General features: G+C 41.9%; 87 protein-coding genes and 1 pseudogene (2 of these 88 cut by a window edge). 17 read left to right on the top strand and 71 right to left on the bottom strand.

Translation table 11 applies throughout. The annotated features are described in order from the left end of the window. The 10 genes from BUB77_RS13060 to BUB77_RS13010 form a co-directional block, all read right to left on the bottom strand. Positions 1-436, bottom strand: the 5' portion of a protein-coding gene (locus BUB77_RS13060) for an L-cysteine desulfidase family protein (RefSeq protein ID WP_073276575.1). Its footprint begins 839 nt before the window's first position; the window shows 436 of its 1,275 coding nt (coding positions 1-436); it begins with the start codon at positions 434-436; its stop codon lies off the left edge, out of view. A 15-nt stretch (positions 437-451) separates the two neighbouring features. Further along, entirely contained in the window at positions 452-1,291 is an 840-nt protein-coding gene (locus tag BUB77_RS13055) for a carbohydrate ABC transporter permease (RefSeq protein WP_073276573.1), read from the bottom strand. Between the two features lie 11 nt (positions 1,292-1,302). Then, the gene (locus tag BUB77_RS13050) at positions 1,303-2,172 is read right to left on the bottom strand and encodes a carbohydrate ABC transporter permease (RefSeq protein WP_073276571.1); all 870 of its coding nucleotides are present in this window, start codon (positions 2,170-2,172) and stop codon (positions 1,303-1,305) included. Positions 2,173-2,221: 49 nt separating this feature from the next. Continuing rightward, positions 2,222-3,640, bottom strand: coding sequence for an ABC transporter substrate-binding protein (locus tag BUB77_RS13045; RefSeq protein ID WP_073276569.1), 1,419 nt, complete (start codon positions 3,638-3,640; stop codon positions 2,222-2,224). 33 nt (positions 3,641-3,673) lie between these two features. Continuing rightward, on the bottom strand, positions 3,674-4,633 hold the full coding sequence (locus BUB77_RS13040; protein WP_073276567.1) for a uroporphyrinogen decarboxylase family protein: 960 nt from the start codon (positions 4,631-4,633) through the stop codon (positions 3,674-3,676). 464 nt (positions 4,634-5,097) lie between these two features. Beyond that, complete coding sequence (locus BUB77_RS13030; protein ID WP_073276563.1) at positions 5,098-8,496, bottom strand: X2-like carbohydrate binding domain-containing protein; 3,399 nt, start codon at positions 8,494-8,496, stop codon at positions 5,098-5,100. Positions 8,497-9,145: 649 nt separating this feature from the next. After that, entirely contained in the window at positions 9,146-10,801 is a 1,656-nt protein-coding gene (gene hcp, locus BUB77_RS13025) for a hydroxylamine reductase (RefSeq protein WP_073276561.1), read from the bottom strand. 116 nt (positions 10,802-10,917) lie between these two features. Continuing rightward, a complete protein-coding gene (locus tag BUB77_RS13020; protein ID WP_073276559.1) occupies positions 10,918-11,358 on the bottom strand; it encodes a VOC family protein in 441 nt (146 codons plus the stop codon). A gap of 86 nt (positions 11,359-11,444) precedes the next feature. Next, the gene (locus BUB77_RS13015) at positions 11,445-14,651 is read right to left on the bottom strand and encodes an ABC transporter permease (RefSeq protein WP_073276557.1); all 3,207 of its coding nucleotides are present in this window, start codon (positions 14,649-14,651) and stop codon (positions 11,445-11,447) included. Then, positions 14,648-15,316 (bottom strand): ABC transporter ATP-binding protein, encoded by a 669-nt coding sequence (locus BUB77_RS13010; RefSeq protein ID WP_073276697.1) that lies wholly within the window; start codon positions 15,314-15,316, stop codon positions 14,648-14,650. Before BUB77_RS13010 ends, BUB77_RS13015 begins: the two co-directional genes overlap by 4 nt. 347 nt (positions 15,317-15,663) lie before the next feature. Here BUB77_RS13010 and BUB77_RS13005 point away from each other — a divergent pair, with 347 nt between their 5' ends. Continuing rightward, positions 15,664-16,866 (top strand): MFS transporter, encoded by a 1,203-nt coding sequence (locus BUB77_RS13005; RefSeq protein WP_073276555.1) that lies wholly within the window; start codon positions 15,664-15,666, stop codon positions 16,864-16,866. Between the two features lie 19 nt (positions 16,867-16,885). Continuing rightward, on the top strand, positions 16,886-17,602 hold the full coding sequence (locus BUB77_RS13000; RefSeq protein WP_073276553.1) for an NAD-dependent protein deacylase: 717 nt from the start codon (positions 16,886-16,888) through the stop codon (positions 17,600-17,602). Here the strand turns inward: BUB77_RS13000 and BUB77_RS30445 are convergent. Next, positions 17,591-18,385, bottom strand: a complete 795-nt coding sequence (locus BUB77_RS30445) for a cyclic nucleotide-binding domain-containing protein (protein WP_073276551.1) — start codon at positions 18,383-18,385, stop codon at positions 17,591-17,593. The genes BUB77_RS13000 and BUB77_RS30445 overlap by 12 nt on opposite strands. Positions 18,386-18,528: 143 nt before the next feature. Between BUB77_RS30445 and BUB77_RS12990 the strand changes: the two genes are divergently transcribed. Together BUB77_RS12990 and BUB77_RS12985 are read left to right on the top strand one after the other, a co-directional pair. Further along, a complete protein-coding gene (locus tag BUB77_RS12990; protein ID WP_073276549.1) occupies positions 18,529-18,951 on the top strand; it encodes a DMT family transporter in 423 nt (140 codons plus the stop codon). A gap of 17 nt (positions 18,952-18,968) precedes the next feature. Beyond that, positions 18,969-19,412 carry a DMT family transporter gene (locus BUB77_RS12985; RefSeq protein ID WP_073276547.1) on the top strand — a complete coding sequence of 148 codons (444 nt, stop codon included), beginning with the start codon at positions 18,969-18,971 and terminating at the stop codon, positions 19,410-19,412. Between the two features lie 93 nt (positions 19,413-19,505). On the opposite strand, the gene BUB77_RS12980 is transcribed toward BUB77_RS12985, so the two are convergent. Together BUB77_RS12980 and BUB77_RS12975 are read right to left on the bottom strand one after the other, a co-directional pair. Next, positions 19,506-20,921 carry a phosphoglucomutase/phosphomannomutase family protein gene (locus BUB77_RS12980; protein WP_073276546.1) on the bottom strand — a complete coding sequence of 472 codons (1,416 nt, stop codon included), beginning with the start codon at positions 20,919-20,921 and terminating at the stop codon, positions 19,506-19,508. 103 nt (positions 20,922-21,024) lie between these two features. Beyond that, the gene (locus BUB77_RS12975) at positions 21,025-23,415 is read right to left on the bottom strand and encodes a glycoside hydrolase family 94 protein (protein WP_073276544.1); all 2,391 of its coding nucleotides are present in this window, start codon (positions 23,413-23,415) and stop codon (positions 21,025-21,027) included. A gap of 260 nt (positions 23,416-23,675) precedes the next feature. Between BUB77_RS12975 and BUB77_RS12970 the strand changes: the two genes are divergently transcribed. Continuing rightward, positions 23,676-24,071, top strand: a complete 396-nt coding sequence (locus BUB77_RS12970) for a YmaF family protein (protein WP_073276542.1) — start codon at positions 23,676-23,678, stop codon at positions 24,069-24,071. 82 nt (positions 24,072-24,153) lie between these two features. Here the strand turns inward: BUB77_RS12970 and BUB77_RS12965 are convergent, their stop codons facing one another. The 12 genes from BUB77_RS12965 to BUB77_RS12910 all read right to left on the bottom strand — a co-directional run bounded on the left by BUB77_RS12965 (position 24,154) and on the right by BUB77_RS12910 (position 36,932). Then, positions 24,154-24,840, bottom strand: a complete 687-nt coding sequence (locus BUB77_RS12965) for an ABC transporter ATP-binding protein (protein ID WP_073276540.1) — start codon at positions 24,838-24,840, stop codon at positions 24,154-24,156. After that, positions 24,840-25,949, bottom strand: coding sequence for an ABC transporter permease (locus tag BUB77_RS12960; RefSeq protein WP_073276538.1), 1,110 nt, complete (start codon positions 25,947-25,949; stop codon positions 24,840-24,842). Before BUB77_RS12960 ends, BUB77_RS12965 begins: the two co-directional genes overlap by 1 nt. Positions 25,950-26,061: 112 nt before the next feature. Continuing rightward, complete coding sequence (locus BUB77_RS12955; protein WP_073276536.1) at positions 26,062-26,949, bottom strand: VIT1/CCC1 transporter family protein; 888 nt, start codon at positions 26,947-26,949, stop codon at positions 26,062-26,064. Positions 26,950-27,274: 325 nt separating this feature from the next. Further along, positions 27,275-28,072, bottom strand: a complete 798-nt coding sequence (locus BUB77_RS12950) for an SDR family NAD(P)-dependent oxidoreductase (protein ID WP_073276534.1) — start codon at positions 28,070-28,072, stop codon at positions 27,275-27,277. Between the two features lie 34 nt (positions 28,073-28,106). Next, positions 28,107-29,207, bottom strand: coding sequence for a GerMN domain-containing protein (locus tag BUB77_RS12945; protein ID WP_073276695.1), 1,101 nt, complete (start codon positions 29,205-29,207; stop codon positions 28,107-28,109). A gap of 150 nt (positions 29,208-29,357) precedes the next feature. Further along, on the bottom strand, positions 29,358-31,436 hold the full coding sequence (locus BUB77_RS12940) for a DUF6449 domain-containing protein (protein ID WP_073276532.1): 2,079 nt from the start codon (positions 31,434-31,436) through the stop codon (positions 29,358-29,360). After that, a complete protein-coding gene (locus BUB77_RS12935) occupies positions 31,411-32,313 on the bottom strand; it encodes an ABC transporter ATP-binding protein (RefSeq protein ID WP_073276530.1) in 903 nt (300 codons plus the stop codon). The genes BUB77_RS12940 and BUB77_RS12935 overlap by 26 nt, the downstream gene beginning before the upstream one ends. Before the next feature lie 155 nt (positions 32,314-32,468). Beyond that, positions 32,469-32,834 (bottom strand): GntR family transcriptional regulator, encoded by a 366-nt coding sequence (locus BUB77_RS12930; protein ID WP_073276528.1) that lies wholly within the window; start codon positions 32,832-32,834, stop codon positions 32,469-32,471. A 139-nt stretch (positions 32,835-32,973) separates the two neighbouring features. Continuing rightward, positions 32,974-33,954 carry a D-isomer specific 2-hydroxyacid dehydrogenase family protein gene (locus BUB77_RS12925; protein ID WP_073276526.1) on the bottom strand — a complete coding sequence of 327 codons (981 nt, stop codon included), beginning with the start codon at positions 33,952-33,954 and terminating at the stop codon, positions 32,974-32,976. A gap of 266 nt (positions 33,955-34,220) precedes the next feature. Further along, entirely contained in the window at positions 34,221-34,646 is a 426-nt protein-coding gene (locus tag BUB77_RS12920) for a DMT family transporter (protein WP_170866647.1), read from the bottom strand. 80 nt (positions 34,647-34,726) lie between these two features. Further along, the gene (locus BUB77_RS12915; protein ID WP_073276522.1) at positions 34,727-35,323 is read right to left on the bottom strand and encodes a hypothetical protein; all 597 of its coding nucleotides are present in this window, start codon (positions 35,321-35,323) and stop codon (positions 34,727-34,729) included. Between the two features lie 427 nt (positions 35,324-35,750). Then, positions 35,751-36,932 carry a serine hydrolase domain-containing protein gene (locus BUB77_RS12910; protein ID WP_073276520.1) on the bottom strand — a complete coding sequence of 394 codons (1,182 nt, stop codon included), beginning with the start codon at positions 36,930-36,932 and terminating at the stop codon, positions 35,751-35,753. A gap of 337 nt (positions 36,933-37,269) precedes the next feature. On the opposite strand from BUB77_RS12910, the gene BUB77_RS12905 reads away from it, so the two are divergent. Continuing rightward, entirely contained in the window at positions 37,270-38,736 is a 1,467-nt protein-coding gene (locus BUB77_RS12905; RefSeq protein WP_073276518.1) for a methyl-accepting chemotaxis protein, read from the top strand. Positions 38,737-38,869: 133 nt separating this feature from the next. Here BUB77_RS12905 and BUB77_RS12900 read toward each other — a convergent pair whose 3' ends face one another. Further along, the gene (locus tag BUB77_RS12900; RefSeq protein ID WP_073276516.1) at positions 38,870-40,129 is read right to left on the bottom strand and encodes an Nramp family divalent metal transporter; all 1,260 of its coding nucleotides are present in this window, start codon (positions 40,127-40,129) and stop codon (positions 38,870-38,872) included. A 223-nt stretch (positions 40,130-40,352) separates the two neighbouring features. Here BUB77_RS12900 and BUB77_RS12895 point away from each other — a divergent pair, with 223 nt between their 5' ends. Beyond that, positions 40,353-41,501 carry an aldo/keto reductase gene (locus tag BUB77_RS12895; RefSeq protein ID WP_073276514.1) on the top strand — a complete coding sequence of 383 codons (1,149 nt, stop codon included), beginning with the start codon at positions 40,353-40,355 and terminating at the stop codon, positions 41,499-41,501. 14 nt (positions 41,502-41,515) lie between these two features. Here the strand turns inward: BUB77_RS12895 and BUB77_RS12890 are convergent, their stop codons facing one another. The 4 genes from BUB77_RS12890 to BUB77_RS12875 all read right to left on the bottom strand — a co-directional run bounded on the left by BUB77_RS12890 (position 41,516) and on the right by BUB77_RS12875 (position 46,688). Then, on the bottom strand, positions 41,516-43,633 hold the full coding sequence (locus BUB77_RS12890; RefSeq protein WP_073276512.1) for a Na+/H+ antiporter: 2,118 nt from the start codon (positions 43,631-43,633) through the stop codon (positions 41,516-41,518). A 348-nt stretch (positions 43,634-43,981) separates the two neighbouring features. Then, positions 43,982-44,527, bottom strand: a complete 546-nt coding sequence (locus tag BUB77_RS12885; RefSeq protein ID WP_084124196.1) for a hypothetical protein — start codon at positions 44,525-44,527, stop codon at positions 43,982-43,984. After that, entirely contained in the window at positions 44,512-45,138 is a 627-nt protein-coding gene (locus BUB77_RS12880) for a J domain-containing protein (protein WP_073276511.1), read from the bottom strand. The genes BUB77_RS12885 and BUB77_RS12880 overlap by 16 nt, the downstream gene beginning before the upstream one ends. A gap of 182 nt (positions 45,139-45,320) precedes the next feature. Then, positions 45,321-46,688, bottom strand: a complete 1,368-nt coding sequence (locus BUB77_RS12875) for an aldehyde dehydrogenase (RefSeq protein ID WP_073276509.1) — start codon at positions 46,686-46,688, stop codon at positions 45,321-45,323. Between the two features lie 672 nt (positions 46,689-47,360). Between BUB77_RS12875 and BUB77_RS12870 the strand changes: the two genes are divergently transcribed. Beyond that, positions 47,361-47,873, top strand: a complete 513-nt coding sequence (locus BUB77_RS12870; protein WP_073276507.1) for a DUF1836 domain-containing protein — start codon at positions 47,361-47,363, stop codon at positions 47,871-47,873. 3 nt (positions 47,874-47,876) lie between these two features. Here BUB77_RS12870 and vanT read toward each other — a convergent pair. The 14 genes and pseudogenes from vanT to BUB77_RS12800 all read right to left on the bottom strand — a co-directional run bounded on the left by vanT (position 47,877) and on the right by BUB77_RS12800 (position 65,951). Continuing rightward, a pseudogene (gene vanT, locus BUB77_RS12865) lies at positions 47,877-50,051 on the bottom strand (serine racemase VanT catalytic subunit). A 4-nt stretch (positions 50,052-50,055) separates the two neighbouring features. Next, complete coding sequence (locus BUB77_RS12860; protein ID WP_073276505.1) at positions 50,056-50,889, bottom strand: M15 family metallopeptidase; 834 nt, start codon at positions 50,887-50,889, stop codon at positions 50,056-50,058. Next, positions 50,889-51,938: a D-alanine--D-serine ligase VanG gene (gene vanG / locus BUB77_RS12855; protein WP_170866646.1), complete on the bottom strand. Its 1,050-nt coding sequence runs from the start codon at positions 51,936-51,938 to the stop codon at positions 50,889-50,891. Before vanG ends, BUB77_RS12860 begins: the two co-directional genes overlap by 1 nt. A gap of 688 nt (positions 51,939-52,626) precedes the next feature. After that, positions 52,627-53,721 (bottom strand): sensor histidine kinase, encoded by a 1,095-nt coding sequence (locus BUB77_RS30835; protein ID WP_330392563.1) that lies wholly within the window; start codon positions 53,719-53,721, stop codon positions 52,627-52,629. Then, on the bottom strand, positions 53,714-54,403 hold the full coding sequence (vanR, locus tag BUB77_RS12845; RefSeq protein ID WP_073276499.1) for a VanR-ABDEGLN family response regulator transcription factor: 690 nt from the start codon (positions 54,401-54,403) through the stop codon (positions 53,714-53,716). Before vanR ends, BUB77_RS30835 begins: the two co-directional genes overlap by 8 nt. A 350-nt stretch (positions 54,404-54,753) precedes the next feature. Next, positions 54,754-55,269 carry an immunoglobulin-like domain-containing protein gene (locus BUB77_RS12840; RefSeq protein WP_073276497.1) on the bottom strand — a complete coding sequence of 172 codons (516 nt, stop codon included), beginning with the start codon at positions 55,267-55,269 and terminating at the stop codon, positions 54,754-54,756. 58 nt (positions 55,270-55,327) lie between these two features. Next, on the bottom strand, positions 55,328-56,431 hold the full coding sequence (locus BUB77_RS12835) for a chymotrypsin family serine protease (RefSeq protein WP_139241175.1): 1,104 nt from the start codon (positions 56,429-56,431) through the stop codon (positions 55,328-55,330). A gap of 288 nt (positions 56,432-56,719) precedes the next feature. Next, the gene (locus tag BUB77_RS12830) at positions 56,720-59,581 is read right to left on the bottom strand and encodes a glycoside hydrolase family 3 protein (protein ID WP_073276493.1); all 2,862 of its coding nucleotides are present in this window, start codon (positions 59,579-59,581) and stop codon (positions 56,720-56,722) included. 21 nt (positions 59,582-59,602) lie between these two features. Further along, positions 59,603-60,292, bottom strand: a complete 690-nt coding sequence (locus tag BUB77_RS12825; protein ID WP_073276491.1) for a YoaK family protein — start codon at positions 60,290-60,292, stop codon at positions 59,603-59,605. 37 nt (positions 60,293-60,329) lie between these two features. Continuing rightward, positions 60,330-61,154: an endonuclease/exonuclease/phosphatase family protein gene (locus BUB77_RS12820; RefSeq protein ID WP_073276489.1), complete on the bottom strand. Its 825-nt coding sequence runs from the start codon at positions 61,152-61,154 to the stop codon at positions 60,330-60,332. Positions 61,155-61,207: 53 nt separating this feature from the next. Next, positions 61,208-62,233, bottom strand: coding sequence for a LacI family DNA-binding transcriptional regulator (locus BUB77_RS12815; protein ID WP_073276487.1), 1,026 nt, complete (start codon positions 62,231-62,233; stop codon positions 61,208-61,210). A 235-nt stretch (positions 62,234-62,468) separates the two neighbouring features. Further along, positions 62,469-64,022, bottom strand: coding sequence for a DUF3502 domain-containing protein (locus BUB77_RS12810; protein ID WP_073276485.1), 1,554 nt, complete (start codon positions 64,020-64,022; stop codon positions 62,469-62,471). Positions 64,023-64,093: 71 nt separating this feature from the next. After that, the gene (locus tag BUB77_RS12805) at positions 64,094-65,005 is read right to left on the bottom strand and encodes a carbohydrate ABC transporter permease (RefSeq protein WP_084124192.1); all 912 of its coding nucleotides are present in this window, start codon (positions 65,003-65,005) and stop codon (positions 64,094-64,096) included. Positions 65,006-65,015: 10 nt separating this feature from the next. Further along, positions 65,016-65,951: an ABC transporter permease gene (locus BUB77_RS12800; RefSeq protein ID WP_073276483.1), complete on the bottom strand. Its 936-nt coding sequence runs from the start codon at positions 65,949-65,951 to the stop codon at positions 65,016-65,018. Positions 65,952-66,382: 431 nt separating this feature from the next. On the opposite strand from BUB77_RS12800, the gene BUB77_RS12795 reads away from it, so the two are divergent. From BUB77_RS12795 to BUB77_RS12780, 4 genes are all read left to right on the top strand, one after another. Further along, a complete protein-coding gene (locus tag BUB77_RS12795; protein WP_073276481.1) occupies positions 66,383-69,736 on the top strand; it encodes a GH36-type glycosyl hydrolase domain-containing protein in 3,354 nt (1,117 codons plus the stop codon). A 28-nt stretch (positions 69,737-69,764) separates the two neighbouring features. Then, positions 69,765-72,407, top strand: coding sequence for a glycoside hydrolase family 3 protein (locus BUB77_RS12790; protein ID WP_073276479.1), 2,643 nt, complete (start codon positions 69,765-69,767; stop codon positions 72,405-72,407). Between the two features lie 445 nt (positions 72,408-72,852). Next, positions 72,853-73,221 carry a BlaI/MecI/CopY family transcriptional regulator gene (locus BUB77_RS12785; RefSeq protein WP_073276477.1) on the top strand — a complete coding sequence of 123 codons (369 nt, stop codon included), beginning with the start codon at positions 72,853-72,855 and terminating at the stop codon, positions 73,219-73,221. A gap of 12 nt (positions 73,222-73,233) precedes the next feature. After that, complete coding sequence (locus BUB77_RS12780) at positions 73,234-75,498, top strand: M56 family metallopeptidase (RefSeq protein WP_073276475.1); 2,265 nt, start codon at positions 73,234-73,236, stop codon at positions 75,496-75,498. Between the two features lie 57 nt (positions 75,499-75,555). Here BUB77_RS12780 and BUB77_RS12775 read toward each other — a convergent pair whose 3' ends face one another. The 12 genes from BUB77_RS12775 to BUB77_RS12725 form a co-directional block, all read right to left on the bottom strand. After that, positions 75,556-76,284: a histidine phosphatase family protein gene (locus BUB77_RS12775; protein ID WP_073276473.1), complete on the bottom strand. Its 729-nt coding sequence runs from the start codon at positions 76,282-76,284 to the stop codon at positions 75,556-75,558. A gap of 21 nt (positions 76,285-76,305) precedes the next feature. Next, positions 76,306-76,929: a uridine kinase gene (udk, locus tag BUB77_RS12770; RefSeq protein WP_073276471.1), complete on the bottom strand. Its 624-nt coding sequence runs from the start codon at positions 76,927-76,929 to the stop codon at positions 76,306-76,308. A gap of 182 nt (positions 76,930-77,111) precedes the next feature. Then, positions 77,112-79,352: a right-handed parallel beta-helix repeat-containing protein gene (locus BUB77_RS12765; RefSeq protein WP_073276469.1), complete on the bottom strand. Its 2,241-nt coding sequence runs from the start codon at positions 79,350-79,352 to the stop codon at positions 77,112-77,114. A gap of 301 nt (positions 79,353-79,653) precedes the next feature. Next, positions 79,654-79,818, bottom strand: a complete 165-nt coding sequence (locus BUB77_RS29915; RefSeq protein WP_170866645.1) for a hypothetical protein — start codon at positions 79,816-79,818, stop codon at positions 79,654-79,656. A gap of 59 nt (positions 79,819-79,877) precedes the next feature. After that, positions 79,878-81,737: a heavy metal translocating P-type ATPase gene (locus tag BUB77_RS12760; RefSeq protein WP_073276467.1), complete on the bottom strand. Its 1,860-nt coding sequence runs from the start codon at positions 81,735-81,737 to the stop codon at positions 79,878-79,880. 283 nt (positions 81,738-82,020) lie between these two features. Further along, the gene (locus BUB77_RS12755; RefSeq protein ID WP_073276465.1) at positions 82,021-83,076 is read right to left on the bottom strand and encodes an AraC family transcriptional regulator; all 1,056 of its coding nucleotides are present in this window, start codon (positions 83,074-83,076) and stop codon (positions 82,021-82,023) included. Positions 83,077-83,251: 175 nt separating this feature from the next. Further along, a complete protein-coding gene (locus tag BUB77_RS12750) occupies positions 83,252-84,451 on the bottom strand; it encodes a hypothetical protein (RefSeq protein WP_073276463.1) in 1,200 nt (399 codons plus the stop codon). A gap of 67 nt (positions 84,452-84,518) precedes the next feature. Beyond that, the gene (locus tag BUB77_RS12745) at positions 84,519-85,661 is read right to left on the bottom strand and encodes a hypothetical protein (protein WP_073276461.1); all 1,143 of its coding nucleotides are present in this window, start codon (positions 85,659-85,661) and stop codon (positions 84,519-84,521) included. Positions 85,662-86,069: 408 nt separating this feature from the next. Further along, a complete protein-coding gene (locus tag BUB77_RS12740; protein ID WP_073276459.1) occupies positions 86,070-86,345 on the bottom strand; it encodes a metal-sensing transcriptional repressor in 276 nt (91 codons plus the stop codon). Positions 86,346-86,465: 120 nt separating this feature from the next. Next, positions 86,466-88,112: a diguanylate cyclase gene (locus tag BUB77_RS12735; RefSeq protein ID WP_073276457.1), complete on the bottom strand. Its 1,647-nt coding sequence runs from the start codon at positions 88,110-88,112 to the stop codon at positions 86,466-86,468. A gap of 146 nt (positions 88,113-88,258) precedes the next feature. Further along, the gene (locus BUB77_RS12730) at positions 88,259-88,831 is read right to left on the bottom strand and encodes a GNAT family N-acetyltransferase (RefSeq protein WP_073276455.1); all 573 of its coding nucleotides are present in this window, start codon (positions 88,829-88,831) and stop codon (positions 88,259-88,261) included. Positions 88,832-89,065: 234 nt separating this feature from the next. Further along, positions 89,066-89,407 (bottom strand): cupin domain-containing protein, encoded by a 342-nt coding sequence (locus BUB77_RS12725; protein ID WP_073276453.1) that lies wholly within the window; start codon positions 89,405-89,407, stop codon positions 89,066-89,068. A gap of 107 nt (positions 89,408-89,514) precedes the next feature. Here BUB77_RS12725 and BUB77_RS12720 point away from each other — a divergent pair, with 107 nt between their 5' ends. After that, positions 89,515-90,174: a Crp/Fnr family transcriptional regulator gene (locus BUB77_RS12720; protein WP_073276451.1), complete on the top strand. Its 660-nt coding sequence runs from the start codon at positions 89,515-89,517 to the stop codon at positions 90,172-90,174. A 41-nt stretch (positions 90,175-90,215) separates the two neighbouring features. Here BUB77_RS12720 and BUB77_RS30830 read toward each other — a convergent pair whose 3' ends face one another. From BUB77_RS30830 to BUB77_RS12695, 3 genes are all read right to left on the bottom strand, one after another. Then, a complete protein-coding gene (locus BUB77_RS30830; protein WP_084124188.1) occupies positions 90,216-93,173 on the bottom strand; it encodes a glycoside hydrolase family 9 protein in 2,958 nt (985 codons plus the stop codon). A gap of 23 nt (positions 93,174-93,196) precedes the next feature. After that, a complete protein-coding gene (locus tag BUB77_RS30825) occupies positions 93,197-96,262 on the bottom strand; it encodes a glycoside hydrolase family 48 protein (RefSeq protein WP_084124186.1) in 3,066 nt (1,021 codons plus the stop codon). A 539-nt stretch (positions 96,263-96,801) separates the two neighbouring features. Then, positions 96,802-98,211 (bottom strand): redoxin domain-containing protein, encoded by a 1,410-nt coding sequence (locus BUB77_RS12695; protein WP_073276449.1) that lies wholly within the window; start codon positions 98,209-98,211, stop codon positions 96,802-96,804. Positions 98,212-98,488: 277 nt separating this feature from the next. Here BUB77_RS12695 and BUB77_RS12690 point away from each other — a divergent pair, with 277 nt between their 5' ends. Further along, on the top strand, positions 98,489-99,601 hold the full coding sequence (locus BUB77_RS12690) for an SLC13 family permease (RefSeq protein WP_073276447.1): 1,113 nt from the start codon (positions 98,489-98,491) through the stop codon (positions 99,599-99,601). 39 nt (positions 99,602-99,640) lie between these two features. Here BUB77_RS12690 and BUB77_RS12685 read toward each other — a convergent pair whose 3' ends face one another. Further along, complete coding sequence (locus BUB77_RS12685) at positions 99,641-99,979, bottom strand: winged helix-turn-helix transcriptional regulator (RefSeq protein ID WP_073276445.1); 339 nt, start codon at positions 99,977-99,979, stop codon at positions 99,641-99,643. 215 nt (positions 99,980-100,194) lie between these two features. On the opposite strand from BUB77_RS12685, the gene BUB77_RS12680 reads away from it, so the two are divergent. Next, entirely contained in the window at positions 100,195-100,527 is a 333-nt protein-coding gene (locus tag BUB77_RS12680) for a pyridoxamine 5'-phosphate oxidase family protein (protein WP_330392562.1), read from the top strand. 225 nt (positions 100,528-100,752) lie between these two features. Here the strand turns inward: BUB77_RS12680 and BUB77_RS12675 are convergent, their stop codons facing one another. From BUB77_RS12675 to BUB77_RS12655, 5 genes are all read right to left on the bottom strand, one after another. Further along, positions 100,753-101,397 (bottom strand): MarR family winged helix-turn-helix transcriptional regulator, encoded by a 645-nt coding sequence (locus BUB77_RS12675; protein ID WP_073276443.1) that lies wholly within the window; start codon positions 101,395-101,397, stop codon positions 100,753-100,755. A 154-nt stretch (positions 101,398-101,551) separates the two neighbouring features. Beyond that, a complete protein-coding gene (locus BUB77_RS12670) occupies positions 101,552-102,166 on the bottom strand; it encodes a MarR family winged helix-turn-helix transcriptional regulator (RefSeq protein WP_073276441.1) in 615 nt (204 codons plus the stop codon). Between the two features lies 1 nt (position 102,167). After that, positions 102,168-103,463: a mechanosensitive ion channel family protein gene (locus tag BUB77_RS12665; RefSeq protein ID WP_242962494.1), complete on the bottom strand. Its 1,296-nt coding sequence runs from the start codon at positions 103,461-103,463 to the stop codon at positions 102,168-102,170. Between the two features lie 238 nt (positions 103,464-103,701). Further along, entirely contained in the window at positions 103,702-104,544 is an 843-nt protein-coding gene (locus tag BUB77_RS12660; RefSeq protein ID WP_073276437.1) for an alpha/beta fold hydrolase, read from the bottom strand. A 140-nt stretch (positions 104,545-104,684) separates the two neighbouring features. Then, positions 104,685-105,059, bottom strand: coding sequence for a MarR family winged helix-turn-helix transcriptional regulator (locus BUB77_RS12655; RefSeq protein WP_242962492.1), 375 nt, complete (start codon positions 105,057-105,059; stop codon positions 104,685-104,687). A gap of 313 nt (positions 105,060-105,372) precedes the next feature. Between BUB77_RS12655 and BUB77_RS12650 the strand changes: the two genes are divergently transcribed. Then, positions 105,373-107,709 (top strand): carbohydrate-binding module family 20 domain-containing protein, encoded by a 2,337-nt coding sequence (locus tag BUB77_RS12650; protein WP_073276433.1) that lies wholly within the window; start codon positions 105,373-105,375, stop codon positions 107,707-107,709. Between the two features lie 215 nt (positions 107,710-107,924). Here the strand turns inward: BUB77_RS12650 and BUB77_RS12645 are convergent, their stop codons facing one another. From BUB77_RS12645 to BUB77_RS12625, 5 genes are all read right to left on the bottom strand, one after another. Then, positions 107,925-108,647 (bottom strand): GntR family transcriptional regulator, encoded by a 723-nt coding sequence (locus tag BUB77_RS12645; protein ID WP_073276431.1) that lies wholly within the window; start codon positions 108,645-108,647, stop codon positions 107,925-107,927. A 29-nt stretch (positions 108,648-108,676) separates the two neighbouring features. Then, a complete protein-coding gene (frlD, locus tag BUB77_RS12640; protein WP_073276429.1) occupies positions 108,677-109,480 on the bottom strand; it encodes a fructoselysine 6-kinase in 804 nt (267 codons plus the stop codon). 23 nt (positions 109,481-109,503) lie between these two features. Continuing rightward, positions 109,504-110,226 (bottom strand): GntR family transcriptional regulator, encoded by a 723-nt coding sequence (locus BUB77_RS12635; protein WP_073276427.1) that lies wholly within the window; start codon positions 110,224-110,226, stop codon positions 109,504-109,506. 142 nt (positions 110,227-110,368) lie between these two features. Next, the gene (locus tag BUB77_RS12630; RefSeq protein WP_073276425.1) at positions 110,369-111,718 is read right to left on the bottom strand and encodes an amino acid permease; all 1,350 of its coding nucleotides are present in this window, start codon (positions 111,716-111,718) and stop codon (positions 110,369-110,371) included. Positions 111,719-112,271: 553 nt separating this feature from the next. Beyond that, positions 112,272-113,267 (bottom strand): SIS domain-containing protein, encoded by a 996-nt coding sequence (locus BUB77_RS12625; RefSeq protein ID WP_073276423.1) that lies wholly within the window; start codon positions 113,265-113,267, stop codon positions 112,272-112,274. A gap of 330 nt (positions 113,268-113,597) precedes the next feature. Here BUB77_RS12625 and BUB77_RS12620 point away from each other — a divergent pair, with 330 nt between their 5' ends. After that, positions 113,598-115,157, top strand: a complete 1,560-nt coding sequence (locus tag BUB77_RS12620; protein WP_073276421.1) for an amidohydrolase — start codon at positions 113,598-113,600, stop codon at positions 115,155-115,157. Between the two features lie 174 nt (positions 115,158-115,331). Here the strand turns inward: BUB77_RS12620 and udp are convergent, their stop codons facing one another. After that, on the bottom strand, positions 115,332-115,343 hold the 3' portion of the coding sequence (udp, locus tag BUB77_RS12615) for a uridine phosphorylase (protein ID WP_073276420.1). It continues 765 nt past the right edge of the window; 12 of the gene's 777 nt are visible here — the last part of the coding sequence; its start codon lies off the right edge, out of view; its stop codon occupies positions 115,332-115,334.

Raw genomic sequence — 115,343 nt, 5'->3', positions numbered from 1 at the left:
AATTGGCAATACGCACTCTTGCAGTGTCAGCACCGGCCTGTTCAGTAATAACCATATCCAGATTTAGCCCGTCGTCTAAATATTCCACTGTAATATCCGCAGTTTCCAAAAATTTTTTAATTTCTTCTTTCTGCTCCTGGGTAATTTGACTGATGGCTTCCAGTTTTTTATCCGGAACACCCGCTATTGCACCAGCCGCAACGGCAGCCGCTATTCCTTTTAACTGACCTGTATTAGGTACAATCACGGATTTTACATTTTTGATAATGCTGCCGCTGGCTTTTACCTGAATCCGTTCCGGTTCTCTGCCCAGAATTTCCCTGCACCTGGCCGCCCCATAAGCTAATGCCGTGGGCTCCGTACATCCCATAGCTGGAATTAATTCCTCTTTTAAAATCTGAATATATGCCTGGTATTTTTCATCTGATTTTAACATATCTGTTCTCCTCTATCAACCCTTCACGGCACCAGCCATCATTCCTGCTTTTTGCAGTGTCTGCAATATTAAATATAACACAACAATGGGAACAATGACAAGAGTTGTTCCCGCCAGGATAACAGGCCATGGCGTGGAAAGACCTTCACTGACCGGTAAAAGGGAAATCGTAACCATTAAAGTATATTTTGCCTGTTTTCTCAAATAAAGAAGCGGCCAAAAAAAGTCATTCCATCTGGCTATCAAAGTAACGGCAGCCCAGGAAGCCAATGCCGGTTTTATAACCGGAAGAATGATTTTCATAAAAATACCAAAATCCCTGCAGCCATCTATTTTTGAGGCCTCAACCAGTTCATCGGGAACATCGCTTATATACTGGTGCATGTAAAAAATCCCCACCGCAGTAGCAATCCTTGGAATAACCAACGACCAAAGACTATTGATCAAATTAATCTTTTTCATAATGATAAAAAGCGGAACTGCTCCTACTTCCGGAGGAACAAGCATGGTAGCAATTACAAAATAGAATAAAAAATTTCTTCCCGGAAATTTGTATTTTGCAAATGCAAAACCCGCCAGAGCACAAAAAAACAATGCGGTCACAGTTCCAAGAATTGTTGTAAATACACTGTTATAAGTGTTTTGCCAAACAGGTATCATCTTAAACAGCTTTGTAAAGTTCTCAAAGGTAGGATTCAGTATTACGATGGAGTGGAATCCACTCATTGTCTCCGATGCCGGTTTAACAGCAATCAGGCACATCCACAATATTGGCAGAACGCAGATTAAGGAGATACTAATCAATAACAGGTGAACCCCAAAGGATTGTATAAACTGCTTATTTTTATATTGCATCTGTTTTCCTCCTATATTTCGCCCTGTTTTTTTCTGATAATCAATTGTGAAACGGATATGACTGCCAGGATGGCAATTAAAACAACACCAATTGCCGATGCAAAGCCCATGTTAAATATATTGAAGCCCGATTCATACATATATTGGAACAGGGATATATTGGATGTACCCGGGCCAGGCAGTATATAAGCTTCATTAAACAGCTTCCAGCTATCCACCGTCAGTGTAATAGAACAGAAAAATAATATATTTCCCAAAGAAGGCAAAGTAATATAGCAGAATTGCTTCCACACACCCGCACCGTCTACCGTAGCCGCTTCATAATAGTCTTTTGAGATATTTAAAAGTCCTGAAAAAACAATCATTGTAAACCAGGGTGTGTTCCGCCATACATTCAGAACAATAACCGGAATCTTTGAATAGCTTGTACTGGTCAGCCATGGAACCTTGTCAATGCCAAAAAACTGCAGCGTTTCATTGATAAGTCCGGTATTTTCATCAAATAGCATTCTGAATATCAGCCCCATTGCAATGGCCGCACAAATATTAGGCAGAAAAGTCACTGTCTTAAAAAACGAACGGCCTTTTAACAGCCCGGAATTTAAAAGGGTTGCTATAAGAATTGCCAAAACCAGAATAAGTATCAGGCTAACCACCCAATAAAGGGCGGTATTCCTCAGTGCAGCCCAAAACATATTGTCAACTAACATTTTTTTGTAATTATCAACACCGCAAAACTCCGGGGAACCTATTCCTTTCCAATTGGTAAGACTGATATAAAAGGTCCAGATTGTCGGTATGAGCTGGAATAAAAGAAATAAAAGAAAAAAAGGCAGGATAAACAAATAAGGGGCTTTATATTTTTTGATAGTCTGCAGCATCCATGTTCTCCTTTAAAATAAGGGGAGAGAATTTCTCTCCCCTCAATTATTATTTAATAACCTCAGCATGTCCGATTTTAGCCTTTAAATTTTTGTCTATGTTGGCTATTGCTTGTTCCATGGTCTGGTTACCGGCTACATAAAGTTCAAGTTCCACTGAGATAATTTCATCCGCTTCTGCGTCCTGGGGCGTTACAGCCAAATTAGCTGCTCCGTTTTCCAGGCCCTTTCCTTCCATTTCACGGAAGGACTGTCCACCGTAAAACTCAGACGGTTCTTTCCAAAAATCATTCTGCAGCATCTCAAGAGATATCGGATTTGAATAAGGGGCATTCTGTTCCTCCATAGAATTTACCCAGGTATTTCTGGACTCCGTATCAAATTGGAAATCATGCCACATCTGTTCCAGCAGTCCGGCATAAACATTTTTGCCTTTATTTACAATACAAAAATAGGAAGAAACCGGTGCGCCTGCTTTTCCAACCGATTCAAATACCGGAGAAGACATAACTTTCCATTGTCCTGCTACTGCACTGCAGTTCTTTCGCATAAATTCATCCCAAAATGCTCCGATATAAAATGTTGCTACCTGCTGTTTGTTAATAGCATCATATAAGGCAGGTTCCATTATTTCGGTCTTGAGCAGCAGCCCTTCCTGGTACATGGTGTCCAGAGTTCCCAATGCCAATTTAGTACCTTCATTCTGTCCGAAAACAATATTGCCGGATTCATCCCAGATTTTTGCGTTTGCCTGGGGCATTAAACCACGCCTTCCCCAATATCTCCACGTTTTGCTGCTGGGACTGATATAGGATAAATAAACCTTTCCGCCGCTCTTCTCCTTTAAAAGCCTTCCTGCTTTCACATAACCGTCAAAGGTACTCATCATAGCCGGATCAATACCGTATTGCTCAAACAGTTTCTCATTGTAAAAAAGGAGATTAGGTCTTACAGAATCAGGAAGTCCATAGATATGGCCGTTAATAGTTGCATCGTCAGCCGCACCCTCAACCATTTTGCTAAGATATGGCTGTAAAAATTCACTTTCATCCTTTAACAATCCCGCCTGGGATAAATCCATAATATTAACGGGATCAAGGTAGGTTGCATCCGGCAGATCATCATCCATCCCTGCCAACGACGTCATTGTAATCTTTTCACGGCTCTGTGCATGACCCTCTGTCTGTACAATTTCAATTTTTACATCCGGTGCAATCTCTTTGTTCCAATCCAGCCAGGCATCAAAATATTCCTTCAGATACTGAGGCTGCCCCGTTCCGTAAATTGTAATCGTACCGGCAGGATAAACCTTCTTTTCATCCTGGGTTTTATCCGCCTGCCCCGTTGCTGCACCCTGGTCCCCTGATGCCACCCCGTCGTTATTCTTTGCCCCCTTATTGGAGCATCCTGCAAATACAGCAGTTACCAGTGCCAGTGTTAATAATACCGCTATAATTCTTTTCTTCATTTTTAAACCCTCCCATACATTTTACTTTTTTATTTACAGTTCTCTTGCTGCCTCTACTATTGCTCTGATTCTTTCATATGGAATTTCCGTAGGCAGTGTACAATCTGCCCCTAATATAAATGATTTTTTCCCGTATCCCTTAATTACCTGCTTTGCCTCTGCTTTTAATTCTTCTATTGTACCCTCCACCATAACGCCGCTTCGGTTTTTCAAGCCTCCCATTACCGTTGTACCCTGAAACAGCTTTCTGCCTTCTTCCAAGCTAAAATCTGTTTCATAAACACCCCAATTCACTACATCTGCCAGCTCGTTATAAGATGCATAGCGTTCCATATTCAAATTATTTTTACACATATGTAAGAAATTTATTAAGCCAGCTTCTTTCGCTGTGTTTAAAATTTGCTTGTCAAATGGTTCCATCACTTCTGCAAATTCTTCCTCTGTAAAATAATGTTTTTCCCCTCCTAATGCCGCATAATAAATACCGTCAACTCCTAACTCCTTATACTTTACAGCCAACTGGCACATTATATCTGTTATTCTTTTAAAGGCTTCCACTACCGGTGTTTTGTTTTCCCTGATATGGGTACAGAATAAGTCCCTTACCTTTTCATATCCGTATCTGGATTCAATGGGATGAATGGCAGATGCGCATATCCCATGAATCGTACCTATACAAAAAGCTGTTTTATCCGCCTGCTCCAAAATTGCTTTAACCATATCCAGCTGTTTTTGAATAAAACTATCCTTTAGGGAATAAGAGGGAATCTTACTCCAGTCAGAGGGCACTTGTATTTCTCCCACATCAGGAACTAGATTTTCATTCATAATTTTGATTATGTCGGTATCTGTCTCCTGAAAAAATTTCAGATGTGACAGTACCCCTCTTTCACCCTTCTCTTCCCCACAGGGAAAATGCAGAGAAAAACCTACAGGTACATGATCAACCTCCTTTCCTTGAATTGCAGCCATTACACGTTCTTTTTTAGTCATTCATTCGGTCTCCTTATCATTTTAGTGTTCATACTACTGATATTATCAGTAGTAATATTATTTGTCAATATTTTTGTTGCAATATTTGTTGTTCTTTTTGCTGCAGCCACAGATGGGAATCTGCTCCCCCATGTTTTAACTTAATGACTTGGAGTGCAAAATGTATAATCATGAATTTTTAAGCAAATATAAGAACCCTGTATAATAGAGAAATCAACTCTTTTATACAGGGTTCTTATATGAAGGGACTATTTTATGTATTTTACTTTTCTCTTAACAGGGTTCCGCAAAATGCAATAATTCAACAAGACGTGGCACCTGGTTATTTATCAGTAACAACCTCTTGTATGAAAAATTTATTTTGCGGCATCCTTTCCGTTAATCCGGAGTTGAAAAAGCAGCCCCAGTTATTTGTTTCCGCCTTTTTATTGCACTGCCGGATAGTATTTTATTAAACTGCTTATTTAAGGTTCAATTCCCCACACCAGGCTTCCTGAAACATAGGCCGGTACCTTTGTCCAGGAGGTATAAGCTGTTGAAGTGGAATTATAGGAATAGTCATTGGCCTGGGTATAGCTGCTCCAATCGGATTTTGTAATTCTCGATTGGATGTAAACGCAATCCCCGGCTGCAAGGTTTCCGGCTGCACTTTGGAAGCTGATTTCAAGATAGCAGTCAGCCGTTGCTTTTGGTGCTGCCATATCCGCAAAAGTACCAACTACATTTGCGGTGCCGGCATTGGACCAATCACACCAAAAGGTTTGGGAAGCAGATCCTTCCTTTGTAAAATAATATCTTATTTTTACGTTGGAAAGAGCAATAGAGGCCGTACCGGTGTTGACAATTTTAAATTGAGGAGAGAGGCTGTTCAAAGCCTCCGTCCTTCCCGAATTATACATCTGAACTTCCAGATTCCCCTGACTGACTGAGGAATTTGTTATGGTAACGGCCAATACCGGGTCAATCCCTGCACTAAAGTCAAAGGTCAGGTTCGTGGTCCCTACCGGCTGGTTTGCAAGGTACACCTTTTTAATGGTCACCGCATTGCCGGATACTGCATAGTCCGTCCCGGCTGCTAGAACAACTGAACCATTTGTTATTTTGGTAAGGGTATTTCCATTTAGGGTCATGGTAACGGGGATATCAGCCTGATTAGCTGTATTTTTGTCAAAAGCAGCAGCAGTTGGTGATATGGAGGAGTTATTAACTCCTGTTGTATCTGACACCGTTATACTAAGTACACGGTCTGTCCCTGCGCTGAAATCAAAAGTCAAAGCAGCGGTTCCGACAGCTAATGCCGCAAGATAAGTCTTCTTGATGGTAACCGTATTGCCGGATACCGTGTAATCCTTTCCGTTGGTCAGTACCACAGAGCCATTTTTAATATTGGAAAGGGTATTCCCGTTAAGAGTCATGGTAACAGTAATATCCACCTGATTTGCCGTGTTTTTATCAAAGACTGCTGTGGTAGGGGAAATAACGGAAGAATTCTCGGTATTCAAGGAGTCACCGTATAAAATTCCCCGTCCGTTGGTGCCAAGATAAACTCGTCCGTAAATTCTTGGATCACCGGTAATGCACATATTTGTCCTGCCGTACTGATGCGCATCGTCATTAATTCTGACCCATGAAGCACCGGCATCATCGGAGCGGAATATTCCTCTTACTCCATTCACCTGTGCGGAAATATAAAGTGCCATATAGGATTGTCCGGGCGCTGCCATACCAAAGCCTACCGCGTCGGCTTCTTCCACACTGGATACTCTTGTAAAGGCAGCTCCTGAGTTTGTGGAATGCCACAATCCGTAATCATAACCTTCACTTCCGCCAGTCAGCCAGATATCGCCTTCAATTCCCGGCATAGCCTTAAAACTGACAGGCGTGGTTTCAGGAGAGGGACTGCTTGAAGGGTCAGGTAATCCGGTCGCTGCAGCAGTAAAGGTGGCACCGCTGTTCGTACTTACATAAAAGGTGCTGCCGGAAAAGCCATAAAATTTCTTTGGATTTACACGGTCCGAAGCAATGGCTGCATCAGCAGGAAGCCCGGTGCATGCCGTCCAGCTGCTTCCTGAAGTGGTGGAATAACTGGGTGTTTTTCCGGGAGGAGCCCATAGGATGGTGTTTCCGTCAGCTGACATGGCAACCTTGCCGCCGCCCGTAGAATCATTACTTGCAGCAGACCAGCAGTTTGTCCCGGCCGACCAGTTATTACCGGTGTCATAGGAAATTCCGATTCTGGAAGCCGTACCGGCATCCGTATTACCGACCCTTACATATTTGGTGGGGTTAAGCTCCGCATAATCCATACTGGTGGTACTTGAAAAATTGGGTGTAATCATCATCATTTTCGGTACTGCCTTCAGGTCATTATGTACAAACCCGGTTACGTCTCCAAGTCCGCTGACTAAATGTGCGGTTCCTGAAGGCGGACTTATGAGGGAAAGAACGGCTGTCTGTTCTATTCCTAAGGATTTTACCGTAAGATTTACTTTTCCGCCGCGGTCTAAGGCAGTCAGATTATCTGCCATATAAACAGTAGCACCGGTACTGTAGAACATGCGGTCGGAATTAAAAGGATCAATCGAAATATTTCCCATCATCCACCCCAGCTTCGGTGACGGCTCAGGGGGCTGGGGCTGTTTTCCAAAGGTCAGCCAGGGAGAAGCGGAGATATCCTGGGTATAGTTCAGAATACGGTCAGGATATCCGTTCCATTTCCAGAATCTTGACCAGGTCGTACCTCCGTCTGTGGAGCGGAAGATATTAGCATCCGGCCACCAGCTGTTTAGAGTGGTAACAATCAGTGTGCCCGGATTCTTTGCATCTACCGATATGCCTCCGTACCCATAGTAATTGTCTTCACTGCTGGAGGGAACCGGACTGATCTGTGTCCAGGCTGCGGTTTTGGTATTGTATTTCCATACATCTCCCTTGGAGCCGTCATAGGGGCCAACACCGTTACTATAGGTTATGTATAATATGCCATCAGAGGATAATACACCGTGGTGCGGAAAATATCCGGCTGTGGGCTGGCCTTTCAAAGGACTCCAGGTTGCACCGCCGTTCGTTGTATAAAAGATAGTGTTTTCAGCAGTTCCGCCGGATTTCGCCTTATTTGCCACACCCGCATAGATAGTCTGGCAGGGAGTCCCTGCCTGGCTGGAGGATGGATCAAAGGTAACCCACACCACACCGGTCAGGGTATTGTCATAGAGTGTGGAATCATCATTTGTCGGAGCGTAATCTCCCACTTCTGTAAAGGAAGTTACACGGCTCCAGGTCACACCATAGTCCGTACTTTTCCAAAGGCCGTTTCCACTGCGTGTCCCCATATACAGCACATTGTTGCTGTGGGGATCTACTGCCAGCCGTTCACCCATGGAACGTCCCATCATATTTGCGCCGACTTTAAAGGGCAGCTTGGTCACTTTCCAGGTATCACCTTTATCCTCTGAGCGTAAAATACAGCCATTGGACGCCGTCCAGTTATTGGTATAGGTTCCTGCAGCTATATATACCCGGTTGGTATCCACAGGGTCAGCGGCTATACTGTCACACCCAAGGTTGTTCCAGTCATCAAAGCCTATGGTATCCGTTAAAGGTATCCATCTGTCGGTGGTAGAATTGAAGCGGTAAGCGCCGCCCATGTCAGTACGTGCATAGATTAAATCCTTCTCTCCCTGGTTGAAAACAATGTCTACAACATAGCCTCCCCCTCCAATCTGGGCATTCTGCCATGTGTAAGGCTCCGTTGTAACCCCGGCGGAAGCGGATGCCTGAGGCATCGGGCCGGCTGCTGATGTAAATAACAGGACTGCCGCCATAAATACACTAAAAATAGTTTTGTTTCTTCCCTTAATCATTACTTTACCTCCTGATAAATTGTTTTATCTATATAATGGCATACCACCTTATCCATTCCTTTCTTAATGAACCTCCTTTCCTGTTATCCATTTATATAAAGTGGCAGAGCCATTATGCGGATACTTTGTTCATTGAATGAATTAATTGCAGCTGATTAATCCATCTCTTTTTGTATTTTCAATATGATGTCGAGGTTAAGGGTGTTTGAATATTTCAGATGAAAGATATTCTATAAAGTAGATAAGCAATTAAAGGATTAGCTATAGAATGATAATAGTGCAAAACAGTTGACATGTTAAACTTTTTAACTATATGCTGTTTTATGATTTTTGCTGAATATATGCTGCTAAAAACTGTTAATATAGTCTATATTAATACTTTTCTTTCCAAATGTAAATATGTTTTTGTAAATAATTACATATATTTGCATTAGATTCTTGCGATATTCTTGCATTATGTATTTAACCTTATGCATTTAACTTTCAACTACTCAACCGGACTTTGTGAGTATCACCAGCTTTCATAAATCCAACGGCTTTCATGAGAATTAAGAACCTACGCCCTCCGGTCGTACCATTGAAAAATAGTAGTTTCTTACCTGTCGATAAGAAACTACTATTTTTTATTTCTATATTCATACGGACTTTCTTACAAAACAGCCTGCTTTAACGCTGCTTTCAAGTCATCTTCCGGTGTGCTGATCGGCTTGATATTAAACGTATCAACCAGATATTGAAAGACATCCGGCGATAAAAAGGCCGGCAGGCTGGGTCCTAAATACATCCCCTTAATCCCCAGAGATAAGAGGGCCAGCAAATCTGCTACTGCCTTTTGCTCATACCATGACAGAACAATGGTAAGGGGCAGGGAATTCACATCCGTTTCAAAAACATCTGCCAAAGCCGTAGCAATTCGGATTGCAGAATAGGCGTCGTTACATTGTCCCACGTCTAGCAGCCTGGGCAGACCTGCAACGGTTCCAAAATCCAGCTTGTTAAAACGGTACTTGCCGCAGGCAAGGGTAAGAATAACGCAATCCTTTGGCACCAGCTGTGCAAAATCCGTGTAATAGCTTCTTCCGGGCCTTGCCCCGTCACAGCCTCCGATCAGGAAGAAATGCCTGATAGCACCATCCTTCACAGCCTTCACAATATCCTCTGCATGGGACAGTGTTTCATGATGACCAAAGCCCACCAGAATTTCCTGCTTATCCTCCTCATCCTGAAAGCCTCCAAGTTCCAGGGCTTTCTCAATAACCTCATGAAAGTCCTTGCTTCCATCCTCTTTTGCACCAATATGGGTCACACCGTCCCAGCCAACTACACTGGTGGTAAATATTCTGTCCTTATAGGTGTCCCTTGGCTTCATCAGACAATTGGTAGTCATCAGGATGCAGCCCGGTATTCCGTCAAATTCCTTCTGCTGGTTCTGCCAGGCGGACCCGAAATTGCCAACCAGGTGCTTATACTTTTTCAGCTCCGGATACCCGTGGGAGGGCAGCATTTCTCCATGAGTATAAATATTGATGCCTTTCCCCTTTGTCTGCTCCAGCAGCATTTCCAAGTCATGGAGGTCATGACCGGATACAATGATAAAGGGGCCTTTTTTTCTATTTACATTGACCTTATGGGGTGAAGGATTCTGAAATCTTGTAGTATTGGCTTCATCCAACAGCTTCATGACCTGTACGCTCGTTTCTCCTATCCGCATTGTCATACGTATCATATCTTCCAGGGTCAGTTTGTCATTTGTGGTCGCCTCCAGACCCAGGAAATACATATGGTCCACCTCATCATTCTGGTATCCGATAAATCTTGCCTGATGTCCGTAGGCACTGATTCCTTTTAGTCCATACAGAACCGTAGAGCGCAGGGACCGTATATCCTCATCCAGGTTCTGGTCATACATTATTCCGGCCATTATGGAATCCTTCAGCATGTCTTCCTTAGTTTCACTTAAGGTATAGGCAGCTGCTTGTGCATATTCCCCTTCCGGTGCCTGTTCTCTTACGGCTTCCTTTATCCTCTGGGATTCCTTTAACAGCCTTACATGGGCTTCCGCATCAAAATTCACATTGGTCAAAGTAGTAAACAGGCAGTTCTCTACAAATTTCACAATATCCTTATCAATATTTTTTCCCGCTTCAATTAAAGGTTTTGCATAACAGGAAATACCTTTTAGCTGATAGATTAACAGATCCTGAAGATTTGCTATTTCCGGTATCTTTCCGCAAACACCGCTCTTGGTGCATCCCTTTCCTCCGAAGGTCTGTTCACACTGATAACAAAACATTAAATTCTCCATATCTTGCTCCTTGTTAAAAATACTATTTTCCCTTTAGTATTTCCTGACTTTGGATAAAATATGTCTTGTCCCCGGATTCTTCATAACAGGAAGGATAATGAAGCCGCTAAATTTTTTTATTTCCTCTCAATGTCAGATACAACTCTATGATACATAGGATGCCCTTCCTTAAATTGAACCAAATCCCACAGATTCCCGTATAAATCCTTAAATACTGCCACTGTGCCATAGGACTGTTCCCTGGGTTCCCTTACAAATTCAATTTCCTTGGACAGCATCTCCTGATAATCTCTCCAAAAGTCGTCCGTCCCAAGAAATAAATAGATTCTTCCCCCTGCCTGATTACCGATAAAGGGAACCTGCTCCGGTTTTGATGCTTTGGCGAGCAACAGGGTACATCCTGTTGAACCCGGAGGAGAAACAACGACCCATCTCTTGTCCTGCTCCGGCTGATAGGTATCTTCAATCAGGGTAAATTTTAGTTTTTTTGTATAAAATTCAATGGCTTCATCATAATCTCCTACTACCAGCGCAATATGTACTATTGCTTGTATCATTGTAATCTCCTCCATCGTTCCCAATATTATCACCTGTTCCAAATCATTTTATATTCCTTCATCAAATCGAATGCTATTTAAAAATACTACCTTCCCAGGCTTCTGATATTTACCACCGGGTACTGCTTTGCAATCCGTATTGCCGGTATTGTCTGTAATACAGTTATAATTGCTATAAAGATGACACTTACCGCTATGTGGACCAACCATGGATACTGCCAAAGCTTTTCGGCCATCATCACATTGAACAGCCCGGCAAAGCTTCCTATCCGAATATCCGTTGTCAAGGAAGCGGTTATTAAGAGTATAAGAAAGAGCACTGCATTTGCCAGAATAACTGCCAAGGTCCCCTGTATAACTCCCTGTATCAGAAATTGACAGGTGAACTGCCCCTTTGTCACTCCCATGGACTGAAGAATTCCGATACGGTTCCTTTCCTGCTCCATCCCGGAAACAGAAGTGTTGTAAAATGCTATCAGCGCAATGACGGAGGATATTATCCCCAGCAGGCCGATAACCAGAACATTATTTAAGGCTTCCTCCAGGACTCTCTCGCTGCTTTCCTTATAGTTATAAAGAGTAAAGCCGTATTTATTGGCAAAGGTCAGGAGCGCCGCATCCAGTACTTCCTGATTCTCTTTGTCCTCTGCTTTAATATTCCACAGGGTCCTGCCATAGCTGGAGGGATAGAGAACCTTCACCATTTCCGTCATTTGTTCAATATTGACACGGAATAAGCCCATCTTTGAATTTGTATACAGGCTTTCCATTCCGTCCATGGAGCCAATTACGGTGTAGCAGGGTACCAGATTGGAGAAGGGCCATACTCCATCTTCTGAAAAATAGTGAATAATACCGCCCACCTTAACCTGGGTCTTGTTATAGCCTATGATTTTGCCGCTGTCTGAAAGCTGCTCCTTATCCGCTGACAGGTACAGAGTATCGCCCGGTTTCAGAGTGCTGCCGCTGTCATAAAGCTTTTTATACCTGGGGTCCACTGAGGTGTAGTAAGCTTTGTTTTCATCCAGTAACCAGTGAAAGCGTTTGTCGACGCCAGCGGCAGCCTTTACTTTCTTATATTCTGTCTGAATGTTGTCCGCTGCAGCTTTTTTAGCCGCCTTTTCGTACAAGGGAACCAAAAGAATGACCTCTTCTCCCTTTTTGAATTTCTCCATGTCCACACTGCCCTCTTCCACTGACGAAAATATGGCTTTGGATGCCTTAGCATCGGGGTCAATGCCATAGTAATATGAATAACAGGCATTTTTTATGTATTCCGGCTGGTCTTTTACGTCGGGCACATATTGGGAAAAATGCTCTGCTTTTAATCTATCCGGCAGCAGGGCTTTGAAGGTATTCAGAAGGACGTCCCTGTCTATTCCGTCATACCAGAACAACAGATTCTTTCCGTATTTATAGCTCGTTACTGCTTTTACACCTTTGATTTCTTTTAACTCTGCCTCAATCTTCGGCAGCTTATTCTGATTTTCCCCATACACAGCCTTTAATGTATAATCCGGCTTCCCGGTATCCAAAACGGAATCCCTGTACCTTTGAAAAGCATTGTAGGAGAGGTAAAGGGAGGCTGTTAAAATACTGATAACAAAGAGGGAAATAGCAAATGACAGCAAATTCTTTTCCCTGTTATTCTTTAAGTAACGCAGGGTGATATGAAGGAAATCCTGCTTCACATACTTGCCCTTTTGTTTTTTGTTTTTCAAATAAGCAGATTTATTATGCTTTTGCTTTTCTTCCATGTTTCCTGTCAGAGGGATATTTACTGCCCTCACTGCCGGCAGCAATACACCGGCAAAAAGCGATATGCTTCCAATCAATATCCCTATTAGGAGGAGCTTTAAGGGAATTGCAATTACAATGCTCTCTTTTCCCATATGCTTCATAATAAACAGGATAAGCGCCGATACACCCGTTCCTCCAAGAATGCCAAATACCATACCTGTCCGCCACAGGTAAAGAGCTTCCCAGAACAGGATACCCGACAGCTGTCCTTTGGTAGCTCCAATGGACTTTAATAATACAAGCTTTCTGCTTCTTCTTTTTATCTGGGTCAAAAATATCTGAAATACCGCACAGATTGTAGTAATAAAGATAATCCCAAGTATGGAGACCGTTATAATATGTTCCATGGAATTTCCGGTATCCGGATAGGTAAAGCTGTTTCTCCTGAAATTGGAGGTGGAATCTCCCCCTTTTGAGACATTTTCCTTTATCAAGCCGGTATCTTCTGCTGAGGGTTCTTCCGGTTTACTTGCATAATATTTTGAAATCTTCTCATCTTCAGCCTTTGATATGCTCTTATTAATACCGCCCCATATCCTTCCGATGAAATCATTAAGATTTTCGGCTTTCGCTGCTTTATCCGGATATTTTACTGCCAGTTTATGAAAGGTACTTCTATCCAGGGACCTTAGCTGAAAGAAAATGTCCATGGGCTGCTTCTTGTTATCCACGTTAATAAAACTATTATTGTAAAAAGCTTCTGACAGTGCCTTTCCCGATTCTTCCGTGACAAAGGCATTGGGCACCGTATGCCCGCCTAAATCCCATTTATCCGAATAGGTATTTAAAATTCCGCAGATGGTAAATTCCTTCTGAAGTGTTATTTCCTGATGGGTAAGAATGCCCTTCTTTTTTATTGTCTTGGAATCTGAGGGCTCTCCTTTTTTAAATAGATAGACATAATCCGTAGAAACCACCACATTGATATCACCGATATCCGTACTCGGGTTATCATGATAGCCATATCTTTCAAGATAATCTCCCTTGTTATAAGCATCCTGCTCCATTTTTGATATTTTTTGGCTTTGATTATCATCAACAGTTATTGTTTTCATATCCAGTCTGATTTTCTGACCGACTGAAAGCTCCATGCCCGCATTGCTTAATTGGTTCAATTCTACTACTATTTCATTATCCTTTTCCGGAAACCTTCCCTGATACAAGGTGAAGTTTCCCATCTTTTTGAATTCTTTGGGAAAGGTACCAACAATACCAAGCTTCTCCGAGGTTCCCAGGTTCCTGGAACAGGTAAGTTCCTTTACCTCTTTTTCCTTGGTCAGCTTATTATAGGTATCCTCATTTCCGCCCAGATAAGCGCCCAGCCAGCTGCCATACAGCTCCTCCCTCTGTGTGGTTTTTGTCTTTTCCATGCTTGCCTGAAATATCAATGCGGCTGAAATAAAAGCAAAGGAAAGGGATATGACCAGCTTAAGCAGGAGGGAATCCTTTTTTCTTCCTTTCATTCCATTCCTTGCAATCTTTCTTAAATTCATTTCAATACCTCTCCATTGCTTATGGTAATTACCCGTTCCGCATTCGCCGCAATTTCCATGTCATGCGTTACCAGTACAACGGTCTGTCCGAATTCCTTTGCAGACTGCTTTAATAGACTGATAACTTCCTTCCCCGTATTCTCGTCCAGATTTCCGGTAGGCTCATCCGCTAAAAGAATAGCCGGCTTCGTTGCCAGTGCTCTGGCGATTGCAACTCTCTGCCGTTCTCCCCCTGAGAGCTCGTCCGGGTAATAGGGCAGCTTGTTTGTAATATCCAGAGTTCGAAGCACCTTCTCCAGATAGGCTCTGTCCTCCTTCTTCTTGTCCAGATGCACCGGCATCAGAATATTTTCAAGCACGGTATGCTCGGAAAGCAGGTTAAAGGACTGAAATACAAAGCCGATTCTCCTGCGGCGAAGGAGGGCTAACTCCTTCTCTTTTAAGTCAAACATACTCTGCCCCTCCAGATAAACCTTCCCACCGCTGGGCTTATCCAGTCCTCCAAGGATATGTAAAAGTGTTGATTTTCCAGATCCGCTTTTTCCTATAATTGCATGGAATACTCCCTTTTCAATCTCGATATCCGCAGGCTTTAAAGCTCTGGTCTCAAGCTCCCCTTTCCCGTAGACCTTTTCTGCCTGCACTGTCTGTAATACAATTTCCATTGTAAAACACTCCTTCCTGGCAACATAGATAATAATGAAACTTCCTTCCTTTATCACTATAAAATGATAAATTCTTCCTTAAACAATCTTATCCGAATACGATTCTATAAACAAGTTACATTTGTCATAATTTTCTATTAAGATTTTTGTAATAAAATTTAAAATTCTATATAAGAAATTTTCTTTTATTCTTTCGGTTTTGCATTGTATATTTGCTGGAAGAATTTATACCGGCATGATATAATGAGCCTGAGGATTTTACATCATGTAAAGACATCAGCGATATCCAAAAACGGCTATAACCAATGTTTTTTTATGAATACTATACTATCCAAAGGAAAAATTTTATGACGCAAACAAACATGAAAAAAACTTCCCCTTCTGCCGCTGTTATCCTGTTTGTCCTTGTAATAACAGCAGTATCAGCTCCTCTGTGCCTTAATAAGGTTTCACCTATAGCACCTTACCTTATGAGCGGCTTTCACCTTGGGGCGGCTAAGCTTGGTCTGCTGATTTCCGTTTTCTCCATTACCGGTATTTTTCTGGCACTGCCAAGCGGTTTATTAATACAGCGCTTTGGTCCGTACCGCTGTATTTTAGCAGCACTTCTTGCCCTGCTTTCAGGCTCCCTGCTTGGTGTCTTTTCCCCTTCCTTCCTATGGCTGTTAATAAGCCGTATTCTGGAGGGAACCGGATTGGCTCTGATTGCTGTAGCCGGACCTGCCATTGTCAACCAGGTGGCACCCGCCGGGAAAAAGGGGATGTTTATGGGCCTCTTTTCATCCTATGTAGGTATCGGGCAAGTCCTAACCTACAACCTTGCTCCCCTGATAGCCAAAAGCGGCGGCTGGAAATATGTTTGGTGGGCATGTATTGGCTATATTTTACTTACTATTTTCCTTTGGATATTACTTATGGCGAAAGGAACGAGCTTTGCTTCCGAAAAACCAGTCAGCCGGCAGGACAAGGCTATGACAAAGGACCTGGCAAAGAATATCCGTAATAAAAGTCTTTGGGGATTAACCGCATCTTTATTTTTATATACCATTACTTATGCGGTTATCCAGATGTTTCTTCCTACATACCTGAATGAAATCCGCGGCATGGAGCTGTCAAAGGCCTCCAGCCTTGTTAGTATCTGCTGCCTGTCCGGTACTGCTTCCTCTCTGTTTGCCGGCTTGCTGTCGGATAAGCTGAATTCCAGGAGAGTATTCGGCGGTCTGGCTCTGATTGCTTCAGCTGCCCTTTTTTACAGCATTACCGTCCTGCCGCTGGGTGCATATCCGGTATTTATCGTAATACTGGGAATGATTCCTCCGATTCTGCCCGTCTGCACTTATGCGGCTTACGGAGAAATCATCGAAAATCCCTCCCAGTCCGGTACTGCCTTAGGGATACTGACCACCGGTCAGAATCTTGGCTTTACCCTGGGGCCTGCACTCTTTGGTTTCATTGTGCAGCAGTCTGGTTACCACAGTGCTTTTTATTATACGATGCCTCTTACAGTACTTGGCGGCATCCTGCTTATTCTGAATAAAAAGGTCAAATAACAATATAGAGGTGAGATGAATGAATGAAATAAACCAGCTAAAAGAATTTGTAAAAGAATGTGAACATATTGTTTTCTTTGGTGGTGCCGGCGTATCCACCGAAAGCGGTATTCCTGACTTTCGCAGTGTGGATGGCCTGTATCATCTGAAATATGCTTATCCTCCGGAGCATATATTAAGCCACAGCTTCTTCCAAAAGAGCACGGAAGCTTTCTTTCAGTTCTATTATGACAAGATGCTGTATCCAAAGGCATTGCCCAATATTACCCATCAAAAGCTGGCCCTTTTGGAGGAGCAGGGTAAACTAAACGCAGTTATAACCCAGAATATTGACGGCCTCCACCAGCTTGCCGGAAGCAGAAATGTCATTGAGCTTCACGGCAGTGTCCACCGGAATTACTGTACAAAATGCGGCCATTTCTACAGCTTACAGGAGGTAATTGACAAAGCTCCCATCCCCCGCTGTTCCTGCGGAGGTATTATAAAGCCTGACGTCGTCCTTTACGAAGAAGCCTTAAAGGAAGATATTATTGAACAGGCAGTTAATGCAATTGCTGCTGCCGATATGCTGATAATAGGCGGTACTTCCCTAAGTGTATATCCGGCTGCCGGCTTTATCAATTATTACTCCGGCAATAAGCTGGTATTGATTAATAAATCCGTAACTCCCCTGGACTCAGAAGCTGATCTTTTAATTACAGCTTCTCTTGGCGAAGTAATGGAATCACTTATATAAATCCACGGACAGCTCCATTAAGGTCTCTTCCTCAGTGACGATATAGGAGCTGCCTTCTTTTTCTAATATCCCTCTTTCACAGAACTCCGAGAGAGTCCTTAGCAGATGCCTGTAGCTTGTTCCAAGGAGCTCTGCAATTTCCGTCAGATTCTCATCAAAGTGGATAACTGTTTTCTTAACACATTCTCCCACTGCAGGCTGCAGACTGGTCTGCGGTACTGCCATAGATAATGGAGTGTGAATGTGCTTTTCTTTCACACTTTCTTCTTCCGGTAATTTCGCAGTAATTCTCTCACCGGTGGTATAAATATAGCTTGCCAGCCGGTTTTCCAGGGGATATAACAGATTAATGGAGCTGTTCTTTGAGCAGCGGTTCAGCTTTCCTCCCAGGGAAGAGCAGACATACCGCAGAAATTTTGCATCCTCCAGCAAAAATCTCCGCACATTCCGGTAAGCTATTCCAACACAGTAGGTATCTGCTATTGCCTGTACATTGGTCACTGCCTTGACATTGTCCACCGCCTCCATATCCCCCAGCACCTTAAAACCCTGATAAAAGCATAGCAAAAGAGATTTTCCATTGCTTAATGAGGTAAATACCTTGGCCTTTCCTTCTGTCAAAAACAGCAGATAGGGAATTTCCTCTCCCTCTTTTACCATAAATTCATTTTTTCTATAAGAGAGAAGCTCCATATAGGGTGTCATATCTTCTGTAAATATGTTATTCATTTTATATCTTCTGACATATTCCATTAGCTTTTCCTGGTCGTTTAATTTTATCATTTTTTCTTGCTCCCATTGCATACCATAATCTCATTATTTTTTCTTCATCCCATTTTCTTAATTGTGACATATGTCATAGTATAACACAAGTTTTTTATGTTATATTTGATACAGAAGTTCTTAGCAATTTAAAAGGAGGATGTATGAATTATATTATTTCATTGATAGTGGGGGCATTGACCTCCATAATGATATACTTTAACGGCAGCCTGTCAGACGGATATGGAAACCTTGTATCTACCGTGCTTATTCATCTGGTGGGATTAATTGCAATCCTGCTGATCATGGTTTTAACCCATTCCAAAATGAAGCTTCCCAAAGGGCTCCCGCTATATCTTTACAGTGCAGGCTTTGTGGGGATTGGAACCGTAATGCTGACTAATATAAGTTATATCAAGCTTGGTGTATCCCTGCCTCTGGCACTTGGGCTCCTTGGGCAGACCATATTTTCTCTTCTTACGGACCATTTTGGCTTTTTGGGTATGAAGGTGGTAAAAATTAATCCCAAGAAGCTTATCGGTCTTGGGATAATAGGCATTGGTATCTGTATTATGGCATTTCAATAATATCGAAAGGAGAATTTATGCTGGTAATTTATTTGATTTTATCTATTTTAGCAGGTGTCACCGTCGTACTCGGGAGAATCCTTAATGCAAAGCTTGCCGAGAAAATAGGCACCGTTCAGGCAACTGTAATCAACTACGTAGTTGGAATTTTCTTCTCCTTCCTCTTTTTATTGATTATGAACAGGGGGCTTTCTTTTACCAGTCATCCATCCCAGCTTCCCTTTTGGGCATATTTAGGGGGTATTCTGGGTGTTGCTATCATAATGATTTCCAACTATACTACCCCCCGTGTTCCTGCCTTTTACCTTACCCTGCTGGTATTCTTAGGCCAGCTGGCTGTTGGTATTCTTATAGACTGGCTTGTGTCAAAGGACTTCTCCCCTCTAAAGCTTATCGGAAGCCTCTTTGTGGTTGCCGGTTTTACTTATAATCTCCTGCTGGATAAAAAATCTTCAAAATGAAACAACCAATTGCTTTATTAAAAAATAACCTGCTGCAGGACGGCTAATAAGCCTCCCTCAGCAGGTATGATTTTATGTATTCTTAAAATTTGGCTAGGATAACGCCAGGAAATCCTCCACTACTTCGCAAACGATTCCTGCCTGGCCAGCCTTTGGCATCTCACAGAATATTCGCAGCAGCGGTTCCGTACCGGAAAATCTTATAATAATCCATCCTCCATTGGCAAAATATACCTTGCAGCCATCCAGATAGGATACCTTTTCCACATCAAAAGGAAGATGGGGCAGCTGATGTTCTACCATAAGAGTATGGTAAATATCCTCTTTCCTTTCCTGGCTGAATTTATAATCCTTCTCTTCCAGGTAAATGGTTCCGTATTCTTCTTCAATTTCCTGTGCGATTTCCGACAGCTTCTTACCTGTAAGGCATATCATTTCTACCAGCAGGGCTGCCGCATAAATGCCGTCCTTGCCGTTAATATGACCTTTGACCGTCAGACCCCCGGAGGACTCTCCTCCAATAATCGCACCGGTTTCATTCATTTTAGCTGAAATGTATTTAAATCCAACGGGAACCTCATAGCATTTCTCACCAAAGCTTTCTGCTACCCGGTCAAGCAAATGGGTGGTGGCAAGGTTTCTGACAGCAGGACCCTTCCAGCCCTTATACTTTAACAGATAGTAATAAAGTAATACCAGAATATCATTGGGATGCAGGAATTTTCCCGTATCATCGATAATACCGATACGGTCCGCATCACCGTCCGTGGCAATTCCGATATCCGCATTTTTGTCTAATACGCTGTTCTGCAGGCTCCTTAAGGTCTGGGCAGAGGGAGACGGAAGCTTTCCTCCAAAGAGGGTATCATGCCTTTCATGTATTGTGCTCACATCACATCTGGCTGTTAACAGAATGGTCTTTAAGGAGGTCTCACTGACCCCGTACATGGGATCCAGTACCACCCTCAGGCCCTTGTTGCGGATTGCCTGCATATCTACCGTATTGATGATATTATCCAGATATTCATTTAAAGGATTCATTTCTTCAATAAGCCCCTGTTTAAGGGCTGTGTCATACTCCATAAAGCCTATGCTGCCCCCATCTGCCTTCCCTATATACCTCTCTATGTCCGCAGTCTGGGATTCATCCGCATCCCTTCCGCCATAGGTAAAGACCTTGATACCGTTATAAACAGCAGGATTATGGCTTGCAGTAACCATCATGCCGTAATGGAACCCATGAACCATGCAGTAATACATTATCAGAGGAGTGGGCGAGGACCTGTTGATCAGGATTGCCTTAATGCCTTCTTTTGCAAAAACTTCAGCGGCCCATCTCATGGCTTCCTTGGAAAGAAATCTTCTGTCATAGCCAATTACGATACCATCCCCGTCTACACCCTCGGCCTTCATTTTGTCCGTCATCGCTTTCGCCAGGAGCTGAATGTTTGCTTTTGTGAAGTCTTCTCCTATTACGGCTCTCCATCCACCTGTACCAAACTTTATCATAATAACCTCTTTCCTGAATAACCAAATTGATTGGTCATTCTCTGATTCGTAGCTGAAAAGTGCAATAATGCTTTCTTTTCAACCCATTTCTCCTTCTGTAAATCTATCCCATAATTACAGTAACATGGGCTTCGCTTCCTCTTTTCTGCACCGGTATTTTATCAGTCTTTTCACCATTCAGCAGGATTTCTTTTACACCCTTCATCACGCCCTCAGGATTCTGAACCGTAATATGATAAACTGCTCCTCTCCATTCTCTTTGAACCTGAAATTCCTTCCAATCTGCCGGAATACAAGGGTCAACCGTTAACGACTCAAAATCCGGCCTGATTCCAAGCATATATCTGGTTGCGGAGAAATAAGCCCATCCCCCGGTTCCTGTCATAAAAGGGTGCCTTGCCCTTCCGAAAGCAGTGTGGTCCCTGCCCACAATAAACTGGCAATAGGAGTAGGGCTCTGCTTCTCTGATTTCTATGATATCATTCTGATTATAGGGTGAAAGTGCATCATAGAACTTCATTGCCCTGTCTCCCCGTCCAAGCTTGCACTCGGCAGCCCATGCCCAGGGATTGGGATGGCTGAAAATGGCACCATTTTCTTTTAGTCCCGGATATACTCTTGTTACAAAGCCGATATCTTCATCAGGTACTGTGTAGGAAGGCCCATTCAGCATAATTCCATAAGGCGTATACAGGTACTTTTCAATGGAATCCATGGCCCTTCTGCCCTTTTCTTCCTCCGCAGCACCGGAGAGTACTGCCCATGCATTGGATTCCAGATGAATCTTTCCCTCTTTATCGGCCATAGTTCCAATCTTTATTCCATTTTTTGTAATTCCCCTGATATACCATTCTTCATCCCAAAGTACTTCATCACATGCCGTCTTAACCTGCTCCCTCATGCTGGTATACTTTTCTATATCCTCTGCATTCCCAAGATAAGATGCCGCTTCCAGAAAATTTCCCAATGCCCAGTAATGCAGGAAGGAAACCATGGCGCTTTCACCGCCGCCCAGGTTCAGGCAATCATTCCAGTCAGCTCTAAGTCCCTTGCAAATTCCGGAGGCCCCAATCTGCTTATGGGAAAAATCAAGGATTTTCTTCATATGTTCATAAACACTTCCGCTGCCGCCATCTGCATAGGTAATCTCCTGTTTCAGAAATTCATATTCTCCTGTTTCCTTTACAAACTCAACGACTGAGCTGACCAGCCATAGGGCATCGTCAGAGCAGGCATCTTCTATACCGTGAATCATATCCTTCTTATTGGGTGCCGGAATAACAGTAGGAGATTTAAAGGGCTTGGCAGTATTATCCGGGTCAAACCATTCCGGCTGGAACAGGTGCAGGCCATAGCCCTCCGATACCAGCCCTCTTAGCAGCTCCACCAGTCTTTGGCGGCATTTTGCCGGGTTGGAATGGGGTACTGTCATAGCATCCTGAGCAGTATCGCGGTAGCCAAGGCCTGTTCTTCCTCCTACCTCAATAAAGGAAGCAAAACGGGAGAACATTACATTAATCTCTGCCTGGTACAGGGTCCAGATATTAATAAGGGTATTCATCCCTTCATTTGGTGTCTTTATCTGAAGCTTTTCTCTCTTTTCTTCCCAATACCCGGCCAGTTCCTGAAAGGCCTTATCAACGGTATCGGTATCGGAATATTTCTTTCTCATGGCGCGTCCGGCTTCTCTGTCACCTTCACCTAACAGAAAGATGATCCTTGCCTTCTCACCGGGTTTTAACTTTAATTTCTTATGAAGAGAACCGCAATGATTACCGCCCTTCTCAAAGCTGCCTTCGCAATAGCCCCTTTCGACTGCCAAGGGATTGGACTCCGTACGGTATAAACCAATGAATTTATCTCTTAAGCAGTCAAAACCATCCGGTATAAAATTAGAGGTAAAATACTGATAGCCGTATTCTTCATAGAATAGATCATGTTCAATAATCCCATCCTCATAGGAGGAACCTGCAGCATAGTTGCTCATCTGGAAATTACGGTTGTCCATGTCAATGTGGTGATAAGAGAATTCCAGATAGGAAAAAACACTGATATCCTTTTCTTCCTTACCGGTATTCTCAATGGTGACATCCCATATCTCAACACTGTCTTCCAAAGGAATGAACAGCTTTTGCTCAGCCTTAATTCCCTGATATTCACATTGATACTTTGTATAGGATAAACCATGGCGGCAAGTATAAGAAGCCTCTGTAAGAGGTTTGCCCACAGGCTGCCAGGAAATACTGAAATAATCTCCTGTTTTATCATCTCTTAAATACACATAATGTCCCGGTCTGTCCATCGGAATACTGTTGGCACGAAAACGTGTTATTCTATGGTATTCCGGTGTTTTATAGAACATATACCCCCCAGCTGTATGATTTACCACTGCGCACAAATCCTTTACCCCTAAGTAATTTGTCCACGATGTGGGCAGGTCAAGCTTTTCTATGACATACTCCCTGTTCCCATTGTCAAAATAGCCATACCTCATATGTAATTACACCTCCTGATTTCAATACTTACTATTATATTCCATAAGCCTTGGGATAGGTATTGTCAGGAGTGCGAATATTTGTTTTTATTTGTCTTTCGGATAGCTGCGTGGATATCACTTCTGAGAATATCCGTTCATGGTGGCTAAAATGATGCTTTATAATATATTATACAGAAAACAGTCACATTTATGGCTCACAAACATATTATTATATTGGAATCCGATAATTCCCATTCGATATACAGGAGGTATTAGTTATGAGTTATGAAGATTCACGCTATAATCAAGAAGATAAACATGACCCATGTCATAAACATGAACAAAGACACAACCACGAAGTCCAGGGTTCTGTAGAAATTGCAGAACGTGAGGAAGATCCTCATAATCACAGATTTGCTACCGTTTCCGGTGAAGCAATACCTTATGGACAAGGAAATCACTTTCATGATGTAGCATTCCATACAGATTTCTATGAAAATCATTTTCACGAATTCTGCGGAAGAACTTCAGGTGCAATCCCGGTTGGCGGAAACAGGCATGTGCATTTTTTAGAGTCCGTAACTAGCGTAAATGATGGTCACAGACATGAATTTAGAGTTGCTACTCTGATTGAAGATCCCATTGGGGAAGAATGCAAAAAATCCAAATGGTAATAACTGGTATCCAATAAGATAAGCGAAAAAATCCCCGGTTAATCCCGGGGAAAAAAATTTCTTCTGGTTAGTTACATGTAACTTATCTCTGCCTGGTTATTTCTCCATTCTCAATCCTGTACACAGAATCCACAAGATCAAGAATCCTTTCATCATGGGTAACCATCAAAGCGGCTTTTTTATATTTCTTCGTTTCATCCCGAATCATTTCCACAACCTGCCTGCCTCTTTCCTTATCAAGGCTGGCAGTAGGCTCATCGGCAAGCAGTATGTCCGGGTGATTCATAAGTGCTCTTGCGATAGCCACCCTTTGCTTTTCCCCTCCGGAAAGTTTGTCGGGATAATAATTCAGCCTGCTTTCAAGTCCAAAGTCCTCCAATAGCTTAGCCGCATGCTCCGCCTGCTCTTTCCTTGCCTTACCGGAAGACAGCCAGTCGATTAATTTCAGCTGGTCGATTACCTTCAGGTAAGGCAGTAATTGATGGGACTGGAATACGAAGCCAATCTGTTCCCTTCTTACCTTGTCCCAGTGCTTTTTATTCTTATCGGATAACAGAGTTCTTCCAATTTTCACCTCACCGGCAGTAGGACTGAGCAGGGCTCCTGCTATGGATAAAAGGGTACTCTTACCGGAGCCCGATGGGCCTACAATAGCGGCAAACTCTCCATAGCCAATGGAAATAGAAACGTCCTTTAGAACGGTATTTTCCTCCTCACCATCGTGATAGCTCTTTGTTATATGCTTTAATTCCAACGCATTATTTTCCATTATTCATTTCCTCCTATTGCGGTCAGGGCATCCACCCTTGCCACCTTTCCCATAGAAAACAGGCTGGCAAGCAGTGAAATTATGATAAATAGAACAGAAACCACAGCTGCATTCATTGGCGTCAGGACAAAAGGCATGGTCGCAGGCAAAGCACTGGCCATTCCAAAGGTAAGAACATTTCCCGCTGCCATACTGATAACTGACAACAGCAGTACTTGTGCGGCCAATGACCAGGCCAGCGTGGTCATCCTAGCCCCCACTGCCTTCAAAACACCAAATTGGGGTATCTTCTGCATGGTAGTTACATAGAAGAATACACCTATGATAAAGGAGGATATCAGCAGCAGAAAAACCAGCATCATCATGATAGTCGACTGCTCCTGGGAATGCCCTGGAATGTCACTGATGATTTCACTCTTAGAAAGCAGAACCTTACCCTTTAATTCACTGCCAGCAAAGTCTTTCAGCTCCTCATAGGATTTTCCCGAGCCCTTTAATTTAACAGCTGCTGCCTGGCTGGCGCTGGAATCCCTGCCGGTGTACAGTTTCTGTATTTCTTCATAATCCTTTAAGGCTATTACCCCAATGGAGGAATGGCCATACATCTGGTTCCTGGTAAAGCCTGTAACTTCCATTTCATAGCCTGTCTGGGCATCCTTGACCTTGTCTCCTACCTGAAAGCCTTCCTCTTTAAAGGAATTATTCAGTACTATCTGCCCTGCTTCTGAAATCCCCTTTCCTTCTGTAACCTTTGGCATTAAATAGCCGTCCGTATCAATGCCCATATAGGTAATATCGAGCTTTGTAGCATCCCCGTTCCTGGTAGCTGCCGAACGGTACAGGTTTATAGCTGCCGCATTTTCCGTAAATCCCTTGATTTTATCCAGGCTATCACTGTCCAGGGACGACCTGGTAATCAAATTATCTGCCGAATCATCCAGGATATAATAATCCGCAGCCGCATTGTCTATGGCAGAGCTGGTAGCTGCCGATAACCCCTTGGCCAAGCCGGATAAGAACAGCACCAGAAACAGCATGAGTGTCAGTAATACGATGATAAGTGCATAGCGCACTTTATTGTGTTTTAATTCTTTCCACGCCAGAAACATAGTTTCTCCTTTTCTTTTGGTTAACTCTTAGTTTGCATTTTTGTCTGACTTTTTCTTGACTTATTCAATGTCTTGCTCCGTTATTATCTTTCATCTCTTCACGAATCTCTTTTTAAATATCAAGCCCTAAAAACCTCTTGACCAGAAGTCCGATTACGAATGAGGCACCTGCTACAGATAAGCTGATAAGACTCATTTCAAGGAACTTCTTTTTAAAGGAAATGGATCTGGCAACAGAAATATAGTAATTAAATGCCGCTATAATCAGGATAACTGCCGCCAGCATAATTAGAAGCGCTGCTAAATACCCCTTGTCCGGCAAGAGCAAATAAGGAAGGATTAATATCACGACTGTGACCAGATAAGCCGCTCCTGTATATAAGGAGGATTTCAACGCATTCTTCCCATCATCATTTTTAACGGATAAATACTCCGAAGAAGCCATGGACATAGTGGCCGCTATACCGGTTATCAACCCTGCAAGGGATATCAGACGGTTGCTTTGCATGGCAAAGGTCCATCCGGCTAAGCTTCCGGTGAATTCCACCAAGGCATCATTTAAGCCCAGTACCATAGAACCGGCATATCTGAGCTTCTCCTCATCAATCATGTCAATAAGTTCATTTTCATGCTCTGTTTCATCCTGCAAAATAATCTTCAGGTCGGGAATCTTTTCAGTAAGCTCTTTCTCCAGCTTTCCGCTGAATACTTCCTTGAATTCTATAACGGAATTCTCCATTTTCTTTATAATAAAAGTGTAACCTAATATTCTTGCCAGTATTACATACCAGTAGACCAAAAGCATATTTGGCTTCACATCACATTTGGTATATTGCTTCCATATTCCATAATGCTTCTGTTCTTCCCCTGCAATTTTCAGTAGTATGTCCCGGTCATTTTTATCCTTAACGAACCTGGCGATTTTTATATATACATAGTATTCAAGTAACTCATCCGCCTGGAATCTTTTTATCGTTTTCATCAAATCCAAACTCTTCATATCTTCTCCTTTCCTCTTTCTATTCTTTTTAAGACTGTTATGATTATTCCATAATCAAATGATAAAATTAAATTTTTTTCATAATGATTACTCTACATTTAATTGTACTCAATTTTATTTGATTGTCAATATTAAATAATCTATTTCATGCAAAAGAGGTATCCAAAGCTTACTGTATTCTCTGGATACCTCTAATAAGTTAATACATCATGTAACTTATAAATCATAGAACTTATAAATTATTTCATTTATGGATTATTTCATATGTTATTTTGTACTCAAATTATAACTCCTTATAGAATTTGATACCATTTACATTTCCCGTTTACTGATCCGCAGGCTTTCCTTCCCTCAACTTTGACTGTATCTGATTAATCATGGTCAGCGATACCCCTCTGGGAGCTAATTTTATGCCGAAGACTAAAAACTTGTTGGACATCCCCTCTACTGCTACCGGCTTTCCTTTCATAAGTGCCCTATACCCGCAGACAGCAACCTTTCTGGCATCTGTTACCTTCAGAGAGTGAAAAAGCCTGGAATTTACAAGCCCGGCGGTATCTTCAAAATTGGTGCTGGTAGGCCCGGGGCAAAGTGCCGTCACTGTAACATTGCTTCCTTTTACTTCTTTTGACACTGCCTGTGAAAAGGAAAGGACAGCGGCTTTTGTAGCATAGTATACGGACATGTTAGGTCCCGGCACGAAAGAGGCCGTAGAAGCAAGATTTAATATCTTCCCATGGCCTCTTTCTACCATTGATGGCAGAAAAAGCCTTGTCATATGCATAAGTGCTGTTACATTAAGCTGTATCATAACATACTGCTTCTCCCATTCCGAGTGGGCAAATTCCTTATAGTCCCCAAAGCCGGCATTATTGACTAATACTTCAATTTCCCTGCCCTTTAGTTCCTGAAATATTTCTTCCGGGGCTTCTTTCTCTGCCAAATCTTTTTCTATCACCGTAACATCCGTACCGTACTTCTTCCTCAGCCTTTTTCCTAAATCCTCCAATAGTTCTCTGCTCCTTGCCACCAGGATAAGTTCATATCCCTGTTTGGCAAATACAATGGCAAGCTCCCGTCCAATTCCCTTTGAGGCTCCTGTTATCAATACTGTTTTTCCCATATGCAATCCCTTTCTTCAATTAAATGATTTTTTCTTATTTGCTTACCTTTAGGGTCTCTCCCTTTTTTAAGAGTATATGTCCGGACTCATAGGACTTTTGCTCTACCGTAAGATATACCTCCTTTGCATCGTAATAACGGCCAAGGCTGTCGGCAACTCCCTGCAAAATGAGTTGTTCAAAGCCCGCTCCTGCATTCATTTCATTAATAAGCTCCTTTGAAAAGTCCGCATACACAATCCCGTCCGAACCCTTATATAACGAGTTAAGATTCGTTCCGACACTGATTAATCCCTGGTTTCCTTCATGCTTTTCCCGAAGCAGTTCCTGTACCTTAAAACGGGTAATATCATTGGTGTTAAACTTTAAGTCTTTTACTTCCTCCAGCAGCTTCTCATCCTCGTTTGGATAGTAAAGGGTAAAGCTTTGTACCAAAGGAGTTTCTTTGATTTCTTTAAGCAGGGAAGTAACTGTCAGACCATCCGTACTATATTCCCGCTTTACAAGTCCCACTTCCTTTGCATAATAGTCCCTGGTTTGTCCTTCCTTTTCTTCCGTTGTCACTTCAATTGTTTTATAGTCCCCGGAGGGCGTTTTAATTTCCTTCTCCACATCCGATATATAACGCTTCCTTCCGTCTGAGAGAGTCCATTCCGTGCCTTTTTCCAGGGGAGCTTTTAATAGGATTTCCGGTTCTTCTACGCTGTTGTAATTTAACAGGTTATCCCTGTAATAGCATTCTTCTTTGCTGACTATGACAGAAAGGCTTGTACTGTTCCCCTCCATTACCTGAACCGTCTGGGTACCTCCGTTGTCGGTCCGAAGCTGGATTCTGCCGCTGTCCCTGTCCTGATAGTCCGCATAGCTCCAGAAGGCTGCATATTCGCTTCCTTTTCCTTCATAAAAATACTGTTTGTTTTCCCTGTCCGGGAAATATTCCAGAACATTTTCTTTCTTCACATCTTCATTTGAAATATCGGAAGTAACTGCCGTCTCCTTTGCGGCAACGGAAGGTGTTGCTGTTTCCGATAACTCTCCCTGGGGCAGAGTATTTTCCTTCTCACCTGCTTTTTCTCTGCAAGACATCAGAATCGTCATTTGAAAAAGCAGCAGCACGACCACTATCATTTTTTTCATATCAATCCCTGGACCCAATATTTCCTTTCTGCAATATTTGTCATTATAATAAAAGAGCGGAGTATTATGTCTTCTCCACTCTATTATTATACCATATTCTTTATTTTTAAACACATTAAGGAAAAATAATGTAAATAAATCCTCTTTTGACTATTGCGGGTTATATTTCAGATCTTTTTTCACAAAATCCGGTACATTATTCCTTGAAAAATAGTAGGTCTGGCTCGTTTCATTGCCATAGGTATCCGTACCCAATACGATACTTACGGATAAATCATAATTTATATCCAGGATACTATAGAATTCACTGCCATAGTTTGAGGGTATAGCCGCCTGCAGGATTGTTTCTATCTGTTCTTTCCCTGTGTAGTCAACCTGCTCCAGTGTATCCTTGTTAATGGAGGGTGCTTCTGTATTAACAGTATCCTCTTGAAACTGTTTCACTACAGTCACCTTTTTAATATTCTCTGCCTTTATCTGGTCATCGGACTGAAAACCATGAGCAGAAAGAAATTCCAAGGTTCTTGTGAACTCAGGTAAGAGATCATATTCAAATGGTCTATTACCGACCAGTGTAAACCGAAGGCTTCCCAAGGACTTGCTGCGCATAATGTCATCAATTGTAAGGGCTTTCAATTCTTCCTTATAGGTTTCCAGCAATTCTTCCTTTTCCTTTTCTGTAAGCGTAAATTCTTTCTCGCCAAGGTAATTAAAAGCAGAAACAGAGGTTATATTATCGCTCTTCCACTGGTAGATGGGATAATAGCCTTCTTTAAAATCATCATCACTATAAAGCTGCTTTAATAAGGAGAAATCCTTATCGGCAACGCTTGGATAATTACGTATTACCGTCCTGCCGTTCTTAAGGTGGAAAGCCACCATACTGGAATATTTTTTATCCGAAGCATTATCCTTATCCGTTTTTTTGATTTCCTTGATGCCAAGCTTTGCAATGTCATAAGCCGTATCAAAGTTCTTCAGCCGCATGTACTTCTCTTCGTACTCAAAGTTTAAATAATGGTCATAACCTGTTCCCTCTTTGTTCAAAGTTACATAGTTTTTATTTTCGTCAACTCCTGGTATTCTAATACTCATGGATACCACCTTATCCTTATCCGGAATATAGGTATCATAGGAAATTAGGTCAAAGCGGAAAACACAGACGATAGCTGTTGTAACAAGGGCAGCTACAGCCAGGCCCAGCCTGTGGGAGAAGGCCTTTTTCAAGTCAAACTGATAGATGACTTCCACAATTGCGCTAGTAATCAGAAAGCCAAGTATCAATCCAAAAATCATCCAGCCATCTGAATGGCTGCCGGCAGCTCCTCGAAAGACCAATCCTCCGCCAAGGGCTATAGGGATGATCAGTAAGAATTTAATCACCGGTTTTACTATATCAAAAGCCATCGCTTTACCTGCAGCTTCCGACGGGCGTTTCCTGTAAAACAAAAGGTTCAATACCAGCAGCAGGATGATAACTGCCGCAGTCATAAGTATACTTAAGCCAAGTCCTTTAAAATCACTATTCTTAATATACTGGGATCTATAAATATATTTGCCCAATGGGGACAGGAATGTCAAAAAATTTTCATCATTTGCAATACTATGATAGGTTTTAAAAAATTCATGACCGTATGAATCCTTTATGAACATGACCATAGGGCCATAAACAAAAAATACGCCTGTTCCCAGAATACTTACAATACCATTTCCCGTAAGCATAACTGCCAGAACCGTCAGGGTATAGATTACAAGAAAGTACAGCAGATTCACTCCTAAAGCCTGAAATCCTGCAATTGCAGCATCGGCTCCCATAAAACCGTTTACAGCCAGCACCAGAAAATTTAACAGCATGCTGATAAAATAAGGAATAATATAAAGCAGGATGCCATCTGCATAATTAACGAAAAAGAGCCTCTCTCTTCTAACCGGTACGCTGTGGAAAAAATCTACCTTCTTTCTGGAATGCAGAAAGAAAAATCCGCTGCAGGCACATATAAGAGCACCTGCTATTGTAATTAAATACTGAAGAATAAAACCAGGACCTATTACGGTCGTTATTTCCGCAATTATATACTTCATCGTAGCGTTGTCTGCCGCGCCTTCCAGTTCCAATGCCAGCCATACGGGGCCAAAAAGGAAAAATATCAGCATTGACAAAGCAATGACCCACATTCTTCTTTTTATATCTTCTTTTTGAAGTTTAAAAAATAAGTTTCTTGATGTCATAACCGGCTACCTCCGTTTCACTGATGAAGATTTCCTCCAAGGACAAAGGAAGAACTTCTGAAAATACAGGATTTGACTTCTCGATTTTAGCTATAATCTCTTCCCTGTTCCCCCTGGCAGTAATGGTATAGAGAGAACCTCTTCTTTCTGTTTTAAGAATCTCAATATCCCCCAAAAGCTCTTTAAGCTCTACTTCTTCTTTCAATACACACTGTATCTTATGAATACTGAGCTTCATGTCAAAGAGATCCTTTGATAATAAGATTCCGCCTCGATGCAGCAGCCCTACATGGTCACAGATGTCCTCAAGCTCTCTTAGATTATGGGAAGCTATAATAGGAGTCATACCCCTCTCGGCAATTTCTTTTGCAAACAGGCTTTTCACTGCCTGGCGCATGACCGGGTCAAGTCCGTCAAAGGTTTCATCACAAAGAAGGTATTTTGTACCGGCACAAATTCCCAAAAGAACTGTAAGCTGTTTCTTCATTCCCTTTGAGAAGGTATTTATTTTGCGTTTGCCATCCAGGCCGAACTGCTTCATCAGTTCTTCAAAACGCAGCTCATCAAAATCAGTATAGATTACCTTATAGTAATTCTTTAAATCCTTTGGTGTACTGTTACTGAAAAAATAGCTGTCATCTGAAATATAAAACAGCAGCTTCTTGGCATTGAGATTCTCAAACACCGGATATCCGTCTACCTTAACCATTCCTGCATCGGGCTTTATAACACCTGCTATCATGCGCAGAAAAGTACTTTTACCTGCCCCATTGGTTCCGACAAGCCCAAAGACTTCTCCTTCCTTGATGACAGCAGTAATGTTATCCACTGCTTTAATCGTATCAAACTGCTTGGTTAAGCATTGTGCTTCTATCATATTAACCTCTTTTCTGAATATCCAATTCAATTGGATATTCGTTAATCAGTAGTTGAAAAACAGCTTTTCGTTTTTTCAAACTACTTCTTTCCCAAATATCAAATCCTCTAATTGATATTCCTTTATACGCATTAACTCCCAGTTACCGTTTCAAATTATCTTTCACCATATACATCTTCTACTTTCTCCATAACCTGCTCTTTACTTATGCCGATTTCTTTCACTTCCTTAAGAATCCCGGCAACAGAATTCAGCAGTTCATTCTTCCTGATATCCACAAGGTGCTCTGTATCAGCAATAAAGCTTCCTCTGCCCTTTACCGTATAGATAAAGCCTTTTCGCTCCAGCTCCATATAGGCTCTCTGAATAGTATTCGGATTTATTGACAATTCCATAGCCAGATTGCGTACAGAAGGAAGCTGCTCCTTAGGCACCAGCCCGCCCTTTAGAATTAACTCCTCAAACCGTTCTTCCACCTGTTCATAGATTGGCCTGCGGTCTTTATAGTCAATAATTATCATATGGCACTCCTTTCTTTGCATAAGTCACGTCTGTATACGAAGTGTACTATTACTATTAATACACTTAGTATAGTAATATAAAAGCCGGTTGTCAATAACAACCAGCTTATTGTAAAAAATTTAATATTTTCTTAAAGATTTATATCTCCTGCCTGCACACTCCCTTATGGTACATATCCAACAATCCTTCAATGCCCCAGGTAACCATGCTGTCAATATTGGCTCTGGTGTAAAATGCCATATGCTGGGTCATTACCACATTGGGAAACTGTCTTAAATAAACCATATCCCTGTTCTTAAGAATATCTGTCTTTCTGTCAGCATGATAGATTCCCTCTTCCTTTTCAAATACATCCAGTCCAAGAGCACCGATTTTCTGCGACTCAATTCCTTCTGTCAGCGCTTCTATGTCCATTAATTCCCCTCTGGCAGTATTAATTAATATAACTCCTGTTTTCATCTTATCAATGGCTTCTCTGTTGATAAAATGCCTGTTCTCCTCCGTTAAGGGCACATGAAGGGTTATAATATCGGAGTCACGGTACAATTCATCCAGAGATACATACCGGGCATACCTTTTCCCCTCCTCTGTTTCACCCTTGTTATAAGCTGCCAGCTTACAGCCAAAGCCTGAGAGTATCCTTAGTACTTCCGTACCGATATTCCCCGTACCGATTACTCCCACTGTCTGGTTGCCCAGCTCCTGTCCCGTTAATCCAAAAAGGGAATAGTCATTGACATTTTGCCGCCACATGGCAGGCTTATAGTGGCGCAGTGTCAGTAACATCAGCATAACAGCAAACTCTGCCACTCCTTTTGGCGGATAGCCGGCATTGCACATCCTGAGCCCGATTTCCTTTCCGTAGGCGGTATCTATATGGTTATACCCTACGGTTCTCGTGGAGATATAACCAACACCCTGCTTTTTAAGTCCTTCCAAAAGCTCCTTATCAAGAGAGCTTCTTCCAAGAACGCTGACTCCCTCACAGCCTGCACAGAGCTTTAAGGTCTGCTTGTTCAATGTCTTTCCGGTCGAAACCAGATCAATACCATGCTTTATTTTTAATTCCTCCAGTTTATTCTTTTCATCCTGCCTTAATTCATATACCGCAATTTTCATAGTAGCTCCTTTCAATAAACTTTTGAAAATGAATTTTTATACTTTATTAAGTTAAAGCCAAAAAGAAAGACAGGCTGCAAAGCCCGTCTTTCCCAAAATGTCTATCATGAAATTGTATCTGTAATACTCCAAAGAAATCACCCTTTATCATTCATTTAATGTAATTATACATAGAATTATAAGAATTGCAAGCACTGATTTATTTTTATACATTTTAACAGGAAATTTATTTCATATATGCCTTTTCACTGCCACGGCTTTCTATGCTAATCGCGAAGAAACATTATGGTACCGATCAGAAATAATATCATACCGCCCATTTTTTTTAGACTTACTTCTGAATTATTAAGAAATACATCCATAATAAGGCTGCTGGTAAGCTGGCCTGCCACAATCAGGATCAAGGCATTGGATATCCCAAGGGAGGGAATCGACCTTGAAGTCAGGTAGATAATGGACGCTCCGAAGAAACCTCCAATCAGCCAGATAGGACGAACGGAAGTGACCCTTGTATACCTTGGCAGGTTGCCGACAACAAGATTAATCAATAATACAAAAGTCAATCCTGTCATTAAACTGTGAAGTGTGGCAATACTAGGTGTCACATATTTTCCAAGCTGGGTATTTATTGTAGCTTCAATGGTAGTTAATACTCCTGCTAAAATAGCCAAAAGCATGGAGATAATATTCATCCTGCTGCCCTCAATTACAATTACTTTATGTATAAAAGATATGTACGAGACCTCAATAATATACGAGCAGTTAGACAACATTAATCCACTGGAAGCCACCTTAATTCATCCATGTTAATTTTTGAATTGTTGACTTCATATCCCAATTTGTACAGTACTTTATTATCACCTGAACAGGCAATTGCGTTCAGGTCATTCCATTTCACTGATTTTTCCCAGGAAAACAGAAGTACCTCACCTGTTTTAACCGGCTTTCTCTGCAAATCAGGGCCACTGCCCATTTCAATAAATGCTACTTTATCATCAAAGCTTTGAACCGGCACCACAGTAATGCCCTTTCCATCTCCTCTGTCAGAGTAGCTGCACCACCCCACCAGCTTTACTTTATCCTCTGTTTTATTAGCCCAGGAACTGCCGCGGTACCTCCAAAAAGGAAATTTATAACCAGTGAGGATGGTGCGGTATTTATCCTGATTTTCGTAAATATATACCTTATATGGAGGAGTTTCGACTGTTCCAAGTAAGACTGAGGTATTCTCTGCCCACCGGCTGGTTTTAGCTGCCCGATCCGGTGAGAACCTTGCGCCTGAAATATAGGAAATAATGATGTAAGCACAGAGGATTAAAAATAATCCCAGGATTGAATATTTCAAATTTAATTTGTATTTTACTTTCATAGCATCCCCCCTCTTTCATTATCCAGCTATTTTTCCTGCTTATTGGCATCAGATTACTATTCAGAAACAATCTTTTAACTATAAATCTGATTTGAGTGACAAAAACCTTGCTTCAAAAAAACACAGGCAATTTGCACAAACCAGAAAGAACGAATGCGCCTATGGAAAGGTATTAGAAGTCCTTTTCTCTGAAAATTTTGTGCTATATTATAAAACAGATTGTTTGAGCAAAAGCGAGTTATCTGTTTTATAATATGTCCAGCACAAAATATTCAGAGAATTAGGACTTCTTATACCTTGGAATCGAAGTATGAGTCTTTCTGGTTTGTGCAAATTGCCGTCCCCTTTTGAAAGACTACCCTTTCGATACCCAAATCAAATCTTTTAAATCAGATTTTTTTAAAGTATAAAGCATTAAAACATATCTTTAATCACAGCAGCTGCTGAAAATTATATTTCTCAGCTTTCTGGTAACCGCCATGGTACCTGCATCTGTCTTTTGGGTCATGAACAGGATATTAAGGTTATCCTTGGGGCAATTGGTAAAGTAGCAGCCAAGCCAGCCATCCCAGCCATATTCGAAAGGACTTCCAAGGCTTCCGGCCTTTGTGGTATCCGTCAGGATTCTCATGAAATTACCATAGCTGTGGCCTTCCAATGTAAGCCAGGATTCCATCCCCTTATACTGCTCCTCATTTAATGTCTTTGTCGTCATATACTGAACAGTCCTGGGGCGCAGTATGGCAGTTCCCTCATAGGTCCCGCCGTTCAAAAGCATTAAGGAAAACTTTGCATAATCATCAACGGTTGATACTAATCCAGCTCCGCCGGCCTCATAGGCAGGCTCTCTGTCCATTTTCTGAATAATTCCAAGATTATTGCCGGTATACAGGGTTAACCCATTTACGCTGTCCGTTTGGTAGGTATTAGCAAGCCTGTTCCTCTTTTCAGCCGGTACATAAAAGCCCGTATCCTTCATTCCTAATGGCTCGAATATTTCTTTCTTTAAGAATTCGCCAAACTTCATGCCGCTTACGACTTCCACAAGAGCGCCAATAACATCCGCACTGGAGCCATAGCTCCAGGAAGAACCGGGATGGTACGCCAGCGGACATTTTCCGAGCTTATTTGCCACTTCAACGGTACTTAATGCATCCTTGGTCAGAAACTTTTCCTCCACTTCCTTAAATACTGCCTCGGCTGCCTTACCGGCTTTACTTTCTCCCCCATAAAGAAGGCCGGAGGTCATATTCAGCAAGTCCTTTATTAATACCTCTCTGTTTGCAGGAACCAGGGACCCGTTATCTTCAACCAATTGGTTGTGAAAGCCTTCCAGATATTTGCCGACGGGTTCATACAGGTCTATCTCCCCTCTTTCCACTAATATCATTGCAGCCGCTGCCGTAACGGGCTTGGTCATGGAATATAGGCGGAATATGGTATCCCTCTTTATGGGGAGCTGTTCCTCTCTTGATGCAAGACCATCCTCATGGTAGAATATTTCTTTTCCGTCCTTAAAAACCAGCAAATTAGCACCGGAAATCTCATTCATTTCGATTGCTTTGCCAATTGCTTTTTTAATTCTGAAGGCTTCTGTGTTCGTTAGCATGTTACCTGACCTCTTTTCTTTTGATGTTTTATCCTTTTTAATACTTAATTGATTCGGATGTCATAAGTTAATCTCAGCTTTCAATTATGTATATTTGGGGTATAAAAATGCAACGAAGTGACTTTCACGGAGGTGAGTGTATTTTTATATCACAAGTATACATTCTATAAATATGGCATTGACTTATGACACTTGAAACATAATTCTAATTATATCTTTTTAACAGACTATTACAATGTATTATTTCAACCTCCTATAGTAAAAAAATATCCGTTGCACAAGTTAAGCGGGCAGATTATAATAAAAGTAACTCTACACGAAAGAAAGGAAAAATACTATGCCAAAGATAAGAAAAGCGTGTTCAGAAATGGGAGAAATTCTCCACTATGTAGAAAGTATGATGTCCGGAAAAGAACTTGAATCTCCGCAAAGTGATCATCCAATTCACCAGCAGGCAATCAATCATTTTAATAAACTGTTTGACAACGAACATAAAATGTCAGGTGCCGTAAAAGATATCATGGATCTGGCCTCTTCTATAAGCACCTTCGATGTCGGAATGACATACATATCCAACCAATTAAGCAGCTTTTCCCTGGAACTGTCGAATCTGAGCGAGTCAAATCTTGCTATAGTGGAAGAGACTACCGCTACCATGACTTCTGTTTCCGATACCATTGACAATTCAGCTACTACCTTACAGCAATTATCAGAAGATTCCATGACCCTTGCTGCCCGTAATAAGGAAAGTAAGGATTTACTCATGGATGTAAGTGGCCTAAAAGAAAATGTTGTGACAGATACCAAAAATATGGCCGGTAAAATCGATCAGCTGCTGCAGCTTGCCAATGAAGTCGGTAAAATCGTAGACAGTGTCCAAACCATAGCCAACCAGACAAATTTACTTGCTTTAAACGCTGCAATTGAAGCTGCCAGAGCCGGTGAACACGGCAAGGGCTTCTCCGTTGTAGCGGAAGAAGTAAGAAAACTGGCAGACGATACCAAGCATAACCTTGATGATATGCGGATATTCGTAGGTAACATTCAAACTGCTGCCGGTGAGGGTAAGAATAGTCTTGACCGTGCCTTAACTTCCACCAGCCAGATGAGTGAAAAAATAGACCAGGTATCAAACACCGTGGGCGAAAATATTCATATGCTGGAAGGCGTTATCGATACGGTTGAAACCATTAACGATTCCATGCAGGGAGTAAAGGTTGCTTCTGTTGAAATTAACCGGGCTATGGAAGCCTCCAGTGAGGATGCTCAAAAGCTCAACGCCATGACCCAGAATATTCAGAAGGATGCTTCCGAAAGTGTTGGCTATGCTAAGAGCATCTCAAATATAGATGATAAATTGTCTGCCCTGGCCGGCAACTTATATAAGGGGTTAAAGGGTACTACTCATTCCATATCCAACAATGAAGTATGCAGCATTTTAGAAAAAGCCATCAATGCCCATAAGGAATGGATGGATAAGCTCGAATCCATGGCAAATACCATGACATTGCTGCCCCTTCAGACAAATCCCAGCAAATGCAGCTTCGGCCACTATTATAATACCCTGAACCTGAACCATCCTTCCATCCTGAAGGATTGGGAAACAATCGGCAAACTGCATAAAGAATTCCATTTAAAAGGCGATGATATGATTAAAGCCATCGAGAAAAATGATAAGGAGAAATCCTCGCTTATTTTAAAGGAGGCACACAGCCTCTCTTCCGAGCTCATTGGCCTGATTCAAAAATTAATCGGAAATGCCAGCGAATTAGACAAAAAAGGTATCAGATTGACTGTTGAATAATTAAATATCAGAAAGCCCCCTGTCTTTGATATGCTCCCCTCTATAGGACATTGAAATATAATTCCTATATTGAGGACAGCATATCACAAACAGGGGGCTTCTTATTATACCTTTGAAAGAAACCGGATTTTTTCTAAACCAGGTAACTTGCAAAAAGCATCAGATTTAAAACTGTCAGAATGATTGCAATGGACCACAGGACGATATTGCTGAATAAGCTATTCTTGTATTTTCCCATGACCTTTTTGGAGGATGTTAAGTAAATCTGCAAAAATACCGTTATCGGAAGCTGAATACTGAGTAACATCTGGCTGTATACCAGTCCCTGAAAAGGATTATGTATAAAGAATATTATCAGGGTAGCTATGGTCAGGATTCCAACAACACCTATCTTTGTATGTCTGTCCTTGATATCATAGGGCTCTCCAAACATTCCGGCAAAGATTGTTCCGGCTGCCATACCGGCCGTCATTGTGGAAGAAATACCGGCAAAGAGCAATGCTACTCCAAAGATAATTGCTGCAAGCCCTCCAACCAGCGGAACAAGCATCTGCTGTGCCTGACCCAGTTCCGATACCTTGATATGCTGTGAAAAAAATGTTGTTGCCGCAAGTATTATCATGGCACTGTTTATTGCCCAGCCTATAATCATGGAAAACAGGGTATCTAAGAATTCATATTTCAATTGCTTCTTAATAACGGACTCTTCTTCCAAATTCCACTGCCTGCTCTGTATGACCTCAGAGTGAAGAAATAAGTTATGGGGCATAACAACCGCTCCCAGTACAGACATAATAATTGGCAGCGAGCCGGATGGAAATTGAATGGTTGTCCAGCCCCTCACAGCTTCGGGCCAGCTTATATGAACTACACTGAGCTCATACAGAAAGGATATTCCTATAATGGATACAAAGCCCATTATTACCTTTTCCAGCTTCTTATAGGTATTCGTAAAAAGTAATAGAATAATAACGACCAGGATAATGACAGAGCCCACTTTAATCGGTACCTTAAAGAGCAGGTTCAATGCAATGGCTCCGCCCAGTATTTCCGCCATTGCCGTAGAAACCGCTGCCAAAAGGGCCGTAGAAAGAACCGTTTTTGACAGCCAGGGCTTCAGATGCTTGTTTGCTGCTTCCGAAAGACAATCCCCCGTTACAATCCCAAGATGGGCAACATTATGCTGGAGCAGGATTAACATGATGGTGGAAAGGGTGACCATCCATAAAAGTTTGTATCCGTATTCAGACCCTGCCGCGATATTCGACGCCCAGTTACCTGGGTCGATAAATCCCACCGTTACTAAAAGCCCCGGTCCGATATAACCTAGTAATTCTCTTAATCCAAAGGACGGATTATGTCCTTTTGTGTTTAATATATTCTTAAGCTTCATGCCTTCTACCTCCCAAACTAGCCTAAATTTCTTATAATAAGTTGAATTTCAGTTTTTTCGACTTACACAGTATACTTTAATACCTGCCCATTTCTCTTGTCAATCCTTAGAATGGAACTACTTTAAATAATTTTCTTGACTTCATTCTTCGTTATCCTATAATACATCTTAAGAATATTAATTTAATATCTGAGAATTTCAGATATCAGGAAAAGAGGTTGCGATGCAATACAGAAGGAATCCGAAAAACGGAGATATGATATCGGTCCTGGCTTTTGGATGTATGCGTTTTAAGAGGGACGAGAAAGAAACAGAACGGCAGATAATAAAAGCGATTGAAATGGGAATTAATTATTTTGATACCGCCTACATATATCCTGGCAGCGAGGCCACTCTTGGACGAATTCTTTCAAAGGGCTACCGGGAAAAAGTAAAGCTTGCTACAAAGCTGCCACACTATCTTGTAAAAAAGAAGGAAGACTTTGATAAGCTCTTTCTTACACAGCTGGAGCGGCTTAAGACAGACTATATCGATTATTACCTGATTCATATGCTTACTAATCTGGAGGTTTGGCAGCGGCTGGTAAGCCTTGGCATACTGGACTGGATTAAAGAGAAAAAAGAGAAAGGGCAGATAAAGAACATTGGGTTTTCCTACCATGGCGGCCAGCAGGAATTTATAAAAATTATTGATGCCTATGATTGGGAATTCTGCATGCTCCAGTATAATTACTATGACGAATACAACCAGGCAGGCAAAAACGGCTTACTTTATGCAGCGGAGAAAGGCCTACCCATTATGATCATGGAACCCTTACGAGGCGGAAAGCTTGTAAATCTGCCCAAGGAAGCCCTCTCTGTCTTTGAGGAGTCAAAGGAAAAGCATACCCCCGCAGAATGGTCCTTCCGATGGTTGTGGAACCAGCCTCAGGTGCTTACCGTGCTTTCCGGCATGAATTCCCAGGAAATGCTTGCTGCCAACGCCGCCTCCGCCTCCAAGGCAGAGGCTGGGATTCTTACTCCGGCAGAGCTTGACCTTTACGGCAGGGTAAAAGAGGCCTTGAATAAATCCTTTCTGGTGCCTTGTACAGGCTGCAGCTACTGCATGCCATGTCCCCAGGGAGTGGATATTCCTCTTTGCTTTAGCAGCTACAATGAAACAGCCACTTCCGGAAAATTACACTCCCGATTAAACTATATCCTGCGAACCTCCGGGCATAATGCAAGCAAATGTGTTGGCTGCGGTTTATGTGAAAAGCACTGTCCTCAAAGCATAGCAATCCCCAAAGAACTCAAAAAGACAACTGCTTCCTTGGAAAGCTTTCCTTACAAGCCAATGTCCGCCTTGGTAAAACGCTTTATGAGGCAATAGCTGCCTGCTATCATTCAACCTTTTTTTAACTGTAATTCCATCATGGCTATGTCACTGCGCATTTTCTGGGCAGTTTCCCAGGATATCCTGCCCCGCTCATACATAGCCTGAATTTCATCTCTTTCTATCTGAAAGCTCAGCGGCACCAGATCCTTTATTTCATTGGAATTTTCATTGAACGGTTCTACCTCGTTTCCTCCCCTTTGCATATTTTCCGAGAGGAGGCTTCTGCTTATCAGTAAAGCTTTCAGGCTTTCATATTCCGCAATCAACTTATTGACGGCAAAGGTATCCTCCTTTTCCTTCCGCTCATATAACAGCTTTAGTACATACTCGCTGCTCAAATGCCTCACCCGTTCCATCTGCATTCTATCCATCTGCATTTTTTCCATCTGTATTTTTTCCAGCTGTGTTTTTTCTATCTGCATCTTTCTGTCGTGGAAGCCGTAGGGCCTGAACTGCCGATTTTTCATAATCCTAAAGCTTCTTAGTATCTTATTGATATTGGGATGAAATAGAAATCTCTTTCTGTCATTCTTTCTGATAATTCCATCAAGGATATCCAGATACTTGGAGGCAATACCTTCATCAACCTCATGGTTTTCAAGCAGAGACCTGGTATACTCTATTTCCCAGCTCAGCACCTCCCGCCTTAGTTTTCGTTCTTCCTTCAGACTGGTTTTCTTATAATTTTTGTTCCTTATCTCTTCTGCTCTTAGTGCCAGATTCCTTGTAAGCCGCCCAATATTGAATCTGTTTTCCTCTGTTTCCAGTTCATTCAATTGCCTGATCACATTTTGTATGATTTCAAGGCAGGCTTCTCTTTCTTCTGAACTGACCTCCTCTGTGCTTTCTTTCTTAAGTAAAAGAGGCAGAATAAAATTTGCAATAAGAAGGGAACATAAAATCACTCCGGCAGCGATAAAGATTATAAGATTTCTTTCAGGAAACGACTTACCACTGCCCAGCACAAATGGAAGTGCCAGAGTGGATGCCAGGGTTACACTTCCTCTTACTCCTGCCATGCTTATAATAAGGCTTGCCCTTGCTCTTCCCAGGCCCTCCTCTGCTATTAAGCCGGACACCTGCACTGCTTCTCCTTGTATCTTATATACTTTTGTATTACCGCCCACAGTAAAGAAGGACCATAAAAACCGGATTAACATCATTGCCGCTGTAATCACTAAAATATATCCTATGGTTATCAGATTGCTGAATTTTGAATCATACCATATGGTTTTTATGATTACCGGAAGCTGCATGCCCAGAATTAGAAATACAAGTCCGTTTAGGACAAAGGTCAAGGTAGACCATATGCTTTTTGAGGCTACGTTAAGTATTGCGGTTTCCGGATTCAGCTTTTTCCCCTCAAAGGAATGGATAACTCCGGAAATGACAACCGCCAGAATACCGCTGACCCTGCATTCCTCTGCTGCCATGTATATGATAAAAGGAGTAAGTATGCCTAAAAGCAAATGAAAGGTGACATTTTCCATTCCCAGTGAACGAATCCACTTTACAAGAAGGTATTTGAGCGCTGTCATAATAACACCGATAATTACCCCTCCCACAGCAACATAAAGGAAACGGACTCCTGCATGCAATAAGGAAAAGGTTCCGGTTACCATGGCCGCAACCGCAAATTGAAAGCTTACGATACCGGAAGCATCATTTATTAAGGCTTCACCCTCTAAAAGATTCTTAATCCCTTCCGGTATTTTAATCCTCTTTCCTATGGAACTGACAGCAACCGCATCCGTAGGTGCCAGAGCTGCCGCAAGGGCGAAAGCTGCCGCAAGAGGAATAGCGGGAACCATAAAATTAATTAAAACTCCCACTACGACTACCGTAAAAAATACAAGTCCCAAAGCCAGCATAATAATAGGCTTCTTTAAGGTCCATAAGGATATCTTATCTGCCTGCATCCCGTCATGAAATAACAAGGGTGCAAGAAAAAGTATCAGAAACAGCTCCGGATCAAGCGTAAAATGATACACAGTGGGGAAAAGTGACAAGACGATTCCTAATATAATCTGTATGATAGGAATAGAAAAGGCAGGAACAAACCGGTTAATAAGATTCGACAGAAGTATTGCTCCCAGCATAAGAAGAACACCGTAAAACAGTTCCATAGCATCATCCTTTCTTTTTGTTATTATTATCTTACCCGCGCTTTCTTATCAGATGTGCATCGGGCTTATCCGATAATATGTAAAGGTACCTTCATATTTATTTTAATTATACTATTCCTCTTTGTCAAGAACTTTTATAAATAAAAGCTGAGGATTTTAATAAATGCACCGTATTATTTAGATTAATTCTTAACCATAAAATAAAAAAGATGCTGCACACTAAGTACTAATTCCTTCCAGTTATGCAGCATCCTATATTCATTTTTCAAACTATTCCCCACGCATATCCCAAGCTTGCTTGGGATATAGCCTAAATAAAAATTTGAAAAATGCAACACATTTTTCAATCTACTCTTTAAATTTAAGCTTTATCCGTGCTTTCTCCCAGATATTCCCTTGGAAATACCGGTAGCCTTTATCATAAAGGAACAATAGAACCTGTCCGCCAGCAAACATCAATAGGAACAGCCTTGTGTCCACCTTTCCTGCATAGATCAGCTTGGGAGCCAAAATAAGCATCGGCACGTACAGCACATTAAAAATAAGATATTTAAGGCTCCAGAGAAGCTTGCCTCTGACAGCCATACTCTTTACCTGAAAAAGCTTGTCATATACAGCTTCTGAAGCAAGCAGATAAAGGGCCATTGCTCCATAAGTAATACAATAGAGCTTATTCGGTGCAAGGAGGACTCCAAGAATCAAACTCCCTGCCAAAAAACCAAATCCAATGGAAAAGCCGCCTTCCCTGTAGGCTATGCCCACGCCAAAAGATGCCAGTGCCAATAAGAACAGCGTATTAAATTCCAATACCCCGCTTAATATCATAAGCACTACCGATATTGCCATTAACAGACTTAAAAATGCCAGCTTTCTAGTTCCTAGATGCACGGACACAAATCCCCTCCCATACACTCGCAAAGGCTGTCAGCTATACACAGATCACAGCAGAAATTACCGCTGCCGCAACCGTCCCCATAGCCTCCGGTCTGGCGTCTGGTATTATCATAACGTCTGCCCTGCCAGTCCATCTGGTTTAAAAGGTTCCTGTATTCAATATTATTCGGTTCCATATTAACGGCTTCCCTTGCATGATTGAGAGCCAAATAGTTATTTCCGGTTCTATTATTTCCAATAGCACTGTAATAATACCACCGGGCCGTTCTAGGATAGATTCTGTCCAGCTCATTTAAAGCTTCCCTGTAACGTCCTGCATTTAAGTAATCGTAGACGCTGTTCAGCTGAGCGGAATCCCCGTAGGCTTCATCAGGTTTTCCATAGGAAGTATTCCCTCCTGTGTAGCCGCTGCTGCCGCCTTCTCTTTCCTTCATAATCTGGTCATAAGCCTGCTGTACTTCCTTGAACTTCTCGGCAGCAAGGTCAGCAAGGGGATTATCCACATTGGAATCCGGATGATATTTTCTGCTAAGTTCACGGTATGCTCTTTTTATTTCATCATTGGATGCATTGGGAGATACCCCCAATGCTTTGTAAGGATCTGCAATCATTTTTTTACCAGTTGCATAAAGCAGGTATTTCCTGCCAGACTGCCGCTTAAAATCGGAAGAACGGGCAGCTGCAAATCATTCCTTTATCTGTATTTCTTCCGCATTTTCTGTTTTTGCTTTGGTTTTTATTCTTCATTTTATCATTTGGCAGGCCATTTTACAACTTTTTTAAGCATATGACTTTATAAAATCTTTCTTAACAACTTTATTTTCTTTTTATAAGGCGGATATCTTAAGGGAATATCCAAAAAATTACTCTTTTTTAATACACTTTTGCTATGGCTGAAGGTTGAAAAGCTTTCCTTCCCATGATAGGTTCCCATACCGCTTTCTCCCACGCCTCCAAATCCCATATGGGACGTTGCAAGATGCACAATAGTGTCATTGATACAGCCGCCGCCAAAGGAGGTGTTCTTCATAATAAATCTCTCGTTTCTCTTTGAGGTGGTGAAAAGATACAGGGCAAGGGGCTTCGGCCTGTTATTGACAAAGGCAGCCGCCTCTTGGATATTTTCATAGGCAAGCACCGGAAGAAGAGGCCCAAAAATTTCCTCCTGCATAATAGGAGAATCTATGCTTTCAGGCTCAAGAACAGTCGGTTCAATCTTTAGCAGCTTACTGCTGTAGTTTCCTCCTCCTTTGACTTTTTCATTCTTCATAAGGGATAGGAGGCGGTTAAAATGCCTTTCATTTATGATTTTGGGATATTCCTCGTTATGAACAGAGTCCTTTCCGTAGAACTTTCTGATATATCTGTTCAGCTCTTTTATCAGAACTTCCTTCACCTTTTCCTGCACCAGAATATAGTCCGGGGCCACACAGGTCTGTCCGGCATTGAGAAACTTTCCCCAGACAATTCTTTTGGCAGCAAGGGATATATTTGCCGTTTCATCTACAATACAGGGGCTTTTTCCTCCCAATTCAAGAGTTACCGGCGTCAGATGCTTTGCCGCTTCCGCCATAATAATCCTTCCAACCGAAACGCTTCCAGTAAAAAATATATAGTCGAATTTATTCTGAAGCAGCCTTTGGTTTACCTCCATACCGCCTTCCACTACTGCAATATATTTTTCCGGGAAAACTTCCCGTATCACCTTCCCGATTACCCTGGAGGAGCAGGGCGCATATTCGGAGGGCTTTAGAATCATACAATTGCCGGCTGCAATGGCACCTGCAAGAGGAGAAAGGGATAACTGGAGGGGGTAATTCCAGGGCGCCATAATCAGTACAATACCATATGGCTCCTTATAAATCCTGCTGGCAGAGGGAAAATGGGTAACAGGTGTTCTTACCTTTTTTGTTCCTGCCAGCATTTTTATATTTTTTATAAGATAATTTATTTCTTCCAGGACCATGCCGATTTCTGTTGCATAGGCTTCAAAGGGTGCTTTGTTCAAATCCTTCTTCAAAGCCTCCATTATGTCTGCTTCATTTTTTATAATGCTCTCTCTAAGCCTTACTAACTGCCTGATGCGAAAGTCAATATTCCTTGTCTTGCCAGTCCCATAAAACCTTCTCTGGCTGTTCAGCAGCACGGTTACATCTTCCATAATATTCTCCTTTTCGTTAAACAAGTATTGATCATTAACCATCATGCATTTCGCGAGCTTGCATACGATACTGCTTTAAATAGAAATTTGAAAAATGTATCATATTTTTCAAACTACTCAAAGTATATATTCAATAAGCGTGACATTATGTCATACGAATTAATCCTTATTATCCTAAGATAAATTATAATCCATTAAAATATTAAATCAATCCTTTTGCCTGCCTCAGGGATATTATTTCTAGGGTATTCTGCTTTGATTTCCCACGTCAAACGCATGGGGCCCGATAATAGATATGAACAGATGACCAAGGGGGTTGTTTTGGAGTTTTGTCTCAAGAGGTTCCTTATGACACTTAAGCGGCAGGAAACGTGACTAGGTAAACCAGTGCCACTGTTTGAGCTTGATACCTTACACAGCCAAATTTGTCACAGCGAGTTTGGCGCTGATTTACCTGCCAGTCACGTTTTCTGCCGCTTTAGTGGAATAAGGGTTCTCGCGTAACAAAACTCCAAAACAACCCCCTTGGTCATCGTCCGTTGCCATCAACTATCATATGCGTTTCCTGTGATTGATTTCCCTTACCGCATTGACTTATGGTTTTTAATACTATATAATCTCTTATATATTACCATATTATTCGATTTTTTACCTGTTATAGGAGATCATATTATGTTTACACTGGAAGATATACGAAATTATCATTGTCCGAGATGGAAGGACTGGCCGAGCATAGATCTATATATGGACCAGGTCATCAGCCTGATAGAGGAGAATGTTTCCCCGTTTTATGAGGATTTACCGGCAAAGGCCGTGACCTCTACCATGATTAATAATTATGTGAAGCAGAAAATCATTGTACCTTCGAAGAATAAAAAATACCGCAGGGAGCACCTGGCTTATCTTTATGTCCTGTTTTTATTGAAGCCGGTGCTAAGCCTTACGGATATCAGCAATGGCATTTCCTTTATGCAGAATAACCAGACAAATGAAGTGTCCTATAATTTATTCTGTGATGAACTGGAAGCTGCCCTGGCAATGGCATTTGATGAAAAGGAGCATTCCATCGAGCGAAGGCCCGGAGATATCATACAGACCATTGCCCTGGCCTTTGCCTATACTCTTCTTGCAAGATATTATATTGCCTCCCAAAAGGAGACCGTCACGAATGATGCAGAAAAATAAGCGTTACACAAAAATTCTAGGAAGCCGGCTCCCAAGCCTGCTCAGAAGTTCATTGGCTATGGTTCCGGCTTTATCTGACACCTCTTCTGCAAGGATTAAGGCTTCCTCCTCTTTTCCAATGAGGGTGGCAATATCCCCTCTGTTAATGCCCTCTGTCCCTGTTATATCGACAATAAGCTGATCCATACAGATGCGTCCGATAACCGGTACTTTAACTCCCTTAATTATAATCTCTCCTTTTCCTTCTGACAGGCTCCTGGGATATCCGTCCCCATATCCGATGGTAATAACTGCAATGGTTCTCTCACCGTCCGCACAATAGGCTCTTCCATAGCCTACGCTTTCCCCGCCGGCTATCTGTCTTATAAGAGCAACACGGGAATGAAGGGATAGCACCGGCCGCAGGTCCGGGTGAATTATTGTCTTATCCTTTGCAGAGCTTAAGGCACCGTACATCCCGATTCCTATCCTTGCGTAATCACAGGCAAGCTCATTATAATTAAGAAGTCCGTAGGTACTCTGTATATGGATTGGTACCTGTATTTTTCTTTCCTTAAGCTGCTTTACCAGGGTATAGAACCGGTCAATCTGTCCCTTTGCAAAGGCAATATCCTCCGCTTCTCTACTGTCTGCCGTGCTTAAGTGGGTGAATATTCCTGTAATCTTCAGGTTTGAGGCTTCAAATATACCAAGGACCTCCTTCATGTTCTCTGCCTGAAAGCCCAGCCTGTGCATACCCGTATCTATCTTTATCTGAACCTTAAGAGGAATTCCCATACTGTCAAGCTCTCTTCCGTAATTATAATCAATTACTGTCTGAGTCAGCTGGTACTCAGAAAGCTCTCTGGCAAGGAACGGCTCCGTATAGCCCAATATCAGGATATCTCCCCTGATACCATAATGACGCAGCTCAATTCCTTCCTGAATCGTCGCTATCGCAAAATTTCCAATACCCGCCTTGTTTAACAGGGAAGCTACCATAATACTTCCATGTCCGTAAGCATTTGCCTTAACTACGGCCATGAGCCTGCAGTTATCTGACATGATCTTCCGGAGCTCCTTCACATTATGGAGCAGATTTTCTTTGTCTATATTTAACCAGGCCCTGTCCCTGTTTTTAACCCATTCCTTCTTTAACACCTTTTCTTTTTCAATTGTCTGCAACTATGCCCGCTTCCTCTCTCTTCTAAATTTGCTGTCCGCAAGATAATAGATTCCTCCAAGTAAAAAGGAACCTGCCACTATCAAAAGAAAATGTACTATGCTGTTATTAACAGTATAGCTCTGTATTCCCAGGACTTTAGAAACACCTCTAACTCCAATAATTACCCATGGATGGATAATGTAGACTGCCATGGAAATCACACGAAAACTCTTGTATTCTCTTCCTCTTCTATGAAGCAGTATCATAAATAAAAAGAACATAACCGCCGGCAGCAGCAGGTACATACTGTCATGACGCATAACGCCTGCCCTTTTCAGCAATAATGCTTCTGCTGCCATTATCAAAAACAAGCACCAGAATATTCCTTTGCTATACTTAAGCTGCAAAGACCTATGCTCTTTAAAAAATCCTCCTAACAGGAAAAACAGCGGGGCAAAAAAGATTCCGTTTCTTGTATAATCCATCACCTTAAATAGCTCCCGGTAAAAAGCGCCTATGACAGGGACTTCCGAGACTATGCCATAGTAACTGTCCCCCATCACTCCAATCAGATAAAGAATTGCGGTAACTATAAGTGCCTTTCTCATTCCAAGGAGCTTATAGCAGGCAAAGCTGATGATGCTTCCTATAATAGCCGCCGGCAGATACCACAAATGGTACATGGTCCCGTCCATCATAATATCCCGAATGACCTTAAGGGCAAGATTCTTATCCCTCCAATATCCGGTATACCAGTTAACCGGAAGGTAAATAAGAATAGAAATGCCATACAAAATGGCCGTCTTTCTGACAAAGGTAATCAGCTTTTCCCTGTTCCACCCCTGGCTGCCATATAAGAAAAAACCTGAAACCATGAGGAAAAAAGGTACGGCAACTCTTCCCGCTACCCGGGTCACTAAGAAGTCTGCATAAGGGCTATAGGTGGCTAAAGGTGACGTGTGTATGGCAATTACGAAAAGGGCCGCCGCCAGCCGGAACCTATCAATATCCGGATATTTATTTGTCTTTCCCATGCTCCTACCGCCTCTGCCACTGGGTTATAATTATCCCCTTTTTGTTATTCCCCGATATCTGATAAAGCGTCTCCGCCGGAAAGCTTAAGCTTGCCTCTTCTCCTTCTTTCATCTCCAGATAACTGATTTCAACCCTTTGCTTTCCCTCAGTAAAAACCAGGGGCTCCCTACCATAGGGATGCATTTCTATCACCTCTTCATATTCCTCCAGAGACAGATGCTTCTCTGTCATAATTTTTGAGTGGGGATATCCGACATAGCGGAAATGCCAGGGCTCATGCCCTATACTGGTAATATCTTCTTTTTCTTTTTCATATCTTTGGACAAATCCAAATAAAGCCGCCTTTTCCCGGAAATCCTGGCAGATTCCCTCATATGGAAATTCCGGACATAAAAAATCAATTACTTCTTTTGCCTCTCCAAGGTCTATGGCAAGGCCGGTCTGATGCTCGCTTGAACCGGGCAGGGCCACAAATTTCTCAGTAAATTCTTTTCCATTTTCAGATAGAGAATCCTTATAAATTCTCTCCTGCTCCTGAAAGCTGCGGTAACCACTGACGGCTGCAATTTTTTTCCTGGCCTGTATATCATCCAGAAGCTGCATCAGCATGGAGGCTGTCCGGTTCTCCAGATAAACCTCCTCTCCGACTTTCGCAAGCCCCTCCTTCTTCACATTTGCTCCCATTGCATACTGCAGACCTGTCTGCGGTACTGCCATTAATAATGGAGTGTGAAAGTTCTTTTCTTTCACACCAGCTCCTTTTAAGGGATATTCCTTATTGACAAGTATCAGGTAGCCCTTAGAAATATCCCCGCTGCTTATCAAAACCTCTTCCACTACTCCACCTCCTCTGCTATAAGCCTGCTTATGATATCCTTGTAGGAAAGGCCGATTCCCTTCATCATACCGGGATACCTGCTGTGGGAGGTAAAGCCCGGTATGGTATTCACCTCATTAAAAACAATCTCTCCTTTATCCGTTAAGAACATGTCCACCCGGGCAAAGCCCTTACAGCCAAGGGTTTTATAGATAATTGCCGCACTTTTCCTGATTCTGTTCTTTGTCTCCTTGTCAATTCTGGCGGGCATATGAATAACTGCGCTCTTTAGGGTATACTTTTCCGTATAATCAAAGAAGCCCTCTGTCAGCTCGATTTCATCCACCTCACCGATTACCAGGTTATCTTTGCCCATTACGGCACACCCCACCTCAAAGCCTGTGATATTTTCCTCTATCAGCACCTCCGAATCATGCTTAAAAGCCTCCTTGACCGCAGGCATCAGCTCCTCTTTTAAGAAAACCTTGGTGATTCCAAAGGAAGAGCCTGCTTTTACAGGCTTTACGAACAGGGGATAGGACATTCCGCTTATCTTTTCCAATACGGGCTGCTCCTCTGCCTTCCCCTTCAATAAAATGGCTTTTGGTACTCTTATTCCCGCTTCCTTTACCAGCCTGTGGGCCTTGTCCTTATCCATGCAGAGGGCTGAGCTTTCCGTATCGCAGCCAATCAGCGGAATACCTGCCAGCTCAATTAAGCCCTGTACGGTGCCGTCTTCACCATTCTTACCGTGAAGCACGGGAAAGGCCCCATGAAGACGAATTGTTTTCATTCCTTTCTCCGTAAACTCAATTATTCCCTTAAGACTCCTGTCCGGTGAAATAAGTGCAGGCTGAAGCAATTCCCTGTTATCCTTCCATGTATCATTTTCAATGCCTGTCAAAGGCCCTGAATACCGGTACCATACCCCTTCCCTTGTAATACCAAGGCAGATGACAGTATAATCCTCCATCCCCTCCAAAACTTTTAAAATAGAATAGGCAGATTGAAGTGACACCTCATATTCCGAAGAGCATCCTCCAAAAATAACCGCAATGTTTTTTTTCATCCTTTTCATTCCTCCTGATGTTTGACTTATAAGGACAGCCTGTAAGAAGCTTTATAATCTAATACTCAAGCTTTGCAGCTTAAAAAGTACTTTTACCTGATAAAATAAAAAGCTGTCCGCTGCTTTGATATCATCATATCAAAACATCGGACAGCCTTTTTTCGTTTTCCATTATAAAATTCCTTCTTTTTTATACGGAATTTCTTAAAATTTTCTGACATTTCATAATTGAATCGGGTACTATAAGTCAATGTCATGTATTTTGAATATATACTTGAAGTATAAAAATACACTCCGTTCCATAAATGTCACTTCGCTGCATTTTACATCCCAAATATACATGACGAAATAAGAAATTACTAATACACCTGAATATTATAATTAACCCGACAAATACCCTGTTTCACAATAACTAAGGCAGTTTGCACAAAATAGAACGCTTCCTGCGCCTATGGAAATGTATTAGAAGTCCTTTTCTCTGAAGCTTTTGTGCTATATCATCAATCAGATTGTCTGAGCATCGCGAGTTATCTGTTTGATGATATGTCCAGCACAAAATCTTCAGAGAATTAGGACTTCTTATACATTGGAAGGAAGCAGGAAGCGTTCTATTTTGTGCAAACTGCCGTCCCCTTTCGAAAAACTGCCCTTTTGTCAGTCTAATCACACTATTATATAGCTGAATTTCTTATAAAACCGCCGGCATTACAATCTCAAAAGTGATAACCTCATCCTTGCTGGCCGCAGTTATCTTTCCTCCGTGAAGCTCTACAATCTCTTTTGCTATGGCAAGCCCGAGGCCTGCACCTCCTGTTCTTGACTGCCTTGCCGTATCCAGGCGGTAAAATTGCTCAAATATCCTGTTCAGCTTCTCCTCGGGTATGGTATTTCCATGGTTGATAAAGATAAAACGAATATTTTCGCCCTCCTGCTTTATGGCAACTACGATTGTATCCTCTTCAAAGCTGTAGTTAACGGCATTTCGCAGAAGATTATCAAAAACCCTCTGCATCTTACCGGCATCACAGCGAATATTGATATCCCCCTCCGCCGACAGGCGGCAGGATAGATTCTTATCCTTAAAAGCAGGGCCTGCCTCAAAGATAATCTGCTCCAGCATTCTGGTTATATTGATACGGCTTAATTCAAGGGTCAGATTAGTAAGATTGAATCTGGTTATATCAAAGAACTCATTGATCAGCTCCTCTAAACGCTCTGCCTTACTTAATGAAATTAAAAGATATTTTTCCTGAAGCTCCTTTGAAATCTCCTTTTCATCCCGAAGCAGTGTCAGATAGCCGATAACGGAAGTCAAAGGTGTTTTTAAATCATGGGCAAGGTATACCACCAGGTCATTTTTTCTCTGCTCTGCCTCCCTGGCAGCTCTTTCATTGTGCTTTACCTGTAATTTTGTCTGATTCATCTGATTTTCCACTTCTTTTAATTCAGCAGACAGGGTAATGAGCTCTTCCGTAGGGCTGTAAATTTCTCCTGCTGCCCTTACCACCTCTTCCATATAGCCCAAGGTCTTGAACCAGTAGTGCAAAAAGATTATTCCGACCCCAAGCAGCCACAGGGAACCAATAAACAGCACGCTGTAATCGCGAATTTTAGTGAACAGCTGGTAAAGGGTATCGTCCGCATACCAGGTAAAATTTCCGAGAAATTGCCTGGCAAAAAGAAAGCCGCCCAATAAAAATACCGTATAGATTACTGCCCATAAAAGAAATCTGGTAAAGATGTATTCCGTAAGCCTTCTCTTGATACTTGCTTTCTTATTCAATTTTATACCCCACTCCCCAAACTGTTTTAATAAATTTGGGATTCTTGGAGTTATCCTGCATCTTTTCCCTTAGCCTACCGATATGGGCCATCACAGTGTTATTGCTGTCCAGAAACTTATCCTGCCATACGGCTTCAAAAAGCTCTTCCGAAGAAACTACCTTCCCCTTGCGCTCGCATAAGTACCACAGAATAGAAAATTCAATGGGAGTTAAGAATAATTCTTTCTCATAAAGCATGCACTGGTGGGTTTCCTTATTGATGGTAAGTCCTCTGATATCATATTCAAAGGCTTCCGCCTCCTCCGCCGTATTATAGCGCATATAACGGCGAAGCTGGGTCTTGACTCTGGCAACTACCTCCAAGGGGTTAAATGGCTTGGTAATATAGTCATCTGCCCCAAGGGTAAGCCCCATAATCTTGTCCATATCCTCCACCTTTGCTGTCAGCATAATAACCGGGAAGAAAAACTTTTCCCGAATCTTCTGGCAGATTCGAAAGCCATCGATATCCGGAAGCATCACATCCAGTACCGCCAGGTTAATTTTATTGGCTTCAATACACGCAAGTGCTTCTTTCCCGGTGTAATATTTATATACGGTAAAATCTTCATTTTTCAGATAAAGCTCCAGTAAATCTGCAATTTCTTTTTCATCGTCTACTATTAAAACTGTTTCTCCCATGTCTATCCTCGCATTTCTTATCGTACTTTCCTGTCTAAATAAGTTTTATTCCGTTTTTTCATCTCTTCAAGATATAAAAACAACATATAATTCAGCCTTTTTATATCCGGAAGAGGAAAAAATTAAAATACAACTTATATAGCATAATATACCAAAAAGTAAAAGTATACAAGGCTTAATCCTTTAGGAAGTAAAAGCTTAATCTTATAGGAAATACAGCATTTCTCAGGCTACCTTCACCCGGAACAGGGAATAAAAATAACCCTTTTGCTCCATCAGTATTAAAACAAAAAAACTTCCTCCTGTTTACTATCCAACAGAGGAAGTTTTTTCTTTATCCGGCTTTTATTTTACTGAATGTTAAATTCAACAGACAACTCATACTTATCCGTAATTCTACCCTTATTTTCTTCTCTTGCCTGGACGACCAATCTGTAGCGGCCTTTCTTTAGCGGCGCAGAATAGGGAGCTTTATCAATGTCAATTTTATCTATACTATGCTCAGCAGAGGGTTTTAGTATTAGTGCCGGCAATGCTCTTCCCTGCATAAAAATAAGCCTTCGCCACACACCTTTATAATAAATTTCAAGCTCATCGCCTCCAATGTAATAGGTAGTATTTTTACTATTATTTTTAACATTTACTGTAATTTTTTGATTTTTTCCATATTTGAACCCAGTCCGGTGATCGTTTAGATAAACAGATACATCTTCGTTTCTGTTCAATTCGTTATCCGTATATTGTGATTCCTTTAATTCAGCTATCTGTCTGTGAAAATTTAAGGTCTCTCTAAATTGAAAAAAATTAGATACGGCAAAGAATCCTATTAATATTATCAACGTAATAAAAATAATTTTTTTCTTCAATTTAATCCTCCTGATTTTTTGGTTATATCAATAATGGCTCCACAGCAGACATTTGAATTTAATTTGGATACACTCCATATTTCACCATATTTTCAGCTTTCATAACCAAGGTTCCTGAACTGCCCATATAGCCTGCGGCAGTTATGCCTACGGGAGTATTGGTTCCATTATACTTGAAATATACAATGCCGCCGCTGTCACCATTGGTCGCATAAGCCTGAAACATTAATAAATCCTTTAAATTAACAGTGTTTCCGTCAAAGAATGCTGAATAATCCATGGAGGTGGTTATTACCTTCCCATAGGTTGTGTTTGATGCATTACCGGTTTTATAAACTGTTTTTCCTTCTACCGGAGTAACATAATAATTGTTAATCGTTCCGGAGCCGCCGCATGCACTTGAAACAGTACTGCCCATTACAGCGTTTGAGTTTAAATGCACAAATGCAAAATCACAGCCTGAGGAGGAGCTGTAAACATATTTTGTTACAGTACCTACCGTTGTACCGTAGGTAGTCTTCATGGCAGCACCGCTGCTTGTAGAATGTCCGGCAGTTACAAATCCATATTGATAGCTCCCACCTGGCGTCTGATATTTAGCAGGAAAGCCGATACTCATTTCATATAAACCGCATTCTATACTGCTGCCGCTGTATAAGGTGGTACTTGAAATTTGTGCCTGGGTACTGTCTCCGGCTGCCAATTCATTTTCTGATGAATGATTATCCTTTACATTTTCCCTGCTGCCACTATCCTTCGGTAAATTAATAAAATCTATAATATCAGAATCCAATACCTCATTTTTAAATTCCGATATTTTTTCATCCGTTAATTCCTCGATATAAACATTTACTTTATTCGTTGTATTTCTTATTGCCCAACCCTTTACTTCAAATGAAAGACTGCTCTTATTTGAAAAGTAATCTCTTAAATTGTCCCGTACCTTCAGCAATTCATTATAGGAATAGGGAACTGCCTGTATTTCTATATTATCATCGCCTGCAGCTGTTTGCAAACACTTTATTCCTGCCTTGGATTTATCAGCCGTTTGCAATACTAATCTGCCATTATCGTCCAGAAATGCCCCGCCATAATAGTCCGGGTAATTAATATAGTTATTCTCATCTTTAAAGCTATTCATCAGCACCCTATATTCATCCATTGACTTATCTTCTATTTCAGCTCTTTTACTGTGTAAGCAATTCAGTCGACTTATGCTGTGGAATAAATTATGAATCAGTTTCCATATAATGTCAATTGTATTTCCTGATTTTTTCAAACTGCTGGAATTTTTTAATGTTTTAAAAGCATTTGTAAATTTATTTAACTGTTTCTGAGCTGTAATTTTATGCATTATCATAACTTATTTTCAGACAGACAAAACAGGCTATGCTTTTCCTACTGAAAAGCATAGCCTGTCTATTTTATATAATTGTTTTTTCTTTATTTCTTATGAAATCCTTTTAAATTCCACCCATTCGATTTCCAGTCCCTGCTTTACATCCTTCAGTTCTACGGAGTACATACCCTCCTTCAGCTCTACCTTTACAAGCTTTTGTTTGATCCAATGTCCGTCTGTTCCGCCAATCTGAATCGTAGCAACCTGAGTATCATTTAACAGAAGGCTGCAGGAGGTCTGAGCCAATTCGTCTCCAAAGGACCTGATTTTGACCATCAGCCTGAAAAATCCGGCTTCTTTGACTTCAATTACGCTCTGCGGGGTTTTATGAACAGGTACAAAGGTATCTTCACCCTCCAGTATATTACCGGCTTCTCTATCAAAATTACCGGGTTCAACAAATACCGCCTCTTCCGAAAAGCTTTCTTCTCTTTTGAACGACGGTGATTTCAGAAGAAATTCACAGATATTTTTAGCACAGCGCTGCAATTCTCCTCTGGTCAAGGTGCCTTCCTTTAATGCCTCTTCTGTCAAATCCCTGTAGGCATTAACCTCTGCGCCAAAGTTCGATACTACCATATACAGGTCATTTTGCGCCCTTACCATGAAATGGGTATTCTTTCTGTCAGCAGCTCCTCCGGAAACCACATCATTCATGATAGCCCACCAGTCTGTCATAACGATACCTTGAAAGCCCCATTCCTCCCTTAGGATTGTGGTTGTCAGATCATAGTTCGAGGCAGCCCAGTGGCCGTTTACAGGGTTATAGGAAGTCATGACACCGTTAGCTCCGCCTTCCTTTACTGCAATTTCAAAGCCCTTTAAGTAGATTTCCCTAAGGGCACGTTCGGAAACAACCGCATCGACCTTCGCACGGAATTTCTCCTGGTTATTGCAGGCGAAATGCTTCAAGGTAGCGTTGGAGCCGCCCTTCATAATTCCCTTCACAACAGCACTTGCAAATTTACCGGTAATGAGCGGGTCCTCGGAAAAATACTCGAAATTCCGGCCGTTCTGAGGGCTTCTTCTTATATTTAAGCCAGGTCCAAGGAGCATGTCAATGGAATTGCTTAAGAGCTCCTTTCCTTCCAGCGTATACAATTCCTCTACCAGCTCAGGATTCCAGGTAGCCGCAAGCAGGGTTCCAATCGGTACCTGTGTTGCCTTATAGCCGCCATCCATACGGATGCCGGAAGGACCATCGGAGGTGCAGGCTAAGGGAATTCCAAAGCTTAAGAGCCTGTCAGTCACCCCGCCAAAGGCAGAAGCTGTACCCGGTGTGACTGAGGGGTGGCACATGCCTTCTCCTCTTACCAGGGCAGCAAGGTCTTCATTGGACAGCTGGGATATAAATTCTTCCATGGTGACTTTTTTCTCTGCAACGTCCTTCAGAAGATATCCCTTATCCTGGGGCTGTTTCATATCCCGGGAATATTTCTCATTTTGAAGATGCTTCTTATCTTGAAGGTATTTTACATTTCCTGTATCTTCAATATCCTCAGGCAGATTATTTTTAATTCTCTCTTCTATGGAATAAGCAAGCTTCGGCACATTTTCATAAGTTATTTCATAAGAGCCGTTCTCTTTTTTCTTTCCCGGCTTTAATCTGGTGAAATCCTCTGTAGGTGCCATGGCTTGCTGTAGTTTTTCAATTACAGTGAGTTTCTCAACCTGGCTGCTCTCCTTACCGTCTATCTTAACCAGAGAAGCTTTTTTTATGCTGCTTCCCACATACAGACGGTATTCTCCGGCCTCCAGCACGTAACTGTAAGGATTGCCGGTAACACCGCTGTCATCATAGGCCGCCATGGCAGCCGCCGGCATCTTTATTATAAGAACCTCTTCTTTTCCAGGCTTTAACAGAGCTGTCTTGCCGAAAGCGCCTAATGCTCTGACGGGCCTGCCAAGCTTGCCCTGAGGTGCTTCATAGTATACCTCTACTACTTCTTTTCCGGAATAAGTTCCGCCTTCATTTTTTACTTTGACCTGAAATACGAAATAATCTCCGCCATTTTCCCTGACCTTTTCCGCTTTCAGGACAGTGCTGGAAAAGTCCGTATAGGATATTCCGTAGCCAAATTCAAAATGCACCTTTTCCGGGCAGAAGGTTTCAAAATAACGGTAACCTACATAGATATCCTCCTGGTAGAGATTCTTGTCTTCACCGCCATAGTTTTTCGTTGACGGATAATCCTGTATGGAGTATGCAATGGTATCCGTAAGCTTTCCGCTTGGTGTTACTTCACCGGCCAGAACGTCCGCAATGGCATTTCCGCCTTCCATACCTCCCTGCCAGGAATAAATTACGCTTTTGATGGGATATTTGTATTCTGCGGAATCCAGCCAGCTCATGTCGATAATATTGGAAACATTTAATACAACAGCTGTCTCTTCAAAATAACCGGTTACTGCCTTTATCATGGCCTGCTCTTCCTCTGTCAGGCGGCAGCTGCCGGGAGTATCATCATTATCCTTATCTTCACCTGCTGTCCGTCCGATCACAATAATGGCCTTATCCGATTGTTTTCTGGCAGCACCGGCAATTTCTTCGCTTATAGGCATCTCCTTCTGGTTCCAGGGTTCGCCTGCCCAGACTCCTCCTCCGTTGTCAAAGGGATTGTCAATGAGCCACTTTTCATATACTGCTGCCAATTCTTCGTTAACAATAATGTCCTTCTTACTTCTCATTCCATCCAAAAGATTGGTGGTATAGGCTACGTTCACTGAGCCGCCTGAGCCTGTACCGCTCCTGTAATAATTCTTCTGAATTCTTCCGAATATGGATACTCTTTCACCCGGCTTAACGGGAAGTACCATGCCCTCGTTCTGTAACAAAACAGCTCCCTCTGCTGCCGCTTTCCTGCTGAATTCTGCAAATCCTTCTAAAGGGATTCCTGTTTTTTTCTGGGTCATCCTATAATCCTCCGTAATAGTCTATCTTAAATCGGTCTGGCTGCCCTCCTCCTGGCTTTCCTTAATAAACATAAGGCAAAAGGCAACAATCAAGACCAGGCAGCTGAACCAGATTGCTTTCTTCTCAAAAAGCCCTGCCATAATACTGCCTACTGCTGCCCCTACTGCAAAGATTCCAATAAATCCATAATACAGCATGGATTTTTTCTTTAATTCCGGTTTTTTGGTTGTATGGTAGGAAAACCACAGCTCCGTAGCCGTTCTGAGGTTTCCGATACACATGGTCGTGGCATATGCATTTCCGTTCAGCTTGCGAAAGCTCTGTACCTGCATGGCGCACACCAGGGACACCAGCATATTGGCGGGCAAATCCATTTCCTCCGGAATAAAGCCTGCCAGGAACAATATCAATATTTCAATTGCCAAAACAATCTGCCGCCAATGTATCTTATCAAATTCCTTGCAGTATTTTTTAATCAGTTCCGCAAGGATGATGCCAAGCAGAAATGAAACTACCGGGAACAGGTAACGAAGTCCGAGCTTTAAATCACCCTCTGCAAAATGCTGCCCCATCAGGACGATATTCCCGGTCTGGGCATTTGCAAAAACACCATCTCTGCATATATAAGTGTAGGCATCCTGAAAACCTCCAGATATGCATAAAAGTCCTATCACAATGACAGATTCCGACATCTGGCCCCACTTTTTCATCTTGTCTTAACCTCCCTGTATTCCCCTTATCCGCTCCTTAAAGTTCTAAAACGGCACTTACAGGATAGTGGTCTGACAAAAATACGTTATTTTCGCAATCGGTCCATTTGCTTGCCCCTTTACAGGTAAAATGTTTATCCGCTATAATATAATCTATCTTTTCCAGCGTTTTTAGTCTGCCAAAATCATGAAATGTTCCGTCCATTTTTTCGGTGCAATCGTATAATTCCGGGTAATCCTTTAAAACAGCAAGCTCTGTTGACTCCGGAAAAGCATTAAAGTCCCCGGTGAGGATAACCGGCACCTCTCCCAGAAAATCTGCCTGAGCAATTTTTTCTAATATTAATGACAGGCCCTGCCTTCTGGCATCACTTCCGATGTGGTCCAGATGGGTATTGTAGATACGGAATACCTTTCCGGTCTTGATTTCCTGAAAGTAAGCACAGGTACAGGTTCTGGGGCAGTCACTCTGGTTTGTATAACGGCTTCCCGGTATCCCCGGTGTATCAGACAGCCAGAATACCTCCATTTTGATTAGATTAAACAAATCCCTTCGGTAGGCAATGGAGGTTTCTTCCCCTCCAAGGTTACTTTCCCTGCCGCAGCCAATCAGATAATAGTCCGTTAAATTCTCCTTTATCCATTGTGAAACATGAGGCAAAGCCTCCTGAAAGCATAGGATTTCAGGCTGTTCTGCCTTGATTTTTCTTAATATAAGGTCTTTTCTGAATTGAAAATTATTGGAACCATCCTGTCCGTAATCACACCGGATATTAAAGGTTACTACCTGCATCTTTATCTCCATTCCTGCGTCTGCTTTACGCATTATGTTGTTAGCCTTTCTATTTGCTACGCCATCCATTTTAAGCTTTTCCTTCTTGATAGACAAGCTTAAAATAAAAAAGGATAAGCTGTTTATTTATGGACTGCTACACAGGAGCCTCTTTTTAATAAAGAAGACTCAAACACAATATGTCTTGTCTCTCCCCCCTGCAGCATGTCAAACAGCAGCTCCACGCTGGTCAAGGCCATTTGCTCGGCGGGCTGGGAGATGGTATCGATGGAGGGATGATAGAATTCAGCCTCTTCAATGCCGTCAAAGCCTATAAGAGAAATGGTTTCAGGTATCTTAAGCCCGCTTGAAAGGATAGCTTTGGCGGCTCCGATCGCTACGATATCCGCAAAAGCAAAAACTGCCGTCATATCCTTATTCTGCTCAATCAGCTGTTTCATCATTTTAAAACCAAAATCATAACCGGATAAAGAAGAGAATTCCGATGCTACCAGGGAGGAATCAAAGGGAACATTATACTGCTCCAGTGCTCTTAGATATCCTTTATATCTTAAAGAGTTGGGAGTCATTTCGTCCACAGGTGCATTCATAATAAAGCCTATCCGCCTGTGGCCCAGTGAAATCAGGTATTCCACTGCCTTAAAGGCTTCAAATTCATCATTGATACGGACACTGGAATAGCTTTCCAGGGACACTTCCTCTCCTGCCGATACTGTCAGTAATACGCAGGGAATCTTTAAACAGCTGAATTTCGAGGCAGTATAATTAAAGGAACCTCCCATAATGATTACCCCTTGAAGATTCCTGTCCTTTGCTTCGGAAATCGCAATATCCAGCTCATTCTGCAGATTTGTGACATTTTGTATAATAAGCTGATACCCTCTTAAAGCTACCTTTTGCTCTATTACCTTTATCATCTTTTGAAAAAAAGGATTCGTTATGGATTTTACCAGCAATGCCACACTTTTGGATTGGTTGGATTTTAGATTTCTGGCACTGTTATTAGGAATATAGTTATATTCTCTTACTACAGCCATGACTTTTTCTCTTGTTTTAGGGCTTACAGGCCCTGAATTATTGATAACTCTGGATACAGTTGTTATTCCAACTCCTGAAAGCTTTGCTATCTCTTTAATCGTTACTTCCATATTCCTCATCCTATACTAATTATTTTTCTATATCCTTAAAGTACATTTTCCTGTTTTATACTTAATTTATAATTATACTACAAATCATCCGGCTTTGCACCAACAAAACAGGCGGAATTTTTCTCTGTAACAGGAAATTGGCAGGAACTATTCCTCTCTCAGCTTTCACTGGTAAGATTATGCATCCCTGCCATTTTCCTTATTTATTTATATTTTATCAGAACATTTTAAACCATTATTTAGAAGCGTTGTAGGCTGCCCATTGGTCATTTAATTCCTTTAACACATTGTCAATTCCTGCTGCCTTTAACTGTTTCCTGTAATCTGCAACTGCTGCCTTCGGATCCTGTGAGGTCTTACCTAAGAGTATCTGGATACCAAGCTGTGCATCTACATTGGCAATAGCAGATAATTCGGTATTAACCTTTGCAGTGTCGAAGTTGAATCCAATGAAAGGATCATCAATGGCTACTTTGGACCAAGCTTCATTTAAAGTATAACGGCGAGGATCTTCTGTTGCCTGAGGAATATTTAAAGCATCTGTACGGAATGCCCATGCAGCAAATCCGCCGCCATCCTTTGTAGCATCATAAGAAGCAGGCTGTGTGATCTTACCGTCTTTTACTTCATATTCTCTGCCTTCAATACCATACTGGAATAAATTGTAGCATTCTTTGTCTGTCATTAATTTCTCAATTACCTTTAAGCATCTGTCCGGATATTTGGAATTCTTGCTGATTCCGGTAGCAGCACCGACACCGGTAGCTTTTACAATCTTTCCGTTTGCTTCAGGGAAGCTATAGAATTCTGTTTCAACACCGGGTAATTTCAGTACCTGATTACCATAGTTACCTGTCCAGTCCGGCTGATGGCTGATATAAGCTGCAGACAGATCATTGTAGAAATTATCCTTATCATCCTGGGAAGAAGATAAAATATCCTTTGACCAGTAACCTTTTTTAGCCCATTCATTCATCTTTACAGCAAATGCTTCAAATTCGTCTGTAAATGCCGGTGCAAAAATCTTGCTGGTATCGCTCTTATCAGCTGCTAAGTATAATTCACTGGAAGGAATACCAGGTGCATTAAGCCATCCGCCTGTGGTTGCAATAAGCATTCTGTAAAGATCGTTTGCCAGGTTAACACTTCCGTTTAAAGGAACCTTACCATCAGCAACTGCTGCATCCATGTATTTCTCCATGTCTGCAATGGAACCGATAGTGGGCACCTTGTACTTATCCATTAAATCTTTACGGGATACAAAGCCGTATGCTGTATATTCAGAATAGTTGTTAGGTACAGCATAGATTTTTCCGTCAACCTTAACATTATTCCACTTATCTGCCAGCTCTGTTTTAAGAGCAGGAGCATCTTTATCAATCAGATCTGTGATGTCGTAGAGTGCATCCTGTTTAACAAGTGTAGAATAAGGTACATTTGCAGTAGAAGATACATAAGCCATATCGAACTGCTCACCTGATGACCATAATAAGGGATATTTTGTTGCGATATCGCCCCAGTCAATATACTTCACTTCAATCGTAGTATTAATACTTGCTTTTAATTTCTCATTGAGCTTGGCAAGTATATCCTTATTGGCAACACCTTCGCCGCCCCATAAGTAAAGAACCAGATTTACTTCCTTGGAATCATCTGTTCCGTTATTTGTTGTTCCTGCCCCATCATTTTTTGTTGTTCCGGAATTGTTCCCGCTATTGCTCTTACCACACCCGGCAAGCATTCCGACTGACAAAACTACCACTAATAACAATGCGATAATTTTCTTCATGTTATTCCTCCTTCATATTATAAAAATTTATAATAAGCTGTTAAACAGCATATTACCACTATTAATAAGAATTAACCCTTTACAGCCCCAATTGTTAAACCACTTACAAAATACTTCTGCACAAATGGATAAACTAAAATAATAGGACCGATTGCCGCTACTGCCGTTGCCATTTTTATGGACTCTGAAGGCAGGTCTGCGGTATTGATACTTAACCCCTGTTGAACCAGCAGCTGAACATTAGCCTGGGTAACTATCTTCTGCAAAAAGAATTGGAGGGGATATTTATTTGTGGATTGTATATAAAGCATGGCATTATACCATTCATTCCAGTAGCCAAGGGTCAGGAATAAGCCGATGGTCGCCAGAGAGGGCTTTGACAAAGGCATAAATATCTTCCAGTAAATCCTGAAATCACCGGCACCGTCAATGGCAGCTGATTCATATAAGGAATCCGGTATGGATTTCATGAAATTCCTCATAAGGAAAATGGACCAGGGGCTCATAAGTCCCGGTAATATCAAAGCCCAAAGGCTGTCTTTTAAACCGAGGCCATTTACCATTAAGATGTAGCTTGGTATCAATCCGCCGCTGAACAAGGTTGTAAAGTAAATAAAGAATGAAATCTGGTTACGGAATTTAAAATCATTTCTGCATAATACATAACCGCCCATTGACATCAGGAATAAACCAAGCAGGGTTCCTCCCACTGCAATCGTTATGGTGGTCTTATATGCATTTGCAAGCTTTGTCATATTGCTTCCCAAAAATTTGTATGCACTAAAGCTGATCTGACTTGGTATTAATTTATAACCTTCTGTCAGGATTTCCTTCTCATTCATAAAGGATGAGGATATCAGCAAAAGAAAGGGAAACAGGCATATTAATGCAAAAATTGTTATCAGTGCATAGAAGATGGACTTCATTACCTTTTCTTCTCTGCCGATTATTTTTTTATTTTTTATCTTTTTAGAATTACTCATTTGACCCCTCCTAAAACAATGCGCTGTCCGGCTCTATCTTTTTAACTACAGTATTTACCAACAACACGAGTATCAATCCAAAAATCGACTGGTAAAAACCAACGGCGGCACCCTGGGAGAAATTAAACTGCCCCACAAGGCTTCGGAATACGAACGTATCAATAATATCCGTCTGCTTGAATAATACTGAGTTTGTTCCAATAAGGTTGTAGAACAAATCAAAGGAACCCTTTAAGATTCCGCCGAGACCAAAGAGGAAAAGCAATATAACAGTAGGCTTTAATAACGGCACTGTCAGGTATCTTATCTTCTGTGTAGGCGATGCTCCGTCAAGGGCTGCAGCCTCATAGATATCCTGACTGATACCGGTAATGGTCGCAAGATAAATGATCATACCGTAACCGGTTTGGCTCCATACCTTGAAAAATACAATAATATATTTCCATATTCCCTGATCGGAATAAAAATCATGTTTGGGAAGTCCCAAATTTGAGAATAATGTATTAACAAAGCCATGGTCATAATTAAAGAAGTTATAGGCAAAAAATCCTACGATAACCATTGATATGAAATACGGTAATAATATAACGGACTGGGATATTTTTTTGAACCATTTACTGCCCAGTTCGGAAAGCATAATGGCAAATGCCACTTGAAACAAATTGCACAAAACCAGGAAGGCAAAATTGTAAAGAAGCGTATTCTTTGTTATCCTCCACAAGTCACCTGTTTTTGCCAGAAACTCAAAATTCTTTAGACCTACAAAAGGACTGCCGAATATTCCCTTACCAATGCTATAATCTACGAAGGCGATATACGCTCCCGGCATCGGTATGTAGGCAAAGACGATAAAGTAAACTACAACCGGTAAAATCATTAAGAACAACACACGTTTACGTTTTACTTCGTGAAAAAAGTTCTTAAAATGGATTGTTAATTTTCCCATATAAAATCCACCCTTCAGCTCATTTTTTAGATATACTTACTATTCTACCCAATAAATCCAATTAAAAAACACGATCATTTGTATCTTTCTTTCATGGTATCGTTTCCATTTTTGAATTAAATTGTGATTTATGTGTAGATTATATAATCCTCTGGAGGTTTTGTCAAATGGTTTTTTATATTTTTATCATAATTTTTTATTGAAAATTTTCAAAAAAGATATCAGTTATTCTGCAATTGTTGTATTCTTTCCTTATAATGTCTGAAATTTTAGACAAAAGAAATTTCAAAAGCCCGTTCTTTTCATTGACATTTTCGCAAAGCAAGGATATAATGTTTTCAATAATCTACAAAAGTGGTAACGTTTTCAGTTTTAGTTTTTCATTTTCATAACTGATGAATTTATCATCTTTAAAGAAAGGACTCCGTGTTATGAACTTATTAGATAACTTAATTGAATTTAAGCCGGGCAAAACAAGCTACCGCTTTCTGCCCACAGGTGATATTTTTGAATTTAACCATAACGGCATTATGTTAAATGAATTCTGCGGAAATTCAAAAGATGGCTCTCCCAATAACATATATCTTAGAATATATAAAGAGAATTCTATCATCGCACATCCTCTTTTAGGAATCCGTTCCCATTCAGTCTTAAAGAAAAGTGATAATTCTCTTCTTTATACCGGAAAAATCGAGAATATTTCCTATGAAGTAATTTTTTATGCCATAGAGGGAATATGGTTCTGGGAGGTTGCACTGGCTGGTAATGGCGAAACCGTAGATTTGCTCTATGGTCAGGACATTGGTGTGGCTTCCCAGGGAGGCGTGCTTACCAATGAACTATATGCAGCACAGTATCTGGGACACAGTGTATTTGAGACAGAGAATGGCTATACCCTTTGCTCCAGGCAGAATCAGGACCAGGGCGGTGTCTTTCCTTATCTGAGACAGGGCGGCATCGGCAGTAAGATCATTCATTATTCCACAGACGGCATGCAGTTTTTTAAGACTTCCTATAAGGATACGGATATTCCTGCAGCCCTTACGGAAGACTTACCGGATGTGAACTATCAGTTTGAATTTTCCTATACTGCTCTTCAGACAGAGAAATTCAAGCTGGATTCCCTTAAAAAAGTATTCTTTTACGGACTTGCAAAGGAAGATCATCCGGAAGCAATTAGTACCCTTGAGTTTGATGAGGAAATAAATGCCGCCTATAATTCCCTGAAAAAAGAAACGTATGTAACCTGCCCTGCAGTTACCCTTAAGGCAGAGTTCGGAGCTCCTTATTCTTCCCCTTCTCTGTCCAATGAAAAGATTTTTTCCCTGTTTCCCTCCCGTACTTTGGAGGAATATGAAAAGGATACTCTTCTCTCCTTCTTTACAAAGGACCACAGTCACATTGTAACAAAGGAAAAGGAGCTTCGTACGGAGCGCCCCCACGGCACCATTTTCATCACCTGCCCGGATACCCTGCAGGGCGATGCGGCAAAGGAGCAGGAAGAGCAAGACCAAGGTGTCATGTCAAGTACAGCCTATATGTATGGCTTATTCAACGGTCAGACAGTTCTTGGAAATACTTCTTTCCACAAGCTCCTGTCCACACCGAGAGGCCTTATAAATATTCAGAAAAACTGCGGCCAGCATCTGTATGTAAAGCTTCAGGGCACCTACCGCCTGCTTACACTGCCAGCACTTTTTGAGATGGGCATGAATTATGCAAGATGGTATTATGTCATCGAGGATGACCTTTTAAGCATCACCTCCTATACTGCCGCTCACAAGCCTTTTGCAGTTTTAGAGGTTACCAGTCTTAAGGCGAAGCAATATGACTTTATTCTGACGAACCAGCTGGTACTTGGGGAGAACGAACACGCAAAGGATTTGACCTATACTGAAATTCCTGGCGGCTTACGTTTTGCGGATATTTCAACAGAATACCCCGACCTCCATTTTGATATGCTCTTTACCGGAGCTCAATGGCAGGCCGGTGATGACCGGATTTTCTTCGAAGACGGCCTTTCAAGGGATGATAGCTTCTTAACGATTAAAATAAAGGAAACCGGAAGTTTTAAATGTATTATCAGGGGTTCTTTCACAGCCGGCCAGGCAGAAGTCCCGCCTTCCCTGGATTTCGAGGAAGAAAAAGCCGCTGCTAATCAGTATTACAAGCAGTTGAACAGAGATTTCCAGCTTCAAACGGATAAGGAAGAATTAAACGCCCGCATTGAGATTCTGAATCAGACTTCCTGGTGGTACACCCATAATGCCATGATTCATTTCTCCTCTCCCCACGGACTGGAACAGCCCGGAGGTGCAGCCTGGGGAACCAGGGATGTATGCCAGGGACCGATGGAATATTTCCTGATGACCCAGAACTATGAGCTGGCAGGCAGGATAATCTTAAATATCTTCTCCCACCAGTCCCATTCTACCGGAGAATGGCCTCAGTGGTTTATGTTTGACCGCTATACAATGGATGCCGGTGAGTGCCACGGCGATGTAGTATTCTGGCCACTTAAGTGCATTGGTGATTATCTGGAGGCTTCCGGCGATTATGCATTGCTTCAGAAGGAAATTCCTTATTCCGATGAAAAAGGCCAAAAGGCTTCCCTTCTCCTTCATATAAAACGTGCCTTTGAAGCAATACTGGAGCGTTTTATCGGAGATACCGGCTTGATTACCTATGCCGGCGGAGACTGGGATGATACCCTGCAGCCGGTCGACCCCATTCTTCGTGAGCATCTTGTAAGCTCCTGGACAGTAGCCCTTGCTTTCCAGACCCTAAAACGCCTTGGTGCCGCACTGAAGGATATTGATGAGGAATTTGCAAAGAAGCTCACGGAAAGGTCCGAAAAAATCGCTGCCGATTTTGAATCCCTGCTGATAAAGGATGACATCATACCGGGCTTTGTGCTGTATGATAACAGGGATATAAAATACATGCTCCACCCTCTTGATACCGAAACCGGAATTAAATACCGCCTTCTTCCCATGACCCGCAGCATTATAGCGGAACTGGTCTCCCCGGACCAGGCACAGACCAACATGCAGACAATTAAGAAGCAGTTGAAATTCCCTGATGGCGTTCATCTTATGAGCCGCCCTGCCCGTTACAGCGGAGGCGTAAGCAAGCTCTTTAAAAGAGCTGAACAGGCGGCCAATGTCGGAAGAGAAATCAGCCTTTTATATACTCATGCCCATATCCGTTATCTGGAAGCCTGCGCAAAAATCGGTGACGGCAACACCGCCTGGGACAGCCTGTTTACCATTAATCCCATCCAGATACAAGCTTCCGTGCCTACTGCCTGCTTAAGGCAGAGCAATATGTACTTCAGCAGCTCTGACGGAATGTTTATGGACCGCTATGATTTTGCAGAGAACTTTGATAAGCTTAAAAGTGGAAGCATTCCTGTAAAAGCAGGCTGGAGACTGTATTCCAGCGGCCCCGGAATCTATTTGAACCAGCTGGTATCCAATATTTTAGGCATCCGCTTTTTGCCCGATTCCCTTGTGCTTGACCCTGTGCTTTCGGATAGTCTTGACGGACTTAAGCTCACCTATACCTGCTTTGAAAAGGAAGTAACCTTCTGCTATCGTATGGTAAAGTCCTCCAATGAAAAGGAATACCAGAACCTACAGAGCAGAATTACTGTGAGCATCGGCGGTACTCCCGTTACCGGTGAGGTTCTGTCCAATCCTTACCGTGAAGGCGGATTAAAAATAGACCGAAAAGTTCTGGAGAACGCATCCAACCAAATTGATATTTTTGTAAAGCTTCCATAAATGAGGCTTTACAAGAAAGGAACTGCTTATGAATACCTATGAATTGAGAGAAGACAGGCTGCTTCTGGCAAAAAAGCTGGCTGCTGAAGGAATCGTACTGCTTAAAAATGATAACTCCCTTCTCCCCCTGGCAAAAGCTGCCCCAATTGCCGTCTTTGGACGTGCACAGCTCGATACTCTTATCGGAGGAAGCGGCTCCGGTGCTACCTCTTCTGACGAAACAACTATTATAGCTGAAGAATTTAGCAAAGCCGGCCTTTTATTGGAAGAAAAGCTTGAAACCTTTTACCGGAATTCCCTGGACCGGGAGCGCCAGAATGCTCCTGACCCGGAGGAAGAACGTGCTAAATTTACCGAGCTTCTAAACAGCGGCCTGATTTATGAAATCTTTGGAAAATACCGGGCTCCTGCCGTGGAATTTCCCGTTCCCGAAGAGTTGATCGCAGCCATCCCCTCCTCCCGCACTGCCTTTCTGATTCTCGGCCGCGGCTCCGGCGGTGAGGAATGCGACCGCCGTGTGAAAGAGGATTATTACCTTACGGAATCCGAAAAGGAACTGCTTCATAAGGTTGCCTCACACTTTAGCCAGGTGGTATTGGTATTAAATGTAAATGGCTTTATTGATTTAAGCCTTGCACAATCCTACCCTTCCGTACATGCTATCCTGTTCCTTGGTACCGCAGGAGAACAGGGAGCTGCCGCACTTGCAGATGTGGTTACCGGAAGGACCACCCCCAGCGGCAAGCTTCCCTCCACTATTGCTTATTCCTATGAGGATTACCCCTCCTCTAACCTCTTCTTTACCAATAAGGACGAGCCGGAGACTATCCTGACCTATGAGGATTTTGGATTATCCTCCGCGGATAACCACAGTACAGGCTTTGCCAAAAGTCCGGCTGCCCTGTACAAAGAGGGTATCTATGTAGGCTACCGTTACTTTGACACCTTTAACATACCGGTTATGTATCCCTTTGGTTTCGGCTTATCCTATGCCAATTTTCACATAGAGAATACCGGTGCCATTCAAGAAGGAGAAAACCTTCTGATAAAGGTAAAGGTCACAAATAAAAGCCGCTTATATTCCGGAAAAGAGGTTGTACAGCTCTACGTCAGCGCCCCTTCCCTTCACCTGGAAAAGCCTTATCAGGAGCTGCTCGCCTATGCAAAGACAAAGGAACTGGCTCCGAGTGAAACCGAGGAGCTTACACTTACCTTTCCCTTAAAGGAACTGGCAAGCTATGATGAAGCCTACGCTGCCTATCTCATTGAAGAGGGCATGTATTTCCTCCGGCTCGGCAGCTCCTCCAGAAATACACAGGTCATCGGTAAGATTCAGGCTGCCGAAACCCTTGTAACTGCCCAGCTTACGAACAGGCTGTCAATCTCCCCTGCCAATAAAAGCAAGCTTACGTTTTTAAGCAGCAAAGGAGCAGTCTCCTACTCCTATCAGGGTGAGGAAGAGGAAAAACAGAAGGCTCCCTGTCTCCTGACTTTACAGCAGAAGGATTTTAATATCAAAAAGAAAGATTTTAATATCAATCAGAAAGATATTAATACCACTCCTATAGATTTTAATACCACTAAGAAAGATAACTCTAAAGAAACCTGTACGGCTACCTCCTCCTATGAAAGCAGGACCTCAACTTCCCTTTCCCTGGAATCAGGCACCTTAAAGTATGTCAGAGACGGTCTTCTTACCCTGGAAGAGCTGGTTGACAAGCTGACTGTGGAAGAGCTGGCCGTATTGCTGAATGGTTACGGCCCCGGACTTCCCTTCGGAGGTATGGGAGGCATATACTCTTCTACCATCCAATATGAGGACGGTACGGATATTGCTGTCTCCACCCACCCCACAGGCTTTGCCGGTTATATATCACCTGCCCTCCCCCAATACGGCATTCCTTCTGTCTTTTATAAGGACGGCCCCGCAGGAGTCCAGATGACTGCCTGGCCTACGGGAATCTCCATGGCCTGCACCTTTAGCAAAGAGCTCTTGAAAGAATTCGGAGCTGCCTGTGCAAAAGAAGCAGCCATGCAAAATGTAGACAGCTGGCTGGCACCGGGAATAAACCTTCAAAGAAATCCTGTGGGAGGACGTAACTTTGAATATTATTCCGAGGACCCAAGGCACACCGGCTTCTGCGGCCTTTCCATCACCCTTGGTGCGGAGGAGGAAGGCATTACCACCTGTCCGAAGCACTTTGCACTGAATGAGCAGGAAACCTACCGCAGAGGAAGCACCAAGAATTCCTTTGATGCCCTGGACTCCATCGTAGAGGAGCGTGCCGCCAGAGAGCTTTACTTAAAGCCTTTTGAAATGGTCGTTCAAAACAGCAAGGTGTCAACCCTTATGACCTCCTTTAATAAAATAAACGGAGTATTTGCAGCCGGTAACAGAGATCTTTGCGAAGGTATCTTAAGAGAAGAATGGGGCTATGATGGTATTGTAGTAACTGACTGGGGTGACATGGACATTGTAGTAGACGGTGCCGATGCCATTGCCGCCGGCAACGATGTCATCATGCCGGGAGGACCTCCGGTAATTAAGCAGGTTCTAAAGGGCTATGAGGAAGGGCGCGTGACCCTTTCTGATTTAAAGAAATCTGCCCTGCGTTTTCTTAAGTATGTTATGGACAGTAACAGCTGTAAAAACTACTGGGAGAATTTCTAAAAATTGTCATATTAAAAAACTTAATAAGAAACACTATGAGAATTCCCAAGCTCATAGTGTTTTTTTCATTCATTTCTCACTAGCAGCTATGCCTTCTCAATAAGCCGCATTTGGGCGAGGATTTCCCAGGCACGATCTTGTGTGTGAAAATAGCTTTTAATTTTCATGCTAACAGCTATGCATACCCATACGCCACAGGATTGGGCCGAGGTTTTCGCAGGTACGATCTTGTGTGTGAAGATAGCTTTTAATTTTCACACTAACAGCTATGCATCCCCAGTACGCCGCAAAATTGGGTCAAGCTCAAAGTTACATCAAATTATTATTGACTATACCTGTCTATCATGATAGACTTAACATAATCTTATAGTCTAGCGCGATAGACAGCAATTTGCACAAATGCCATCCATACTATAAATTCACTCAATAGGAGGTAAAAAGCCAAATGGAAAAGAATTTAAAGCTCTATGATGCAGAATACCGCTTTGCCTGTATTGTATGGGACCATGAGCCTGTACAATCCGGTGATTTAGCCAGAATAACAGAACAGCTACTGGGCTGGAAGCGCACTACCACCTATACGGTACTAAAGAAGCTGTGTACCCGAAAAATCCTGCAAAATGAAGGTTCCATTGTTACTTCTCTGGTAAAGCAAAGGGAAGTACAGCAATATGAAAGTCGTGAGGTAATGCAGAAGAATTTCGGAGGCTCCCTCCCCCAGTTCATCACCGCCTTTCTTGGAAATAACAGCCTCTCTGAAAAGGAGGCTGAGGAAATCAAGGGACTCATCGACCGTTATAAGGAAAAAACCTGATAGGAGGTATTTATGGTAAACATGCTTTTTTCCCTGTTTCATATTATCTTAAATATGTCCCTTACCTCCTGCGTGGTCATACTGGCAGTATTTCTGCTTCGCCTGCCCTTAAAGAGGGCTCCGAAGATTTACTCCTATTTGCTGTGGTTCCTGGTATTATTCCGCCTCCTGTGTCCCGTTACCCTGGAAAGTACCCTAAGTGTATTCCGCCTGTTTGAAAAGGACGATGTAAAAATATCTGTAATGGAGCCTGTTCCCTATGATATCGGCTATCAGGCAGTCCCGGAGGTCGGCTCATACCTCCCGCCTGTTACCGAAGCCGTGAACCAGTCCCTCCCTGCTGCTACTCCTTACAAAAGCCTAAATCCCATGCAGGAAATTCTATATCTTGCTGCCTTTGTATGGATAGCCGCAGGCGTACTGCTTTTTGCCCGTACTCTTTTTTCCTATTTCCGGTTAAAGAAACGCTTATCCACCGCTTGCCTGATACAGGATAATATTTATCAGTCAGAGGAAGTTCAATCCCCCTTTGTATTCGGCCTGCTAGCCCCTAAAATATACCTTCCCGTTAACCTGTCAAAAGAAGAGACGGAATACATTGTGCTCCATGAAAAGACCCATATAAAAAGGTTTGATTACATTTTTAAATTATTATGGCACATTGCCCTATGCCTTCATTGGTTTAACCCACTTGTCTGGCTCTCCTTCCGATTGATGGAAAAGGATATGGAGATGAGCTGTGACGAAGCAGTCCTTCGAATCCTTGGTGAGGGTATTAAAGCAGATTACTCCTATTCACTCTTAAGCTTAAGCCTTAAGAAAGAAAACACTGCTTTGGGAAAGCTGCCGCCGTTAGCCTTTACTGAAACCGGATTAAAAGCCCGGATTAAAAATGTGCTGAATTATAAGAAGCCAGTACTCTGGTTATCCTCCCTCCTGCTTACTGTTATACTTATGACGGGAGTAACTCTCCTTACCAATCCCCAATCGGATAAGACTTCCCTGGCAGATAAAAATACAGAGCAGCCACAGGCTGCCCAGGCAGTAAGAGAAGAAAAAAACACAGCAGGCAGCATGGCATCGGAGAAGGAAACAGCCCGGAATCAATCTGCCTTAAAAAATCCCACTGGTGCTGACAGCCAGTCTCCGGCAGGTGAATCCTACCAGATTAAAAGATATGTTCGGAACATGAATTTCGTAATGACCACAGACATTGAATCCAGGGACACAATGAAACTGATAGACCAACTAATCCTAAATATGTATCTTTCCTCTACCTACCAGGAAGGTATCAATGTCAAAGCTTTGGAGAAGCATTGGGAGATAACAATATTATATGGCAAGTACAGCACTCCCTCTGAATTTTATCTGTATCAGTCAGATGGAATACCCTACCTCCAGTCCGTTAAGGGCAATTTCTGTTTCAAAATTTCCTTAAAGGATTATAACACCTTGCTTACCCTGCTGTACCCGGATACTGATGCAGCCAATGCAGTGGAGAAGAATTTGAGCACGATTATGAACTCCCCTGCTGAAAGCAGCAACCCCTCGGATTATTTGAAAAAACATCCCAAAGAATGTGAAAACATAAGGAAATATGGAGAAAAAGCCCTTTATTATATGCTTACCTGTTTTTACAAGGGTGAAGGTGATACCTTAAAGGGATATTTGATGATGTACCTGTGTGAAGATATATTGGGAGACCGTTCAAATGAAAAGGACATAAATACTACCCCTGGAGAGTGGTACCGATATCTTTATATTCAACCCCAAACCGCGCTTCCTGATTTTACATACCAGGGAGATAACAAGATCTTAAAGCTTGTCTATGAAACAGAAACGAAAATGCACCCCAATCAGAAGCCGGGATTTACCATAGTTTCTCCTCATCTTTTCGGATATTATGAAGAAGGAGATGCCTTAAAAGTATTTGCCACCACTCTCTTTCATTATTATATTCTAAACGGAGAGAAGCTAATGGACATGGGAGGCGGTGTTACACCATCCGCTATGACCTTCCGCAAAGAAAAGGACGGCAGTTACACCCTGACAGAGTATGAACAGGCAGCGGACGGGAGTTACTTTAAATCCTCCATAGAAGCTTACTGCGTCCTGCCGCTTTCCGGCAAGAAGATACCGGGCCTGGCAAAAGAAATAATGGACCATTACAGTAATTATTCGGACCTGATCTCACTAAGTAAAGAGAACCTGAAAGCATACCAGAAAGAATTTGGCCTGGAAAATGTTACTATAAAGCCTTACATTATTACAGAATAATAAAACAATTAATTATTATACAGCTCCGGATTTTCTCCATCCGAAGCTGTATTTATTTTAATCATGGCGTTCTTCCATATTGTCATAGGTTTCACAGAACCTGGCCGCAAAAGCAGGCTCTTCACCTGCGGCATACAGATGCGAAATATCTCCGAAGGAACTCATACGAAAGCAGGCAATTCCCTTTCTGCGCTCCTCGGTAATAAGAGTTGTCACTGATGTTGGAGCAGCACAAAACCCATGCCATAAAATCATAGGTGAGATACCCAACAGATGTCCCAGCATTACACATTCAACTCCAAAATGACAGAACAGTACAATCGTATCGTTATTTGGTCTGACAGCATGGTATAACCTGCCCTCACGCACATAGCCATGCTCTTTTAATATTTCATCCAGACCTGCATAGACCTTTAATGCTTCCTCCTGAACATGTCCCGCCTGCATGACCGGTGTTTTGTGCCAGAGATTTCTGTCATAATATTCCTCAACCTTCGTCCAGTCTGCCGGAAGCCAGTCCCAAGGCACACGCTCCGTACCAGTATTTTCATCGATAATAGGAGCCTCGAACTCTCTGAGCCAGGGAAGCACTCTGCCTTCGCGGTTCATTTTCTTTAAAGAAACGGATGCCGTATCCTTCGCTCTTCCCAGGGGAGAGAGATAGAATTCCTTCACCTTCATAGCAGTAACCTTGTCCGAAAGCATTTCCGCTTCCCTCCAGCCTTTTTCCGTAAGGGAATCTATGGAATAGTCAGGGTCCCCGTGACGTATGATTATTAGCTTCATTCCTACTTCCTCTTTTTCTATTTAAAAATCCTCTTCCACTATAGCTTCTATTCGGTGAACCAGCATATCAATGGCAATATCGTTAAGGCCGCCTCTTGGGATAATGATATCGGCATATTTTTTATAAGGCTCTACAAACAGCTCATGCATGGGCTTTACCGTCTCAGTATACTGGTTAATGACAGAGTCAAGACTTCTTCCTCTTTCATTAACATCCCTCTTGATTCTCCTGATTAACCTTTCGTCGGCATCGGTGTCCACAAAGACCTTAATATCCATCAGTTCTCTTAATTTTTCATTTTCAAATATCATGAAACCATCAATAATAATGACTTTTGCAGGATTTACCCTTACCGTTTCCTTCAGCCGGGTATTCTCAATATAGGAGTACACCGGCCTGTCAATGGCAATTCCCTGCTTTAGCTTCCTGATATCCTTAATTAAAAGCTCCGTATCAAAGGCATCCGGATGGTCATAATTGATCTTTGTCCTTTCCTCCGGTGACAGCTCTGAAAATGGTTTATAATAATAATCATGGCTTAGTAATACCACACGGTCATTACAACTGCTCTGCAAACGGTTAACAACGGTTGTCTTACCGGAAGCAGAGCCTCCCGCAACACCAATAACTACAATATCTTTCATTCGTTCCTCCAACTGGCTTTTCTGTTCTTATCCTCACACTATACTACTACAGTACGGTATTAAAAATCAATCCCTTATTTCGTTTTGGGATACTAATAGGATGAATAAACCGATGATGCTGTTTCAGAAACGAATTATCGTGGCTCTGCAATAAATGGCCATCCTTCCAAATGAATTCTATTTTATTGTTCAACTACCCCAAAATCATCCACATAAACAAATGCTGTACCGGACTTCTTGTAAGCATACACAGTTGCACTGGCAGCACCTGCTTTGGTAGTAAAAGGAATGCTTACCATTGTCCAGGAGGTACTTGCAGATGTTACAGTTACATCTGTTCCTCCAAAGCCGCTGACACCAATCTGAATCTGCGCTCCCGTATCTGCCTTAACCCAGGCAGTACATATATAGCTGGTATTAGGACTTAGCCCCGTAAGAACCTGCTTGATACCATCTTCCCCTGTCCCCAGTCTCACACTCTTAGAGCAGCTTCTTGAATTCGATACGCAAGCTGCAGTTCCTGAATGTGTTGTGACCCAGGGGGAGATTATTCCATTCTCAAACCCTGACTGCTTCACGATATTATCAAAAAGTACACTGATATTCTCAAAGACCGGTTCAGGAGGCGCGGTAAAATTATACCCTGCCTTCCAGTCGGTACCGCCGTATTCATAAGCCCCAATATCCGGTTTAGAACCAATATAACCATCCGTAATTCCTGGTATTACAACACCAGTGTTAATGGCCGGAGAAGCTGCCTGCAGCCTGAAATTAAAGGCAGCAGGATCTACAAATAAGGGGTTGGTTCCCGAAGTAATATTATTTCCCTCTTTATGTGTCCCTGGCAGTGTAAAGGCTGTAGTAAAGATGTTATTAAAAATCCTGTCACCATACATATCTGTCTGAAAATCACTTCCCCAATATCCCACATTTCCGTTACTGTAGGTGGTATTGTTATAAATCAGGTTAAAATTACTTGGTGTATTCAACCTAATTCCCGTATAGTTTCCCCATACGACATTGTGATGCACAATATAGCCCTTACTACTGTTATCCAGATAGATACCACTGCCGGAATAATTCTTTGCCAGATTATCATGAATGTAATTATGATGAATTACGGTCCCTTGCCCATCCCAGGCAAATTCATAGAGTATTCCGCAGTCTCTTGTCAGCTTTCCTGCATTGTACAGATTATTATACTGTATCCGGCTGTTCTGGACAGGCATAAATATCAGATGACGTCCAGCGTTATATACCGTATTATGACTGATTAGATGGTTTGACCCCAGCAGATAGATTGCCGGGATATCCGCTGCCGAATAATCCGCTTCATGGATAAGATTATTAATTAGCTTATTTCCTGTTCCTTGTATACTCACCAGATTACCGGAACTGTAGCTCAAAGTACTGTTTCTAAGCTCATTATTGGTACCGGACATAAATATCCCTGTACTGTATTGGCTGGTAATATCCGAATCATGACTGACATATTCCGCAGTCATACCAGAAACTTTACAGTAATTAGAATCAGACATTTTAATGCTGGAGGCAAAGATATTAATTCCGGTAATATTGATATAAGAGCGGGAACTTAAATCAAATGCATAAGTCCGCTTCTTTGCTTCTACTGTCAAAGTATTTGGATTAACTCCGCCAGGTGCCCATAAATAAAGCCTGCCGTTACTGTTGTCGTAATACCATTCTCCCGCACTGTCAAGGTCTTTCAGATTACCGGTAATATAATAGCTGTTACCGGCTGCCGCTGCAATACCCATTGCATCAAAGGTAATGGAACCGGCACTTGAGCCTGTGATAGTGCTTTTATAGGATTTGTAACCTGTTCCCGGAACACACCAAACAGTTTTGCCGACCCAGTATCCTGCTGCCTGAGATAAGTCCCCGTCTTTGATGGTCGTGGCGGAACCGGAATCAACCGTTGCAAATGTAGAATTTAAGGGATCAAGTGTTGCTGAATTGGGCCATCTGGCTTCAAATTGCATTTGCTTATTAACAAATATCTGATTTTTTGTTCCAAGGGAACCTGTCATGGCTGCATAATAGATGGAGCCGGAGTAATTGACCCAGCCAGTGACCGGATCGGCACCGGATACTGTTACGGTCTCTCCTGTATAAGCCTTAAGATTTATGGGATTTGCAGAAGTTCCGGAAGTATTAAGTGTTACTGTTTCCCGGTATATACCACCTCGTATGATACAGGTATCTCCGGCTGTCATGGTATCTGCTGCCTTTTGTATAGTTTTCCAGGGTTTAGATAGTGTACCGGTTCCGGTGATGTCATTCCCCGCCGTAGAAACATAATATACGGAAGCTGCCTTTGCGCTTCCCCCACTCAGGTTAAAAGTAAACAAATTAATCAGCATAATTACAACTAAGAACATACTGCCTTTTCTCTTCTTCACAGCTTACCTCCTGTAATAAATTTTATTTTCAGTTACGGCTTTTGCGCATGGACTTAAGTTCACTGCTAACTATGTTCTGCTATTAAAATCCATGCGTATATATAAGCCATGGTTATTTTATCGACCTATATCAGCACACAGTCCATGATTCTTTCGGCTGATACACTATCCGCTTACACCCTGATTATTTCACAAATAAAAGCCATGCATAAAAAGGGATTCCTCCCAAATTTATGCATGGCTTTTAAATTCATTCCGGGGTTCCTTCATTTTGCAGCTGCCCCTTGCTTCAATATTTATATTACCGCAGATAAGAAGCCTGGAATTCTTTGGTTATCTCTGCTATTTCCTTAATTCCATCGATATAAGGCTGATACATTTCGTATGGGTCTATAGCTCCGTAGGCCCCGCAGGCGGAACAGTTTTCACAGCCGCCGCCACCGCAGTTCAAAGAATCCCTAATCATAGCAGATTTTTATTCTGCCTGCAACACACTGCTGGCATTACCAGAATTGGTCTCCTATTCTAATTCTTTTCCTTTCTCCATCTTAAGAGAAAGGCAGAATTGGTAATTACCGCTACGGAGCCTGCATTATGTACCAGCGCTCCTACTACCGGTGACAGTACGCCGGTTATTGCAAGTGCAATGGCAATGAAATTTAACAGCATTGAAGCCGCCAGGTTGATATGAATAGTTCTCATCATTTTCTTTGACAATTTCAGCAAATGGGGCAGTTCCTTAATATCATCCCTGATGAACACCAAATCCGCCGCCTGGGTGGCAATATCGCTGCCGATTCCTCCCATGGCAATTCCAACATAGGCTGCTTTAAGAGCAGGAGCATCATTGACTCCGTCTCCAATCATACAAACTGCCTCTCCTGCCCTTTCATAATCTTTAATAATTGCAAGCTTATCCTCCGGCAGGCATTGGGTATGTATTTCTCTGATACCTGCTTTCTTTCCCATAGAAAGACCTGCTCTTTTCTCATCTCCTGTTAAAAGAGCGGTCTCTATGCCGGTATTATGAACTCTCCCTACAACATCTTCGATACCCGGACGCAGTGTATCAGCCAGGGCAATAAAACCAACAGCGGTATCTTCCCCTGCCAGATAGATTACCGTACTGCCGTTTTCCTTTGCTGCTTTTGCCTCATCCTTCAGCTTCTCCGGTAGCTGAATTCCATTTTCCTCCATGAACACTTCATTGCCGGCAAAAGCAGGCTTTCCCTCATATAACCCACTGACTCCTTTTCCGGCAGAGATTCTGAATTCCGTTGCTTCTGCCAGGCTGCCTTTTCCATACATTTTATAATGCTCCAGGATTGCTTTCCCCAGGGGATGCTCCGAACGAAGCTCCAGTGCGGCTGCCATATTCAGCAAAGCCTCCTCTGTTAAGCCATCCGTTCCCTTTATCCGGGATACCTTTAATTTCCCGCAGGTAATGGTGCCTGTCTTGTCAAAAGCAACACGTTTAACCTTGGAGAGTCTTTCCAGGGCGTCACCCTCCCTGACCAGGATACCATACTTTGAAACATTCCCGATAGCCGCCATAATTGCTGTCGGAGTAGCAAGAACCAATGCGCAGGGACAGAATACCACCAAAATGGTCACAGAGCGGATAATCTCCCCTGTAACAGCCCAGGTAATAAGGGCAGAAAGAAGGGCAATCACAACAATCCAGGTAGCGAAGCGGTCTGCAAGCCCTACAATCTTCGTCTTGCCGGCATCAGCCGATTCTACCAGCTTTACCAAACGCTGGAAGGAGCTGTCCTCCCCTACCTTTTCAGCTTTCATGTCAAAGGAACCGAATAGATTCACTGTACCGGAGGATACCTCATCTCCTTCCCCCTTGTCTGCAGGCAGGGATTCTCCCGTCATGACAGACTGGTCAATGGAGGTCTGACCCTTTATAATGACTCCATCCACTGCTACGGTTTCTCCGGGAAGCACCCGTAAAATATCCCCTGCCATCACCTCACTGGCGGGTATGATACTTTCCCTTCCCTCCTTTATTACTCTTGCAGCCGTAGGCGTCATATGTACCAGGCTTTCAATTCCAGCCCTGGCCTTTGCCACTGTCCGCTCTTCCAGATAGGCGCCGATGGTCATGATAAAGGCCACCTCCCCGGCAGCAAATATTTCACCTGTTATAACAGAGGCAATCAAGGCCATAGAAACCAATACATCTGCCTTTATATCAAATTCCGTGATCAAACCAATTACAGCCTCTTTTATAATTGGAATACCGCATAGTACTATTGCCAGCCAGGCCGCATCTGCCGGCAGCCTGCCCAGGTTAAAAAAGCTTACAATAAGAGCAGGTAAAGAAACTGCTAAAAATAAAAGGGTGCGTTTTTCTCCATTCCTTAGAAATTCTATCAACTTTGTCTCTCCTTTTCCTTTCAACGCTTATATACCTATAGGGGGTATATGTATATTGCCATTATACCCATAGGGGTATACCCTGTCAATAGAAGTTCTGGAAAAGAAGCTTGCTATGAGGAACAAAGTGTAATCCCCTCAACTCTCCTTCCCTTCATTGACAGGAGTTCCATCATAGTCTTATGAATACAAAAATCACCTTGTATATAGCTGGTACAAGGTGATTTAAAAATGAGTATTAATTTTTCTCTTGTAAGCGGTGCACGGGCTTAAAATACAACTTTTATACCATCCCTGATGTCCGAAATTCGATAGGCGTTATGCCATAGTGATCCTTGAATAATTTAAAGAAATAATTGGGTTTATTATAACCAACCCTGGCTGCAATTTCCGTCACAGATAAATCTGTATGGAGTAATAAATTTTCTGCTTCCTTTAGCCTGATCTGGCATAACAGATCCCTAAAGGTCTGCTTCGTATTCTGCTTAATCATCCTGCTAAGATAATTTTCATGGAAATGTAAGTCTTCCGCCATATCCTTTAAAGTAATGTACTGATAATTTTTCTGGATGCTGTTAAGAATTTTAGTAATATTTAAATTCTCCTTTTCAATCTCCTTAAACATTCGAATATCACTTTCCTTCATTCGCATGAGATTAATAAAAAGCAGGGATAAGAAGTTTTTCACAGCACCTCCCCAACCAATATTATTCTTAACATATTCATAAAACATATTGCATATCAATGCATCTATAATATCCTTACCTTTCAAGTCAAAAACAATAAAAGAAGCCTTCGTCATATTTTCATTCAGTGCATGCATTAAGAATTTCTTCATCAGGACATCCTGATTTATTTCTTTAAATTGGTCCATTTCAATATAATCAAAGGGTATCATGCATTTAAATACAATATCCTCTTCGCTTAGTGTCTCAATGCCATGAACAACATTTTGATTCACTATACAAAGTTCCTTTTCCTTTAAATGTAATACGTTCTCTTCGCTATTGATATAATAATTGCAGCTCCCCTTATACACATAGTCTATCTCAATATAAGTATGCTTATGTAAGTACATGACAGTAGTTGAATCCTGCCGGCTGATATCAAAATCTTTTATTTTTTTGACCGGTGCCACGCTATTCTTTACAAATTCTTTAATATCCATTGTATCTCTTTCAGTATGGTATCTTTTGATATAGTCCAGAAATTTGAGAAAAATATTGTTCATAATGAATTCTTCATCCAAAACCTGTTGAATGTTCGTCTTTAACTTATTTCTAATCTCTTCCTCCTGTTGATGGATCAGATCTAATAACTCCTCTTCTCTTATGTACATCTCTCTCCTCCGATAAAAGAAATAAGCTGTCAAAATACCAAGAGTTATTATAACAGAATTTGAGAATGAAAGCCATACTGCTTTTAGTCTGCTTACTAAATTATTTCATCGTATCTTAATTTAATGCAGTATGGAAAGAAATAATTACTTTACTCCTGCTGTTAATAATTCACAATCAGTTTATATTACATATTTCATTCATAAAGTCATTCATGAACTCTCCTATTAAAGTGACTTCTATTTTAGATACTTCACCATTTGATAATACAAGCTCCAGGGAGGAATCTGTAAGACCCTTAAGCCCTTTGTTTGCCTGAATTTCCGATAGATTAAGGGATAATTCATAATTTAAATCAGAAATATATAATTTATCTTTCGTAAAAACTGCTGCGTTCTTCATATTTCCGAATGTATCCATTGCAGCGGCAGCAATTACCTCGGATTTATCAATATTATTTTTATCAAGTGAGCATATCTTAAGATTCTTCATCTTTTTCTCATCAATGTTTTGTACCAGATAGACCTTCTTGTGATTCTCGAACTGTATCAAATTAGTGATAATCGACTTTACTACATTTTGCGGTTTCCACACCGGCACACCTGTATCTTTATTTTCCTGTTCATCTGACAGAAATTTATTTTTAAATAAATACCCTAAGTATGTATTTGAAATCATTACGTTATTGGAACTGTCCCCTGAATAATGCTCCCCATGCTGAGAAATAAAAGTGCATATATCCTTAAATTGCTTTAGTCCCGCTCTTTCACCAAGTGCACCATACCTTCCTGTTTGCATGCTCACTAAAGAATATCCCTCAGCTATAGCATTTGCCTGGAAAGTCCAATCAAGTTCAATTTTGGTTAGTCCGTTTTGCCATACATGTGAAATTTCACGTAAGAATGGTAACTTCAAACTCTTTAATTTAATCTGTTCTGCCTTATCTACACACAGCCATTCGCATACGCGAATCTTCTTTCCTATAAAAAAAGGAATTCGATTGATAAAGGTTTGATAAAGTGATTCTGTGAAGGTTTGCTTTTTTTTGATCCGATACTGGATTGGATTCTTTAATGAGACAGGTATAACCTTGAAATGCTGTCCCGGAAGAGGCGTTATTCCACTAAAAGGCTGATAATAGTATTGGACTTGACTCCCTTGGCGTAATGTATATATTTGAAGAAAATCATATGCTGCATTTCCCCCTACTAACGATGTTAATGCAGAACCTAATGCTGCTTTTGAAGAACCCACTTCCCGAAGCGAAATATTTTGAATATTTATAAATTCAATTCCTTCTTTGCTGCACTCCGCCTTTAACTGTTCCTCTCTTCGTTCATGTGATGTCTCTATGCTCTGACTGAATGATGTTGCCATATAATCGCGCTCCTTCATGTATGCTGATTTCGATAAGCTTTTTTGCTGCCTTCTTATATTTATACTTCTATTGAATCTTGATTGAGTATGCTCCGGAGGTACTGCTGCCATCTTTTGTTACTTTTACATAATAGGTACCTTTCGGTAATTTTTTGCTATTACCATTTCCTACATAAGGAATTGCTGAATCTTTGGCAGTATATTCATTAATATAAAGTCCTCCAAAAAGATAGTTTTCGGAATCATAAAAAGATAAAGTTACGTCTCCAGTAACATCTCCAGTAAATGTTATTGTTACATGCTGAGCCTTATTTAATGTAATTTTATACCAATCTTCCTTTGAGGTTGTATCCTTAGCTAGAATCAGCCCCTTTGATCCAGTTCCTAACTTCAGAGAGGCAGCTTTTGTTTTTTTATCCCCGCTTTTATCATTTATAGCGGTAAATTTATATTTGATTGAGTAGTAGGAATCACTCCCATTTGACAATTTGATATAGTATGTCCCCTGTGCCAGGCCGGTAACAGAGCCCTCTGCTAAAGACTCTCCTTTCGAAACCAGCTTCTTCTTACCACCTGCTGCTTCATATATATCAACATCCGCATAGCACTTTTTCCCATTTGCATATGTAGTATATACCTTCACAATTCCCTGGCTTTTCAGTGTTATTTTATAAAAATTACTGTCTTTATTGCTTAAAAGTGTAACCAATTTACTTTTTCCCTCTGTCAGGCTGTCATCATCAGACGAATAGATATCAGCTGCAATCGTGAAATCAATATCTTCTTCCTCAAAGGTTCTTACAGATGCATAATATGTTCCAGCTTTAGAAATAGACAATCCCATACTTATTTCTGTTTTTGAAGAAGCATTTAAAGAGGTATACGCAATATCCTTTGTAAGTCCTTCATCCGAATAAACGGTTATAGAAACAATATCCGAGTTGTTTCCCTGATAATGAAAACGTAATAGACCGGAACAGTCTGTTGTTACTTTTATTACTGAGCCTCTGACATATCCGTCGTCTCCTACGGCTGACAGCTTGCCAGTATAAGTACTGTTATCCAGCCCTTCTTTTCCGGTTTTGATTGTAACAGCTTTGATTTCCCCGTCTGCAGCCTTAACAACTTTCCCATTGAATGCCATTCCTGCCAGAATCAGGGTTAGCATAAATGCATACTTCCAGACTTTCATAAAATTTTTACTTTTCATAATTCTCTTTCTCCTATTGTACGTTATTTTAAGAGGATATCCTATTAAACCGTATAGGAATACCAGGAAATATCCTTAAATTCCTGTGGGGTCTAATACTTATATCTACACTCATCTATTATTTTATTCTTACACGTTATTAAAACAATCCTCTATTCTTACTTGAGATATCCTTTAATCTTACAGTATTTTTCCTTAATTTCCTGTAAATGGGGCTGTTGCAAAAGGAAGCTCTGCGGAGTATGACTTGCCATAATGCACTGTTTGACAGACAGATGATATGATTTGTATGCTATAAGCGAACATTTTATGTACGATTTTAGCATACAAATCATGTTAGATATCGGTCAACCGGTGTGTGTGGCAAGTTATACTCCGCAGAGCTTCCTTTTGCAACAGCCCCATTTATTATGACATTCTTGAGAAATGCTCGACTGCTTTCGAGAAATTGGCAATGGTCTTTTCCGCATCGCCATGTTCAATACCTTCCTTTACACAATGATTCAGATGACCCTCCAATACGATCTGGCCAACTTTATGAAGAGCACTCTTTGCTGCATTAATTTGTATCAGCACATCCTCACAGGGAACATCCTCATCCACCATCTTATCAATCGCCTTAATCTGCCCGGTTATCTTATTTAAGCGCCTGTGCAGATTTTCCGAATCCATACACTGTTTCATGTTTACACCTCCTGATACCCATAGGGGTATGCCACAAGTATAGCATTTGCCGGAACTTCCGTCAACCATTCGCATTTGCACCATAGGCGGAAGAGCCCGTGGTTTTATCAGGGCACCGGCTTATATGGAAGCTGTAACGACCCTGTTGCGTCCTTGGTCCTTTGCCCGGTATAAGGCCTCATCCGCTCTTTTATACCACTCTTCAAAGGATTCATTCTCATGCCTGCCTGCCGCACCGATACTTACTGTCTGCCTGCCGGTAATGGGATGGCGGTTGTCTTCGATAGCCTGGCGCACCCGGTTCAATGATATAACCGCTTCCTTTATATCCGTGTTTGGCATCATTACAACGAACTCTTCCCCTCCGAACCTGATCAAAAAGTCAGAGGCTCTAAGGCTCTTTCCTGCAATTTCAGCCGTCAGCTTAAGCTGCTCGTCTCCAATGGGATGCCCCCAGGTGTCATTCACCAGCTTAAAATGGTCCAGGTCAAGAATTGCCAGAGTTAAGGGCTCCTTATAGGTATCTGCCCTCTGCATTTCATTTTCTAAAATCATTTCAAGATAATGCCTGTTATACAGGTTGGTAAGCTGATCCTTAATGGCTATGGTCTTTAATTTCTCTGTTTCGAGCATCTTGGCTGTTATGTCCCTTGCCGAAGCATAGGCATATTTTCCGGTTCCAAGCTGAATGCGCCACTCCAGATATTTATAGGAATTATCCTTACAGCGAAAACGGTTGATTAAATCATATACCTTGCTCTTATCGGTAATGTCCCTTAATATTTGTGTGGTTTTTTCCTTATCCTCTTCATGAACAAAGGAAAGAAAGCTTTTCCCCGCCAATTCTTTTTTTCCATAACCCAGGACCTCATCAAATTTGACATTCGTTTTATAAAAACTGCCTTCGGTATCATAAACGCAGAGCATTTCCATGTTAACATTGAGAAAGCTGTCTATTTCCTTCTCCTGTAAATATTCTTTTGTGATATCCCGAAAGGATGTCACTGTTCCGGACGGTAAACCGTCTTTTCCAAGAATTGCTGCCGTCGTGCCCATTATAAAACGTTCTTTCCCATCCTTGGAGGTCAGGACCAGATTTTCCAGCCTCACATAGCTGTCCCTGCTTTTTAAAATTTCTTCCCTGCTGTATGTCTTTTTCTCTTTTGTCTGGATGTCCGTACAGCAAAAAATACTGTTTACACCAAGCCCCAGAGCTTCCTCCACTCCCCAGCCGGTATACTTTTCAGCCAGCTTATTCATCAGGACGATATCTCCCTGATTGTTCGCAACAATAATTCCCTCATGTATGGAAAAAAGAATTGTTTCAAATAAATTTCGAAGCTTATTTTCCGTATTCAGAGCTTCTTCCTTCAGCTTATAGGCCTCCTCCAGTTTTTCCTTGACCTTCTGGAGTTCATGTTCATAATTATCACGCTTGGTTATTTTCACTACGATGCATTCAACAAATTCACCCTCATTCACAGCCGCAAAGCAGCCATTTAATAAAACCGGGATATCATCACCATTTTCCGTTCGAAAAGTCAGGTAAATCTCCTCGGCATTTCCTTGAGAAGCCAGCTGCATGTAAAATAGTGAATGAAAAATAACCTTACTGGCAGCCGATAAAAATGTCTCAATATGCTTTCCTATTACCTCACAAGCCTCATATTCCAGTAGATTCAGCAGGTTCTGATTAATGTCTTCAATTATCCCCTGATGGGTAAGCAGCAGATAACCGCAGGGTACGTCTTTAATTCCGTTATTCAACTTATGATCATCCTTTTCATAATTAGTTCGGCAGTCAAGCTGCTGCCTTTTCTATCTGGTTCTAAGAGTGTCTAAAATATCCTGTAAATCCTGGGCATAACCGTAAAGGTCCGAATACTTCCCAACTTTAACCGTGCTAATGTAGTTTATACTTTGCTGTTCAAATCTTTTGAAAAAACCAGCCTATCACAGGCTTTCCCATCAATCTGATAGTAACCCTTTTCCTGCTCCTCCAATACAAAACCATTCTTGATAAGGATACGGGCAGAACCGGTATTTTCATCCACCACACTGGCATAAAGTTTTTGCAGCTTCAGGTTTCGTAATGCGAAATCACAAAGAAGGGCAACACTTCTTGTCCCATAGCCCTTTCCCCAGTAATCCTTGTGAAATACATATCCAATTTCCCCGCAGCCTACATCAAAATTAAAATCAAACAGCATTACCGTACCGATGATTTCCCCGCTTGCTTTTAATATAACGGAAGAATAAAGATGGCTGCCTGCCCCTTCTCTCCTTTGCATTGTCTGTATATGCTCATAGGTTTCCTCTCTATTTCTCATCAGCTTCCAGCCAATATAACGAGAAACCTCTTCGTCTGAAGTATATCTGTGTATTTTTTCCGTGTCCTTCAGGTCAAGAGCCTTATAGGAAATAACATCCTCCGTTAAAGTATGGAAGATGCCTGCATTTAATATAACTGGGTTTAAATTATCCATTGCTGCCTCTGCTGCCTTCTCAAAATTTTTAATATATTATTATTATAAATAATTTAACCTAAAACCTTGAAGAAATCAATTGTTTACTTAACCCAGCGCACATATTGTTATATTTTGTTTAAGAGAATAATCAAAAATGTGAACAAACTAGAGAACCCTGCAATAAAAAAATGGATACAACCTGTGTAAATACATTGTATCCATTCAACGCTATATTTTATTTAATCCCCTGTCTTAATACGGGAACACTACCGTAAGCTGCATCTTAAACTGTTCTTCAGCATACAGGGCATGAGGAACATTGTTCGGCATAACTATACTCTCTCCTTCTGAAACAGTATACTCTTTATCTCCGATGGTAATACGGGCTTTACCGGCTAACACATTTACCATGGCATCTCCGGAAGAGGCATGGGAACTGATTTGTTCCCCTTTGTCAAAGGAAAATAAAGTAACTCCGACATGATTATTCTGTACAAGGGTACGGCTTACCACCTGGCCCGGCTGATATTCTACCAGTTCCGATAATTTCAGTGCTTTTTCAAATTCAATGTTTTTCAAATATTGTGCAGACATATAATTCCTCCTTTAATTTTGTAATTTATGCTTATTGATTCTTTATCTGTATTATACTAAGATATAGGAAATATATCCGTTGTTTTTGCAACAAAAGGAGTTGTTCTATGAAAAATCGTAATGAAATTTTGAAAAGCTGTCCGCTTTTTTCCGGAATAAAGGAAGAAGAATTTGATTCCATGCTTTCCTGCCTGGGTGCAAGAGAACTGGAATATAAAAAAGAAGCGTATATTTATATGGCTGGAAATGCCGTGTCTGAAATAGGTATTGTATTGTCTGGAAGTGTTATTATCATTAAAGAAGATTTTTGGGGAAACCGTACTATTATTTCCCGAATGTCTGCTGCCGATATGTTTGCGGAATCCTTTGCTTTTGCCGGCATTCCCAAGCTTCCCATCAGCGTTGTGGCTGCGGAAAATGCGGAAGTGCTCTTTATAGACTGTAAGAATATTCTGAATGCCTATCCTTCTCCCTGCGGTTTTCATACAGCCCTGATCAATAATATGGTACGTATATTAGCCGGTAAGAATGTAATGCTAATGCAAAAAATTGACCATATCTCCTGCCGTACTACCAGGGATAAGCTTTTGTCCTATCTCTCCGTTCAGGCCATAGAGGCAAAGAGCAAAGCCTTTACCATCCCCTATAACCGCCAGGAGCTGGCTGATTACCTTTGTATTGACCGCAGTGCCATGTCCAGTGAGCTGGGCAGACTAAGGGATGAAGGAATCCTTACCTTTCATAAGAATAATTTTGAACTGCTTTGATACTGAGGCTGCCCTTTGGACAGCCTCAGATAAGTTCTCTCTTAAGGCTCTATACCCCACACCAGATTGGAACCAACGTATCCGGTTACCTTATTCCAGTCAGCGTAAGACGAACCTGTTTCCTGGAAGGAGTAATCTCCGGTCTGGGTGTAATCGGACCAGTCACTCTTTGAAAATCTTGCCTGGACTTCAGCAGACTGTCCGGCAGCAAGAGTTCCCGCACCGGCTGTAAATCCGATTTCCAGATAATAATCGGCACCAGTTTTACTTTCTGCTATCTTAACAAAATTGCTGGTTACATTACCGGTCCCGGCTGAAGACCAGTCACACCAGAAGCTCTGTGCTTTCTCTCCGTCAATGGTATAATAATATCTTACCTTCACATCGGAGAGATTGATGCTATCGGTTCCGGTATTAGTAAGCTTTAACCGCGGAGTAATTCCATTGGTCGTTGCAGAGGTGTTTCCGTTAAACATCTGTACCTTTAGATTTCCCTGTACAATAATGGAGCTGTCAATAACCGTAACAGCCAGTACAGGGTCCGTTCCCTTGTTAAAATCAAAGGTCAGCTCTGTCTTTCCAAGAGCCCTGCCGGCAAGATAGGAACTTAGTATTGTAACGGTATTGCCGGATACTGCGTAATCCGTTCCGTTTACAAGTACTGTGCTGCCGTTACGAAGGGCTGTAAGGGTATTTCCGTTTAAGGTCACCGTTACGTTAATATCCTTCTGCTTCTCAGGATTCTTATCAAACTGTGCTTGCGTAATTGAAATACTGCCGCTTGGACTGGAATCTGCAATGGTCACTGTCAGTGTCCTGTCAATGCCTGCACTGAAATCAAAGAGCAGCGAGGCTGTTCCAGCCGGCTGACCGGATAAATAAGAGGCAGATATGGTAACGGTATTACCGCTGACCGTATAATCTGTTCCCTTTACCAAGGCTGCTGTACCGTTCTTTAAATTCTCTAAGGTATTGCCGTTATAGTTAACAGTTACCGCTACATCCTTCGGGCTGTATTTATCAAAGGCGGCCGTCGTGGGACTGATAACAGCACTGTTCACTGCATTGCCGGGCTCCTTGCCGTATACCAATACTCCCGCATCATATACCGGTATATAACCGGTCTTTACAACACTTCCATTTACCACACCGTTTAAATCCGTATAGGAATAATCATTGGTGTTGTTCCAGAAGGTCGTGTTAATGGGTGCTGCAATACGGAACTGGAGTTCCTTCTTGTAAGCGGATTGTCCTCCCGGATAAACCTTGGTTCCTGTGAAATCCGCATTTACATAGTAAATATTGTTTGCTTCATCATAGGGCAGCAGTCCGGTTACTTTTGCTCCGGAGTTATAATTGGTGCTTACTGTAAAATCCTTTGCGGAATAGCCGGCTTTCACCGCTTCCGTAATATCAATAAAATACTTAAAGGACAGCTTATCTCCCATCCTAGCCGGCCAGCCGGACTGATTATTGAGAATCGCTTTTATTTCAATGAAATTACTGCCGGAAGCATTGATGCCTGCTTCAACAAAGAATTCATCATTGGTAACCTTCTCAATTGCCTTAAAATTCGAAATAGGAGTTCCGCCGTATTCACCGTACAGCTTGGCAAGTGCTCCGACAAAGCCCGCATTGTAATCACAGGCAATTTCGTTATTAACATAGTTACCGATATCATCGGTATAGCTGTCATCCTTTCCGGGACCGCCGACTAAAGCACCGTAGATTGTATGCCTGTGGTAAGCAGGTGTGGTCTGGCTGTCAGCCCAGGAGCTGTGTGCCGTTCTGTGATGGGGCCTTGTAGGAGGATTCACTCCATAGCCGACTACAAAGCTTCTTCCGGCACTTCCAAGAGCATAATCCACCTGCTGCTTTGCAAAGGTATTGTAGGTACTTACCTTACTTGAAGTACATCCGGACCAGTCTGCATAAACACTGGCTAAAAAGGCTGTTGTAGTTGCATAGCGCAATGCTCCCCAGGAATCCAGCCAGGCCAGTCCTTTTGGCGTATAACTGATACGGTTTCCGTTATACCCGCTTGTCCAGTAATCAAGATGCATTTCTATGCTCTGTTTGTATATGTCCTTACCGGTTATCCTTGCCAGAAGAAGTTCTGCTCCGTAATGCACATCATCCCAGTTCTGGGCCCATTTATAAGCTATGGTTGTGGACTGGGACTCAGTTCCCCAATTAGCTACGTAGGATTCAGCCTTACTTAAATAGGTTTTATCTCCTGTTGCAAGATAGATCCATACTCCCGCCCAGGACAATTCATCATAAAAGCCGCTGTAGGAAGTGTAAAAACCGCTTGCTGCCTTGTAACCGGCGTCGCTCTTCGTCGTATCGGCAAAGTTATATAATTCCTTTGCATGCCTGATGCATTCTGCGGAATAATCAGGGTTGCTCTTTGCAAATACTGCACCGGCGGCTGCCAGGGCTGCGGCTGCCTCAGCAGATACCGTTGAGCCTGGATTTGATAAATCCACTTTGTAAGACGGCCTGTTCATCTGCATTACTTCAGCCGGACCCCACCAGGAATGATCCGCATTGCCATCTCCAACCTGATAATAAAAAACATTGGCAGTAGGGTGGCACTTAATCAAATAGTCGGTTGCCCATTTGATTTCCTTTAATAAGTAATCCAGCTGTCCGCTTTTTCTTAAGGAATCCTCTGATTCATATACACTCCAGGACAGCATGGCCGCACTATAAGCCATAGGCAGATTGAACTTCACATGATCCCCGGCATCATACCAGCCGCCTGTCAGATCAAGTCCGGCATCTGCCCCATCCTGCAGACCGGAATCACCTCGCCAGTTATTCCTGATATCAGCCGGGAGCTTTCCGGAACGCTGGAATTCATAGAACATAATTGCTTTTTGTAATGCTTCCCCATAATTATAATTCGTATCTGCTTTGACCGGCTGTGTATAAATACCCGTCATAAATAAGCAGGCAATCAGTAAAAGACTCATCATTTTACGTATTTTACCCATAATAACCTCCTTACCGGAGCCTTTTACGGCTCCACTCCCCATTTCAGACTGTTAGAAACATATCCTGTTACATTATTCCAATCGGCATAACTATTTCCCGTGCTGGAAAAAGAATAATCACCGGTCTGGGTATAATTGCTCCAGTCAGACTTTGAAAACCTCGCCTGCACTTCTATGGCCTGTCCAGGTAAAAGCTCTCCTGCCCCTTGTGTGAATCCGATTTCCAGATAATAATCCGCACCTGTCTTTGCCTGGGGCAGTTTCACAAAGGTACCGGTCACATTGCTGGTTCCGGCAGTTGACCAGTCACACCAGAAATTCTGAGTCTTTTCACCGTCAATGGTGTAATAATATCTTATTTTCACATCTGACAGTCCAATGGTCTTATCACCGGTATTAAAAAGCTTAAGTTTGGGGCTGATGCCATTTGTCTGCGCCGAGGTATTACCGTTAAACATCTGAAGCTTCAGGCTTCCCTGTGCAACAGAAGAATCGGTAACCGTCAAGGTAAGCACCGGATCATTTCCTTCACTTAAATCAAATACCACCTTGTAAGCTCCTGCCTGTAAAGAGGCCAGAGAAGTCTTTAAAAGTGTCACAGTATTTCCTGACAGCGTATAATCCGTACCGCTGCTTAATGCCCTGTCACCCAGATTAATTCCAAGAAGCGTGTGACCAGCCTTATCCAGAGTAACCGCCACATCCGCCTGCTTATCCTTCGCCTTGTCAAATGTTGCAGCCGCCGGTGTTACCGTGCCGCTTGCCGTGGTATCACTTATGGTCACCGTAAGCACAGGGTCGGCTCCCTTGTCAAAATCAAAGGTCAGCTTAAAATCTCCGGTTGCTTTTGCAGCCAGGTAAGATTTTAACAAAGTTACTTCATTTCCTGAAAGTGTGTAATCTTTTCCTTCGCTTAAGTAGGTGCTTCCCTCTTTAATACCGGTAAATTGATTGCCATTGGGAGTAAGGGTGACCTTAATGTCCTTCTGGCTGCCGGTATTCCTGTCAAAGGCTGCACTTACCGGTGCAATAGTGGAATTGTTTACAGGGGTGCTTCCATCCCCGAAAAGAATGGAATATACTCCGTTTGCAATTGCGATATCACACTGTGCCCAGAAACGGTGATAATAAAATACCGGATCCTTATCATTCTTGTAGGCTTCTTCTACTCTCTTGTAATCCGGGTCATTTTTATATTTGGAACGGATATCCAGGAATTTAATTCCTGATTTTATGACATCACCATTTGGCATCGTTCCGGTCCAGCCCTGGGGTACATAGATTTCCTGCTCAAAGAAACGGCTGTAATCCGCTCTTGATTCCGGAGCAGCTAATCCCTTATCATCCCTGTAGAGCTTCCACATGCGGTCCAAAAGCTCTTTTGCAATCACTCTGGAACTGTCATCCCCTGAAGCCTTGCTGTAATACAATAAGGCGTTGGCTAAGGAGCCGGCTACACCGAGGTCCGTACCATAGCTCTTAACAATAACATGAAGTCCTTTATTGCCCGTATAGGTTCCGGTCCAGGTATCCGGCTGTCCGCTCCAGCTGATATTGCTTGGTATTTCAAAGGTTCCGTCAGCGTTTAGCTTAACCACTGTCTTCACCCAGCTGACCCATTTATCCAGAAGAGCTTTTGCCTTGGTATCCCCGGTCTTGTAGTAATATTCTGCTACACGCTGCATGGACCATGCCTGGAAACCAAACCAGGTATTGCTTCCCGGATCGGCATATACGGGATTTTCCTCATAGCCCATACCGTAAAAGGTCGCTGTTCCGGCAGGCCAGGTTTCATACCGTCCGTTCTTGGAATTGCTGGCTCCGCCTGCAATGGCACCTTCCGATGACTGCAGCCACTGATAGAACTCCAGCTGTCTGTTAAGGCTCTTGCTCCAATCAGAAGCACCGTTCTTAGAAGCCGGTTTAAATTCCTGGTCCTGTGACAAAATCCAGGCTGCCATAGGGTTCTGGTAACCAAAGTGGTTATGGCTGCTTCCGATTTTCCATGCCCAGTTCGCATTGATTCCACCGCCCCAGGCATAATACCAGGAAAGAAGATAATGAGCGGAATCATAGCCCGTACCAGCCGAAGAAGAAGCTCCGATTTTACGGAAATACTTATCAAACATGGCATACCGTAAATAGTCTCCCATTTTGCTGGCTTTATTTTTATAAGCTCCGATATCCGTACCGTTTTCCTTTGCCCACTGGGCTGCCCAATAAGTGGCCTGAACTGCACGGGAATCCGCATCCGGTGCGTCAGTATACTTAAACTGGGCGGAGTAGCTGTTGTCCCCGGTAAATAAGTCAAGATATCCGTTCTTTCCGCCATACTTCAGCTGGTCCCAGCAGGGCTGAGGAATGGTCTCCCAGGTGGATTCCTCCTTGCCCCTCTGGAAGGTGTTGATATAGGACGGGATTGTAACGCCGTCTCCCCTGCTGCCAAAACCGTACCAATTATCAACATCCAGAAGCCAGTGCATGCCATAGATGGTTGAAGTCCCATAGGTTGATACCAGGTCACTGTTAATAGGGTCCACTCCTACCGCCGCGCCGGAATCCAGCTTAGCCGGATAGTTGCTTGGCAGCTCCCATTCCGGAGCATAGGTTGCCGGTTTACCTGCATTATACTTGCTCATGCTGGACTCCGGCTGGTCTTTCTCTGTAGGGATCAAATAGGTTTCTGCCGTATCCCAGGCCTTATCAAAACCAGTAAAATCCCCTGTGAATTTTCCGTACATTGCTTCCAGCCACATATAATAGCTCATAGCCTCACTCGTAGTAACATGACCATAATCCGGCGCTTCCACTATCATGGTCTCAATAGAATGATAAGGAATACCCTGCGGGCTGAAATACCCATTTTCCGAATTATGAAGCTCTCCCCAAAGTTCCAGGAACCTGTTTTCGTAGGTATCGGTGCTGCTTACGGAAACCTGGGAAGCCTTTGTCAGATTGCCCGGTATAAAGGAAGTGGTAAAAATCCCAAGAATAACGGCATATACCGTCATTACTTTAAACGGATGCTTAAAACTTCTCCTGTTCGGGCGTTTACAATTGCTACGTTCCAATAATTCTTTGTGCAACATACTATAAACCTCCTCATTGATTTTTATCTTGCAATTACCTCCCCAACCGGAACTTCACTAATACAGCACCCCAATACCGCACCTCCTTTCCGACCAAATTTTAGCTTTGTTTCCGGTTGTTTGAAATAATTGAAAGCCCCTCTCACAATTTCAGAAATTAGTTGTAAAAATCCATCCTCCTGTCCTGTATTTTCTATTATTTAAAAGGCTTAGGTACATACATGCTCCCCTTGCTTGTCCTATTCTGCTAAGCCTTATAAAATCAAATTTAACATTACTTCCGGTATCCGCTTACTAAACTTTCGCTGTTCTCTGTGGGTTATTTAGTTTATTCACCAAATTATGTAACTATTTACCAACAATATAACATCTTTTTACAATTTAGTCAACCACATTGTTAAAATATTACATTATTTTTTATTTATCTCACGAAATATTTCGTTAAATATCCCAAATCCGGATACCCCAATAAATGTTCTTTTTACAAAATAAAAGAACTGCTGCCTATAATATAACCGGCAGCAGCTCCCCATTATTTCTTATTTATCTGACTCCAGTGCCTGACTGATAACATTTCTCATAATATCCTCAGTCATCATTCCCGGGACATAGCCTAACAGCTTTCCTTTTTTATCAAATACAAAGGTAGTGGGAAAAGCGGATATACCGTACTTTTGCAGAACTTCTCCCGTCTCATCGAATACGGTTGGAAAGGTGTATTCCCCCTTCTCTATAAAGGACTTGATATAATCCACATCTTCATCCGAGTTGTTCGGATAATCCTTGCTCTTTGGATTTGTTATCCCTAAGAATACCACCTCTTTCTCATTGGAGCCATATTCCTTATAGAGCTTTTCTATATCAGGAAGCTCTTTCTTGCAGGGCGGGCACCAGGTCGCGTAAAAATTCAGGAATACCACCTGTCCCTTATAGTCTGAAAGCGTATGGGTATCGCCGTATTGATCCGTTAATGTAAAATCCGTGGCAAGATCAGCTTCTGCTTCATTTTCTGAATCAGTTCCATTTCCATTTTCTGTACCATCTTTTGCATCCGTACTGTTTCCATTTTCAGCTTCGGCTTCAGCACCCGTTCCGGCTTTATTTTCCTTATCAGCCTCATTTCCTGCCTGAGCCTCCTCCTGCTCTCCCTTGCCGTTATCCTTGGCAGAGGGTTCCTTATCCTGGCTATCCTTATCATCTGCAGCATTCTCCTTAACAGCCTGTGCCCTGTTCAGGTAGCTGGATATTCCGTTCATATAACCGGTAAAGGTCATCAGCCCCATTAGTATAAGGAGCACTCCGCCTGCCTTAATGGTATATTTGACGATTTTTTTCTTTTCCTTTAAAAAGTTCAATACCTGGGAAGTAAACAGCCCCAGCAATAAAAACGGAAACAGAAATCCAACGGCATAAACAAGTATCAGTAGATAACCTATTCCCGTACTCTTAGCTCCTGACACTAAGATCAGCACGGATGACAGAGCCGGACCGATACAGGGTGTCCATGCAAAGCTAAAGGTAAATCCCAAAATCAAGGCAACCAACGGATTTACTTTTTTATCTGTCACATTAAAATGCAGCTTCCTTTCTTTTTGTAAAAAAGAAAATTGGATAAAATCAAGCTGCACCAGCCCCAGGAGAATAATCAGTATACCGCTGATTTTTATAAGGAGGAATCGGTAGCTGCCTAAGAACTTTCCTATTAAGGTAAAGGAAGTTCCCAGCAGGAGAAAGGCAAAGGAAATACCAAGGACAAAAAAAGCAGTATTTAGAAATACCTTTTTCCTTTGGTATTCTACAATGCCATCCCTTTCTGTTCCCGCACTGCCAGCCAAAAAGCCCATGTAGACCGGAAGCAAAGGAATTACACAGGGTGAAAAGAAGGATAATAACCCCTCCAGAAAAACAAATACAAAGCTTATGTGGTTAGTTAACACGATTCCAGCCATTTATAACCTCCTGTATTTTATGTTCGTTTTATAACTGAAAAATTTACTCGGACAAACTGCCGCATAGTTCTAATTATATTGATTACCAGTTTTTTTTCTGTGACCGCATCACAGTAATTGCCTCACCAACGCAAATTATCAAATAATTACTTGTACCTTATGCCATATGGAGGTATAATAGCGTCTGGATTTAACAAACCAAAAGAAAAGGAACAGAGAAGATGCGAGACATAAAAGAAATGAAAATATCCTTAAGCACCTCCAGGAGGATAAAACAATGACCGGAATAAAGCACTTCCTTCAATCAGAAATCGTACTGGTGATTGCTTTTGGCGCAGCCCTTCTTTCCATGTTTTTTGTCCATCCCACCAGAGAATATATAACATACATAGACTTTCGGACACTTTCTTTGCTTTTCTGCCTGATGTTAACAGTTTCAGGTCTAAAGAGTACAGGCATATTTGATGCCTTGGCAATAAGCATCATACCCCATTTTAAAAATGCCAGGGCACTGTGCCTGGTGCTTACACTGATGTGCTTTTTTACTTCTATGTTTATCACCAATGATGTGGCGTTAATTACCTTTGTTCCCTTTACCATTATCCTGTATACAGCCTCAGGACTTATGGACAGGCTTATTTATACGGCAGTTCTGGAAACTGTGGCAGCTAATCTTGGCAGTATGCTGACACCCTTTGGAAATCCTCAGAATCTATACCTTTATTCCTATTTTCATATAAGTCCCGGGGACTTCTTCCGTATTACCCTTCCGGTTGTAAGTATTGGTCTCGTTTTTCTTTCCTTCGCTTCTCTCTTGTGTAAAAAGCAGCCGGTAAGCATGAAGCCGGAAGAAAGAAATGTTAATATCAGTAAAAAGCACTTACTGCTGTATGTTATATTATTTATCCTATGCCTGTTATCCGTATTCTATGTGATTGATTACAGGCTGATGGTCCTGTTTGTATGCCTAGTCTTTCTATTTGCCGATTGGAAATTAATTCTTCATACAGATTATGGCCTTCTGCTAACCTTTGTATGCTTTTTTATATTTGCAGGCAACGCAGGAAGAATCGGCGCAGTCCACACTGTCCTGTCCTCCCTGATCAAACACCATGAATTACTGTCGGGAGTATTATTAAGCCAGGTCATCAGCAATGTACCTGCGGCAGTTCTCCTCTCCGCCTTTACTGATAACTATAAGGCACTTTTATTAGGTACCAATATCGGCGGCCTTGGAACCTTAATTGCTTCCCTGGCAAGCCTTATTTCCTTTAAATTCTATGTCCGCACTGAAAATGCCAGGCCCTTGCGCTATCTTGGTATATTTACGGTTCTGAACCTGGTACTTTTACTGCCGGTTCTGGTGCTTTCCATGGTTTTTCTGCCATAATATTTAATCAAGGAATTATAGGGAGGAGGCTTGTATTTATTATTGTTCCGAATTACTTCTCCACTCAATATAATCTTTTCCCCAGGCCTCCAGTACATCCAGTACTGTCTTAAATTTTTCCCCTATCTCACTTAGGGAATATTCCACCTTTGGGGGTATCTGCTCATACTCATGCCGTATGATCAGCCCTTCCTCCTCCAGTTGCTTCAGCTGGCGGGATAGGGTCGCATGGGTCATTTCCTCCGGCAGTCTTCTCTGCAATTCATTAAATCTCACAGGCCCGTTACTTAACAGGTAAAGAATATACATAGACCATTTTCCCGTTAAGACCTTCTGCGCAGTCACATAGGGACATACACCAAATAATTCCTTTTTCATTTTACTCCTTTTGCATACCGCAGACCTGCCTGCAGTATTGCTGCAGTATTTAATAAGATAACGGTTTTATGTAAGAAATCGGTATTACACATGATACCAGTATTATATATGATACCAGTATCTTAAAATATCGTACTTGTTGTTCTATCTACAGTATATATAATTATACTGTAAACTAATTATAACATTTCATTTTGAAAGGAGCAATTATTTCAATGAAGGAAGTACTGGAATTTTTAAAAGAATGCCAAACCTTTTATCTTGCAACCTGTGAGGACGGTCAGCCCCGTGTCAGACCCTTTGGTGCTGTAGCCGAATACGAAGGAAATCTTTACATTACAACGAACAATAAGAAAAATGTATTTAAGCAATTATTAGCCAATCCCAAATTTGAAATATCAGGCATGAATAAGGGGAAATGGATTCGTTTAGAGGGTACAGCGGTACATGACGACCGCCTGTCTGCCCGTGAAAAATGCTTGAGGAAAACCCTTCCCTGTCCGGGATGTACTCTGCCAATGACGGTATCATGGAGGTCTTGTACATAAAAGATGCTGCCGCAACAATATGCTCTTTTACCGAGGAACCCCAGGTTATAAAATTCTAATTCTTTACGCAGGCATTTGAAATTCACACAAAATAAGCGGTCATCTGAGCTTTCAGACACCGCTTATCTAAAAAATATTTTTTAATTACCGTTGAGCATTCTTCAATCCTTATATTTCAATTATATTATTCAATCCGGCTGCCTCCACGTAAAATGCTTCTTACCTTTATTTTTCGTAGAAATGCCCATATCCCCTCCCGGCGTAGGGACAACCTCCCCTGTTCCAGTTTTCTTCTCTGCCCCTAAGGTTTTCCCTGCTTCCATATCTGCCTCTGTCACAATTGCCGCCGCTTTTCTCAAAGCTGTGCCTGTGCCTAAAACTATCAAAATTTTCAAAGCCGCTTCTAATCCAAAAATCCTCTCTGCTAAAGTCCTCCTCCTTTAATTCTGCTTCAAAGCTGTCTGCCAGCCGAAGAAGTATCCGATGCAGATTTTCCTTTTCTTCCTCACTGAGACAATCAAAGAGCTTTTCAGCCTCTGCCCTTCTTTCTTCCGCTTTACCGGCAGACTTAAGCCCTTTTCGCGTCAGCTTTACTTCCAGAATAGTATCAGCTTCCTTTAGGGTATTTACTTCAATGAAACCGCCCTCCTCCAGTCTGTCCAGACATTTGTCCAGAACCTTCGGGCGGACATCCAGGGCTTCAAGAAGCTCCCTGCTGGTTGCACTATCTCTTTCCTTCAAATACAGCAATACCTGCTCCATATGACTTCCCATAGGTCCAAATCCATCATATTTATCAAATTGAACCCTGAAAAGCATTATGTTTACGTAAAATAGCAGCTCGTTTAAACTTTTTTTATTATTATCCATAATCTAATCTCCTGTCTGAATTTTATTTTATAAGGTACCTTCACTTTTGTATTATAAAGGTACCTTTCTATATTGTCAATAGGAATTTTAAAAAAATACGCCAATTCGATTTATGCTCGAACCGGCGTATCCTGTTTCCTGATGCAATATAAAATTATTTTTTATCCGGATGTTCCGTATTGCCAGAGCCTCTTCGAAAGCTCTGTCTGCTGTTTTCCGTGCCATTAGTTCTCTGTCCGAAGGCTCCTCTCCCGAAAGGATGCCCGGAGCTGTTCCTATCGAAGGGAAAACCGCCGTGAAAGTCTCTGCTGTGGAAGCGAAATTCTTCGTCGCCGAATTTTACTTCCAAATCATTGATAATTTTTTCAAAGAACTGCCCCAGCAAGGTCTGCTCTTCCTCCTTCAGGCACCCAAATATCAAATCCTCCTCCGGCTGCACACTACTTTCACTGGCAGCCTTTTTTCCGCTCTCTGTTAAACGAATCACCATGACCCTGCGGTCTTCCTCCGAGGGAGTCCTGGTAATAAAACCACTTCGTTCTAATTTCATCAGTAGTTCTCCTAAGGATTGGGAACGTATATCCAATATCGCAGATAACTCCTTCTGGCTGATTTCCGGACTTCTCCTTAAGAGAGCCAGTATTCTTCCCTGCCCTTTATGGGGATTTGCCATTGGTCCGAATTCTCTCAGGCTCTTCAATTGATATCTTCGTACCAGCCACTCCAGACGGGAAAATTGTTCATATAAATCAGCTTTGTTATCACTCATATCATGCCTTTCCTGCACTGTCCCCGTGCATATATTCCATTTGTATATTTTTCAGGTCATAGCCTGTCGGGTTCTGGAATATTCTAAGATCAAATTCCGGAATCACTGCCATTATATGGTCAAATATATCAGCCTGAACAGCCTCATAATTCGCCCATACGGTATCATTTACAAATACATAAATCTCTATTGGAATTCCCTTTTCCGTAGGTTCCAGCTGCCTTACGAGCCGTGTCATGCCTTTATGGATCTTAGGATGGTTTTTTATATAGTTCTCTACATAAGCCCGAAAGGTTCCGATATTGGTAAGATGCCTGCCATTTACCATATTCGTGGAATCTATCCCCTTCTCTTCATTGTAGCTTTCAATTTCCTTCTTCTTATCCTCTATATATTCTTTGATATACTGGATATGCTCAAATCTCTCCAGCATTTCTTCCGTGCAGAATTTAACACTTGTTATATCAATGCAGATGGAACGCTTTATTCTTCTTCCTCCTGCTTCCTCCATGCCCTTCCAGTTCTTGAAGGATTCCGATACCAGCGCGTAGGAAGGAATGGTTATGATGGGCTTATCCCAATTCTGCACCTTTACAGTATGGAGGGAAATCTCTTTTACTTCACCGTCCGCACCATATTTGGGCATTTCAATCCAGTCACCCAGCTGCACCATATTATTGGAGGTCAGCTGGATACCTGCCACAAAGCCCAGTATGGAATTTTGAAAGACCAGTAAAAGCACGGCAGAAGCAGCTCCGATACTTCCCAGCAGAAACCAGGGTGAACGGTTCAGAAGTATCCCGATTATCACAATGCTCCCGATAACATAGGCAATAATCTTTAATACCTGCAAATACCCCATAATGGGTCTTACCTTTGACACTTCAAAATTGCTGTAAATATCATTTACCGTATCCAAAAGCTTATCCAAAGCCAGTAAGATTATAAATATGATATAGCAGAAAGCAATCCGCTGAATCAAAACCTGATAACTTCCAAAGGCAGGAGCAAAAGCATGGACCACCAGGGCCGGCACAATCCGAATCAGACGCTCAAATACCTTATTCTTTAAAAGGATGTCATCCCATTTGGTCTTACTTCTCGCTGCAAAGGCTTCCATTGATTTTATGAGTATCCGCTTGACAATTATATACAGTATCCAGCTTACCAATATCACAAAAATGACCATTATAATATTTGTAAGGCAGACAGACCATTTCCCGGCTATTCCCTGGGATTCCAGCCAGTTTTTAATTAATTTCACCATTTGTAACAATCCACTCGTTTCTTGATTCATTCAGGCTCTGTTTTCATTCTTCTCTTTTATTATAAATTATATGGCTTTAGAGTACAAGATAAGAACCCGCTTTCCCGGCAACAAATTTTATCTTCTCCTTAATCCCTATGCATATCACAAGCTTGTTTGTGATACTGCTTTAATAGAGATAAAAAATTTAACGCATTTTTTATCTCTGTACAATATATTAATTTCTTTTAATAGCTTGTGCAAGTCATGCCCATTTATAACCTCAGTATTAAAATTTCTCCAGCCATTTCAGAATCCTGCCGGCTCCTTCCTGATATCTTTGCCCGATTAAAAGTCCGGTATGGGTCGATTCTATTATCCCGGTATATTCGGCATGAAAATATTCCCCTTCTGCCCTCAGCCGCTTTTCTTCTTCCCCGTTATTCATTGTACGGATGACCAGACCCGGACAGGTAATAAGACTGCTATCAACGGATATGCCCCCGCTGGCTCCAAGAGGAATGCAGCATTCACAAAAAGCTTTTCCAGCTTCCATTGCAAGATACTTCCTTTCAAATTCTATGTCCTCCAGGGACTCATCCGTGCTGCTATTCTCGTTACGGCAGGGTGCCGGTACAATATTTCCGGAAAAGACTTCAGCTGGCCTTTCATAAGGAACCATTTTATTTACCTGGCTGCAAACGCTGGAATCAATTAATACCATGCCGGATATCCTCTCCGTTTCAGCTATCTTCTGGCACAATATGCCTCCCATGCTGAAGCCGATAATAACCGGCGGCTCACCGCACTCTGCAAGCACTACCCGGATATCCTCCAGGTAATCCTCAAAGGAGACCCTTGTTAAATCCATTACCCTGCTTTTATAATGGCTCCTTAGATTCATAGCATAACACCTCCAGCCATCCTCCAGGAAATAGGGAATATATTTGCTCCACATCCAGCTGCCCGTATAAGCACCGTGTATAAACAATAAGGGCGGCTTCTTTCTGCTGTTTTGTATTTTGCCTCCACTGCCATAATCCTCCGTATTGCTGTAAATCTCCAGGAACAAATCATTTTCACCCAGGTACTTCTCAATGTGCTCCGGTAATGTTTTCGTATAATCTTTCATTTTAACCTCTTTTCTGAAAATACAATTTTCTATTGGATATCTGTTAATCAATATTTGAAAAAACAGCTTTTTGTTTTTTCAATCTACACCATATTACATTTATCATTTAGTTTGATATCAAACTAAAATAGTAAATTAAACTACAGATTGGAATAAATCCTATTTAAAAGCCCGCATAATACCTCCTTTTCTTCTTCCGATATTCCGGTATAAAAAGCCTCCAGTACTTCCTTGGATATCTTATTAAATGCCGGCTTAAGGTCATTTCCCTTTGGAGTTAAGGTGACATATATGATCCTGGTATCCACGGCATCTCTTTCCTTTGCCACATAGCCTAACCTCACCAGCTTCTCCACAAGGGCTGTAACGGTAGACTTATCCTTACCTATTGCTGCGGCCACCTCTGCCATGGTCATTTTACCGCGGTGATTCAGGGCATCCAGAATATCGCCATGGGAAGTTACGATTCCTTCCATCCCGTACTTTTCCATCTCGGTAATAATCCGCTTATTCATCTTTTCTCTTATTTTTGAAATTAAGGATATAATGTCAGTTGTGCTCATGGTTTTATTATAGTTTGATATCAAACTTTTGTCAACATCTAAAATATCCCATATTATTCCAATATTGTTATTGACAATTAAATTGCAGCATGCTATCCTAAGTAAGGGTTTACGAAAATTTACGAAAATTTATATGATTTTGATTTATAGCTCTTCTCCGGAAGGCTGTAAATAGATTCCAAAAGGAGACGGTATGTTGAAAATTTTTCAACTGCTTATTAGCGAATAACAAATCAGAGATTTGTTATTCAAGAAAGGGGTTAACATGAAAAAGAAGTCAAAATTATTATGCAGCTTGCTGCTGTTGCTGGCACTTTTGCTGCAGCTTCCGGGGTTTACACCACAGAAGCTTGCAACAGCCAATGCAGCGGCAGACACTGTAGTAGCTGCCGGGGAACCAGCAGCAGACGGCGCTGCATTCCTCGAAACCGTATCATCCGAATACGGTTTACCCGGTACTACGGCAGAGGGTGTTATTCTTCATGCATTCGACTGGTCCTTTAACACGATCAAAAGTAATCTCGGAGCTATCGCACAAGCGGGCTACAACACAGTTCAGACCTCCGTTGTACAGCCCTCCAAAGAAGACCCGGCAAGCATGTGGTACATGCTCTATCAGCCGGTTGATTTTTCAATCGGCAATCAGCTCGGCACGGAAGCTGACTTTACATCTTTGTGCCAGGAAGCTGACAAATACGGTATTAAAATTATCGTGGACGTTTTATGCAACCATACCGCAAATAACGGTTCAGGCCAGGAAATGTATCCCTCAGACAGGTTAAATTCCGCAATCAGGAACAACGCCAGCTTCTGGCATACCTTTAAGAGCAGTATCAACTATTCTGACAGATGGCAGGTAACCCACGGCTGTATCGGACTTCCAGATCTTGCCACTGAAAATACCGATTTACAGAATAAGTATATTATCCCATTCTTAAAGAGGCTGGCAGCAGACGGAGCAGACGGCTTCCGATTTGACGCGGCAAAGCATATCGCCCTTCCGGAAGACAACGATAACCCTGCTGACTATTTCTGGCCAAATGTAATCTCAGCAATCAAAGCAGCCGACAGCAGCAGCTTTATATATGGGGAAGTACTGCAGGCAGGAGACAGGGATATCTATGACGGTAAATATACCGATGCTTTTGAGGATTATGCAAAATACATAAACCTTACCGCGTCTGCCTACGGCAATGACGTACGCAATGCCATCAAAGACCATAATGTCGGAAAAGCCCTGTCTTCCAGTTACGGGGGCAGAGGGGTCGACCCCGGTAAGCTGATAACCTGGGTAGAATCCCATGATACCTATTTAAATTCCGGCGGTGATTCCAGAAATATGAGTAACTGGCAGATTGAAATGGGCTGGGCTATCGTTGCGGCCCGGGAAAAAGGCACTCCCTTGTTCTTTAACCGTCCGGCTGACGGCAAAGGAGCTTCCGGTACTATAGGCAAGGCAGGTGATGACGAATGGAAGGACAATGAAATCACTGCCCTTAATAAATTCCACAATGCCATGGCAGGACAAAATGAAACCTTAAGACAAGTAAACAACAATGTTCTGATCATTGACAGAGGAACAAAAGGCTCCGTAATCCTGTCCCTGGATGGAACGACCACCTTTACATCCCAGGCTACGAACCTGGCAGATGGTACTTATATGGACAAAACCGGTGTCAACGGAACCTTTACGGTACAAAACGGTAAATTAAACGGTATCATTAAGAGCGGTACCATCGCTGTTTTATATAACACCGGTTCTTCCGCACCTGTTATTACTGTAAGCCCTGACAGCGGCACCTTTACTTCCGACACTCAGACCATAACCATGAGCTATTCCAATGCTTCCTACGCAACCTATTCGCTGAACAATGCAGCACCCATAGCCTTTACGTCGGGAACATCCATCCAAATTGGCGGCAACGCTCCTCAAAATACCACCTATACCTTAACGGTAACTGCCACCAATAGCACCGGCAGCACTACAAAAACCTGTACCTATATCAAATCTGCCGCAAACAGTTACACTGTTCACTATTACAAACCCTCCTCCTGGGGAACTCCTAATATTTATTATTATGACGAAACCGTTTCACCAAAGAAGGAAGGTGCTGCCTGGCCCGGAACAGCCATGACCTCCGAGGGAGATGGCTGGTACTCTTATACAATCTCAGGCTGGGATAAAGCCTATGTAATGTTTAACAGCGGAGGCGCACAAATCCCCGCCTCCGGACAGTCAGGCTACCTGGTAACCAAAAACTGCTGGATTCAGAATGGTATTATAAATGACAGCAAGCCCTCCTCCTCTTCCATCCCTGTTACCTTTACTGTCACAAATGCCACAACTGCCTTGGGACAAAATATATACATTTCCGGCAACATAGCAGAGCTTGGCAATTGGACTCCTGCCAATGCGGCCGGTCCGGCTGCCTGTCCCAATTATCCCGCCTGGCAGCTTACCGTATCTCTTCCAGCAGGCAAAAGCATTGAATTCAAAGCAATAAAAAAAGACAGCAGCGGAAATGTGGTATGGCAAAGTACCCCCAACAGTACTTATACCGTTCCAACCTCCGGTACCGGTTCCGTATCCATCTCCTGGTAATGGAGCTTCAAAATCCTAAATGCTGTTTCCCTTATAGAAAACTTTATATATATTAAATTTGTTTAATAAAAGCCAGTATCTGCTGCTAATGAAGCACACCTCCCAATACAAGATATATTTGCATCATGGGGCTGTGGCCATTAAAGCATTTACTGGCTTTTGCTGTTATAAGCTGCTTTTCTTTTAGACCGGTTTTATACTAAACTTTTTACTATTTATTTATGAAACCGAACTGTAAAATCACATTTATCACACCGTGTGTAGGTTCTTGCAAATTCAATCACCCGGTCCTCGTCATCATAGCTGATACATTCAAATAAAAATACAGGCTGGGTCATATCAATTCCAAGCATTCTGGCATCATTCTGGTTTAGTTTTGCAATATCCAAGGTCTGTTTTGCCTGCTTTAATTTAATTCCGTAAAAGTCATAAACTTCATAGATTGTAAAAACCGATAAGTCAATCCCATCCAGCTTTGGTACGATATAATGAGGAATATAAACCTCTTCCAAAGACATGGTCTCATCATCCGCGTAACAGATACGTTTTATATAATAAATATCTTCATCCGGTTTAACACCAAAGATTCTGGAATATTTATCCTCCGCCTTCCGCATGGCTTTTGAGACAATTTTCGTCTTTGGAATCTTATTCTTATCCCGCATGGTTTGATTAAACCCGCCCAGATAATCCAAATCCCGGTCCATCTTATCACCAACAACAAATATTCCCTTCCCCTGAACACGAATTAACAGTCCCTCCTGCACAAGGGCATCAATGGCATTTCGTACTGTCAACCGATTTATTCCATAGGTTTTTGCCAGAGTATTCTCTGAAGGGATAGCTGTCCCAGGAAGGTATTCTCCTTCTTCGATTTTATTTCTCACCACCTCGCGAAGCTGCAAATAAATTGGTGACTGATAATCGAGTTCACTCATCGTTCCATCATTTCCTTTACTGATTTATTTTACCAGGCGCCTGTGTACTGTAAGGTTATACTGCTGTTTTCGGCTCCTGCTTCCATACATTCCTCTATTGTTTTACCGAGAAGTAACCCTCTTAGAAAGCCTGCGATGTAGCTGTCTCCGGCACCCATAGTATCCTTAACATCACAACTGATAATGCCGAACTGATAAAAGCTCTTTCCGTCATATGCAATGCTTCCCTGTTCTCCAAGAGTCATAATTACAAGCTTCGGTCCCTTGTTATACATTTTTTGTAGAAATTCGCGGTTTTCTTTTGTATCACCGTCATCAGAAGCAAAAAATGCATAATCCACCCAGGAAATTGCCTTTGCTACAACAGGATCATTAAATTTTGTAGCAAAATCAAAAGCTATGGGAGTTCCCTTTGCTTTAATTTTATATAAATCATCCTCAATCATTCCCCATAAACCAGATACAACAATATCATGGCTGCAGAGAAAATCAATATCTTCTTTCCTTAGCTTAAAATCTGCGAGTACTCCTTCATCGTACTCACCAAAAACACGTTCACCGTCTACCAGCTCCACCTGGGTTACTGCTGTTTTGCCTTGCAATATCCTGACGTGTGAGGTATCCACCCCTTTTTCTTTCAGGGCCTTAATCATAAGCTGTCCATATTCATCCTCTCCAACTACTCCTGTATATGAAGCACTTCCTCCCAGTCTTACGGAATAAACTGCTACATTAACCGGATTACCGCCGGGAAATGCCTGGTTTAAATTCTGGTATACATCAATACAGTTGTCGCCAACTGCAGCAATTTTTATTAACTTTTCCTCACTCATGGCTCGTCTCCCTGTTGTGCCGGTCACCTGGTGAGCATACTGGAAAAACGGATTTTGTCCACTCTGGCGACCGACTTAAAGTATTCGATTGGTATTCCATCTGCATCTTTTACAACACCGGAAAGATTAAATAACGGCGTTCCTTCCTCAATCTCTAAAAGGCCTGCTTCTCTTTCATTTGCAAATGTAACACTCAATTTTTCTGTTCCTTCTGTTATAAGGGTGCCATAAACATTCTCAATTATATGATACAGAGATTCTTTTCCAAAGTCATAATCCATTAATTTCGGAAATCTCTCATAATCCATGTGTGTAACTTCAATCATGACCGGTTCATCATCCACAATACGCTTTCTCGTAATGGCAAGTACAGGATGCCCTAATTTAATACATAGCTTTCCGGACAGCTGCTTGGTACTCTCAATTATTTCCCTGCTAAGCAGAACGGTCTGTAAAGTCTTTCCTTCTTCCTTAACTGCGGCGGAAAAGGGTTTTAAATCCTGAAGATTCCGGTTCAGCTTCGGATATGCAACAAAGGTTCCTGAGCCTTTCCGGTTATATAATTTACCCTCAAAGATCATTCCCTGTATTGCACCGCGAAGGGTCATCCGGTTAATCCCCCACATCTCACTCATATCGCGCTCACTGGGAAGCTTATTGCCCGGTTTTAGATTATGTTGTGCTATATAGCTTTCAATTTTTTCGGCTGCCTCATCTCTTGGACGATTACGGTATTCCTGTAACACAACACATCACCTCTTTCAATTTTGGTATATAACTTACAGAGATGATTATACCACATTCAAATGTTTATAGCACCTGTTTTTTTCCAATTTATTGCCTGCTGATTATTTATTGTTATCTTTCATATTTTTTATATTATTACATTTACTGCCGGGAAGCAGCGGATGCATTCTTTTTATTCCTGCTTTCCCAGTAATAATATACCGGAAGTCCTGTAACAACCGCCACTAGTGCACAGATAATACCGGGAATAGGAGCCCAAAGGAAAGTTGACACAATTAATGTACCTGTCATAAACATCGCAATACCTGCCATTACATAACCTGCAGGCATTTTCCATAAGGGATTATAGCCCTGTTTTTTTCTTAATACAAATACGGTACTAAAGGTCATAAAATTCTTAATTAAGGCCACTAAAGTAAAGTATCCCAATAGTGAAGAAAGAGAACTGGCAAAGATCAATACAATCGCTACTGCACACTGAACCAGAATTGAGAAATAAGGTGTTTCCCATTTTGAATGAACCTTGGCAAAGGATTTGAAGAACAGACCGTCTTTAGCCATTGCATATTCAATACGGGGCTGGAACATGATACAGCTTGATAATGAGCCAATGATTACAATAATTGCAACAATGGCAGTTAAGGTTCCTGCTGCTCCTCCAATTAAAGGAATTTTGGCAGCAGCTTCCGCAATCGGAGCACTGGATTGTGTCAGCTTGTCAAAAGGCAGCAGACCTGTAACAACAAAGCTTAGACCAACATAGAGTAACGTTACAACTCCCACGGAAATTATTAATGCCCTCGGCATTGTTTTCTTAGGTTCTTTGATTTCACCACACATATAGCATACAGAACCCATTCCGTCAAAGGACCAGGTCGTGGCCGAAATACCTGCCAGCAAAGCTGCAATGCCAACCGGAGCTCCTATGATTGCAGGTGCAGCAAGGATATCCCCTTTTATATAGAAAATACCAATACCTATTAATAATGCAAAAGGTATAATTTTAAATGCTGTAATCAAAGTCTGAAATTTACCGCCGCCCTCTACCGAACGAAGATGGATTACCATAAACATCAGTACCAGGGCAACTGCAACCAGCTTCACTGTCAAAGAGCCAAAGCCTGTAAAGAATGCCAGATAGTTTGCTATTGCAAGTGCCATAATGGAAATTGACGGGGGATCTGTCGCCCAGAAGCTGATCCAGCCGCAAAGAAACGCAAGGGGTCTGGAACCCGCTTCACGGAAATAAATGTACTGCCCGCCATCTTCCGGATAAGCAGTTGCTAATTCTGCATAGCATAAATTAGCAGGAAGGTTAATTAAGCCACCGATTAAAAATGATAATATTACTATAATACCACAGCCAGCTGCACCTGCAACCGTTCCGATTGAGGAGAATATTCCCGATCCAACTGCAGTACCGACACTTAATGCTATCGCAGCACCAAGTCCAAGTTTACGTCCAAGTTCTTCTTTTGGTTTGTTTGACATACTGTTTCCTCCCGTTTTACAGTGAACTAAAAACCGCCTTTTAGTTCATTCGATTTTGCTTTTTATAGCCTGCGCACCCATTATATAACCTTTTATATTTTCCATACCACTTTGCATTTTCAATATAACACTTTTCCCTAAAGTGGTCAACAAAAATATAGTACTTATATAGTCATTTTATACAATTTTGTCATTGTGCATAAATATTTGTCGTTATTTTGTACAATATAGCTTATATTTCAGAAGAGTAACTATAATAATTTATTCGCTCTTCCATTTATAAAAAACAATTTGCTCATTGTAGTATCATTAAATTCAAGTTCATTATATATCTTACTGCCATTTCATTACCAATTTTATTTATTAGGAAAGCAGCTCAAACACAGCTCAGTTTTTCCTTTTTCCCTGCAAATATACAAGATTGCTGTCTCTTCTGCTTATTTATTGCCTGATTTATTCATGAATATAAATAAAAAGGTATCACCTGCAGTGATACCTTTTTATGAATACATTTTTATAAAATTTATTATATTACAGTACTGGCCGTCCTTTTTTAATAATCCAAGCGCCTGTAATAACGGCGTATCTCCATGGGATGACAGTTAAATTGCTCGATATACGCATCAATCCGCTGGGTAACGGCATGCATAACAAGGTGTGAAATATAACCGCGGAACTCCTTGCTGAATCCTTTTAAATCATAATCAGCAGTATCGATAATGGTATAATTACCACAGATACGGGGCAGGAATTTTGCTACCCTCAAACTTAATTCACGTTGGGAATCCTCACCTACAAATACCGTTACCGCCGTATCCCGGTCTACAATCTCTAGCATACCATGAAAAAATTCTGCTGCGTGGATGGACTTTGTACGAATCCAGTGCTGTTCTTCCCAATAGCACATAGCATAGGAATAGACAGCTCCCCACTGGTTGCCGGCTCCGACAAAGTAATGGATCATATCATCCTTATACTTTTTCGCAAACTCCCTGCCTGACTCATCTGCCTTTTTTTCCACATCTATTAAGGCATTAGCCAGGTATTCATCCATTTCTTTATAGAACCGGCCGTATTCCGGAAATTCCCCCCTGTTGAACATAAAACGGTCTGCAGCCATAAAGAACTTCAGCTGCTCATTAGCAGGATAGGAAATCTCATAGTCCACCATCTGTGCAAGGGCTGCTGTCTCCAAATCAATGAAGCCGAAAATTTTTGCACCTGCTTCCTTGGCCTTCTTTACACCGCGAACCATCTCTTCCGTACTTCCTGTAACAGAAGAGATGATTACTACGGAGCCTTTACCAATCCGTCTGTTGCCTGTGGCACAGTATTCTGCGGCATTTTCAACAAAGGTATCAATCTCCGAGAGTTCATTCATATGGACCAGGGTCTGCATACAGGAGGCATAAGTACCGCCAATGCCTAACCAGCAGATATTCCGATAGCCTTCCTCACAAATGCCGTCTACAATTTCGTTAATTCTTCCCCTGAGTGCTAAAGCACCGTTAATACTGTCTATTTGTTTAATTTCATCGAATTTTAGCATATATTATCTCCTTCATAGTTATACCTATCCCTTGATTCCTGCCTGCAAAGTGTTATGGAATCCTGTTATTGGCATAGATATGATTCGTATTATTCTATACCAATTTACAAATTAACTATACCACCACTTTTTTCAGGAGTCAATATTATTTTGAAAACTTATTAACAGGTATAAAACCCGTATTCATTATTATGATATTGATTCTTTTGCCCTGCTGTGGTATATTATTAATTGGTATACATTTTGCCATCACTCATATATAGCCTTTCAACTGGACAGCTTCGGAGACCGCAGCCAAAGCACGTCATCCAAATTTGAAAGGAGTACATTATGTCAAATAAACAAACTGCAGATATATTACTGCGTTCTACTGCTATATTCACAGCAACGGATATCTCTCTAATAAATGGTTATGTAGCTGTATCAGGTAATAAGATTCTTGCTGTTGGTACCGGTAACGGCTCTGAATTTCTTTCCTCTGAAACCCTGATCTATGAGCTGGGGAATAAGCTGATCTGCCCCGGCTTTTCCGATGTTCACTGCTTCTTCACCGGGTTTGCAGCAGGTTATGCAGGTGTTGATATCAGTGAAGCAGCTACTGTCCGGGATGCTATTCTGCTTCTGAAAGATATTCCCTTGTTCAACAATGCACTTATCCTTGGACATGGCTGGAATATGGAAGCATTTCCAAATGACAACAGCACCTTACAGTCCTTGGAAGAAGCCTTCGGCTCTATTCCCGTTATATTATTTGAAAAAGGCGGTGATACCTGCATCATAAATAAATCTGCCGCAGAAATATACCAATTCACCTCCGACACCTGCTATCCCGAAAGCTATTGGCGGTTATTAAAGGAGATACTAAACAACCGGGAATTTATTATTCCTGCCTTGAAAGACTATATGGCAATGCTGAACGGCAGAGGTGTAACCTCGGTAAAAGAGATGGGCTTTGATAATTTTTATGGTTTTACGGATACTTTAAAAGAATTGGAGAAATCCTCACAGTTGACTCTCCGGGTTAATTTCATGAGTCAGCCTGTTGGCTTCGATGCAGATATGCAATACGGTATAGATATGAAAAATTATTTTTCCGGTGATTTTGTCCGTTTCTCCGGATTCAACCAAATGACAGACGGTTCTATCAGTCAGCTATATGCAGACTTAAAAGAACCCTACACCTGTACTCCAGGGCTTTTCTGCAGCCAGGAAATTGATTACGAAAAGATCGAACAGGAAGTTCTTGCCGCAGATAAGCTTGGTTTTCGCTTTTCCCTTCATGCACAGGGAGACGCTGCTATTCATAAGGCAATTCAAATATTTAGTAAATGTCAGAAAAAACCTGATGGTAAGCTATTAAACCGCCACAGCATTACTGATTTGGAGTTCAGTGATCCTGCGGATCTGGAGCAAATGGGAGAGCTTGGAATTATTGCTGAAATCTATCCTCAAATCCAATCTATTGCTGAAAGAAGCAGCAAGCTTGCCATGATTGAAGAAAAGATCGGTAAAGAACGCGGCCGTTATTATTGGAACCGCAGAAAGATGGCAGACAGTAAGGTTATCCTATCCTGCGCAACGGATCTTCCCTTACTAATTGATAATATTCCGGAATCCATCTATCACGCCTGCGGCGGCTGGTTTCCAGAAGGCGGAGAAGCTTATAATAAAGAAAATACCCTTACCATACCAGAGCTGTTAAAGGCCTGGACAAAGGGCGGTGCATATAATCTGTACTGTGAAGATACCCTGGGTACCTTGGAAGCAGGTAAAAAGGCAGATATTGCAGTGCTAAATGAAAATATATTCGAAACTGCCCTGGAGGATATCCGTCATATACAGGTATGCCTTACATTTATAGACGGTATACCTGTATATCAAGCATTATGAAGATAATAATCAAGTTAATATTCAAGTTAATATTCAAGTTAATATTCCTCTAAAAATTGTACATCCACTACTTCATAAGAACGGCGGATAACTGGATTCCTCAACGGTACCTCAGCTATCCGCCATTTTTTATTTAGCCGTCAGCTTAACTGATCGAACATACTTAAGCCTATTTTAATCCTGCTT

The sequence above is a fragment of the Anaerocolumna jejuensis DSM 15929 genome, assembly GCF_900142215.1.
GTDB classification, from domain to species: domain Bacteria; phylum Bacillota; class Clostridia; order Lachnospirales; family Lachnospiraceae; genus Anaerocolumna; species Anaerocolumna jejuensis.
The sequence above is the reverse complement of the archived record's forward strand: the minus strand, read 5'-3'. Positions and strand labels throughout refer to the sequence as shown.

Bases quoted from the DNA above. Each gene is read 5' to 3' on its own strand.
- BUB77_RS12905 (WP_073276518.1), top strand. From the start codon at position 37,270: ATGCCAAAGATAAGAAAAGCGTGTTCAGAAATGGGAGAAATTCTCCAC.
- BUB77_RS12650 (WP_073276433.1), top strand. From the start codon at position 105,373: ATGAAAAAGAAGTCAAAATTATTATGCAGCTTGCTGCTGTTGCTGGCA.
- BUB77_RS12740 (WP_073276459.1), bottom strand. From the start codon at position 86,345: ATGAAACAGTGTATGGATTCGGAAAATCTGCACAGGCGCTTAAATAAG.
- BUB77_RS12805 (WP_084124192.1), bottom strand. From the start codon at position 65,005: ATGAGTAATTCTAAAAAGATAAAAAATAAAAAAATAATCGGCAGAGAA.
- BUB77_RS12950 (WP_073276534.1), bottom strand. From the start codon at position 28,072: ATGGGAAAAACAGTATTGATAACAGGAGCCTCAAAGGGAATTGGACGG.
- BUB77_RS12720 (WP_073276451.1), top strand. From the start codon at position 89,515: ATGAAAAATCGTAATGAAATTTTGAAAAGCTGTCCGCTTTTTTCCGGA.
- BUB77_RS12680 (WP_330392562.1), top strand. From the start codon at position 100,195: ATGAAGGAAGTACTGGAATTTTTAAAAGAATGCCAAACCTTTTATCTT.
- BUB77_RS13050 (WP_073276571.1), bottom strand. From the start codon at position 2,172: ATGCTGCAGACTATCAAAAAATATAAAGCCCCTTATTTGTTTATCCTG.
- BUB77_RS12685 (WP_073276445.1), bottom strand. From the start codon at position 99,979: ATGAAAAAGGAATTATTTGGTGTATGTCCCTATGTGACTGCGCAGAAG.
- BUB77_RS12945 (WP_073276695.1), bottom strand. From the start codon at position 29,207: ATGAAAAAAATGATAGTGGTCGTGCTGCTGCTTTTTCAAATGACGATT.
- BUB77_RS12835 (WP_139241175.1), bottom strand. From the start codon at position 56,431: ATGGATGAATATAGGGTGCTGATGAATAGCTTTAAAGATGAGAATAAC.
- BUB77_RS12875 (WP_073276509.1), bottom strand. From the start codon at position 46,688: ATGGAAGATGTAACCGTGCTGCTGAACAGCCAGAGAAGGTTTTATGGG.
- BUB77_RS12820 (WP_073276489.1), bottom strand. From the start codon at position 61,154: ATGGATGGCGTAGCAAATAGAAAGGCTAACAACATAATGCGTAAAGCA.
- vanG (WP_170866646.1), bottom strand. From the start codon at position 51,938: ATGAAAAAAAACATTGCGGTTATTTTTGGAGGATGCTCTTCGGAATAT.
- hcp (WP_073276561.1), bottom strand. From the start codon at position 10,801: ATGGAGAATTTAATGTTTTGTTATCAGTGTGAACAGACCTTCGGAGGA.
- BUB77_RS12620 (WP_073276421.1), top strand. From the start codon at position 113,598: ATGTCAAATAAACAAACTGCAGATATATTACTGCGTTCTACTGCTATA.
- BUB77_RS12775 (WP_073276473.1), bottom strand. From the start codon at position 76,284: ATGAAGCTAATAATCATACGTCACGGGGACCCTGACTATTCCATAGAT.
- BUB77_RS12930 (WP_073276528.1), bottom strand. From the start codon at position 32,834: ATGATAATTATTGACTATAAAGACCGCAGGCCAATCTATGAACAGGTG.
- BUB77_RS12955 (WP_073276536.1), bottom strand. From the start codon at position 26,949: ATGAAGAGTTTGGATTTGATGAAAACGATAAAAAGATTCCAGGCGGAT.
- BUB77_RS12645 (WP_073276431.1), bottom strand. From the start codon at position 108,647: ATGAGTGAACTCGATTATCAGTCACCAATTTATTTGCAGCTTCGCGAG.
- BUB77_RS13000 (WP_073276553.1), top strand. From the start codon at position 16,886: ATGAATGAAATAAACCAGCTAAAAGAATTTGTAAAAGAATGTGAACAT.
- BUB77_RS12665 (WP_242962494.1), bottom strand. From the start codon at position 103,463: ATGAATCAAGAAACGAGTGGATTGTTACAAATGGTGAAATTAATTAAA.
- BUB77_RS13040 (WP_073276567.1), bottom strand. From the start codon at position 4,633: ATGACTAAAAAAGAACGTGTAATGGCTGCAATTCAAGGAAAGGAGGTT.
- BUB77_RS12795 (WP_073276481.1), top strand. From the start codon at position 66,383: ATGAACTTATTAGATAACTTAATTGAATTTAAGCCGGGCAAAACAAGC.
- BUB77_RS13005 (WP_073276555.1), top strand. From the start codon at position 15,664: ATGACGCAAACAAACATGAAAAAAACTTCCCCTTCTGCCGCTGTTATC.
- BUB77_RS12990 (WP_073276549.1), top strand. From the start codon at position 18,529: ATGAATTATATTATTTCATTGATAGTGGGGGCATTGACCTCCATAATG.
- BUB77_RS12895 (WP_073276514.1), top strand. From the start codon at position 40,353: ATGCAATACAGAAGGAATCCGAAAAACGGAGATATGATATCGGTCCTG.
- BUB77_RS12810 (WP_073276485.1), bottom strand. From the start codon at position 64,022: ATGAAGAAAATTATCGCATTGTTATTAGTGGTAGTTTTGTCAGTCGGA.
- BUB77_RS12910 (WP_073276520.1), bottom strand. From the start codon at position 36,932: ATGCTAACGAACACAGAAGCCTTCAGAATTAAAAAAGCAATTGGCAAA.
- BUB77_RS12730 (WP_073276455.1), bottom strand. From the start codon at position 88,831: ATGGATAATTTAAACCCAGTTATATTAAATGCAGGCATCTTCCATACT.
- BUB77_RS29915 (WP_170866645.1), bottom strand. From the start codon at position 79,818: ATGATTAGGGATTCTTTGAACTGCGGTGGCGGCGGCTGTGAAAACTGT.
- BUB77_RS13045 (WP_073276569.1), bottom strand. From the start codon at position 3,640: ATGAAGAAAAGAATTATAGCGGTATTATTAACACTGGCACTGGTAACT.
- BUB77_RS12690 (WP_073276447.1), top strand. From the start codon at position 98,489: ATGACCGGAATAAAGCACTTCCTTCAATCAGAAATCGTACTGGTGATT.
- BUB77_RS12890 (WP_073276512.1), bottom strand. From the start codon at position 43,633: ATGGAACTGTTTTACGGTGTTCTTCTTATGCTGGGAGCAATACTTCTG.
- BUB77_RS12675 (WP_073276443.1), bottom strand. From the start codon at position 101,397: ATGGATAATAATAAAAAAAGTTTAAACGAGCTGCTATTTTACGTAAAC.
- BUB77_RS12975 (WP_073276544.1), bottom strand. From the start codon at position 23,415: ATGAGGTATGGCTATTTTGACAATGGGAACAGGGAGTATGTCATAGAA.
- BUB77_RS30445 (WP_073276551.1), bottom strand. From the start codon at position 18,385: ATGATAAAATTAAACGACCAGGAAAAGCTAATGGAATATGTCAGAAGA.
- BUB77_RS12970 (WP_073276542.1), top strand. From the start codon at position 23,676: ATGAGTTATGAAGATTCACGCTATAATCAAGAAGATAAACATGACCCA.
- BUB77_RS12925 (WP_073276526.1), bottom strand. From the start codon at position 33,954: ATGAAAATTGCGGTATATGAATTAAGGCAGGATGAAAAGAATAAACTG.
- BUB77_RS13020 (WP_073276559.1), bottom strand. From the start codon at position 11,358: ATGATACAAGCAATAGTACATATTGCGCTGGTAGTAGGAGATTATGAT.
- BUB77_RS12965 (WP_073276540.1), bottom strand. From the start codon at position 24,840: ATGGAAAATAATGCGTTGGAATTAAAGCATATAACAAAGAGCTATCAC.
- BUB77_RS12660 (WP_073276437.1), bottom strand. From the start codon at position 104,544: ATGAAAGATTATACGAAAACATTACCGGAGCACATTGAGAAGTACCTG.
- BUB77_RS12755 (WP_073276465.1), bottom strand. From the start codon at position 83,076: ATGTACATAAGAGAAGAGGAGTTATTAGATCTGATCCATCAACAGGAG.
- BUB77_RS12725 (WP_073276453.1), bottom strand. From the start codon at position 89,407: ATGTCTGCACAATATTTGAAAAACATTGAATTTGAAAAAGCACTGAAA.
- BUB77_RS12880 (WP_073276511.1), bottom strand. From the start codon at position 45,138: ATGATTGCAGATCCTTACAAAGCATTGGGGGTATCTCCCAATGCATCC.
- BUB77_RS13055 (WP_073276573.1), bottom strand. From the start codon at position 1,291: ATGCAATATAAAAATAAGCAGTTTATACAATCCTTTGGGGTTCACCTG.
- BUB77_RS12745 (WP_073276461.1), bottom strand. From the start codon at position 85,661: ATGAAAAGTAAAAATTTTATGAAAGTCTGGAAGTATGCATTTATGCTA.
- BUB77_RS12920 (WP_170866647.1), bottom strand. From the start codon at position 34,646: ATGAATATTATCTCCATGCTTTTGGCTATTTTAGCAGGAGTATTAACT.
- BUB77_RS12800 (WP_073276483.1), bottom strand. From the start codon at position 65,951: ATGGGAAAATTAACAATCCATTTTAAGAACTTTTTTCACGAAGTAAAA.
- BUB77_RS12940 (WP_073276532.1), bottom strand. From the start codon at position 31,436: ATGACATCAAGAAACTTATTTTTTAAACTTCAAAAAGAAGATATAAAA.
- BUB77_RS12960 (WP_073276538.1), bottom strand. From the start codon at position 25,949: ATGTTTCTGGCGTGGAAAGAATTAAAACACAATAAAGTGCGCTATGCA.
- BUB77_RS30830 (WP_084124188.1), bottom strand. From the start codon at position 93,173: ATGGGTAAAATACGTAAAATGATGAGTCTTTTACTGATTGCCTGCTTA.
- BUB77_RS13030 (WP_073276563.1), bottom strand. From the start codon at position 8,496: ATGATTAAGGGAAGAAACAAAACTATTTTTAGTGTATTTATGGCGGCA.
- BUB77_RS12900 (WP_073276516.1), bottom strand. From the start codon at position 40,129: ATGAAGCTTAAGAATATATTAAACACAAAAGGACATAATCCGTCCTTT.
- vanR (WP_073276499.1), bottom strand. From the start codon at position 54,403: ATGGGAGAAACAGTTTTAATAGTAGACGATGAAAAAGAAATTGCAGAT.
- BUB77_RS12870 (WP_073276507.1), top strand. From the start codon at position 47,361: ATGTTTACACTGGAAGATATACGAAATTATCATTGTCCGAGATGGAAG.
- BUB77_RS12630 (WP_073276425.1), bottom strand. From the start codon at position 111,718: ATGTCAAACAAACCAAAAGAAGAACTTGGACGTAAACTTGGACTTGGT.
- BUB77_RS12625 (WP_073276423.1), bottom strand. From the start codon at position 113,267: ATGCTAAAATTCGATGAAATTAAACAAATAGACAGTATTAACGGTGCT.
- BUB77_RS12980 (WP_073276546.1), bottom strand. From the start codon at position 20,921: ATGATAAAGTTTGGTACAGGTGGATGGAGAGCCGTAATAGGAGAAGAC.
- BUB77_RS12780 (WP_073276475.1), top strand. From the start codon at position 73,234: ATGGTAAACATGCTTTTTTCCCTGTTTCATATTATCTTAAATATGTCC.
- BUB77_RS12935 (WP_073276530.1), bottom strand. From the start codon at position 32,313: ATGATAGAAGCACAATGCTTAACCAAGCAGTTTGATACGATTAAAGCA.
- BUB77_RS12830 (WP_073276493.1), bottom strand. From the start codon at position 59,581: ATGACCCAGAAAAAAACAGGAATCCCTTTAGAAGGATTTGCAGAATTC.
- BUB77_RS12985 (WP_073276547.1), top strand. From the start codon at position 18,969: ATGCTGGTAATTTATTTGATTTTATCTATTTTAGCAGGTGTCACCGTC.
- BUB77_RS12670 (WP_073276441.1), bottom strand. From the start codon at position 102,166: ATGAGTGATAACAAAGCTGATTTATATGAACAATTTTCCCGTCTGGAG.
- BUB77_RS12785 (WP_073276477.1), top strand. From the start codon at position 72,853: ATGGAAAAGAATTTAAAGCTCTATGATGCAGAATACCGCTTTGCCTGT.
- BUB77_RS12695 (WP_073276449.1), bottom strand. From the start codon at position 98,211: ATGGCTGGAATCGTGTTAACTAACCACATAAGCTTTGTATTTGTTTTT.
- BUB77_RS12815 (WP_073276487.1), bottom strand. From the start codon at position 62,233: ATGGAAGTAACGATTAAAGAGATAGCAAAGCTTTCAGGAGTTGGAATA.
- udk (WP_073276471.1), bottom strand. From the start codon at position 76,929: ATGAAAGATATTGTAGTTATTGGTGTTGCGGGAGGCTCTGCTTCCGGT.
- frlD (WP_073276429.1), bottom strand. From the start codon at position 109,480: ATGAGTGAGGAAAAGTTAATAAAAATTGCTGCAGTTGGCGACAACTGT.
- BUB77_RS13010 (WP_073276697.1), bottom strand. From the start codon at position 15,316: ATGGAAATTGTATTACAGACAGTGCAGGCAGAAAAGGTCTACGGGAAA.
- BUB77_RS12790 (WP_073276479.1), top strand. From the start codon at position 69,765: ATGAATACCTATGAATTGAGAGAAGACAGGCTGCTTCTGGCAAAAAAG.
- BUB77_RS12825 (WP_073276491.1), bottom strand. From the start codon at position 60,292: ATGAAAAAGTGGGGCCAGATGTCGGAATCTGTCATTGTGATAGGACTT.
- BUB77_RS12915 (WP_073276522.1), bottom strand. From the start codon at position 35,323: ATGAAAGTAAAATACAAATTAAATTTGAAATATTCAATCCTGGGATTA.
- BUB77_RS13015 (WP_073276557.1), bottom strand. From the start codon at position 14,651: ATGAATTTAAGAAAGATTGCAAGGAATGGAATGAAAGGAAGAAAAAAG.
- BUB77_RS12655 (WP_242962492.1), bottom strand. From the start codon at position 105,059: ATGAATAAGCGGATTATTACCGAGATGGAAAAGTACGGGATGGAAGGA.
- BUB77_RS12750 (WP_073276463.1), bottom strand. From the start codon at position 84,451: ATGGCAACATCATTCAGTCAGAGCATAGAGACATCACATGAACGAAGA.
- BUB77_RS30825 (WP_084124186.1), bottom strand. From the start codon at position 96,262: ATGTTGCACAAAGAATTATTGGAACGTAGCAATTGTAAACGCCCGAAC.